Genomic DNA, 115,343 nt, shown 5'->3' with positions numbered 1-115,343 from the left:
CGAAGCCCGGATCATGTCGCTGCTTCTCGAAACGGCCGCGGGCAAGACCGCCTTCATCGTCAGTCATCGACTCGCGCTGACGCGCTTCGTCGATCGGATCATCGTGCTCGATCGCGGACGTATCGTCGAAGACGGCTCCCACCACACGCTGATGCAAGCGAACGGCAAATACGCGCGAATGTTCCGCGCCCAAGCGGCTTTTTACCACTAACGACTGACTATTCGCCGCGCCCCGGCCGCAAACGCCGAAGATGTCGAATCACGAAGCCTTCGTTAGCGTCGGCAGGCCCCCTCGCCGCATGCGCGCACTCGACGAGCTTCGCCTCGATCTTGCCGAACACCGATGCCGGCGAAAGCGCCTCGAGCGCGTACTGCCGCGCCGCGGCCCCAAGCACCGCGCGCCGCGGCGCGTCGTCGGCCAGCGCCGCGATCGCGGACGCGAACGCCGCGGCATCGTCGGGCGCCACCACCACGCCTCGCCCGCTGACGACGTCGTAAAGCTCGGTGTCCGACTGCGCCATCGCGACAATGGCGCGTCCGCTCGCCATCATTCCGGTCAGCTTCGACGGCATCACGAGATCGGCCGCATCCGCGCGCTGCGGCAGCGCGTGAATATCGGCAAGATTCAAGAGCTCGTTCAAGCGTTCGGCGGGCTGCAGCCCGATGACCCGGCAGTTCCGCAAAATGGCGCAGCGCTGCGCGAGTTCGGCCTTCGTCGCCCCTTCCCCGCAGAACACGAATCGGATGTCGGTACGATCGGCAAGCCGTTGCGCCGCGTCGGCAAGATACTCGATGCCCTGCTTCTTCCCCATGTTCCCCGCGTACAGAACAACCTTCGCGCCATCGGGAATCGACAGCTCGCGCCGATAGACACTCGGGCGATCGAGCGGACGAATCGTCTCCGTATCGACCCAGTTCGGCGCACAGAGCACGTTGTCCGCATCGATGCCGATTGTGCGCAAGCGCTCGACCATCCTCGTCGAGATCGACGAGACGACATTGAAACGCCTAAGCAGCGAACGCTCCACGGCACGCGCGAAGTGCGCCGCGCGCGCATTGTCGAGTAGCCCGAGACCGAACGCGGCGTCGACCTCGAAGTCCTGAATGTGCAGCCAAGTCCGCGCGCCGGTGATGCGCGCGACGGCGAGCGCCGCGGGCGCGCACAACAGCGTCGGCGCGACGACCATGACGACATCGGGCCACCAGCGCAACTGCAACGCCATCGGAATGGCCGAAGCGAGCGCGAACGAGGTGAGATGCACGAGACGCTTCGCCCCGCTCGGCCGTGCCGGCACCCAGAGCGGCGCGCGCCAGATCTTCACGCCACGCCGCGCCTCGCGCCGGTACGCCCATGCGGACCAGCCATCGGCCACGCGCCATTCCGGGTAATACGGCGGCGCGGTGACGACGCGCACGTCGTGGCCGCGCGCCGCCAGCGCTTCAGCCATCTCCGCCGTGTATTTGCCGGTGCCGGTCAGCTCGGGCGCGTAATTGATGCCATAGACTAGCAGCCTCATTGCTCTAACCGCTGTGCATTCGAGGCGGCCTCGCCGTCGGCGGCCTCGCCGTCGCTCGTGCCGACGAGCATCGTCGCGCAGCCACGCGCGATATTGGAAGCCGCCGCACGGGGATCGAAACGCGCGATCGTGCGCATGCACGCCCGTGCCGTCTGCGCGCTGTCGGCGAACTGGCGCAGAGCCGCCAGCAAGGTGTCGCGCAAGGCGGGAACGTTGCCCGCATCGAAAGCGAACCCGGTCTCGCCCTCGACAACGAGCTCGGGCACGCAGCCGCAACGCTCGCTGACGACGGCAGGACAGCCATGGCTCAGCGCCTCGTTGACGACAAGCCCCCAGGGCTCGCTATAACTCGGCAAAACCAGGCAGGCCGCGCCGAAATACTCGTTCGAGAGAGGCTCGTCCTGCAGACTGCCCGTGAAATGCACGGCTTCACGCACACCGAGCGCATCGACCGACGCCTGCAGCGTATCGTGCATCGGCCCCGTGCCGACGATGCGCAGCGTGGCATTCGGCACCGTCTCGCGTACCTGCGCGAATGCCTCGAGCAGCGTATCGATGCCCTTTTCGGCGGATAGGCGGCCGACATAAAGGAACACGGGTGAGTTGCCGTCGCGGCGCGCGACACGCTCGTCGAACGCGCGCTCGGTCAAGAACGAGCGCGGCAGCGCGGCAGCCTGGCACGGCACGAAGACTCTGTCTCGCTTCGCGCCGAGCGACACCAGATATTCTCGGCTGCGCTCACCGAACCCGAAGTAACCGTCGCACAACGCAAAGAAGATGCGCTTAGGCACGGACGTGAGCAGCCGCCGCGGCCGATCGCGCGCGGTGGAATCGCAGAATACGGCGCGACGTTTGCGCGTGAGCACGCACGCGAAGAGCATCGCCCAGTATTCGGGCCGATGGTAGCCGGGCAGCACGATGAGGTCCGCCTTGGCCTTCATCACCTCCCAGGTGAGGCGCCCCATCATCTTCCACAATGGGACGTCTTCGTAACAGCCATCGAAGAGCTTTTGCATCGGATAGCGGTGAAACGAGTAATCGACATCCGAAAAGCCGATCCGGTCCGTTTCGGTATCGGCGATCTGCACCATCGAGTAGCGGATCGAGCCCGCCGTCGACAAGTTGTGCAGCGCCGTGAAAACTGCCCCCTTGTGGCGCGACCAAACCACGTTATGAAAGATTGTCACCGTTGCCATCATTTTTGATCATCCGTTCGAGGCAGCTTCAAGCACGCCATAACGTGAAAGGAAATCCTCGTAGGTCCGGGCGATCCCCTCCTCGAGGCCGATGCGGGCGCGCCATCCCATCTCGGCGAGCCGCGATACGTCGAGCAACTTTTGCGGTGTGCCGTCGGGCTTCGACGAATCGAAGACGAGCTCGCCTTCGTAGCCGACGATGCGCGTGATGCACTGCGCGAGCTCACGGATGGAGAGGTCCTCACCGACGCCGACGTTGTAGACGCCCTCTCCCACGTCGCGCTCGAGCAGGAAACGTGTGGCATTCGCCAAATCGTCGACATGCAGAAACTCGCGCCGCGGCTTGCCCGTGCCCCAGACCGTCAGCGTCGGCGCCCCGGCGATCTTCGCCTCATGCGCCTTGCGGATCAGCGCCGGCAAGACGTGGCTGCCCTGCGGGTCATAATTGTCGTTAGGACCGTAGAGGTTCGTGGGCATCAACGAGACATAGTGCGTGCCGTACTGACTGTTGTACGCGCTGCACATTTTGAGGCCGGCGATCTTCGCGATCGCGTAAGCGTCGTTGGTCGGCTCGAGCGCCGAGCTCAGCAAATACTCCTCGCGAATGGGCTGCGGGCAAAGCTTCGGATAAATGCACGACGAGCCGAAAAAGACAAGCCGATCGACATTGGCCCGATAAGCCGCATGAATCACGTTCGATTCGATCGCGAGATTTTCGTAGATGAAGCGCGCCGGCTGTGAGGCATTGGCGAGAATGCCGCCGACTCGCGCGGCGGCGAGCAGCACGACATCGGGCCGGACGTCGTCGAGAAAGCGATTGACCGCGTGCTGATCGGTCAGGTCCAACTCGGCATGCGTGCGCACGACGAGGTTACGGTAACCGTTTGCGTCGAGCTCGCGCACGAGCGCCGAGCCGACCATGCCGCGGTGACCGGCGACGTAGATGCGGGCGTCCTTGTCCATCGCAGCTCCTCATTCGTGATGTTCGAGCGCCTTGAAGCCCGCCAGCGTAACGAGCGCATCTCGACGCGCGAGCTGATGATCGGCGCGGACCATTTCCCTCACGAGCGCATCGAAGGAGATGCGCGGTTTCCAGCCGAGCTTCTCGTGCGCCTTCGACGCATCGCCGAGCAGCGTCTCCACCTCGGTGGGGCGGAAGTAGCGCGGATCGACGCGAACGATGACGTCGCCCGGCGCCATGCGCATGTCACGAGACGCGACGTGCTCGACAATGCCGACCTCGTCGACGCCCTTGCCCTCGAAACGAACCGTGACGCCAAGCTCGGCGGCCGCGCGCTGAACGAACTCGCGCACGCTGTATTGCTCGCCCGTCGCGATGACGAAGTCTTCCGGCTCGTCCTGTTGCAGCATCATCCACTGCATTTCGACGTAGTCGCGGGCGTGCCCCCAGTCGCGCAGCGCCGAGAGATTGCCCAGGTACAGCTCCTTTTGCAGGCCAACGGCGATGCGCGCGAGCGCGCGCGTGATCTTGCGCGTGACGAACGTCTCGCCGCGCACTGGCGACTCGTGGTTGAAGAGAATGCCGTTGCAGGCATAGATCCCGTACGCTTCGCGATAGTTGACCGTCGTCCAGTAGGCGAAGAGCTTTGCCACGGCGTAGGGGCTGCGCGGGTAGAACGGCGTCGTCTCGCGTTGCGGCACTTCGCGCACCAGGCCATACAGTTCGGAGGTGGAGGCCTGATAGAAGCGCGTCCTCTTCTCCATGCCGAGAATGCGAATTGCCTCGAGAATGCGCAGTGCGCCGAGACCGTCGGCGTTCGCCGTATATTCGGGCTCGTCGAACGACACGGCGACGTGGCTCTGCGCGGCCAGGTTGTAGATTTCGTCGGGCTCGGCATGTTGGATCACGCGCAAGAGGCTCGCGGAATCCGTCAGGTCACCATGATGGAGAAAGAACCTTGCACCGTCCTCGTCATGAGGATCGCGATACAAGTGATCGATACGGTCCGTGTTGAAGAGCGACGTGCGGCGCTTCAAGCCGTGAACGACGTAGCCTTTCTCGAGCAGAAGCTCGGCGAGGTACGAGCCGTCTTGTCCCGTGATGCCGGTGATCAACGCGACCTTTTTCTTCATCTTCAACCCCCTTGCTGTTGAAGCCACGCCGCCCACCGGGCGGCCGGCGCGGCCAAAAGATTGGGCACGCAAAGCCCCTCACTCGGAGATGCTTTCGTAACCGTAATAACCGCCGTTGTACGAACCGCCGAGCATCGGCACCGCGGGCGGCACGTCGGTCAGCAGGACACCTTTCAGATTGACGCCGCCCGTCTCGAGGCGCTTCGCCGTCTCGCTGATTTCGGCGATCGGATGGCGTCCATAACGCACGACGAGCAGCGTCGTGCCCGCATACTTGCCGATGACGGTCGAATCGGTCACCGCGAGCACCGGCGGCGTATCGATGATCACGAGGTCGTAGCGCCGCGAGATCGCTTCGAGCAGGTCGCGGAAACGCTCGCTCATCAGAAGCTCGGAGGGATGCGTGGGCAGCGTTCCCTTCGTCAGCACATCGAGGCCGGGCAGCACTTCGCGCTGGATCACGGTGGACGGATCGGCGCCGCGCAGCACGTCGGAGAGCCCCGGCTGGTGCCGCACGCCGAAGTGCGAATGCACCTCGCCGCGCCGCATGTCGCCGTCGACGACGAGCACGCGCTTGCCCGCCGAGGCGACGAGCGCGGCCAGGTTGACCGACAGGAACGACTTGCCCGCATCGGGACGCGAGCCCGTCAGCATGACAATGTTATTGGGAGCCTGATCGAGCGAGAGCTGCAACGTCGTGCGCAGGCTCCGCACGCCTTCGACGGCGATGTCCTGCGGCGATTGCGCCGCAAGCACATGCAAGCCCTGCCGGCGCATCATGACGTTCTGCTGCAGGCGAAGCTGCAACCCGCTGCGCGGCACGACCGCGAATACCGGCACCCCGATCGCGCTCTCGATCTCGTCGGCGCGCTCCACGCCACCGTACAGCGCCTTCTTCACGAACGCGCAGACGATTCCGACGAACAGACCGCCGCCGAAACCGATGAGGATCACGATGAAGCGCTTCGGCCAGACGGGCTCGTCGGGTGTCTCGGCGAAGTCGACGACGCGCACGTTGCCGATCTGTCCCGCCTTCACCACGCGCAGCTGCTGCGCACTGTTGAGCAGATTCGTGTAGAGCTCCGTGTCGACGCGGACGTCGCGCAACAAGCGCAAAGCGGTCTGCTCCGTGTCGGGCAGCGCTTCCACGCTTTTCGACATTTGCCCCTGCGAACCCTGTAACTGCGCGATCTGGGCGTCGAGCGCCTGGACCGCCGGGTGATTCGCCGTGAAGCGCTGCGAGAGATCCGCGCGCTGACGTTGCAGGTCGGCCAGCTTCGTCTTGTTGTCGACCATCTGTTGCAGCAACAGGCGACTCTCTTCGCTCAGATCGACGGTACCGTGCTGATTACGGAAGTTGTTGTAACGCTGCTCGGCTGCGTCGAGCTCGTGGCGCAACTGCGGCAGCTGCTCGTCGAGGAACGAGAGGGTGCGCTCGGCTTCGGCCATGCGGCGATCGGCGTCCTGCTTGATGAACTGCCGCGCGATGCCATTGACGACGTTGGCCGTCAGCACCGGATTCTGCCCTTGCAGCGTGACGCTGATGATGCCGGACTGCAGCGCCGTTTCCGTGACGCGCAACGCCTTTTGCAGCCGCTCGACGGTATCGAGCGTCGACGAGCGCGTGAGTTGGAACTGCGTGCCGGGACGGCCCGTGAGTTGATCGACGTGAACGGTTACCGGGCCCGCCGCCGAGACGCCGCTCACGTCCTCGCCGACGCGGCCGTTCGCGATTGCGATGCCTTCGGGGTCGTTGACGGTAAATGTGCCGTTCGGACCGGCCGTCAGCGTGAACGTCTTGCCATAGAGCGTTTTAGGCGTATCGAAGCGCGCCACCGAGATCTTCTCGTTGCCCCAGGCGAAACCGCCGAGATCCATGAACGGCTGGACCTTGAAGCCCCACTTGCCCGTCGTCAGCGCCGCGAGCAGCGGCCCGATCACGGGCACCTCGCGCGGCTCCGCCGCAATATCGAGGTGCAGGTCGCGCACCGTCGCTTCCGTGACGAGGCGCGATTTCAGCAGCTCGATTTCCGCGGCCGTGGTCGCCTTTCTCGTGAACATTCGCGAGAGCGGCTCGATCTGCTGCTGCTGGTTGTTGCCACCGCCGCCGTTGTCGCCGTTCTGCACGTCTTCGACCTGAATCACCGCGTCGGCCTTGTAGACCGGCTTGGCAAGAAATGCGTAGGCCACGCCGAGCAGCGTCACAGCGGCCGTGACCATTGCGATGAGCCGCCAATTGCTGAATATCGCCTGAAGATAATCGGTCAGACGCAATTCGTCGGCGGCCGAAACGTCGGTGTAGCGGTTGTCGAAATTCATAGCCATGTCAGTTGCTCTCTCTTGCGAGATGTCCCGTCATGCCTCGCCGCGCGTGACGGGACGTATGTTTGCAATCGATGTCAGTACTTCGACACGAGGGCTCCTGTGAGCGCCGCATTGACCGCCGGCAGCAGCAGGTTCAGCACACGGTTGAACTTGACGAGGCCACCGTTATCGACGTACACGACGTCTCTCGGTTGCAGCTGAAACTGATTCGCGAGCACCATCGAGACAGGCGACGTCGCGTCCAGGTGGTAGATCTGCGGCTGGACGCCGTCACCGTCGCGAATGACGAACAGCGACTTGGCCTTGGCGGTGTTGTCGTTGAAGCTGCCCGCCTCCGAGATCGCCTGGGCCAGCGTCAGCTTGCCGTTGCGCAACGGCATGACCGTCGCGGGCTTGTTGAGCTCACCCATCATGTAGACGCCGTTCTCGTCGCGCGAACCGACGCGCACCATGTCGCCGGGCTTCAGCAGAATGTCATTGGGGTTGCGCCCCGCCCTCACGATTGCGTTGAAGTTGATCGGATACGTCACTCCTCCACGCACGAGCGATACCTGACTTTGATCCGCGTTGGCCGTGAACCCGCCGGCGCGGCCGATCGCCTGTGTCAGCGTCATCGGAATGTCGTTGATCTGCTGCGAGCCGGGCTTGCCGACCTCGCCGTCGACATAGACTTGCGAGGCGCGGAACGAAGCGACGCGCACCGTCACCTCGGGGCTTTTGTAGACTTTGCTGATCCGCGAAACGATCTTGCGCTGGACTTGCTCGACGTTGTCTCCGCCAACGTGAACGGTCCCCGCGTACGGGAACTGAATGTTGCCCGCCTCGTCGACGAGGAAGCCGGGCGCGGCGTCGGACTCGCGCGTGTTCTGCACTCCCTGGCCTAGCGCGGCCGCGAGTTCAGGGTGATCCCAGACCGTGATCTGCAGCACGTCGCCAGGGCCGACCGTGTAAGCGCTCGGCTTGCCGAACAGGCTCGTCAGCTGCGGCGAAAGCGGCTGCGCGCCTGCTTGCCCGTTCATCTGGCGAATCAGTGCGAGATTGATGTCCGTGATCGGAACCTGGACCTTCTGCTCCGGTTCCTTGCTGTATTGACCGCCCGTCTCCGTCACTGTCGGCGGCTGCTCCATGCGCTGGCCGGGCACGATCGAGCAGGCCGAGACGAGGCCCGCCAGCGCGACGAAAACGAATGTCATGAATGCGCGGTTGCGCAGCTCCCAATAGCACATGATTTTTGTCCTCCTTGCCGGTTATTGACTACAGCGCGCGCCTACCGGGAAAGCGGCGCCATTTGGCCTACCATCAGTCAAGTCAGTAAGCGTTGCTATGGATCAGTCCCTTGACGACGGTGGCGGCGATGATCCTCATATCCAACCCGAAGGACCAGTTACCTAGGTAGTACAGATCGTGCGCGACGCGCCTCTCCATCTTCTCGATACGGTCCGTTTCGCCTCGATAGCCGTTGATCTGAGCCCAGCCCGTGATGCCTGGCTTGATGCGATAGCGATGGATGTAGCCGGCGACGACCTTCTGATAGAGATCGTCGTGTTCGAGCGCGTGCGGGCGCGGCCCCACCACCGACATGTCGCCCTTCAGCACGTTGATGAACTGCGGCAGCTCGTCGAGGCTCGTGCGGCGCAGGAAGGCACCGAGCTTCGTCACGCGCGGGTCGTGCCGCACGGCCTGCTTGACGACCCCCGGCTCTTCCACGTGCAGCCGCATCGAGCGGAACTTGTAAATCGTAAAGACGCGTCCATCGGCGCCCTTACGTTTTTGCTTGAAGAAGACAGGCCCCGGTGACGAAAGCTTGACGGCGATCGCGATCGCAATCATCAGCGGCGCTAGCCCGATCAGAGCGCAGGCCGCGAAGACACGGTCGAAGAGCTCCTTTTTCATCATCGCGCTCGGCGAAAGCGGGGACGCGATGAGATTGATCGCGGGGACGCCCAGCAAATCGATGATGCCGCTCGTATCGAAGAGCGCGAGCGAACGCACGTCGGGCATGAAGCGGATGTTCACGAGGTCGTTGCGAAACTCCCCGATGATCGACAGGATCGTGCGCTCCTCCGAGAGCGGCAGCGCGAGCCACAACTCGTGCACATCGCTCGTGCGGACATACTGCGCGAACGACTCGATATCGTCGAAGCGCTGCATGCGCGCATCGGACCCGCTCGACTCGGCCGCGGACGCGGCCGCTGTTCTTGCGGCGCGCGCCGAGGCGTCGAGCCGCGCGTAGGCATGGGTCGCTCGCAGCGCGAGTGGCAAGCCGAGCGGCGAGGGCGCGACGGATGCGTCGGCCGAAGCCGCGTCGAGCACCTGCGCTTCGCCGCTCGCCGTCTTCGGCACGTAGATGGCGGAAGCGCGAAAACCCGTCGCCGGCGCCGCTTGGATGCGGCGCAGGATCGCGTTGCAATGGTGGCCCGATCCGACGAGTGCCACCTGATGCAGGTTCATGCCCGCGTGGCGCAGGCGCGCCAGCACCGCATGCGAGGCGAGCCGGTAGGCGATCAGCAGGCCGCCGGCGAGCGCGGTCCAATACGCAAACCAGAGCCGGGAGACGAAATCGATCTGGCGCAGCGAGAACATCACCATCAGCGCGCATGCCTGCACGACGAGCCACGCGAGCGCCACTTGCCCCGCCAGCACGCGCTTCGAGCGGCCGCGCCACGACTCATAGACCCCGAATACGGGGAACAGCACGAGCGCGAACGCCGCGGTGAAGAGAGCGAACGCATCGGTAAAGCCGCGATGGGCCCAGCCCGAAAAGCGCATTTCCGAAGCCAGCACTGCCGTCGCGATGATGAGCACGACATCGATGAGCCGCGCACATAAGCCTTGTAGGTCACGCATATCGGTACTCCGGGACCCGGGACGCATCAATGCGCCTTCGAGCCATTGCCGTCTTGCTTGCCGTTGTTGCCTTCCTGGACGGCTTGCGCCGCGCATCGCCCGTATTGATCGTCGAAACGGACGATGTCGTCTTCACCGAGATAGGCGCCCGACTGCACCTCGATGATTTCGAGCGGCACCTTCCCCGGGTTCTCGAGCCGATGACGGACGCCGAGCGGGATGTACGTCGACTCGTTTTCGCTCAACAGGAACTGCTCGTCGCCGCGTGTCACGAGCGCCGTCCCGCGCACGACGACCCAGTGCTCGGCGCGATGGTGGTGCATCTGCAGCGACAGGCGAGCCCCCGGTGAGACGACGATGCGCTTCACCTGGAATCGATCTCCGTGGTCAATCGAGTCGTAAAAGCCCCAAGGACGGTGCACCTTGCGATGAGCATCCGCCTCGGGCGCATGGTCGGCCTTGATGCGCGCCACGAGCCCCTTCACGCGCTGAACATGGGAGCGATCGGCGACGAGCACCGCGTCGGGTGTCTCGACGACGACGACATTGGACGTACCCACGCACGCGACGAGCCGGCCCGCCGAATGCGCGTAAGTGGAAGTGGCGCCTTCGAAGACGACGCGCCCACGCGCGACATTGCCGTCCCCATCCTTGTCCAGCGCATCCCAGACCGCGTCCCAGGAGCCGAGGTCGGACCAGCCGGCATCGAGCGGAATCACCACGCCACGGAACGCCGAGTCGCCCGCGCCGAGCCGTTCCATGACCGCGTAGTCGATCGAGTCCGCCGGCGCGCGCTCGAATGCCTCGGGCGCGGGATCGAAACGCTCGCCGCGCGTCGTGCCGCCGGCGACCGCGGCGAGACAGGCCTCGTGCATCTCGGGCCTGAACGCGCGCAGCGCGTCGAGCCAGACCGAGGCGCGCATGATGAAGATGCCGCTGTTCCACCAGTAGGTGCCCGCGGCCAGATACTGCGCGGCGAGCTCGGCGGCCGGCTTCTCCACGAAGCGGTCGATTTCGTGCGCGCCGTCGTCGAGCGCCTCGCCGACGCGGATGTAGCCGAAGCCCGTATCGGGCCGGGTCGGCGGCACGCCGAGCGTCGCGATCGCGCCGCGTTCCGCGTATTGCGCGGCAAGCTCGATCGCCGCTTGCAGCGCGGGGATGTCGCTGATCGAATGATCGGCCGGCATGACGACGAGAATTGCGTCGTCGCCCTCGTCGGCGCATGCGCGCGCCGCCGCAAGCGTCAGCGCGGGTGCGGTATCGCGGCGCGCCGGCTCGACGATGAGCCGCGGGACGACGCCGCTTTGACGCAACTGTTCGTCGATGATGAAGCAATGCTCGCCGCCGCAGACGACGATCGGCGAGCCGGCCATCTCCCAGCAGTCGGAAAAGCCGTCGAGGCGACGCACCGTCGCCTGCAGCAGAGTATCGGAGCCCACGACGTCGATGAGCTGCTTCGGATAGTGCTCACGCGACATCGGCCACAAACGCGTTCCGGAGCCGCCGGCCAGCACCACGGGGACGAGCCGCTTGCACGGCGTCGTCGCCACACGCGCCCGCGCGGCGAGGGCGTCGGACCTGGCCGATGCCGCCGCGGCTCCGTTGACGTATCGTTGTTCCTGAGACCTCATGCCATCACCCCTCTTAGCCGCCCGCTTCGCGGCGGCTTTGCATTCGGAACTCGGTCGGCGAAATCATCATCCGCTTGCGGAAAATCTTCGCGAGACGATCGCCGTTGCCCATCCCGCTGCGCCGCGCGATCTTGTCCACCGGCAGTTCCGAATCGATGAGCAGACTGCAGGTGATCGCCAGGCGCGCCTGCAGCAGGTAGTCCGAAGGCGTCATCCCGAGCTCGAGCTTGAAGCGGCGCAGGAAGTTGCGCTCGCTCATCGCGGCCACTTGAGCCGCATCCGCGATCGAAATCGGCCGCTCGCAGTTGTCTTGCAGCCAGCGCGCCGCCGCACGAATCTTGTCGCCGGCACTCGCGGCACCCGCATCGCCGAGCAGCGGCACGAACCGCGCGCTGGAGCCCGGCATCAGCCGCTCGGCGACACTGCGCGCAATGTCGAGACCGAGGTCGCGCTTCACCATCGTCAGCGCACCCTTCATCGGCGCGAGCCGATCGCTCGTATCGACGGGCGGCGTCTCACGCCCGTTCTGCCGCAAATAGCTATTGAACTGATGTTCGCTGTCGCGATTGGCGATGCCAGCCGCCTCCAGCAGCGCACGGCCCTCGTCGATCGAGCGGACGTTCGCCGTCTTCACATGGACCCGGCGCAGCCAGCCGATCAATCGCTCGTCGCTCGCCGCCGCTTGAGCGCCCTTGCCGCCCGCGACGAAGAGCGCGTCAAAGCCGTTGAAATGGCGGGCGTCGAGCCCGTCGGTCCAGACCCTCACCGAAGAGGAGCAGGTGACGTTCCCGCCGCCGGCCGAAAGGAAGGAAACGTCGTAGACCCAATCGTCGCCCGAGCGCGTCGCGACGAGCTCGTTGGCCACATGGAAGACTTCAGCGACAAGTCCTGCACCGAGCAGCGAAAACCCGTCGAACAAGACGATTGCGATGCGGCGCGTTGCGCACCGGGTGCTCTTCTCCGAAACACGCAACCAACCCATCATGGCAGGTTCGATACTCGCGTTACTCGCGTAAGGCATGGCATTTCCCTCAAAAGTCGTTGCCTGCATATCGGCCATCCCCCTGGTCAATTTGCAGTGCATCATAAACAGACGAATAGCGCGTTGCGGATGCCGTGACGCAATTCAGCGACATGTTGGCGGAATTCTTCCGGCGAATGTCGTCTGAATCCAACGACCTTTTTTCACATTGCGCGATTCCGCTGGACCAATCGGACAAATCCAATTAATTACCGAACCTTTCACATACCTTTTAGTAAAAAAACGCCAGCGCGCAGCGGCAGAGCCGATGCCGGCACCGTGGTCTTCCCCTGGCAATAAACGCCTAGCCACCCGTTCCTTGACGGCTTGCGAAAGAGATTCGGCTTCGTGCGAGCCGATATGACCGAATGCGGCAAGACCCGGGCCTGAACCGGACGACGCGTGGGCGTCTGCATTGCCGCACTCCTCGGGCGTTTCGGTCGGGACATTAGGGTTCCCCCCGAACGACCGCACGCAACCGAAGATAGACGTTGGCGGAAAAGTAGTGTGTTGCGCAGGCCACATTCGCACACAGCGCGGATGCGAGGAATTGCACCTTTGATCGGCACTTATTACTTTATTTCCTATTTCGTATTATCTAACCACATCACAGCGCGGGGCCGTATGTTTCAGAATTGATTCAATTTTGATTGTTTTGACGTTTCTGTGTCTCCGCGATTATTTGTCTTTATTGATCCTGTCATCGCTTCACTCAATCATCAGATGAATAGCGGCGCCTCCGGGGCTGCCGCCCTCGTTCGGAACCGATCGATCTTGCGCTGCAACATGCGGCCCCAGGCTCGCAGCCCGGTGTCAGGCCCTCTGCGCTTGCGGTCTCGCTCGCGTGGGCGAGCAGCGCCGTCCACCCGCGCGCGAGCAACAATTGCCGCCCCAAAGTAGCCATCCGCCATCGACAACAGGGCTCTGCCCGCCCGTTTCCGTCACGCCGAACGCCTTGCCCAGCAAGCTTCCGCCAACTGAGCCGCACGTTTCCGCCACGTGCGCCTGCGTAAATGCGCTAGATGTTTCAGTGCCGAAAATTGCCGAAAGCCGTTAGTCTCTCGGCTGCGAGTCGTTCCCCCCAATCGGAATTTCGTCGGCCCCCAAGGCCCGCACATCATTTCGTCTCGAGGCTGTTTCTCAAGCCTTTCCTGCTCGCAGACTTCGCGGCGCGCGATTCAGTCGCCCATCGGCGATCCGTTTCAGGCACGGCCGAACCCACCGGCCGGGGATGCTTCCCTTTTTGCCGAGCCGGGCCCGTGCGCCAATTCCCGTTGACAGCCGCCGACTGGCGGCACCGTGCATCGTCGTGGCGGCGATGTGCGACGCCCTACGCTTGCCTTTGCGCTTGCTTAGGCCGACGCAGGGTGCTTCTTGTAGCCAACAACGACAGAATGAACGACTTTCATCTCAACACTCAGAGCACTTCCAGGATTTCCAACCGTCCCCTAACCAACCGACCCATCCCCACCCGCCTCGCAGCGCTCGCTGCCTTCACCTTCACGCTCGCCGCATGCGGCGGTGGTGGCGGGGGCAGCGGCACGACGGCCGCTGCCGCGGCCGCTAGTCCATCCGGCCAAGCGAGTGCAGTGAACTCGCCCACCGCGATCGTCGCGGCGGGCGGCCAAGCGCTCACTTGCGGCTCGCCCTCGGCGGCGAGCGCCGCCGGCTCGGGCGGCAATCTCATCGAAGCCGACACGCCGGGCAGCGACGGCTCGCGCATGTTCGCGCTCGGCAAGCCGTTCACGATCGCGTTGACGACGCGCGCGACCAACAACGACACGCTCTCGTGGAAGGTGACGGACGACTGGAACGTCGTGCGCGCAAGCGGCAGCATTCCCGTGAAGAGCGGCGCGCAAACCGTCACGCTCAGCTGCTCGTCGACGCTTGCCGGTTACTTCTCCGTATCGGCGACGCTCGCGAAGGAGGGTGGTCAATTGCCCTCGCAGGGCACGCGTCCGACGGGCATCGCGACATTCGGCGTGCTGCCCGATGTATCGGCGACGCTGCCCGCGGTCTCGTTCGCGCGTGAGGATCAGCATCGCTTCGGCGGCCAGGGCGCCAACTATCTTGTGGCGGGACAAACGTGCTGCAGCGGGGACGGTTATCGGCCGCTCTATACCGACCTCGGCCTCTCGTGGGTCAACGACAACCGCAATTGGTACGCGGAGGAGCCGAACGGACCGAACACGTTCGTGCCCGGCACCAACACGCTGGCGCCCTTCTTCCGCAACGGCGACATCATGCGTTTGATCCAGCTCGACGGCCTTCCGGGCTGGGCGAGCCCGACGGGCGCGCAGACCGAGGGCTATGCGCCCGTCAACGAAGCGGCGTTCCAGGACTACACGAGCCGCGTCGGGGCCGATTCGGCCGCGATCCGGGCGGCATTCTTCCCGAACCAGTCGGCCAACTACTATCAGATCACGTGGGAGCCGGACGGTGGGGGATCGACGCAATGGCGCGATTCCGACGCAAACCTGGTCGCAATGTATCGCGCCGCCTACACGGGGCTGCATTCGACCGATCCGCACGCCGTCGTGATGGGCGTCACGAATGCGCTGCTGCGCACGAACACGCAGTGGCTCACGCGGCTCGCGCCGCTCGGCATCGCACAGTACCTCGACGGTCTGTCGGTTCACGGCTACTACGATGCGGGCACCTCGCCCTCGCATCCGCCTGAGCGCCTCGCGACGGATCCCGATCCGGCCACGGCCGCCAACGCGCTGCCCGCCTCGATGCGTGAGCTGCGCGCCGCGATGACCAAGTACCTGAAGCCTGGTGCGAAGCTGTTCTCCACCGAAACGGGCATCAGCTACGACACGGGCGCGTCGTATGGTCCGAACTATCCGTCGCAGAACGTGCTGTACGCGCACGGCGCCGTCGTGGCGCGCACGCAGCTGATCCTGCTCGGGGAAGGTGCCGACATGAGCTATGTGTTCTATTCGTCCGATTCGTCCGCCGACACGCCGGGGTACGGCATTTTCTTCGATCTGTCGAACGCACAGGGCAGCTTCGGCTCGAGCAACATCAGCCCGAAGCCGGCGGCGATGGCCGTTGCCGCGATGACGCGCCTGATCGACGGCACGACGACGATGGGCTATCTCAACGACGTGCCGACGGGCGTCTATGGCTACGCGTTTCAGCGCTTGAACGGCGGCAAGATCGTGACGGCGCTCTGGACGCATAACAACGCCGCCTGGAACACGTCGTCCGGGTTCAGCTCGACGTACACCGCGCCTTACTCGCTCAAGGTCGACGACGACGGCACGTCCGGCAACGTCACCGTGCTCGACGCCATGGGCAACGCAGCGACGATGCCGTACACCAACGGCCATATCGCGCTCACGCTCTCCGAATCGCCGATCTACGTCGTCTCGACGAACGCATCCGCGATGAAGTCGCACGTCACCGCGCCGGCGGGCTACGTGACGCAGTAAGCGAGAAAGCGGCGAGGCTCGGGCCACCGAGCTCGCCGACGCGCGGCAGCACACGACGGGCGGCTCACCGCGAGCCGCCCGTCGATCAATGTTCGGGAACCCACAGTCGCCGCAAGAACGATGTGATGTAGTCGAAAGTCGGCTTCTCAAAGGCGTTCCGCATATGCTCGCTGCGCTCAAGCATTTCCGCGGCATCCCCACCCGGACTCTCGCTTTCGCGAGCCGGCGTTCCGTTCGCTCGATACCCGCACGGCGCATGCGGCAGCTATTGGCCTGCCTCGTATGGCTCATGGTCGCCGCTTGCAACCGCAGCCAGGCGGGCGACGATGCGAGCGGCGCGGCCGGTTCCCCCTCCACACCTGCAACGAAGGCCGCATCGTCGGCACCGATGCGAATTGCAACGGGCTCGATCGCGTGCGAGCCGCAGGCCGCATCGCCCTCGGCCGCACCGGCTCCTTCCGCAAAAGGCGCCCCGATCGAAGCCGACACACCAGGCAGCGACGGCACGCGCATGTTCAAGCTTGACAGCCCCATCACGATCGCATTCACGACGCGCACGAGCGCGGACGATACGATCGTCTGGCAACTGCGCGACGATCGCAACGCCGTGCGCGCAAGCGGACGAACGAAGGTGGCCAGTGGGGCGCGGACGACGACGTTGCAGTGCCGCTCGACACTGGCCGGCTACTTCGCGCTTTCGGCGAAGCTCGCGCGCACGGGCGATGCGTTGCCCGAGCGCGGCACGCGTCCCGCCGGCATCGCGACGTTCGGCGTGCTGCCCGACGTCTCGTCGGTGCTACCGCCCGTCGCGTACGCTCGCGAAGATCAGCATCGTTTCGGCGGCCAGGGCACCAACTATCTGGCGCCGGGCCAAGCCTGCTGCGACGGCGACGGCTATCGGCCGCTCTACACCGATCTCGGCCTCTCGTGGGCCAACGACAACCGCAACTGGTACATGAAGGAGCCCGAGCGGGCCGATACCTTCAAGCCCGGCGTCGACACGCTCGCGCCGTACTTCAGGAAAGGCGACATCATGCGCCTCATCCAACTCGACGGCATACCGGGCTGGGCGAGCGCGACGGGCAAAGCCACGCACAGCTACCTTCCCGCTTCGGAAACGGCATACGGCAACTACATGCGGCGCGTCGGCACCGATTCGTCGCTGATTCGTAACGAGTACTTTCCGCGCCAGGCGAACAACTATTACCAGGTGACGTGGGAGCCCGACCCGGACAGCGGGCTGCCGTGGCGCGATTCGGACGATCACTTCGTCGCGCTCTATCGTGCCACCTACGAAGCGATACACGCGACGGATCCGCATGCCGTCGTCATGGGTCCGACGAATGCCTCCGTGCGCGAGAACACGCGCTGGCTGAAACGGCTCGCTCCGCTCGGCCTTGCGCGCTATCTCGACGGCGTCGCCATCCACGGCTACTACGATATCGGCTGCTCGCCCTCTCATCCGCCCGAGCGCCTCGCCACCGATCCCGATCCCGCCAAAGCGGCCGATGCGCTACCCGCCGCGATGCGCGAGCTGCGGCGCACGATGGCCCAGTATCTAAAGCCCGGCGCAAAGCTCTTCGCCACGGAAACAGGCGTCAGCTACGACGTAGGGACGTCGTACGGCCCCGATTATCCGACGCAAGACGTGCTCTTCGCGCACGGCGCCGTCGTGGCGCGCACGCATCTCATCATGCTCGGCGAGGGCGCGGATACGACGTTCATCTTCTATTCGTCCGATCCGCCCGATCCCCCGCCCGGCTATGGGCTTTTCTTCAACCTCGCCGAAACCAAGGGCGGCTATGGCGCGAGCCATATCAGCCCGAAGCCGGCCGCGATGGCGGTAGCCGCGATGACGCGCATCGTCGACGGCACGACGACGCTCGGCTACCTCGACGAAATGCCGACGGGCGTCTACGGCTACGCCTTTCAACGCTTGAACGGTGGGAAAGTCGTGACGGCGCTCTGGACGCACAACAACGCCGACTGGAATACGTCATCGGGATTCAGCGAAACGTATAGCGTGCCTTACTCGCTGAAGGTCGACGACGATGGCGCGTCGGGCAACGTCACCGTGCTCGATACGATGGGCAACGCAGCGACGATGCCCTATCACAACGGCCGCGTCGCGCTCAGGCTCTCCGAGTCGCCGATCTACGTCGTATCGACGAACGTATCCGCGATGAAGTCGCACATCACAGCGCCCGCCGGCTACATCGGCCGTTGAGCGACCCGGTGAGCGACCCGGTGAGCGATCTCGCGCATCGACGAACCGCTCGCTGACACGCGAGTCACCCTCGGCGAAGAGAGGCCCGCAAGCCTCATTGCCCTGACGAATCGACCGTCAGAGCCGTTCCTCGAACGATGGGCACGCGTGCCGGCGCGAGCGATCGAACGGTGCGCAAAGTATCGAAATCATTTGCCAACATCTCGCGCTTTTCCGACGCTGGTCGCAGCGGTTGCCGGCGCGACGCCTATGATGCGACGGCCGGCTCGTGCCTTCGCTACCCTGCTCGGGCGAATGGCCTCGCCTCGCGCGCCGAGGCGCCGATGCATCACGAACCACGCTGCGAGGCGAATGCCACGAAGCGACGCCCGTTCACCGAACGCTCCCTTCGCGCGACTTTGCTCACATGGCCAAACGGATCGCTATCCTGATCTTCGACGCGTTCTCTCTCGTCGAAGTGAGCTCGGTTGCGGAGGTCTTCCGGCTCGCCGACGAGATCGAGCTCGAGCGCGAGACGGCGCTGAAGGAATCGGACGCGCCGACGGCCACTGCTCATTCGTCGCCTCCCGAGCCGCCGCCATTGCCGGAATCGCCCGAACATTTCGAATCCACCGAGCCGCATGAGCCGTACGAGCTCATCGTCGTATCGGACGCGGGCGGCAGCGTCGCGAGCAGCGGCGCGATGCGCGTGTGGTCCGAGCGGCTCGAAACTTATGCGTCGGGCGGATTCGATGTCCTGTTCATCGCCGGCGGTCCCGGTGCCGCCCGCGCGAAGGAAGACGAGTCGTTCATGCACCATCTGCGCGAAGCGCTTCAGCATACGCGCGTCGTCAAGCCGATCGGCGAAGGCTTCGGCATCCTCGCGGCCGCCAACGCGACGCAAGGCACCGAGGCGGGCGCTCAACCGAACGTGCCGATCGCGCTCGGCGTGGCTGCGCGCACCGCACCGCTCGTCGAGCAGGCCGTCGCGCTCGACGATCCGCTCGGGCCGATCGCGGCGGCGCTGTCGATCGTCAAGCGCGACCGCGGCGCCAATGCCGCGCGCGAAATCTCCGAGCGCTCGATGCCGGGCGCCTGGCGGCGGCTTGGCGCTGTGCTCGGCGAACTCGACGAAGGCGGCGCGCGCGAGAAGATCAACGCAGCCGCGCGCTGGATGCGGGAGAACTACGGGCGGCCGATTTCGGTCGCGAAGGCGGCGCAGGTCGCCGCGATGAGCGAGCGCAGCTTTTTGCGCCGCTTCAAGTCGCAAATGGGGCTCACGCCATCCGAATATCTGCTCAGGGCGCGGCTCGATGCGAGCTGCCTGCTGCTCGTCGCGACCGATCTGCCCGTCGACAAGATCGCGCGCCGCTGCGGCGTCAGCAGCGGCGACGGTCTCGCGAAGATCTTCCGCAAGCGCCTGTCCATCTCGCCGACCGAATATCGCATTGCCGAGCGACGGCGCGCGAATCAGCGCTGAACCGACCGCAAACACCTGCCCCGCTCACACACTCACACGCTCACCTGCTCGCTCACCGTGAATCAGGCCGTCACGACTGCGACTCGAGCCCGCTCGGCAGCGCGCTGACGCGCCGGACTTCCGGCGATTCGAGCCAGCTCGGCGAACGCGCGCAATAGAGCACCATCGGCAAGGCGTCCTCGCCCCAAAAGATCTGCCCATTGAGGCGAAACATCGGCACGCCGAAGACGCCGAGCGCGACCGCGTCCTCGAAATTGCGCCGCAGGCGGGCCTTCGTATCCTCCTGCTCGATCAGCCGCTCGCCGTGCGGCACCCCCAACTGCCTGCATAGATCGGCGAAACCGTCGGGCGTCGACGGATCGCGCCCATCGCGCCAGATGAAGCGGAAGATCGCGCAGACGGTCGGGACATCGGCCTCGAGCGCGGCGGCCAACAAGAGCGGCTTTGTCGAATCGAACGGATGCACGGGCGGCATCTTGAACGGTATGCCGAGCTGCTCGGCGCGAAAGAGCGCGTGCCGGTAGACGAACACGCGCTTCGGCGCAACCTCGTTTGCCGGGCGTTGCCCCCAGTGCCGGTAGAGCGTGTAAAGCGACACGGGCACGAGCCCGAACGGCATGCTGGGCCACTTGTCGTGTTGCTCGAGCAGCAGGTACGAAAACGGCGAGACGAAATCGTAGAACCATAGCGGCGCGGCCGCATCGATGGTTTGGCTCATTGTGGCTCTCCTGATGCCCGTCGCGACGGCGCCGCGCCGGTGCCGCGGCTCGCCGTCGCCACCATCTTACGCGTCGGCGCCACGGCGCGGACCTAGGCGTCGCCCTCGCTTGCGTTCGTTACAGAACCGTAGCCGTAGGGGGCGGCGTGCGTTCGAGGCTTGCACCGCCATGTTCAGGACAGGGCACTAGGCCGCGCTCGTGGTCCTTTTCGCGAGGCGCGCGCGCACGAAGCCGATATGCTCGCGCAGAACATAGAACTGATCGGCGTACGCGAGCGGTATCTTGAGCCTGTTGACGGACTCCTCGATCCGGTCGAGCCTTTCGACGAGCTCGGCGCGCTCGCTTTCCGTCGTCTCGTTGAATGCCGCCCGCTCCAGCGCGATCAGCGCGCCGTACCAGCGATAGAGCCGCGACTTGACTCGCCACGCGTAGAGCGAAGGCACGAGCCTCAGGCCGGGAATCAGGACGACGACGATCGGCACCACCAGCACGATGAGACGATCGGCGAGGCTCGCGAGCCAGAACGGCAGTACGCGGTAAAGGAAGCTCTTGCCCGATTTGTAGTAACGCGCCGCGTCGTCGGAGAGCGGAAAATCGTGAACGAGCGGCGCGGGGAATTCGCCGGCCCGCTGCAACAGCGTGGCACCGCCGTTCACCTCGCGTGCCGCCTCGACGAGCAGATCCGAGAGCGCCGGATGCAGCGAGTCTCGCGCGATCAAGTCCACCGTCGGCGAGAGCGTATGCACGGTCGCGGGCGGCAGGTTCTTGCCGAGATCGAATGCGCCCATCGGCAAGGCGATGTTGGTCAGATAGGGGAAGCGGCGCGCGTAGGCTTCGGCCTGCACGAATGAAAAGAAGCGGATATGCGGCGTGCGCGTGAGCCGCGCCATGACGGGAAGCTGCACCGAATCGCCCGCGAAGAAGGCCGCGTCGATGGTGCCGGCCGTCAGTGCGCGCGCCGCTTCCTCGCCCGTCATGGGCAACAGCGTCGTCGTCCCGCCGGGCGTAATGCCGTTCGCCTTCAGAAGCACGAGCGCGAGCGCGCGAGCGCCACTCCCCTCGGGGCCGATCGCCAGCCGCTTGCCGGCAAACTCCGAGAGGAAGATGCGGCGCGGACCGTTGTAGAAAACGACTAGCGGCACGTAAGCAACGCTGCCGAGCGAAACGAGTCCCTCGGGCGGCGCGGGCGGACCGGACGCGGCAACCGGCGTCGCCGGTACCGCAGGCTGGGCCGACGCGGCCAGCGCCGGCGCCGATGGAGCTTCACCCGATGACGATGCCGCGGTGGCCGCGGACGATGATGCACCTGCAGCCGACGACGGGGTTGCCGCGTCCGAAGCCGTCGAGCCTCCGCCCGGCGCCGCCGCCGTCGCCCCGGAAGCCGCCGTGCTCGACGCGGCCTGGCCCGCCGACGCCCCGCTCGCCGAAACCGCGGAGAGCAGCCCGCTTTGGACGAAGCCGACATCGACAGGACTCGAGCGATCGGCGAGCCGCCGCAGATTCTGCAACGAGCCTTCGGAAGGCAGCACGACGAGCGTGATCCCGTTGCGCGCGAGGATCTGCTTATAGCGTTGCGCGGCGTTCCAGAACGAGCTGCCCGGCGGCCCCGAGGTCATCGTCAGTGTGCTCGGCGGCGCGGGCTGAATAAGACGAATCGCAATCCAGATGGCGGCCGCCGAGATGGCGAGGATCGGCCCGAACGAGACTGCGAGGTCGCGCCAGGAGATCGCGACGAAACGGGCAACGAGGCGCGGAGTACGTCGTGGAAGTTCGCGTGTCGGTCGCTTCATCGGGCGTCGTCGGATGATCGTGTCGGTCTGCGATTCTAGCGCTGACCGTAACTGGCCCCGGCGAACAGTTCCTTGAACTCGCGCGGCTGCGAACGCCAGTATTGCTTCGGCGCATGCACCCGCGCGCCGAGCTTGGCCGCGGCATGCCAGGGCCAGCGCGGATCGTAGAGCATCGCGCGCGCGAGCGACACGGCATCGGCCTCATGGTTCGCGATGATCGCCTCGGCCTGCTCGGGCTCCGTGATGAGGCCGACGGCGATCGTCGGCAACCCCACTTCGGCCTTGACGCGCTGCGCGTACGGGACCTGATAGCCAGGGCCCAGCTTGATGGCCTGCTCGGGCGATACGCCGCCCGTCGTCACATGGATCGCCGCGCAGCCGCGCGCCTTCAACGCGTTCGATAACGCGACCGTCCCATCGATGTCCCAGCCGCCCGGCACCCAGTCCGTCGCGGAGATGCGCGCCCAGACGGGCTTGTCGGCGGGAAAGGCGGCGCGCACCGCTTCGAACACTTCGATCGGGAAACGCATGCGGTTCTCGAGTCTGCCGCCGTACTCGTCGGTGCGGTGATTGGCGATCGGCGACAGAAATTGGTGCAGCAGATAGCCATGCGCGGCGTGGATCTCGATGCCGTCGATTCCGACGCGGGCCGCGCGCGCCGCCGCGGCGACGAAATCGTCGCGCACCTTGTCGAGTCCGGCTCGATCGAGCGCGATCGGCGGCTCTTCTTCCTTCGCATGCGGCACGGGCGAAGGCGCCACGGTCTTCCAGCCGTCGGGCGCTAGCGACGGAATCTGCGCGCCGCCCTCCCACGGGGCCCGGCTCGATGCCTTGCGGCCTGCGTGCGCGAGCTGGATGGCGACTTTGATCGGCGAATGCTCGCGCACAGCCTTCAACACGCGAGCGAGCGCGGCTTCGTTGTCGTCCGAATAGAGACCGAGGTCGGACGGCGTAATTCTGCCTTCGGGCGATACGGCGGTCGCCTCGATGATGAGAAGTCCCGCACCGGAGAGCGCGAGGTGCCCGAGATGAATCATGTGCCAGTCGCTCGCCGAGCCGGCCTCGGCGGAGTATTGGCACATCGGGGCGATGACGATGCGATTCGACAGCTCGAGCTGGCCGATCGCCAGCGACTCGAAAAGGCGGCTCATTGCGAAGGTTCCTGGCAAGACGAGTGAGCCGTCACCATAGCGCATCTGTAGAAGGCTTGCCCGTACGTCGCGCAGCCGGAGGCTGCCGAATCGACGTCCGCATTCGCCGTCCATCGCGCGCCCTTGCCGTGTCCGAACGGCGAAAATCTGATTTGCGCTTGTCGCAACGCAGCAAAACCGGTTCCATGAGAAAATGCCGCCTTTGCCGCGCCCCCGGGCGCCGCGCTATTTCCTACACGCGATGTCCGCCCCCTCCGCCCCTGCTTCTGCCCCTTCCGGCGCCGGCACGACCGGCCGCATTGTTGCCGTCGTCTTCTCGACGTTCGTCTGCTACCTGATCATCGGCATTCCGATGCCGGTGCTGCCCGGCTTCGTCAACGGCGAGCTCGGGTTCGGTTCGGTCCTCGCGGGGGCGGCGATCAGCCTGCAGTACGCCGCGACGCTCCTCTCGCGCGCGCAAGCGGGCCGCAGCGCCGATACGCGCGGTGCGAAGCGGACCGTACTGACGGGCCTCGCGGCCTGCGGGGCGAGCGGCGTGCTGCTGCTCGCCTCGATCGCATTGGCGCGATGGCCGCACGTGAGCCTCGCGATTCTTGCGCTCTCGCGCCTCGTGCTCGGCTTCGGCGAGAGCTTCGTCGGCACCGGCGCGATTCTCTGGGGCATCGGACGCGTCGGTCACGAGCACAACGCGCGCGTGATCTCGTGGAACGGCATTGCCACCTATGCCGGGGTTGCGATCGGCGCGCCGGCCGGCGCGACGCTCGCCCATGCATTCGGGCCATGGACGCTCGGCACCGTGACCATCGCGCTCGCGGGCATCGGCTACGCGCTCGCGCGCAAGGTCGCACGGGTGCCGCTCGTGCATGGAGAGCGAATGAGCTACGCGAGCGTCTTCGTGCGCGTCTTGCCGCACGGCATCGGGCTCGCGCTCGGTGCGGCAGGCTTCGGCGTCATCGCCACCTTCATCGCCCTCTACTTTGCGGCGCGCGGCTGGCCACACGCGGCGCTCGCGCTGACGCTCTTCGGGACGCTCTTCATCGGCGCGCGGCTGCTCTTCGCCAATTCGATCAAAACGTATGGCGGCTTTCGCGTGGCGGTCGCATCGCTTGCGGTCGAGTGCGTGGGTCTCGTGCTGCTCTGGCTCGCGCCGGCGCCTCATGCGGCGCTCGTGGGCGCCGGACTCACCGGATTCGGCTTCGCGCTCGTGTTCCCCTCGCTCGGCGTCGAAGCCGTTGACCTCGTGCCCGCGGCGAGCCGCGGCGCGGCGCTCGCGGCCTACTCCGTGTTCTTCGATCTTTCGCTCGGGGTGATGGGCCCGCTCGCAGGCTACGTTGCCGGCGAGTTCGGCTACGCGTCGGTCTTCTTCGTCGCGGCGCTGGCCGCGGCCGCGGCGGCGGTGCTCTCGACGAGCCTCTACCTGCGTGCCTCGCGCGAGGACTCGGCAGCCGCGGCTCTTTGATGTTCCTGTTCGGCCGGCCGGGCATCCCTCTGTCATACGACGTCTTATAAGAAAAGATCGAGATGCCGGCCGCACACGGGTAAACGCCTAATTTCCACCGATGGGCCACACGCTAGACTCTTTGCGCAGTGGTACGACGACGCATAAGAACCCACGGCGAATCGAGGAGATCCCCTTGCTTCGCCGACCATCGGAGGAGCATCAAATGGCCAAGAAAACCGGCAGCCGTCGTTCGGCCGCCCCTTCCTTCCAGTCCGGCGCCATGACGCGCCGCCAGTTCATCGGCATGACGGGCACGCTCGTGGGCGGCGCCATGCTCACCGGTCCGATCGGCGCGACGCGGGCATTCGCCGCCTCGAGCCCCGCGGCGGCGCGCGCGATGGACCTCATTTGGGGCGAACGCGGCGCCGCGGCCCAGATCGCCGCTTCCGTCGCTCACGTCGCGCACTCACTATTCCATGGGCGCGACTACGACGTCACCGCGTATGGCGCCCGCCCCTGCACGACAGTCGCGGCGACGTCGCCTTACACCAATACGGCGAAATCGCCCGTCAGCCCGGGCTCCGAGCTGACGAACGCACCGAACTCCTTCGATTCGCGGCCCGCGTTTCTTGCCGCCATCGATGCCTGCCACCGCGAAGGCGGCGGCCGCGTCGTCGTGCCGGCCGGCACCTGGTACTGCGCGGGGCCGATCGTCCTGCAAAGCAACGTCCGGTTCCACCTGAGCGCCAACTGCACGATCTATTTCAGCCCCGATCCGGCGGACTACGCGAAGGACGGCCCCGTTCCGTGCGGCGCCAACGGCAATCTCTACTACAGCCGATGGCAGGCGAACGACTGCCTCAACTTCGGCTCGCCCGTCTACGCGCGCGACGCGATCAACATTGCGCTGACGGGCGAAGGGCCGACATCGATCCTGAACGGCCAGGCCATGACACCGTTTGCGGGCAGCGGCAACAACAGCGTTTGCTGGTGGACCTACAAGGGATCGTCGGGCGCATACGGGGCCAGCGCGTCGGTGCCGAGCCAGGCCTTTGCGAACCCGAACAACGTCGATTTGCGCCTCGTCGCGCCCGGCATCTCGGACGCCCTCTACGCATTGCTGACTTCGCCGACGACGCCGTGGCAGCAAGACCAGAACTACCTGCCGGCGCTTTCCGAGGCAGGCGTGCCCGTCGAGCGGCGCATCTTCGGCCTCGGCCACTATCTGCGCCCCTGCATGGTCGAGTTCATCAATTGCCAGAACGTGCTGATGGCCGGCTACCAGACGCAGAACACGCCTTTCTGGCAACACCATCCGACGGCGAGCAAGAACGTCGTGTTCCGCGGCGTGACGACGAACAGCATCGGGCCGAACAACGACGGCTTCGATCCCGACGCATGTACGAACGTCCTCGTCGAGGACTGCACGTTCAATACGGGCGACGATTGCATCGCCATCAAGTCGGGCAAGGATCGCGACGCGGAGTACGGCCCGGCGCGGCGCCACCTGATCCGCAACTGCACGATGAACAGCGGCCACGGCGGCATCACGCTCGGCAGCGAAATGGGCGGCGGCGTGGAGCAGATCTATGCGACGAACCTTCAGATGCTGAACCAGAACTGGCAGACGAATCCGCTCAACATCGCGATCCGCGTGAAAACGAACATGAACCGCGGCGGCTACGTGAAGGATTTCCACGTGAAGGGCGTCACGCTGCCGAACGGTGTCAATCTGAAAGGCGGCGGCTATGGCAGCGCGATGCTTGCCGGCAGCCCGATCAACTCGACCGTGCCGCTCGGCGTGCTGACGGCGGCGGCCGGCAACCCGTCGGCCTCCCAAGGCGGCATCGTCACGTTCGATTGCGACTATCAGCCCGCGAACGACGCCGTGCGCACGCGCCCGCCCGTCGTGCAAAACGTCACGATCACGGACCTCAAGGCGAGCAATGTGACGCTGAACGGCGTGACGGCATCGTGTTTTCAGGCGATCGTCGCGCAGGGTCCGGTGGCGTTCGACTACAACGGCGCGCCGCCGACACCCACGGTCCAGCCGATCTCGGGCGTCACGATCAGCGATTGCGATTTCGGTACGCCTGTCGCTTCGGGCACGCCGACCTCGACCTCGCCCGGACCGATCTATGCGTTCAACGTCAACGCGATGACGCTATCGAATACCGTCATCGCCGGCACGACGTACAACACGACGATCACCGATCTTCGCTGAGAATCGTCCAAGTGCCGACGGTCGCCGCGCTATGCATCGAGCGCGGCGACCGTACCCGATGCACGACGCATGCGTCGCTCATGCATCGTTCCATGCATCGTTCACGCATAGGTATGCATAACCGCTAGACGTTATGACCTAATTCCTTTCTCTTCCTTGCGTTACGCCCGCCGAGGGTCCTACGATTAACGCCTCAGACGGCTTCTCAAGGAAGAGACTCATGTCGTCCTGGACACCCGATCCCACGTTCTATCCGTCCGCTCGCCTCGCCGCGGATGCGCCCAAGGAAAAGATCGCCTACGTCGCCAGCTTCGACCCGACGCGCAAGCAGCCCGACGAGCTGGCCGTGGTCGACGTCGATCCCGGCTCCCAGTATTACGGCAGCATCGTCAGCCGTGTGCCGATGCCGAATGTCGGCGACGAGCTTCACCATTTCGGCTGGAATGCGTGCAGCTCCTGCCTTTGCCCGAACGCCCCGCACCCGCATACCGAGCGCCGCTATCTCGTCGTGCCGGGCCTGCGCTCATCGCGCATTCATATCCTCGATACGAAGCCGGACCCGCGCAACCCCGCCATCGTCCGGGTCATCGAGCCGGCGGAGCTTGCCAGAAAGAGCGGCTACACCCGCCCGCACACCGTCCACTGCGGACCGCAGGGCATCTATGTCACGGCCCTCGCGAACGCCGAGGGGGAAGCGCCCGGCGGCGTGTTCCTGATGGATCATGAAAGCTTCGACGTTCGCGGCCGCTGGGAAATCGAGCGCGGACCGCAGGAGCTCGCGTACGACGCCTGGTGGCACCTCGGCTTCGATACGCTCGTCTCGAGCGAATGGGGGCTGCCCGCGACGTTCGAGAATGGTCTCGTGCCCGAAGTGCTGCTCGGCGGCAAGTACGGGCACCGGCTCCATTTCTGGGATTTGAACACGCGCAAGCACCGGCAAGTGCTCGACTTCGGCGAGGAAAACCAGCTCGTCTTCGAGCTGCGGCCCGCGCACGATCCGACCAGGGCGTATGGCTTCGTCAACTCCGTCATCAGTCTCAAGGATTTGTCGGCGTCGATCTGGACCTGGTACCGCGACGGCGGCAAGTGGGCCGCGCGCAAGATCATCGAGATCCCGGCCGAGCCCGCTGATCCCGCGCTCTTGCCGCCGATGTTGAAGGGCTTCGGCGCGGTGCCGCCGCTCATCACCGATATCGCCCTCTCGCTCGACGATCGCTATCTTTACGTCGCGTGCTGGGGCACGGGGGACATGCGCCGCTACGACGTCTCGGACCCGCAGCGGCCGGAGCTCGTCGGCAGTGTGCGCATCGGCGGCATCGCCGCGCGCGCGACGCATCCGCGCGCCGACGGCCGGCCGCTCAACGGCGGTCCGCAGATGGTGGAAGTCAGCCGCGACGGTCATCGCGTCTACTTCACGAATTCGCTCTACGGCGCGATCGACGAGCAGTTTTATCCCGACGGCATCGAAGGATGGATGGTGAAGCTCGATGCGGCGCCCGGCGGCGGGCTGGAATTCGACGCCGATTTCTATCTTGCCTGGCCCCGCACGCATCGTCCGCATCAGATCCGCCTGGAAGGCGGCGACGCGTCGTCCGATTCCTATTGCTATCCGTGAAGCGCCGGCGAATCCGGCATCGCGCGCAGCGAGTCATGCCATGAGCCTGCCGCCCGAAATCGCACCCGTCGCGACGAGCTGGGGCGCCGTGATCGGCAGCGGCATTTTTCATGGCGTCAATCCGGCGATGGGTTGGCTTTTCGCGACCGCGCTTGGCCTCCAACGCGGCAGCCGCGCGGCGCTCTTCGCCGCCCTGCCGCCGCTCGCGCTCGGGCACGCGTCATCGGTCTTCGTCGTGACTTCGTCCGCGCTCGCGTTCGAAACGCTATCGAAGGTGGCCCACCTCTCGATGGCGCTCGGCGCGCTGCTGATCGCCTGGGGCGTCTATCACTACGTTTATGGCCATCGCCATCGCGTGCCGATCGGCATGACGGCGGGCTTCGCCGGCCTTGCGCTTTGGTCCGCGGCGACCGCGACGCTGCACGGCGCCGGCCTCATGCTGATTCCGGCGCTGATGCCGCTTTGCATCGCGGGTGGATCGGCCGCGCTGGCCGGAACGGTCGGTCCGCTCGGCGCGATGGGACCGCTGCTCGCGGTGACGCTGGTCCATACGGCCGTTGCGTCGGCAACGAGCGCGGCCATCGCGTACGCAGCCTATGAATACGTCGGGCTCGGCATCCTCCGGCGCGGCTGGATCAATTTCGACTGGCTCTGGTCCGGCGCACTCGTCGCGGCCGGTGCATGGCTCGTCGGATTCGGCTGAGGCGCGACGGCGGCTCAGGACGCATCGCCGAGCCCGGCCTGCTCGGGCGACGCTCCGCACATCGCCTTCAGCAGCGCCGCCTCGCGCTCGTGGACTTCGACCGGAAAGGCCTCGGCGCCCGCATAGGCAAGATAGCGCGCACGGTGCTGACCATTGCGGAACGTCACGACACCCTCGTGCTCGATTCCGAGCCAGCCGAGCAGACCGGGGGCGCGACGCGAAACGATCGTGACGTACGGCATCGCCGGTATCCGCTCGCTGTCCGGATCGAGGAACTCGCGGATGCCCCGCTTTTTCCCGGCGTGCCAATCGCCGACGGGCGGCAGCACGTAGTCGGTATCGTCGCGATCGGCGCATTGCAGTAGCTTCGCCGCATCGACGAGAACGACGCAATGGCGCGTGTCGTCTTCGTCGCCGAACACGCGTTTCAGACGGACGTAATCGTAGTAGCGATGTTCGCGCAGGGGAACGATCCATACCGGCTCCGAGCCGGCCGCGGACGCCTGAGCGACCGCAGAGGGAAACGTAGACGTGGTCATGACGAGTTTCTTATCGTAGAGCGCGCATCAAGCGCCGCGCGTCCGGCGACCCACCGGCTCGAGGCGCAAACGAAGCGCGACAGCGTGCCGAGCCATGATGACACGATCGTGACATGCTCGTCCTCGACGACGAGCGAGTGCGCCGGGCAAATCAAGGAGACTGCCGTGAATGCCGAGCAATCCGTGAATGTCGAACCGTTCGGCGAGCACGTCCGCATCGAGCCTGACGGCCCTGTTGCAACAATCGTGCTCGATCGTCGACATCGCCGCAATGCCGTCGACGGGCCGACGGCCACGGCGCTCGCCGCCGCTTTCGAACGCTTCGAGAGCGAGCCGGTCTGGCGCGTGGCCGTTCTTGTCGGCGCGGGCGGTACTTTTTGCGCGGGCGCCGACCTGAGCGCGATGCATGACGAAGCGCGCCGCAATGCCGTGCGAGCCGACGGCGGCGGCCCCGGGCCGATGGGCCCGACGCGGATGATGTTGACGAAACCCGTGATTGCCGCGATCGCCGGTTTTGCCGTGGCGGGCGGGCTCGAGCTCGCGGCGCTCTGCGATTTGCGCGTCGTCGAGGAAGACGCGGTCCTCGGCGTGTTTTGCCGCCGCTTCGGCGTGCCGCTCATCGACGGCGGCACGATTCGCCTGCCACGGCTGATCGGCTTGTCGCGCGCGCTCGATCTGATCTTGACGGGGCGCGCCGTCGATGCGAACGAGGCGCTCGCCATCGGCCTCGCCAACCGTGTGGTGCCGCGCGGCGCCTCGCGCCAGGCGGCGCAAGCGCTGGCGAGGGAGCTTGCCGCGTTTCCGCAGCAAGCGCTGCTGGCCGATCGCCGCTCCGCATGGGAAACGAGCGCGCTCGACGACCTCGCCGAAGCGCTGCGCCGCGAAGGCGCGGGCGGTTACCGGGCGCTCCTCGAAGAAGGGCTCGCGGGCGCCGCGCGCTTCGCCGCCGGCGCGGGACGTCACGGCGCGCCGACCGGTGCCGGGACGCCTCAGTGAAGCGGCGATGAAGCCGCGAAGCCGGGCGGGGGCGCTCCCGGCGGACGGCAAGGCGCCCCCAACGTAAACCCGGATAGGGCGCGGCAGCCAATATCGATATAAGTATCGGGTCGAAGCCGACAACGCCCAGGCTGCTACCATCACCGCTATGCAGCCATCCGACCCCTCCATGATCCCGCCGACGATTCCTTCGCTGCTCGAGCACGCTGCCGCCCACCCTTTCCTGCACGAGCACCTGGCATGCGATGCGGGCGCTCCATCGGCCCTCGCGCACGCGAACTTCCACGGCATGCGGATCGAAAGCGGCTATCAGCCGATCTTCGACGTCAGCATGAGCGGTATCCAGACGCTATGGTCCGCGCCCGAAAGCGCCGACCGCTTCGGCGACGAGCTCGGGTTCCAGGCGCTCACGCTCTCACCGGGCGGCATGCCGTTCGATCGGTTCGAATCGATCGAGGACAGCCAGGAACTCGTTGCGCTGGACCGTCTCGCGCGCACGTTGCACGCGATCAACTTCTTCGGCGCGCAGCAACACGGCCTGTTGTTCCTGCGCGTGCACGAGCGTCTGCTGAAGAGCGTGAAGTATGACCACGGCCAGCATTTTTCGTCGGTGCTGATTTCGCTCGGCCTCAATCCATCGCGCATCGTCATCGAGTTGCCGAGCGCGGCCGTCGCGCATCGGACGTTCGCCGGCTATCTGGCGAAGAGCTACCAGCGCCATGGCTTCAAGGTGGCGGGCAACTTGCCGAACGCCGGTCACATCATGACGGTATCGGACATGGTGCGCCTCGATTTCCTGAAGATCGACGGCGCCGCCGTGCTGAGGGATTCGATGGCCAAGCCGCTCATCGCCTACGCGAACCGCCTTCACATTCCGCTGATCTTCGACCGTGTGGCGACCGAGGCGCAGTTCGACTCGCTGCAGCAATTCGGCGCGCGTTTCGTGCAAGGACCGCTGTTCGAGCCGCACGGCCCGGCCAAGCCCCGCGACCGCGTCGACTAGCCGGCACCGGGCGCGCCGCAGCGGTGCGCTCGTTCGAGCGCTCGCCGACCGGGCGAGCCGCGACTGCTACACTCGGACATTGCCCGGCCATACGAGCGCGAGCCAGCGTCGCATCGCCAGGCGCGCACGCGAATCAGGAGGAAACGATGGCCGACGTCGCCCGGTTTCATTGGGACGATCCGCTGCTCCTTAACGAGCAGTTGACCGAAGAGGAACGCATGGTGCGCGATGCCGCGCATGCCTATGCCAACGACAAACTGCAGCCGCGCGTGACGGAAGCATTCCGCCACGAGCGCACCGACCCGGCGATTTTCCGGGAGATGGGCGAGCTCGGTCTGCTTGGTCCGACGATCCCGGCGGAGTATGGCGGAGCGGGCCTGAACTATGTCAGCTATGGCCTGATCGCGCGTGAAGTCGAGCGAGTCGATTCCGGCTATCGATCGATGATGTCGGTGCAGTCGTCGCTCGTCATGGTGCCGATCTTCGAGTTCGGCTCCGACGCCCAAAAGGCCAAGTACCTGCCGAAGCTCGCGACGGGTGAATGGATCGGCTGCTTCGGCCTCACGGAACCGAACCACGGCTCCGATCCGGGCAGCATGGTGACACGCGCGCGCAAGGTCGAAGGGGGCTATGCGCTTTCGGGCGCGAAGATGTGGATCACGAACTCGCCCATCGCCGACGTCTTCGTCGTGTGGGCGAAGCTGGAAGAGAACGGCGAAGACGCGATTCGCGGCTTCATTCTCGAAAAGGGATGGAAAGGCCTCAGCGCGCCGGCTATCCACGGCAAGGTCGGCCTGCGCGCTTCGATCACGGGCGAGATCGTCCTCGACGACGTCTTCGTTCCGCAAGAGAACCTGCTGCCGAACGTGAGCGGGCTCAGGGGCCCGTTCACCTGCCTGAATTCGGCGCGCTACGGAATCGCCTGGGGTGCGCTCGGCGCGGCGGAATCATGCTGGCATACGGCGCGTCAATACGTGCTCGACCGCAAGCAGTTCGGCCGCCCGCTCGCCGCGAACCAGCTGATCCAGAAAAAGCTGGCCGACATGCAGACCGAAATCACGCTCGGCCTGCAAGGCGTGCTGCGGCTCGGGCGCATGAAGGACGAAGGCACCGCCGCGACGGAGATCACGTCGATCATGAAGCGCAACTCCTGCGGCAAGGCACTCGATATCGCACGTCTCGCCCGCGACATGCTCGGCGGCAACGGCATTTCCGATGAATTCGGCGTCGCCCGGCATCTCGTCAACCTCGAAGTCGTCAATACCTACGAAGGGACCCACGACATTCACGCGCTGATTCTCGGTCGGGCGCAAACAGGCATTCAGGCGTTCTTCTGAGCCCCGCCGCCCGTCGGGTTTGTACGGACATTGTAATTTCGCCCGAGGCCAGCGAGCGTTCGCCGCCCTCCGAAGTTTGCGGCGTCTGACGGGGCATGGCCGAGATGCGCCGCGCCGGCAATCTCAGGAACGGTTTCTGCATCCGCCATCAATGTGGCCTATGGCGGATGCTCGCCGGCTGTCCTATCTTTGGTAGCATGCTCGCGTGGACGAAAACTAGGGGGCTCTAATGTCAGAAGTCAACAAGGAGAGATTAATGTCCGATATCAGAAACGTCCTCGCCGATGCCGAGGATCTCTTGAAGCAGGCCGCGAGCGCCACCGGCGAACGGGCGTCCGAGCTGCGCGAAACGGCGCTGAGCCGGCTCAAACAGGCCAGGGAGAAAGCCGCCGACGTGCAGGTCGTCGTGGTCGAGAAAGGGAAGAAGGCGGTCCGCGCGACAGACGACTACGTCCACGAGCACCCCTGGGCAGCGGTCGGCATCGCAGCGGGTATCGGCGTGCTCGTCGGGCTTCTGATCAATCGCAAGTAAATCGTGCTTGCTCGTGCTTGCGAAAGCCGCGAGGCGGGGCCTGCCCGGCTTCGTTCCCGCGTCGCGCGCGCCCGATCGTCCCGCGGACGGCCGCCGGGCCGGACGGGCAGCCATCGGCATTCGCTGACCGTCAAGCGCTGATCCCCTACCCCCATGCCAAACGACAACCCATCGACGCATGCTTCTCATGAGCATGGGCCATTGCGCCGCATGCTGAGCTCCATCGTCTCGCTGATGCATACGAGACTGGAGCTGATCGGGATCGAGCTCGCCGAGGAGCGCGACAAGCTCATCGCCGTCCTCTTTCTTGGACTGGCCGCAGCCATTTTCGCCATGATGGCGCTGATCAGCCTGACCGCGCTGATCGCGGTCGCGTTCTGGGATACCTATCGTTTGCAGGTGCTGGGCGCCATCACGGTCGTGTACGGCATCGGCGCGCTCATCTGCGCGCTCAAGGTGCGTAGTGGCCTGCATGACGCGCCGATCGTGTTCCAGGCCACGCTGCACGAATTCGAGAAGGACCGCGACATGTTTCGCGAGCCCTGACGCGGGCGAACCCGCAGCCCTTGCCGAAACCAAGACGCGCACGCCATGAGCCAAGTCACCTCGCCCAATGCGGAACACCGCCGGCACTCGCCGGTTCGAGAATCGCACACGCCGCAATTGCGGACCGTGCGCAAGGAGTTGCTGCTCTTGCGCGCCGAGGTGGAACGCAGCGAATTCGTCCGCGCTCGCGCCGAGTTGCACGCGAAGCTCGAGCGCTTTGGCTGGCTCAAACTGCTGTTGCCGCGTTTCGGGAGCGCCAAAACGAAAGCGTCGGGCAAAGGTTTCAGCGCCACGCTCAGCGACCTGGTGAGCCATCCGCTCGTTGGAACGCTCGTCTCGATGCTCGTAGCCAAGCCGCTTCGGTCGAAGCTCTCGGCGGGCACGAAGCCGTTGCTCAAATGGGGCGCGCTCGGCGCGGCGGCATGGACCGGGTATCGGCTGCTCAGCCGGACCATCCGGCAGAAGGCCGACAAAGCCGAAGCCGAAGGCGAACAAGCGAGCAGTTGATCGCCCTGTTACCTCGCCGACCAACAATCGCCATCGCGCGGCGCCTGCATCGCCGCCGTGCGGTTCGACCGCCTCCCCGTCGAGTCGAGCACGAAAACACCGCACGCGTCGTCGCCCATGGGTCCGGATGCGACGGGCTCCGCCTCGATGACGTAGCCGCCCGTTAATAGGCCGCCGCCGGGCAGCACGTGCAAACGATAGACGGCGCCGCCTTGCGAAGGCGATTGATCCAGACCAGCCGGCAGCGATTCCCCTCTTTTCCCGGCGCGGAGCCCGCCATTCGCTTCGAGAAGCTGCGCGGCCTGGTAGAGCGCCGTCACGACGGCAATCCAGTGCCCGCGAGCGGTATGGCGGACGTAAGTGGGCACGGCATAAGCGGCCATCAGCGCCACGATTGCGAGCGCGATGACGAGTTCCAGCAACGAAAATGCTGACGTGCGCCGCCTCGCGACGGCTGCGCCCGCAGCACGCTCTGTACATGCGCGCACGCTCAGGGCCTCTCGACGATTCGCCGCCAGCGGCGCTCCTCGGTACCGCGCTCGCGGACGACGATGAGTTGCAACCACGCCTCGGAGATCGGGTCGGCGCCGAATCCTCTGGCCGTCACCCAGTGCGCCCGCGCATGCGGCCGTCGCGGCACCTGCCCGCTTTCGATCACGCATTGCGGCGGCCGCGCGGAACCCGGCCATTCCGGCACCGGCGCGAAAGCGGCGGAACTCTCGAATACGCCGCTCTGCCGCCACCTCACAGGTTCACCCGCGACGTGCGGCAACACCGGCGCCAAGCCGGCGTCGAGCGCTCGTAAGCATAGCGAGAGCGCGGCGTCCGCGGCATTCGCCGCGCGCAGGTGATCCTCGAAGTTGGCGGCGCCCCGCACGGCGGCGATCGACGCGTTGAACGACGCAACCGATACAGCGAGCATTGCGGAAGCCAGCAACAGCACGGCGGGCAGCGCCGCGCCACGATATTCACGCCGGCTTCCGCGGGGACGCGGTGGCGAGCGGCGATCTTTCCGCAAGCGCCCTCCCGTGGATGTCATCTCAATCATGAGCGTCTCCGTCAACGTTCGTTGTTACGGACGGCGACGCGTCGTGAGAACACCGCCCGTGCGCGCCTGTCCCGAGCCGGTTCCGAAAGGCCTTCGCAGTCGACGTAGTCACGCCGCGCCACGATCCGCGCACCTCGGACGACGACGCACAGGTCGACGGCAACGACGTCGGACCATTCGTGCGCGGCGATCGACCACGCCCTCACCGACGCACTCGCGCCGCGCAACCAGTAGCGCATGCTCAAGCGTTCGATGCCGGCCACGATCGGCTGTTTGCCGGTTTGGGCGCGATCGGTGACGCCGGCCGATGGTCGCCCGCCTCCGTTGCCACGACAGTAAAGCTGTGGCTCCCCGCGATCGTCCGGGCTCGCGTAGAACGTATTGACGACGAGAGCCTGCGCGCGGGCCGCGCCGATACCATGCCCGAGACAGTCGGTTGCCCGCGATGTCGCGGTTTTCCAGGTCGAGACGCCATCGTCGACATACCTGACGACGATCGAATCGGATACGCCTCGAAGCCGGTTGCAACCGCTCGGACCTGCGTCGACCGAGGGAACGCCGTAGTCGCAGCCGAACACGCCGAGCTGCGGACCGCGGGGATGACCGTGATCGGCGGCGCCACCGCCGCTCGAAGCGAGGGGCGCGAAGCCGGCCATTTCGATCTGTTGGCCCAGCAGGACTAGGGCGGTCATTCCCGCGTCGCGCATCGATGCCATGTCCTCCGCCAGCATCGAGGCTTCGCGTTGCGTCCGATAAAGCAACGCCGCGACGCCGACAACCAGCGTACCGAGCGCCGTCGCGATCAACAGTTCGAGAAGCGTGTGGCCGCAACGGCGCATCGGCGACGCGCTGCACGTTCGCAATCTGCGCATGACGGGTCTACCTGACGAATGGAACGGCAGAACAAGCCGCGCTGGGTCGCCCACGTTCGCTTCCGATCGCGCAATCGATGCGAGCCGATGGCGCCCGGCTCGAAGGCGAATCGAGCGGTTCCGCCCATCCCACGACCGCGAGCGCTATGCCGGGCGCGTGATCCACGATCGAAACGTGCGCTTGGGGCAAAGCGGCTGCGGCCACCGCTTGCCAATGCGGCAATGCATGCGAGCCGGACGACGGATCGCGCATCGCCGCGGCGATCGACGCAGCAATCATCGTCGCCTCTTCGCGCCGGGCCGCCGCCCGCTCCGCTTGACCGACGCGCAGTTGGCTCGCCACCGCGGCCGCGATGGTGATGGCGACAAGCGCGAGTGCAACGAGCACTTCGAGCAACGATCCGCCTTCCGGGGTGCCCCGAAAAGCACGCCAGCGCCGATGTGCCACGAAAAAATCGCCGGGGCGGACCGAAATCCCCTCGCCGAATCGACGGGCCGACAACGCGCGATTGCTCATGCCCTCTCCTTGCAAGCACCCTCGGCCACGCGGGCCCGCCCTCCGGCCGCAATGACAACGCAGCGGCGCCGATCGCGGCCGCCCGCAACCGGGGCGATGCTCGCAGGCCCGACCTCGAAACTGCGAAAGCCGCCGATGACCTGACCGGCCGGCGGCGTGAACCGGATATCCGCCGCGCCGCCCCGGATGAGGACGTCGGCGGCCGGTAACTGTCTGCGCGCGGGGATTGGACCGGCAGGGCCATTCACGACGACCGACCATCCTCCCGACCAATCGACAGCCACCGCGTCATGAATGCCGGGCGCGGCGATGCATCGGCTTCGGGAGTCGACAAGGCAGACGGCCACCGGCAGGCCGCGACGAACGGATTCGCTCCTCGCATAGGCGAGGCTCGACAGCAACGCTTGCACGCCCGCATCGACACGGTCTCGCGTGCGCCACGCAACGAACGACGGCGTCGCCATCGTCGTCAGTACCGCAACGATCCCGCCCGCGACGGCCAATTCAAATAGCGTGAAGCCGGCGCATCGCCTGACGTATCGGCCTTGCGCAATTCGGTGCCTCGATTTCGACCGCATGACGATCTCCCGTGATTCGATGCGAGCAATCTAACGGGCGGAAGACACGCCCGCCATTGGCCGTTCGGCCGACTGGCGGGCACGCGAGACGGTCGCGACAATGCCGCGTCAGATCGACGTTCGACTGCTATCGGTACGGAGGAAAGGCAATGAGAGGATGCGGAAACTCAGCGCTTGCGCGGAGGCTTGGCAGGGGCGGCGCGGCGAAACTCCTCGATCACGTCCTCGAATTCGGACACGTCTTCGAAGCGCCGGTAGACAGAAGCGAAGCGGACATAAGCGATCGTGTCGAGCTGGCGCAATTCCTCCATCACGAGCTCGCCGAGCCGCTCGCTACGCACTTCGCGCTCTCCGCTTCCGAGCAATTGATATTCGACGCGGGCGACCGCCGCATCGATCGCCTCGGCAGCCACCGGGCGCTTTCTGAGCGCCAGCTGCATACTCGCGGCGATCTTGCGGCGGTCGAACTCGGTGCGGCTGCCATCCTTTTTGACGACCGCCGGCAACATGAGCTCGACCCGCTCGTACGTCGTAAAGCGCTTGTCGCAGGCCGGGCAACGGCGCCGGCGGCGAATGGCCGCGCCGTCCTCGGCCACGCGCGAATCGACGACGTGCGTGTCTTCGTGCCGGCAGAAAGGGCAGCGCATCGCGGCTCAGCGATAGACGGGAAAACGCTTGGTCAACTCGGCGACTTGAGCGCGCACGCGCTCGATCGTCGCTGCGTCTTCCGGGCTTTCGAGCACATCGGCGATCAGGTTGCCCACCTCGGCGGCCTCGTTCGTGCCGAATCCGCGCGTCGTCATCGCCGGCGAGCCGAGGCGAATGCCGCTCGTCACGAACGGCTTTTCCGGATCGTTCGGAATCGCGTTCTTGTTGACCGTGATGTGAGCCGCGCCGAGCGCCGCCTCGGCCGCCTTGCCCGTGATTCGCTTTGCGCGCAGATCGACGAGCATCACATGGCTTTCCGTGCGTCCCGAAACGATCCGCAAGCCGCGCTTCACGAGCGTTTCCGCGAGCACGCGCGCATTCTCGACCACCTGCTGCTGGTAGGCCTTGAATTCGGGCGACATCGCCTCCTTGAAGGCGACAGCCTTTGCCGCGATCACGTGCATGAGGGGACCGCCCTGGATGCCCGGGAAAATCGCCGAGTTGATCGCCTTTTCGTACTCGCCCTTCATCAGGATCACGCCGCCGCGCGGGCCACGCAGGCTCTTGTGCGTCGTCGTGGTGACGAAGTCCGCGTGCGGGACGGGATTCGGATAGACGCCCGCCGCGATGAGCCCCGCATAGTGGGCCATGTCGACCATCAAATAGGCGCCGACGGACTTCGCGATCGCGGCGAGACGCTCGAAGTCGATGCGCAGCGAAAACGCCGAGGCGCCGGCGATGATGAGCTTCGGCTTTTGCTCCTCGGCAAGCTTCGCGGCGGCTTCGTAGTCGATGTCTTCGGCCTCGTTGAGACCGTAGCTGACGACGTTGAACCACTTGCCCGACATGTTGACGGGCGAGCCGTGCGTCAGGTGTCCGCCGTGCGCGAGGCTCATGCCCATGATCGTGTCGCCGGGCTTGAGCATCGCAAAGAAGACGCCCTGATTGGCCTGCGATCCGGAGTTCGGCTGCACGTTTGCCGCCTCGGCACCGAAGATCGCTTTCACGCGGTCGATGGCGAGCTGTTCGACCACATCCACATATTCGCAGCCGCCGTAATAGCGCTTGCCGGGATAGCCTTCGGCGTACTTGTTCGTCAGCTGCGAACCCTGCGCGGCCATGACGGCCGGGCTCGTGTAGTTCTCCGAGGCGATCAGTTCGATGTGGTCTTCCTGACGCCGGTTTTCCTGTTCGATCGCTTGCCAGATTTCGGGATCGATGGCGGCGATGGTGCTTTGGGCTCTGTCAAACATACGGATTCCGTTAAGGGTTTACAGGTTGGCCGGATCGCGCGCGGAAATTGCGGCGCCGTCGTTCGCTATCGATCGGGGTCAGCCTTTCAAGGCCTGCTCCGGTCGCATGCACGGCTGCGTCCATTGCGCAACCGCGACGGCGGTGCCAGTCCTGGCATGGCGGAAGGTCCGTTACCCGGGCGAGGCAACCGCCGGCGGCGCGAACGATCGCGCGCGACACTCGGCTGCCCAGGCGAACGGCAAAACGGCACCTTGCGCTTCACGGTGGGTCGCTCCACCTTGACCCCGAAGGGTGTTATCGCCAGTCACGCAAGGGTTGAGCGCGTTAGTTTATTGGAAGCGCAGTCAATAGGCAATTCGGGCGCGCGCGGCCCGCGCGAAGCGGATTCGCACAGCCGGCCCACGGCGTTTTGGGGCCGCTCGCCTCGCGAAAATCCGGGCACGGTTATCATCGGCAGGTTTCCAACCGTGAGTCGGCATGTCCTCGGCGCACTGCCACATCGCGCACGCATGCCGAGCATTCATCCACCAGGAGCAGCAATGATCGTATTCGTTACGGGGGCGTCGGCCGGCTTCGGCGCGGCCATCGCCCGCACGTTCGTCAAGGGCGGCCACCGCGTGATCGCCACGGCCCGTCGGCTCGAGCGCCTCGAGGCGCTCGCGGGCGAACTCGGTCCCAACCTTTTGCCGTTCGAGCTCGACGTGCGCGATCGCGCCGCGGTCGAAGCCATACCGGGCCGCCTGCCGGCCGAGTTCGCCGGCATCGACGTGCTCGTCAACAACGCGGGTCTCGCGCTCGGGCTCGAGCCGGCGCAACGCGCGAATCTCGACGACTGGTACCAGATGATCGAGACGAACTGCGCGGGCCTCGTCACCGTCACGCGCACGCTGCTGCCGGGCATGGTCGAGCGAAACAAAGGCCACATCTTCAATCTGGGCTCGGTGGCAGGCACCTACCCGTACGCGGGCGGCAACGTCTACGGCGCGACCAAGGCGTTCGTGCGCCAGTTCAGCCTCAACTTGCGCGCGGACCTCGCCGGCACGGCGCTGCGCGTCACCGACGTCGAGCCCGGCTTGTGCGGCGGCACCGAGTTCTCGAACGTGCGCTTCAAGGGCGACGACGAAAAGGCTGCCGGCGTCTACCGCAACGTGGAGCCGCTGACGGCCGAGGACATCGCCGACTCGATCTACTGGATCGCCACGCGTCCCGCACACGTCAACGTCAATACGATCGAGCTGATGCCGGTCGCCCAGGCGTTCGCGGGACTCTCGATCCATCGGGGCTGAAGCCGGGTCGTGCGTTTTCCGCAAGTCGTTTTTTCGGAATGCCGCGCAGGTTCCGGTAAAATGCACGCATGAACATGCCTACCAGCCGCCCGAAGGCAGAACTCGGCTTCAGCTGGCCGGTTCGCGTTTACTACGAAGATACCGATGCGGGCGGCATCGTCTTCTACGCGAATTACTTGAAATACTTCGAACGCGCCCGCACCGAATGGCTGCGGGCTTGTGGCATCGATATACGCCGTCTCGACGAAGAGGCGGGCCTCATCTTCGTGGTTCGGCGCACGGCTGTCGAATACATGGCGCCGGCGCGGCACGACGACCTGGTGACGATCGTGAGCCGGATCGAGCGAATCGGCCGCGCGAGCGTGGATTTCATGCAGGAAGCGTGGCGCGGCGTCGACCTGCTGGCAACGGGGTCGATCCGCGTGGCCTGCGTCGCGCGAGCGGCGTTCAAGCCGGCCGCCTTTCCCCCCGCCGTGCTGGACGCGCTGCGCCACGGCCCGGCCGCTACCGATACAGACTTGTCAACGGCAAATGCATAAATTCCGTTGAGTCTACGTCGATGAATGAACTTGTATTGCCCACGTCAGGACAAAAGACGGTTCGGCGCCCGGGCGCCGATCCTTTCAACTCCCCGACTACGACTCTCATAGCCCTTGCAGCGAAACGCGTCCGCGAGGACGCACCAGCAAAACATTTATGAACAACGCACAAGATTTATCGATCGTTTCACTCGTTCTGAATGCCAGCGTGCTTGCACAGGCGGTCATGGGGCTCCTGCTGCTGCTGTCGCTGATGTCGTGGACTTTCATCTTCCGCAAGTGGTTCGCGATCCGGCGCGCACGAGGACAGACGGAGCGGTTCGAGCGCGACTTCTGGTCGGGCGGGGATTTGCACGCGCTCTATCAAAGCGCGGCGAACAATCGGCACACGATCGGCGCGCTGGAGCGGATCTTCGAATCGGGCATGCGCGAGTTTCTGAAAGCCAAGGAAAAGCGGATCGCCGATGCCGGCGCGATTCTCGATGGCGCGCGCCGGGCGATGCGCGCCGCGTTTCAGCGCGAGATGGACGTGCTCGAGGCCAACCTCGCGTTTCTCGCTTCGGTGGGCTCGGTGAGCCCCTATATCGGTCTGTTCGGCACCGTCTGGGGGATCATGAATGCGTTTCGGGGTCTCGCCAATGTCCAGCAGGCGACGCTCGCGAACGTGGCGCCCGGAATCGCTGAAGCGCTGACGGCAACGGCGATCGGCCTTTTTGCCGCGATTCCGGCTGTCGTGGCCTATAACCGTTACGCGCACGACATCGATCGCCTCGCGATCCGCTTCGAAACGTTCATCGAAGAGTTCTCGAACATCTTGCAGCGCCAGGCGCATTAAGGGGTACGCGATGGCCGGCTCCATCAATCGATCCAGCATGCGCGGCGGGCGTTCGCGCCGCGCGATGGCCGACATCAACGTCGTGCCGTATATCGACGTCATGCTGGTGCTGCTCGTGATCTTCATGGTCACGGCACCGCTCGTCGCGCCGTCGATCGTGAACCTGCCGACCGTCGGCGGCGCGGCGCCGCAACAGCAGACGCCGCCCGTCATCGTCAATATCCGCGCGGACGGCAAGATGAGCGTACGCTACAAGGATAACGACGGCGCGACTCAGCAGGAGGAAATGACCCGCTTGGACCTCGACAGCTTCGTGACCGACCGGGAGGCCTCGCATCCCGATCAGCCGGTCGTGATAGCGGCCGATAAAACCGTGCAGTATGAGACGGTGATGAATGTGATGTCCGATTTGAAGGCGCGCGGCGTCAAACGTGTGGGGCTGCTCGTCAAATCGCAATGAACCGCAGGAAGTCCAACTATCCGTTGCAGCCGCCCCGCGAGCGCGGGACGTGGCGCGCGTTTGCGCTCGCGCTGCTGATGCACGTGCTGCTCGGGCTCTTTCTCTACCACGGCATCCACTGGCAAAACAGCACGCCGGCCGGCGCCGAGGCGGAGCTCTGGACCGAAACGCCGCAGCAGTCCACGCCGCGCCCCGCTCCTCCGCCGCCCGCGCGCGTCGCACCGGCGCCGCCTGTCGATCAGGAGCAGGCCGACATCGCATTGCAAGAGAAGAAGCGTAAGGAGCAGGAGGCCGCGGCGCGCGCCGCTCAGCTCGCCGAGCAGCAGCGCCAGCAGCAGCTCGCCGAACAGGAAGCGGAGGCCAAGCGCCAACGTCAGCTGGCGCAGCAGCAAGCCGAGCTCGCCGCTCAGAAAGCCGCCGCCGAGAAGCTCAAGCAGCAGCAACAGGCCGAAAAACTGAAACAGCAGCAGCTTGCCGAGCAGCAGAAGAAGCTCGAAGCGCAGAAGCTCGAGCAGCAGAAGCAGGAGCAACTCAAGCAACAGCAACTCGCCGAGCAGAAGAAGGCGGAGGCCGAGAAGGCCGCCAAGGCAAAAGCCGAGCAGTTGGCGAAGCAAAAGCAGCTCGATCAGGAACGACGGGCCCGGCTTGCGCAGCTGCAAGGGCTGGCCGGCGAGAGCGAGACGGGCAACGGCCTCGCGAAGAGCGGTAACGGCACCGGCTCGGGCGGTACGGCGACGTCGCCCGGGTATGCGGACAAGGTCCGCCGCCGCGTGCGGCCGAACATCGTCTGGGCCGGCGATACGCAAGGCCTCGAGACGGTGATTGCGGTGCGTTGCTCGCCGACGGGTACGCTGCTGTCCGCGAGCGTCCAGCGCGGCAGCGGCAATTCGCAGTGGGACGAGGCCGCGCTGCGCGCCGTCCAGAAGTCCGACCCGATGCCGCTCGACGACAACGGGCGGACGCCGGCCAGCTTCACGATCACGATGCGGCCGGCCGGCTGAGCGGAAGCGCGGACTCGGGGACATGGATAGCCGGACGGCGACGCATCGAAGCGCCTTCCTCCAACGGAGGAACGAAACGTGCGTTTGCTAGTCTCTTTTCAGTTGTGACAATTCTTGGTCTTTTGGGAAATCCGGCATGAGTTTGATGACGAAGCGAGGCTTGAGGACATTGTTGGCATCTTGCCTGATCGCGGCGGGCAGCGCCGCCCATGCGCAGCTGAACGTTCTCGTGACAGGCGTGGGCTCCACGCAATTTCCGATTGCGACCGCGAACTTCGCCCACGAAGCGAGCTCGCCGCAGCAGATCAGCCAGATCGTCCGTGACGATCTGAAGCGCAGCGGCAAGTTCACGAATATCGACGCCGGCAGCACGCCCGTCGCCGAAACCGATTCCGTCGACCTCGGCGCCTGGAAGGCGAAGGGTGCCGACGCGTTCGTCGACGGCAGCGTGACGCCGCTCGCCAACGGGCAATACCAGATCCGGTTCCGGCTCTACGACACCGTCAAGCAGCAAAACCTGGGCGGCCTGGAGCTCACCACGCCGGCCAGCGGCCTGCGCATGACGGCGCACAAGGTGGCCGATTACATCTACGAGAAGCTGCTCGGCACGCGCGGCGTGTTCGCCACGCGCCTTTCGTACGTGATGAAGAGCGGCAACCGCTATCTGCTGCAAGTCTCCGATTCCGACGGCCAGGACGTGCACGTGGCGTTGTCGAGCCCGGAGCCGATCATCTCGCCGGCCTGGTCGCCGGACGGCACGAAGGTCGCCTACGTCTCGTTCGAGAAGCGCAAGCCGATCGTCTACGTGCATGACCTGCCGACGGGTCACCGCGTCATCATCTCGGATCAAAAAGGCAACAACAGCGCCCCCGCGTGGTCGCCCGACGGGCGTACGCTGGCCGTCGCACTGTCGCGTACGGGCAACACTCAAATCTGGGCCGTCAACGCCGACGGCAGCGGCTTGCGGCGCCTCACACAAGGCCCGACGATCGATACCGAGCCCTGCTATTCGCCCGATGGCCAATGGATTTACTTCACGAGCGACCGCGGCGGTCAGCCGCAAATCTATAAAATGCCGGCGCAAGGGGAAAGCGCCGGCTCAGCGCAGCGCGTGACTTTCACGGGGAGCTACAACACGAGTCCGCGTATCAGCCCGGACGGCAAGCAGCTCGCCTACATCTCGCGAGTGGGCGGTGAGTTCAAGCTGTACGTCATGGATTTGGCGAGCGGCGTGGCAACGGCGCTCACCGACACGGGACACGACGAATCGCCGAGCTTCGCGGCGAATGGTCAGTACATCCTTTACGCCACTCAGGTGAACGGCCGTGGCGTGTTGGCCGCTGTTTCGACCGACGGTCGGACGCGGCAAATCCTGTCCGTTCCGGGCGGCAGCGTGCGTGAGCCGTCCTGGGGTCCATTCATGCAGTGATTTATGCAATGACACACAAGGAGAGTAAGAAATGACGTCCAAACTTCGTATGGTGTTCGCGGCTCTGCTCGTGGGCGTTTTGGCGGCTTGCCACCAAGGCGTGAAGCTCAACGAGAACGCAAGCAAGGGCAACGTCGGCACGCAGCCGAACCCGAACGCTGTCGCGCCGGTCACCGTCGATGAGTTGAACAACCCGAACAGCCCGCTCGCCAAGCGCAGCGTGTACTTCGATTTCGACAAGTACGACGTGAAGGAACAAGACATGGCGACGCTGCAAGCGCATGCGAACTACCTGCGCTCGCATCCGGACCGCCACATCCTGATTCAGGGCAATACGGACCCGCGCGGCACGAGCGAGTACAACCTCGCGCTGGGCCAGAAGCGTGCGCAAGCGGTGCTCAATGTGCTGAAGACCGACGGCGTCAATGCCAGCCAAATGGAAGCCGTGAGCCTCGGCAAGGAAAAGGCGACCGGTACGGATGAAGCCGGTTGGGCACAAGACCGCCGCGCCGACCTCGTCTATCAGTAAACAGTAACAGGCGACTCATATGAACCCCCGTTTTTCCTGGCTGCGCGGTGCCGCAGCTGCATGCGTGGCCGCTTCGGCACTCGTTGCCGGGCCGGCGCACGCGGGCCTGTTCGACGACGATCAGGCGCGCCAGGCGATCCTCGACTTGCGAGCGAAGACGGACAACCTCGCGAGTCAGCTTTCGGCTGCCAAGCAGACCATCCTCGATCAATCCAACCGGCTCGACCAGCTCAATCAGCAGGTCGCGACGCTGCGCGGTCAGAACGAGGACCTGACGAATCAGGTGACCACCCTGCAAAAGCAGCAGAAGGACTACTACGCCGATCTCGACGGCCGGCTCAAGAAACTCGAGCCGCAGCAGGCGACGATCGACGGCGTGCAGGGCACGGTGCAGCCAGGCGAAACGGAAGCGTTCAATCAGGCGTCGCAGCAGTTTCGCAGCGGCGACTTCAAAGGCGCCGCCGCCTCGTTTCGCGAGTTCATCAACAAGTACCCGCAAAGCCCGTATCAGCCGACCGCGCAGTACTGGCTCGGCAACGCACTGTACGCGCTGCGAGACTACAAGGGCTCGACGGCGATCTGGCAAAGCGTCGTAAAGAACTACCCGCAGCATCCGCGCGCGCCCGAGGCATTGCTTGCGATCGCCAACAATCAGCTCGAGCAAGGCCAGAAGGCGGCGGCCCGCAAGACGCTGCAGGAGATCGTTTCGCAGTACTCAGGATCGGACGTGGCCCAGTCGGCGCAGAGCAAGCTTGCGCAGATCAAGTGATACGTCTATAATCTTCCGTCTTTCGGGTCGTTAGCTCAGCTGGTAGAGCAGCGGACTTTTAATCCGTTGGTCACTGGTTCGAATCCAGTACGGCCTACCAAAATTGAAAAGGGCTACAGCGCTTTGCGTCTGTAGCCCTTTTTGTTTTCTGACTGTCAACGAAGTGTCAACCACGTTGACGCAACGGCAAGCCGGTGTTCAGCCTCAATGGCCGCTATTCGCGGTCGCCTCGATGTCGTCGGTATCCCATTTCCCACGGCGCATGGCGTCGGCCAACATCCCCAAAGTCAACGGCACGAGCGCCGGCCGGCGAAACCGTTTGGAAAACAGCCCCAGGAACGATGACAGTAGCTGCTGGCCTTCCGGGCTGAAGTAGCGCCGGTACGGGAATCCTTGCGCCTGCACGTTGAATGTCTCGGCCCACTTGTCGATGAATTCGACCGCGTCGAGTCCCGTCAGGCCGAGGTCATCTTCAAGGCGCGACGTGGGCTGTAAATTCAATTGGCCACCAAACAGTGGACGGCCAAGCTCTTCCCGCGCGAACGCCTCCAGACGGTCCCATGTCGCATCTTTCATAGGGGCACCCGGTCGTCTGGTTTCGCGAGGCGGTTATAAGTCACGACTGTATTGCGCATAATGATGAAAGCGTCTCGCGCCAAGAAAATTTCTCCGACGACCGGAATAGTTCGACCAACGAACGCTCCCAGGTTCCGCGTAAAGCCTATCCGAACTCCGCTAAGTCCGACCTTGGTAATCATTGGCAAGCGCACCCGCAGCTTCAAGGGCAAGAGCTTCCGAGCGGTTAGCGAAGCGATCGATGTGCCTTGGGTCGCACCTGCGACTTTGCCCGGCACAGGCACGTCGGCCTGGCCAAGCAACACAGCGGACGCCGCAGCCAAGTCATCAAGGCCGAGTTGTTTTCGAGTCTCATCGAGCGCGACATAGACAAACAAATCAGCTGGTGTCAGGTTCTGGTGGATGCCGTATGTGTACCGGTTATCGCTCATTTTTATCTCCGATCAGCTCGTGCCGGTTGCTGCTCTCTCAGCATGTTTGGAAACTGCGCGAAGCCGGTACTCTACACGACCTGGATATACGGGCTAGCCGTACGCCGAAGCTATTCGGACGAATCCGACCGATGGAAGTATCGGAATCCGGCCGCTTGCAGTTGTGTTGTCGTTCTTCGCCAGCACAAGCTACGGTGCCTGATGGAAATGTTTGTGGTGAGCGTGACACCGTTCACTCCGCCTGCGCATGCCCCATCGGCACGCGCACGGTGATGCAGGTGCCCTGCCCCGGCGAGCTCGTCAGGCTGATCTCACCGCCCAGCATCATCGCGCGCTCCTTCATCCCGGCAAGCCCGAACGACCTTCTGCGAATGGCGACCGGATCGAATCCCTTGCCGTCGTCGCGTATATCGAGCACGCAGTAATCGTCGGCCTGCTCGAGCGTCACGAAGACGTGTCGCGCATGCGCATGACGCGCGATGTTCGTCAGCGCCTCCTGGACGATGCGAAACACCGCGATCGAGCCCTCCTCGGCAAGCGACACCTGCTCCTCGGGCACGCACAGATGACAGACGGCATCACTCGTGCGCGAGAACTCCGCAGTCACCCATTCCAATGCGGCGACGATCCCGGCATCGAGGACGGCCGGCCGCAGCGATGCGACGACGTCTCTCACGACCTGCATCGTCGTATCAGCCAACGGCAGCAGGTTCTGGATTGCCTCGGCGACGGCCGGATTCTCGCGCCCGAACCGCATGCGTAATGCGGATGCGCCCATGCGAAGCGCCGTCAACTGTTGTCCGAGTTCGTCGTGCAGCTCGCGCGCAATGCGCTTGCGCTCTTCTTCGCGGGCTGTCTCGCGTCTGCTCGCGAGCTCCCTCAACAGTTCATAGGACTCGTGAAGCCGCTGCTCCGCTTCCACGCGCTCCGTGATATCACGCCAGATCGTCAGCACACTGTGCACGTCGCCCTGCGCATCGTATTCGGGCACGGCGTGCACGAACCAGCACGTTGGCTCACCGTGCCGCTCCCAGACGAATTCGTCCTTGGCGGCGACGCCGTGTTCAATGACGTCCTTCAACAGGCGCGCAAGGCTCTCAGCGACAGATTCCGGCAAATCGGAGACCTCGCTGACCCGCTTGCCGAGCACCTCATGCAGTTGCTGAGACGTCACGTGCAGAAACTCGGGATTGACGTAGATGCGCCGCAAGTCGCGATCGTAGCGAATGATCGGGTCTGGCGCGTTCTCCGCCAGCGTGCGATACGCGCGCTCGCTGTCCGAGAGCGCCAGCTCCGCTATCCTGAGCCGAGTGATATCGCGCGCAATGCCGAGCACACTGACGACCTTGCCTTCCTCATCCTTCTCCGGTACGTGTCGGACCTCGAACACGTGCCAGTCATCGCCTGTGCGCCACCGCGCCTCATACTCGTTTGCCACCCCCTCCGCGAAAGCGCGACGAATGCGGGCTTCGAGCTGCGCATTCTGTCCCGGCTCGCTTGCGAGACCGAGTTCGTCCAGCCGCTTACCGATAAAGTCTTCCTGCGCAACCCCGAATGCACTCGATACCGCGGGGTTCACATAAATGTGCCTGCACTCGCTGTCGAACCGCACGATGAAATCGGGGAAGTTTTCGGTCAGCGTACGAAAGAGCTGCTCGCTACGCTTGAGCTCATCGATGTCGCGGCTAATCGCAAGCAGGCTCACCACGTCGCCCTTCGGCGCGAATTCCGGGACGATTCGCGTATGCACCCAGCGCACTCGGCCCTCGGCATCGCGGATCCGCACTTCCCGCGCCACCTCGGTACCTGTTTCCATCGCCCGGCGCAAAAAGGCGGTATACGCCTCGACGTCGACGAGCGATGAGCACTGTTCGGGCGTGGTGCCGAGCACCTCGCTCTGGGGCCTTCCCATGACCGCCAATATCGCGGGATTCATGTAGACGCGACGGTATGCGCGGTCGTAACGCGTGATGTAGTCGGGAGAGTGCTCGACGACGGCCCGAAAAGCCTGCTCGCTCGCATGCAGTTGGTCTTGCTCCTTCCTTCTCTCGGTGATGTCGCGCCCGATCGCAAACGCGCCGACGATTTCGCCGTCATTGCGACGCTCGGCGATGAGGCGGATATGGTGATGCCGCACACCATCACCGATGTCCGGCAATTCCAGCTCCGTATCGCGCTCCCGCCCATCGCGCATCACCGCATCGAGCAGCGCCTCGTATTCGATGAATCGCACGTCCATCGCATGCTCGGCAGGCGTCTTGCCGAGCATTTGAGAGAGCGGCCGTTGCAGCGTCGCTTCAAGGCCGGAGTTCGCATAGATGAGACGACATTGGCGATCATATCGACAGACGATGTCGGGCGTCGCCTCCGCGAGCCTGCTGAACTGCGCTTCCAGCTCGAGTCGCATCGCCAGCAGCGCCTGCTTCTCTTTCTCGGCCGTGATGTCGCGCGCAAGTGCTACGGCATACTCATTACCGCCCGATTCCAAATAGCTCGTGCTGACTTCCACGGGAACGAGGCGCCCGTCCTTGCGACGATGAGCCGTTTCGATGAGCGACGTCCCGCGCTCGCGCAGCGTGACCCAGGCAGTCTCGTACCGCTCGGCATTCCAGGCCGGATCGATATCCGAGACTGTCATTCCCATCAGCTCGTCGATGCCGAATCCCAGCGTTCGGCATGCTGCCTCGTTGACATAGATAAAGCGGGCGTGCCGATCCATGAGATAGACGGCCTCGCGCACACGGTCGAGAGCGAAGCTCTTCAGCCGCAATAGTTCGTATGATTCCGTCACCGGGAGCCCCGTCCTGACTTGACGATTGCGCCACTATAGCCTGAGCACGGCCGCGGCCTTACGAATAGATTGGCGACAAGTCATTCTCACGATTTCCGACGTGCACGCGATTCCGTCCCGCGGCCTTGGCGGTGTAGAGCGCCTGGTCCGCCTGCTCGATGAGCGTATCGATGGTTTCAGGCCACCGTCCCCCGGCCGCATCGATCGTCCACGACGCGATACCAACGCTGACGGTCACGCTCAGCGGGCCGCTCGGGCCTCGAATGACGAGCCCTGCCACCGCCTCGCGCATGCGCTCGGCGACGGCCAGCGCGCCGGCGGCATCGGTGTCGGGCAACGTGGCGGCGAACTCCTCGCCACCGTAACGGGCGACGCGATCGGTGGGGCGGCGAGCGCACCGCTCGATCGTTAACGCCACAGAGCGGAGAACTTCATCGCCAAAGCGATGACCGTAATGGTCGTTCAATGCCTTGAAGCGGTCGATATCGATGAGCAGCAGCGAGATGGGGCTCGCCAAGCGTACGGCCCGGCGCCATTCCCTTTGCGCGATGCGATCGAACTTTCTCCGGTTGGCGAGGCCCGTCAACGCATCGGTATGGGCAAGCTGATAGAGCCGGGATTGATCGTCGGCACGCTGTTTCAGCTCGCGGCTGAGCAGCAGACTGACGGTGATGACGATCGCGCAAAATGCGATCATCAACGCTCCGACGAACGCCACGCGCGCTTGCCATTGCTCGTAGACGTCCTGTTCGGCCGGCGCGACGTCCACGATGATCGAGAGGCCGGCGAGACGCTTGAACACATAGATCTTGCGCGTTCCATCGATCGACGCGGTGCCGACGAACGAGCCTTCGTCGGCCGCCATCACCTTCTTGAACGAGTCGACGCGACTCAGATCTCGGCCGACCAGCTTGGCGTCGAAAGGAAGCCTGGCAACGAGCGCGCCGTTTGTTTCGATCACGGCGGCGGTACCGTGCTCGCCGACATGCAAGCCCTCGAGCAATTCGCGGAAATAGTCGATCGCCAGCGCACCGGTCACGACGCCGGCGAACGATCCGTCCGGACGCAAGATAGGTCGGCTCAGACTGATGACGGGGCGCCCGTTGCCGCAGCGGGGGATGTGGGGTTTGCTGATAAGGAGCGCGCTGCCGACAGCTTTGCGCTGCATGACGAAGCTTTCGTCATGCGAGAAGTCGATTCCTGGCCGACAGCGGCCATTTGAATCGATCAACAGCTTGCCGCGCTCGTCGAGCACCTGGATGCCATCGAGATCCCTCGCGGCGGCCGCGCGATCGAACAGAATCCCGTTGCGCAGTTCCGGCGGCAATGCCATGACCTTCGGGTCGCCGACGCCCTCGGCGACCGCATTGAGCGACAGGCCGTACAGCTCGATGTTGCGAGTGATATCGTGCTGGACGAGCAGGAGGAGATTTCGTGCGTTCTCCACGGCACGCGCGTAAGCGTCCTCGCGCTCCTGATAAAGCCCCCACGAACCGATGCCGCATACACCGAGGGAAAGGCATACACCTGCGGCAAGAACGCCGGCCGGCGATAGAACCCGGCGGCCGAAAGCATCCAGCCATCGCCGCAGCGCCGACGCTGTCGATCTCCGCACGGCGAAGCCCTCGCGGGACTCCGCTTGATGACGCCGCAACATCCCTCTTATTACCCCCATCGTCGACAGCTCGCTTCGGTTCGCCTTGGCTGCGACGTCACGTCACGCTTCGACAACGGCCTGCTGTTTTGCTCCGCCGACGATCGGCGCGAATTTGCGCGATAGAAGGCATGAATTACATTACAACAGGTATACGGCTGCGGTGCGCATGCCTGAATGTCGATTCGCCGTAAGGATTTCCTGAATGTTGTGTACGCGTGAGATGACGCCCCAGCGCGCCCGGCCTCGCTCTCGCGGTCAATAGAGCGAGGCTTGCGTCCTTTCAGGTAGGTCGCGATCGTATGTCTCGGCATCGAAGGTGCCGCCGCTCGACCGGCGGAGCATCGCACCGGGACTCGGCAAGGACGAGCGCTCGACGTGCTTCGCTGGATCCCAGAGACTCGAGCGCACGATCGCTTTCGAGCAGTGGAAATACACCTTCTCGACGCTGACTACGATGACCGTGCGCGGCTGCTTGCCGCGAATTTCGAAGCGGGCGAGCAATTGCGGATCGACCGATATCCGCGCGCGCCCATTGACGCGCAGCGTCTCGCCGACGCCCGGGATCAGGAAGAGCAGAGAGACGCGAGGATCGGCGACGATGTTCTTGAGATTATCAATTCGATTGTTGCCGGGCCGATCGGGGATAGCCAACGTTCGCTCGTCGAGGATCGCCACGAATCCAGCCGGATCGCCCTTCGGCGAACAGTCCGTTCCGCCCTCGCCCACCGAAGCCAGCACGACGAACGGCGAAGCTCGAACGAATGCCTGGTAGTCCTCATTCAGATGGTCGATTTCTTTCCACAACGAGCGCTCATGCGCCTGGCCGTAGATGGATGCGAGTTGCTCGAGCGTGGTGATGGAATGGGTCACGGCGATGCCCTCGGGGATGGTGAGGAATGGCGCTATCGGTACTGAGGAGCAAGTATACAAGCGCGTGCGAAGAACTCGTCGCTCAGTTCTGGAATGTCGCTTGTGTCGATCTGCTCGTCCTTGAGCTTTTTCAGCCACTCCCAATCAGTCCTTGATGCGCGATCCATCGGGTGTTGGTGCTCCGACCCAAGAGGCGAACGCTCGCCCTTGAGCGGCTTTTTGCGTGGCAAGGTTTCATTGATGAGCGCCTGTGACTCGGCTTGATAAGGCCGTGATTCCTCGGGGGCAAAGCTCAACTCGGCGAACAGATTCGCCCCTCGTTCGGTCACATTGCGAACACGCGTGTCAATTTTGCTCATTCTGATGCTTCCTTTTCTCAACGACCGCACGATAGCGGATCACCATCTGCCTGCAATATAGCCCAGCTCCGCGTTCGGCCAGCCTCGCACGCCAGAAATCGGGCTCAGGTCCGACTCGTCGATCAGCCGCTTCCCGCGCGGCTTTTGGGCGACGCTCAGCGTCCGAAATGCATCTTTGAACCGGCCGCTACGTTCTTGGTTCACACACCCAAGAACGGCTGGCTACGCGATGTGAAAGCGACGGAACGCTAGCCGAACGCCTCTTCCTCGGAAACCAGCGAGGAGACGAACTGCTCGAACGAATCAGCGAGGCGTCGGTCCGCCTTCTGGCGGTTCTCTGCATCTGTCAGCGTTTCATCGAAAGTGTCGGCCAACCAGCAATGGACGGCGCCACTATCAGCGTCGACACAGAAGAGATTCGCGCCAGCATCAACGGCAAAGGGAACAAAAGAACGAGGCCATCCCGCTTTACCAATGACTCGCGCATATACACTCTGAATGGTCGGCTCCTCAGCATCCCGCGTTCCGATAGGAAGGAATTCGTGGATCCATATCGGTTCGCAATCATCTAAGAGTGGAAACCAGTCAAGCGCCGGCATGCCACCATTGAATGTCAGGTAGTGGACCTTCACCGCCTCGGGCAGCTGGATGCCCAAATCACTTTCGAGCCTCTCTACGTCGGACTGGGCAATTGGAGGTCCGCACTTTGAAAACGTGTTTTGCTGCATATCTCTTCCGTTAGCATACACACGGTTCGCTCGTCGCTTGTGAACTATCAGCCGCCCGTAGATGTCGTATTCGAAGCGCTCGTCCTCATACATCTTCAGCTCGTTGTACTCGACATAGCCGCCTCGCCGTTCCTCCGACACCGGGTTCGCCGCCGCGTCCCAGCGATACACTTCCGGCGGAATGCCCACGCCGCTCGCCTGCTCGATACGCCCCGTCGCGTCATAGCGATAGTCGGTCCTCCCATGCACCGGGTGCAGCTTGCGCACCACCCCGCCCGCAGGGTCGTATTGCCACTCCTTTCGCAGTGCGAAGCTTTGCGCATCGGGGCGGGTTCCCTTCCTCTCGAACTGCAGGTCGTTCCCCGAATTTTCCGCCCGCGTTCTAAACTCCTTCAAAGGCGTCGTATTGGGCGGCCCTTGGCGTATCCGGAGAACCCCGCCAGTCAATCTGAGCTAGAGCGCTCAGTGATGCGGATCATAAAAATCGTCTTTCTCTCGGTAATAATCTAAAGCATGAATGATATCCGCCTCTGAGGCCGCGGAATTTCGCTTTCCCTCGAAATTGACGACATCACGAAACGTCTCAACATCGAGCAACTGCCGCATACCGCGATCATTTGCGATCTTGGGCAAATGCGTACCAGCGACAACGTCTTCGAGCTCATCATCCCCCTCCAGATAGAGAATCTCCGTCTCCCGAGGCTTGGTCGCCCAAGAGCTCTGATCAACAAACAGAGCAGCATCCCAGTTGAGCTTATCCAGTTCGCCAAGCAGCTCTTGAATCGTTCGATAAAGTTTCATGCTAGATCCCGTGCGCTATCTTGCACCCTCTTCCACCAAAGTATTTCTTCCGCCAATACCTTTTGCGCGGTAGTCAAGATGGCAGGGCCCATGATCAGCTCATCAGGCAAGCTGTCGACTGACCGTCACAACACAGGTGAAGAGCCGCGCCTGCGGCCCTTGCTGTTCAAGGTTGCAGATCAAATATCCTACGAAGGCACGCGACAGCATCGTCCTTTTTCTTTGGATCAAGTTTGATCCTTACCGACTTCGAACCATCCCAGTAGAATTTATTTTCATCATGCAACGAAATCGTCAAGATCAACTCATTAACCGTGAATGATGCGTTCCTCGTACGGAAGCCATATATCTGATCATCTGGCTCGACATAGATCGAATCAGGATTCTCGTAAGCGTCTCGACAGAGGCCGATGTTATGCGGCACCTGATCTACATCGAAGTTCAATATGAAGCCAACGGAAAAAAATCCGTCGTCACTATCTTCGTTATCGATAGCGATCTCTACAGGGTTAAGAATTTCTTCCATGTTCAACACCCCCTCTTGAAGCCCTTGCCGCCCTCGCGAACCTTTCGAAGATCAGCCTTGGTAAAGCTATACATCTTCCCTGTAACCTTTTCATGAACAATAAATTCGTCCAACTCCAGATGGTTAGCCATATTCTTTAGGCTCCGCTTACAGAAATCGCAGACAGGCAAACCTTCAATGGTCAGAACACCAGTTCCACCACGCAAGCCTGCATCATGCGCTTGCATCATTGCATCAATTTCGGCGTGCATCGAAAAGCGGTTGCTGTTCGGATACTCCAAACCGGAAAGCGTCGGGCCTTCAAGGCGAGGAATCCGCTCCGTAGGATTCATGCCGGCGAATGTTTGGTCGCCCATCTGGAACGAAGCGCCTACAGTTGCCAGGCCCCACGGATCAACCCATGTCAGCGGATTAGGTGCAAATCTATACAAATTGTTCCCACCCGCAAGTCCAATCGGATCATGTGTGATGAACCTGCCCACATCCGGATCGTAGAACCGAAACGTGTTGTAGTGTAGCCGCGTCTCGCGATCCAGATACTGCCCCTGAAACCGCAGCATCTCCACTCTACCCTCAGGTCTTTCACATCAATGATTTATACCGGAACAGCTTCGAGTCGCACATTAAATTTCTGCTCTCGGATTTCTTTTTCTAACGACTCAGAAACTACCGGATCGATCAACACCACGTTCTTAATGAAAAAGAAGTTCGCCCCCACAGCAAATTTCTCATCAATGGCGAGTGCTTGGACTCCTTTGACCAAGAAGGCGTCAGCGCTCTCGCCACGCTCGAGCCGCTGCAGAGCCAGTGCCTTGCCGGCATACTCCGAACGTCGATAGTCAAAGCACGGCAAACGCCGATTCGCATGTACAAGCATGTAACGCTTTTCTGTAGCCCTCCCGCTTGAATAGGATGTGTGCGCTGGAATTATCCGCAAATCGTTTTGATAGCGCTTTAGCAGCGTAGCCAACTTCTCTGCTGCAAAAAAAGCTCCAGAGGTAGTCAGAAAGAAATCTGCCTTGAGCTTTCGAACGGCTTTATCCATCGTCACGGAGACGGCGCGATCGCCCACTTCGAGTGGGGTCCCTGCCTGATAGTAGCCGGTCAGCGGAGGAATAAACGCCACATCACCATCAACATAGCCGCTGTCTGAGTATTCATGGCGAAGCAGAAAATATCTCATCACATTGACCTTCAAAGATTGCAACGCATCCCCTTCGGACGCGGGTCGGTGCTTTGCAGCCGGAGATTGTCTGCCCCTAGACTCATCCGCAGGCTTCGCTCAACCGCACCAATCTTGCGAAGCAGCTGCTCGTCTGTCGCAGTGGCCAAGTTTCCGAGTTTCTGCTCCGATGCCAGCAGACGTGTTCGTGCAGCATCATAGTAGGAGCCCAGATGACCACCGCTGTGGAGCGGCTTACCGGACGCTAGCGATTCTGCTGCACTCATGGGCAGCGCCGCGCCGTTGCTTGCACCATTCGGGTCGTAGATACCTCGATTGACAGCCTCCTGGATCAAATTAGATCGGCCCGCCACATTCGTCGGAATCAAGTGATGCGCGGCATAGCGGCTCGGAACTGGATTGCCAGCCTTTGCCATCGCAGCGGCCAGCAATTGGCTAGGCGATAAACCGAGCGGATCTGCCCACGCAAGCGGGTTGGGTGCATATTGATGGAGATTTGATCCGCCATCGAGCCCAATTGGATCCTGTGTGACGAACCGCCCGACGTCCGGATCGTAAAACCTGAACGTGTTGTAGTGTAGCCCCGTCTCCCGATCCAGATACTGCCCCTGAACTATTCGCTCTGACGCAAATCCTCCGCGCGCCGGGCTCGCTCCCTTATCTGGCAAGCGTCTTCGGCGTCACACCTCCTTCGACACGGGATTTTTTCCGTAGACGTGATTTTTGGCCGTACATCGGTAGCACGCCTACCTTAGCGGAAGTCCCTTCTCACCTTTTTCCTTCTCGGATCTTTTGAAGCCCCTTCTCGAGCCGAGAAATATTTTCAATTTCACCGCCCTTATCGATATATGCCGACCACCCCGGGACAACCTTCTTAAATAACTCCAACCCATCGCTGGTGACATTTGACATTCTCAAAACAAAATCCTCTTTCACTTTTCCATCCGCACCGAATGGGTCAGCTTCGACCAACAAATCATGCTCCTTCAGGAACCCCAGAAGCACGGTCGACACTCTAATTATCTGGTCACGGTAAGCATCGCTTTTGTTCGCCGACAAGAGCACCGGGATATTATGCAAGCTAAGATCGACCTTATTCATCATCGCACCCTTATAAGCCTCGAAATACCCTCCACCGGCACCAGCCCCCCCGTATTGGGATCTCTTGCAAAAGTTCCGCCCATTTCCCGAATTCTAAGTTCCTTGGCCAACTGATCAAATTTTGGAGCCGTCTGGCTAGTGATCTCCACCGGACGCCAAATTCCATCTTGCCCTTTAACTACAAAATCAATGCGACGTCTTTCTCCAGTCAGCGGATCTTTAACGGATTTCCCGCTGGCATCCCGAAGATATCGCTCACTAATCACGTTTTCCTTGCCGTACCGCCGTTCCAGTACATCCATAGCTCTGGCCTCGCGGGCCATTCCATCTTCTTTATTCTTGATACACGCCCACCCCCACGGATCAATCCAGAAGAGTGGATTGGGCGCGTATTGATAGAGGTTCGCGCCACCGTTGAGCCCAATCGGATCATGCGTAATGAACCGCCCGACGTCCGGATCATAGAACCGAAACGTGTTGTAGTGTAGCCCCGTCTCCCGATCCAGATACTGCCCCTGAAACCGCAAATTCTGCGGGATCGGCGTCATCTGCCGCCCGGTGCTCATGACCGGTTCAGGGTGTACCCACTCCTCCTGGACCGTATTGCCCCATACCTTGTATCGCGCCCGCCACGCCACGCGTCCGTCGCCGTCCGTCAGTTCCTCCGGCAGTCCCGATACATCGTTATGGAAGTAGTAGACGTTCGGCGGCGCGATTTGCCCATCATTGGCCGCTGGCGCCGGCTTGCTGTCGATGCGCGCCAGCGGCACATAGCCATTCGGTTCGTACAGATACGTCGCCTCATCATCGCCGCAGCGCTCCTGCAGCAGCCGCATCCCGTCCCACACGAATTCCGTCGCCACATGGCCGTTCGACTTGCGGATCCGGCGCCCCAGCGCGTCGTATTCGAACGCAATCATCCACTGCCAGTTGCCCTTGTGCGTCATCACCTGCGTCAGCCGGTGGAACGCATCGTAGACCAGACGCTGCTGCTGAACGTGCCCGCTCAGCTTCTTCGTCAGCCGCCCGTAGATATCGTATTCGAAGCGCTTGTCCTCATACATCTTCAGCCGGTTGTACTCGACATAGCCGCCTCGCCGTTCCTCCGACACCAGGTTCGCCGCTGCGTCCCAGCGATACACTTCCGGCGGAATGCCCACGCCGCTCGCCTGCTCGATACGCCCTGTCGCGTCATAGCGATAGTCCGTCCTCCCATGCACCGAGTGCAGCTTGCGCACCACCTCGCCCGCCGGATCGTATTGCCACTCCTTTCGCAGTGCGAAGCTTTGCGCATCCGGCGCCGTCGGTCGACCCGCAAACGCTTCCTGCAGCGTGCGCCGTCCCAGCACGTCATAGCCGAACCGGCTCGTCACCCGGCCCTGCGTGCGCAGCACCTCTCGATGCAGATCGTCCCGCTCGATATCGGTGATCACCATGCCGTCGAGGTTGACCTGGTGCAGGTGCCCGGAGCCGTAGTACAGCCAGTTGATTGTGCGTCCGTCGGGCAGTTGAGTCGCGATCCGGTTGCCGAGCTCGTCGTACCGGTGTTCGATGCGCCCCGTCGCCGTGCGCTCGCTCAGCACTTCGCCTCGCGGTCCGTAATTGAGCTCGACGCGACTTTGAAGCGAAGTACGTTCGCCATATCGGGCAAACTGCTCGGCCTTCGATAATTGCCCGGCCTTGCTATACCCGTATGTGCACAGCAGCTCACCCGCTTCTTTCGCGATCACCCGACCCAGCGCATCCCGTATGTAGGCAGTGATCAGCGCGTGCTCCGTGCCCGCGGCATCCGTCGTTCGCGTTCCCGATCCCCTAGCATCGTATTCATACGTTTTCCGTATGCCGTCGAGCCCGATTTCCTCGATTAGCCGATCAGTTTCGCTGTACTTGAAGCAATACGTCTCGCGGTTTTCGTTCGTCAGCGTCGCAAGGCGGTAAGCCGCGTCGTAGCCGAACCGCACCGCGCGCCCGGCCGCATCTGTCCGGCTCGTGACCAATCCGCGCGGATTGAGCTCGTAACGGGTGCGGTTGCCCTTCGCATCGACGATCTCGGTCAGCCGGCCGGCAGTGTCGTAATGAAATTCCTGCCGGCTGCCGTCCGCATTGACAATTTCCGTCACACGACCCAAGGGGTCCGCGCGATAGGCGGTATGCTGCCCCATCGCGTCCGTCACGCGGGCTAACGAGCCGCGTTCATCGTAGGTAAATCGCGTTTGCTTGCCCGAGCAGTCGGTGTAGGCGGTCAATTGCCCGCGGCGGTTCCATTCCAGCAGCTTGTATCCCCCGCGCGCATCGCGGATCGTATGCAGCAGACCGCGCTCGTCGTAGTGGTACTCGGTCTTGAAGCCCGCCTCGTCGACGGCTACGGTCAAATTGCCCTTGTCGTCATAGCGGTAGACGCGCCGATGGTTCGCCGCATTCGTCTCTGCGGTCGGAACATCAAAGTGCCCATTCCATTCGGTTCTTTCGGTTTGGCCAAGTGCGTTGGTGCGAGCGATCTCGCGGCCCAGCTCGTCGTATTCGAACGACGTGGTAGCGCCAGTCGGGTCAAGTGCGCGCACGAGTTGCCGCAACTCGTTCCACTCGAGCCGCCAGACGTTCCCTTCGGCATCGGTATAGGACGTGGGCTGGCAGTCGGCATTCCACTCCCAGCGCGTCACCCGTCCCAATTGATCCCGCACGATCGTCGTACGCTGCTCGGAGTCGGTCTCGAACGTGTACGATTCGCCGTCGTCGGTCCAATGGCGCACAACACGCGCCGTAGCGCCTTCGCCCTGCCATGCATAGAAACATTGAAGGCCGCCCGGCAGCACCTGACTGGTCATTAGCCGATTTTCATAGCTGAAGCGGCGCCGGACGGTTCCCGTGCGGTCGATCACGGTGGCAAGCTGCCCCTGCCCCGAGTATTCGTATCGAACCAAGACTTCTTCAGGTTCACCCTCGACGCCGCGCGCGAGGCGCACCGCTGTGATGCATTGCGCGAATCCGGGATCGTAGTAGAAGCGCAACACGCGACCGCAGCTGTCGGTCATCTTCGACGGGCGATGCGCGCCGCCGGTTGCTTCGTACTGCAAAGCAATCCAGTTGCCGTTGCGGTCCTCGAGGCGTTGAAGCTTGAGCCGCTGCACCGGCGTCTGACCTGTCGCAGGTCCGAAGTCCCGGTAAAGCCCATCGACCGTTTCAACGATATAGTGCCCGCCCGCCGTACAGATCAGATACGTACCCTCGGGAACACTGAAGTGGCTCTCACCGGCGGGAACGGGCGGGAAGACGATATCGCGCCCTTGTTCGTCGTAATAGGTCAGGCTCTCGACCTCGCCGGCCGCGTTACGCTCAACGACGAGCTCGACGCTGAACGGCACGCTCCAGCCTTGCCCGAACCAACTGTCGGCTCGCACGTCATGGCTGCTGTAAAAGCGTCGCCAGGTAATCGGCAGCGGCCCGGGCAGCACGAAGTCCGTGTCGTGCTCGCCGTCGAGAATTTTCCCCCCGGTAATGGCGTTGACCGGATGGCCCACGAGCGTGCGGATGCCATGGCCGATCATGCCGCCGACAAAGCTGGCGCCGAAGCTCATCGCCAAGCAAGGCAGATTCCCCATGAGCCCCTTCAGGTTCATCCTGCCTCGTCCGCACAATGCCAACGCGACGCCGATTGCGAATCCCAGCACCCCGACCCACCAAGGCCGTTCGTCGTGGATCTCGCGCACCGTGACCGTTCCACCGCCGATGAATACGTTGTCCGAGCCTTTCGCGATCGAACCGCCGCATGTGGTCTTGTCCTTCACACGCGCGGCGGGCTGGCCATTGATGAATACGCTGTCCGAGCCCTGCGCGATCATCTGCGGACCGCCGTGATCGCTGCATTTGACCGTATCGAGATCGCCAGGCGAAGCCGCCCGCGCCGCCTTCTCTCCGTTGACGAAGACATCGGACGACCCGCTGCTGATATTGCCTTTGATGACGGGCGGCACAAGCGCATCGACGGCACTCGACACGCCCTTGTCCATGAGTTCGTTGACCCCCGTTCCTTCCATCGCCGCCGATACGGCCACCATGATGGCAAGCTCGGCAGGCGCGGCCAATCCGCCCGTGCCGACCGCTAACGCCACGCCAGCCGTGGCCGCTGCCGTCAACAGCGCGCCCACGGCAATGCCGGCCACGAGTGAGCCGCCCATCTTCAGTAGGTCACCCAATAGCGACGTATGTTCGATCGGATCGTCTATTCGCGCGGCTGCGGTCATGGCCTAAAAGTCGTCGGGCGTAAGTCGAACAGGGGACTCAAGCGGGCGCGGCGTCAACCAATGGCCCGCGAGCGCGGCGCAAAGCTGTCGAGCATCTCTTGCGCGAAGGTACTTTGCTCTGCATCCAGCGGCTTGGCGCAGGTCAGCGTCATGACGACCATCCGGTCCCCGCCGACGCGAAAAACCGTCTGCAATTGATGCAACGTCGCACCGCTTTGCTCGAGCACGAGATCGATCTGCGTACCGGGCAGTTTCTCGACACCGACGGTCACGGCGCGCCGTGCCAATTCCTTGAGGCTGGGCACCTGGCGCGCCGCCGCTCTCAATTGGCGATCAATGAATGCTTCTTCGCTTTCCTCGACTTGCAACGCCTCACGCGAAACGACCAAGCTCAACCCACCTGGTCCGAGGTTGACGAGAATGGCGTTGACCGTCCGATCGACGGCGGTGTCAGGAAGCGTGAACGTCCCTTCGTTTATCGCGTAGTCCATGTCTTGTCTCACGGGGCGCTGGGCCGTTCTTACTTGTTCAAATCGATTCGCTTGCCGTTGATCATGACGCCCGAGTCGTCGATCAAGATCACGGAGCCGTTGTGCTCGAGCCGGATGCCCTCCGGTGCCAATGTAATCATGCTGGCGCCGACGGCGTGCATGATGCCGCGCTCGGCTTGGTAGACCTGTGTCCCGCCACCGCCGTCTTTCGCGGCCGTGTTGACCTCGACGGTGGTGGCCGTCGTCGTCCTCGCGAGCGCAATCGATTCGTTGAGGCTGCCCTTCCCGATCTGCTTGACCTCATCGCCGGTGTTGACGAGCACCGTGCGATTGCCCTGATCGACCGTGTGCGTTTCGTTGTCGAGGATGACGGTCGTCATGTCCTTCTGGGCGTGCAGGAAGACCTCTTCCGAACCGTTGACATCGGAGAATCGCAGTTCGTTGAAACCCGAGCCCCGATGCGTCTTGCTCCGGATGCCCATCGTCTGGCCGCTCGTCTCTTTGTAAGGGTTCTCGGCCGCCCCGTTGAAGACGCGCCCGACGATCACAGGGTTATCGGGATCGCCGTCGTTATACGCGACGATGACCTCCTGCCCGATGCGCGGAATCGCCGAGCCACCCCACCCTTCACCGGCCCACGGTTGCGATACGCGCACCCACATCGAATCCGACCCGTCGTACTGCCCGCGGCGATCCCAGAAGAAGTGCAGCTTCACACGGCTGCCGTCGGTGTAGATCTCTTCACCCTTCGGTCCGACCACAATCGCCGCCTGTGTCCCCTGCATATACGGCTTCGGCGTGACGCGCTGCGGGCGGTACGGCACCTCGAACGGCTGGCACGTGAATTCGTTGCGGTATGGCATCTCCGCCGCGTGCCGCGTGTAGTCGTTCACGGCCTGATGACGCACGTGCAACGCTACGTACTCCTTACTGTCGTAAGCGGTGTTCGGGTGATTGACGAGCGTGAAGCGACCCATCGTCGTCATCGCGCAGACGAAGCCCGTGCCGTTGAAGCGGCGCGCCTGTGCCTCCTCGGCTTCCATCGCGTAGCGCGCGTAGCGCTGTCCGTCGTCGTGGTGATCGTAAAGCGAGTGATACTGGTAGCGCTCGGTCGTTTCGATCTTCGGGTTCTTCAGGCGGCTCGTCGGCGCCTGCACGTACATCAGCGACGAAGACGGCTGGTTGTAGTTGAAATCACGAAAGCTGATTTTGCCGACACGAAACTCGAACGCCTCGTCCCACCGGTCGATGCCCTCGCGCTCGCTCGCCGCGCTGTCCGCGTAGTACGGCACCGCCTTCAGCGTCTCGACCTTCGGCAACGCCGAGTTCGTATCGCCGATCACGAGCACATGCTTGTCCTTCTCGTAGCGGAACGTCCAGAGCATGCCTTCCTGCTCCATCAGTCGCGCGCAAAAGTTGTAGTAGGACTCCTGGTACATCACGATGTACTCGAGCGGCACCTGCGCCGTGCGAAGGTCGAACTCGTAATCGTGAAAGCCGAGCTCCTGGAAGATCTCGATCAGAATCTGCTTCGCCGTCTTGTTCTGGAAGATGCGGCAATCGGTCGAGCGCGTGAGGAACCAGAACCACGGCACCACCGTCATCTCATAGCGCGTGACGGTCCCTGAGTTGCCCACGCGCGCGAACGAGGCCACGTAGCCGTCGAAATGGCGGTCGTTCTCGCTCGAGCGCGACACGATCGTCGTCAGGCTCACGCTCGTCCGCGAGGGCTTGAGCGTTACCTTCACGCGCTGGCCGACGAGCTTCTCCGGCTCGATATCGCTCTGATGCGAGAGCAAATCGAGGTGCATCTCGGGCAGCCGATTGACATATTCGTCGATGACGGCCGCGCTGATCAGCAATACGTCTTCGCCTAATGGCGATTCAAAAGTAATGAACCGATTCGTTTGCGTCAGGCGCGGCCGCGCACCCGAAAGGCTATTGATCGAATCGGCAATCGAAGCAGGCGTTTTACCTAATAAAGACAGACCCGTCTGAGCAAGCTGTAAAGTGCGAGTCGCACCGCCGATCGCCGCGGCGCCAGGCGCGCCGGTCAGCGTGGCGACTTGGCTCGCCATGCCCGCAAACGAGCCGATTCCATTGAGCGGCGCGGCCGGTAAGCCCAATCCCAGGCCCGTCAGGCCGCCGTTGCCGCCTTCGTTCGACACGAAACTCATGATGAACCCCGTTGGCTATCCCGCGCTGGGACAACGGTAAATGCAACGACTGCTCCATTGAAGATTCTTCGACGGAGTCGGTCGGTAATGTATCAAAATTCCAGCTGATTAATCACGCTTTTTGTTGTCGTTAACGCTCCGCCTGACAATTCTTGTGCATTGGGGATGAGGCAATTTTAGAGCACCGCCGCCATGCCCTCACGCGGCTCGCATCGTCGTATCTCTCTTCCGTTGCTCTTCGATATGACGACGAGTTGGACGAAGCTATCGGCAGGCGCATACGGTGCAAAGAAGCGCTCCATGACGGCGATGAACGTCGCCAGGCTGCTCTGGGCAAATGCCTGCTCGTCGACGACGAGCTCGATCTCGATGCCGCGCACGAATGCGGGGCACGGTGGCTTCACGATCCATTGCATGCAGCGGCGGCTGCTCAGATGTCGGAGGCCATCGATCTGTCTGGGCTGCAGCCCCGAAACGCTCGCAAACTGGCGAAAGAGCGTTTTGAATTCGTCGAGCGCCTCGGGGCGAAGCTGAATGGGATGCACTGTCAGATGCGAAATCACCCGCCAGAGAGCGCCTTCGCCGCGCGGCGGCAGGACCGGCTCGGTTGGACGCCGCAGCAAAAAGATCACAGCATCTTTCTCGATGCCCGTGGTCTCGAGATCCCCGCCGTCCGCCCCGATCGGAAGCTCTGACGGCAGTTTCCCGTTCGTACAGGTCAATTGCAGCGATAGCGTCTTGATGTCGGACTTCATGGGCTTGCCGTCGAGACCGACGAGGGAAAGCTGCGTCCGCTGCTCGGGCCTGGCCCGCTCGATATGGTCCTTTCGTCGGACTGCCCAGTATGGGCCGGAAAAGCTCGTCGATTCGCCATGCATGAGCGAGCGCAACGGCTGCACGATCGCGACGCCGCCCGGGCGAACGGCCCGCACCTCGTCAATCGAATAGATTTCGGCGTAGGTGTCGGATTTCGCGCTCGGTGCGACCGTGTATGTATCCACGTTCTCGGCGATTTCGATAGGCGGCGCGTCGCACTTGAAGAGGTTGACGAGCGGTGTGCAGAAGAGCCTGAAGTTTTCGGCGGCCAGCTTCGCCATGCGCACGGCCGGCCACGAATCCTCGTGCACGTCCTTGATGGCCAGATGTAACTTCACACGCCCGCTCGAGCCGGCGGCACGGACAAGCGTTGACACGTCGATATCGAAGAAGTCGAACTTCTCGGGAAATACGAAGTACTCGAGAAGAAGGGAGAAGACCTGCGTTGCGCCGGCGCTTGCGCCCATCATCGATTCGCTAACGTCGAAGCCGACCGCGCCGATCGGAATTTGCGGGAGCCGTTGCCAGCGGCCGAGCCCCTCGGATTCGACGAATGCCGCCGCCGCATGCAGCAACAGACCGTCCATCGCCGATGCCACGATCTCGCGCTGGCCCGTCACATGGACGCGCATTGTGCTCATCGTCGATGCAATCGACTTCGGTCCCGACGGAAACGCGAGCGTGAACGTCAGCACGCCTGTCGTGTGCTCGGGCAGTGAGACGCCCGTCGGCGCGTAAGCCGTGCGTGCGTATCGAACCTCCTCTATCGCAATCGGCGCCAGCACGACGTCATAGACCGACTGAAAGCGATAAGCTGTGCCCTTCGTTCTGAATTCGGTGCCCTTCGGCAACGTCCTGGGCTCCGCGAGGCCCGCGAAGACTTTGCCCTTGTTCGGATCGATCCGTGCAATCGAGCAGGACGGAAAGGCTCTCAGATACCGCGGCTGCACGATCTCGAGCAAGTCCTCGGTGAGCTCCGGGTAGTCGTCATCGATTCTCGACGAGATGCGCGCGGCGATCAGCGCGAACGACTGCAGCATCCGCTCGACGTGCGCATCCTCCGAATGCTCCCCCGAAATCGCCAGTCGAGCGGCGACTTTCGGATAGCGAGCCGCAAATTCCTTCAGCGAGCGACGCAGCATCGCGAGTTCGCGTTCGTAGTAGGGAAGCAGATCTTCCATTCAGTGCGAGACGGACGGCGTACTCGTCGGGCACGCCGGATCCTTGCCCCAATGATCGGCGCAGACGTGCCAACGGCAGAATTGCTCCTCGATGAGGCCGCGTCTCGAGCATTCGGCCACCTGTTGCGCAAGGCTCACCTGACGCAGCGTGCCTGACCTCGCCGCCTCCTTTTGCGCTGCTGAGGAGGCGGCTTGCGCCTTCGCCGCGGCCTGCCCCTGCCTCGCATCGTAAGGCTTGGTGCGCGCCACGAGCGCGGCCAGCAAATCGACGTCTTCGTCCGGCTTCGTCTTGGCGGCGGCGCTCGTGCCGGTGCGCGAGCGGTCAGTTGCCACACGCTCCGCGTGGCGCTTGGTTTGCCGCTCATGACTGTTGTGTGACGCAAAGGCCTTCGCCGTCGAGCGGCCTTGTGCTGGATGCTTCGACGGCTCCGGCGCGGTCCCGCTCGCATGGCTCTTGGGCGCTTCGGCGCCGGCCGCGAGTGCGCGCGACAATCGTCCGCCGTCCGAGCTATCCGCAGTGGACGCTGCGGCGAAGGATGCGGCGGATGCGGCGGACGGCGCCGGTTGTGCGCCCGGAGCGTTGTCCGAAACGATGATGGCCGCTTGCGACGATGAAGAAGCAGCGGCTACCGGCGACATGTCGACGCCGCTCGCAGGCGCTGCGGCCGCGGCCGCCAAAAGAGGCGCACTGGCATTCGCCGGTGTTGCGGCGGACTTCTGCGTACCGGTATTGCCGCCGGCAGCGGCCGTCGTCGATTTTTCACCGCTGCCGGGCGAGATGTGCCGCCATTGCCACGCGCCGAATGCACCCGCGCCGGCCAACGCGACGACCGCGGCGAATAGCCACGGCTTCTTCGCGCCGCGTGACTTCAAAGGCTGCGCGGCAACACGGCCTTCGAGGTTCGCGAGAATCCGCGAACCGTCGTTGGCTGCATCGTTCGCTGTATCGGAAAGCAAGCTGGGCCGCGCTTTGGAATCGCGGCTATCCGGCGCACTCATTCACTGCCTCATTGAATCCGGGATTAATTCGAGCTGATAATGTGATCCGGCCTCCCTTGCAGCAGGCTGGCCAGATTCTAAGAGCAAGCATTACAAAAGACAATTTATTTCACCTCTACGGGCCGACCTTGATTGTCATTGCGCTTACCGCTTATTTCGCGCTCGCCGTGACGGTGGCAGCCGTGCTGCTATTGCCGCCGGCACGCGCGGCAGTGATAAACGCAGCGCTCCAACTGCACCGGCGCATCGGGCTTCACGCAACCAAACGCGCAAGCGAAGTACGCACTCGCTTTTCGAAATCAGTAATAATTTCCCAATCCGCGTTTAGTGACGCGAAAAAAATACTGATTCGTCATCGCTTGCTGATTTTGATTACCGCAGGTATCCTTGCCGCGCCTCCTTTTTTGGCAATTGCATTGCGTGGCGGTCAGCTATCCGAGTATGGCGACGTCACGCGGGTGCCGGACGAGAAAATCGCCGCGCTGCTTCAAGGTGAACAGCTCGTTCCACCGCCGCCTTTGCCGCCGGAGGTATTTGCGACACAGGAAGTCGTACAGGTCCGTCCAGCGTTGGTGGATGCCAGCCGAGATTGGAATCTGCTCGATAGCGACTTTAGAACGCGCTTATTGCTCGTCTACAAGATCATGCGCGAGCAATACGGCTATGAAATGGCTTTGCTCGAGGGTTATCGCAGTCCGGAGCGGCAAGACCGGCTCGCGAAACTCGGGGGTGTAACGAATGCGGCCGCCTATCAGAGCTATCACCAGTATGGGCTTGCCGCCGACAACGCTTTTTTGCGGAACGGCAAGCTCGTGATATCGGAAAAGGATCCGTGGGCGATGCGGGGTTATCAGCTCTACGGGCAAACAGCCGAGCAAGTCGGCTTGACATGGGGCGGACGATGGAAACTGATGGACCTCGGACACGTTGAATACCACAAGCCGGGATTCGTCCTGGCACGCGCGCGGGTCGCCGCCATGGCGGGCAAGTGATACGTGTTTCGGGATATGTCGCACATCGCGTCATGCCATTCGCATTCGAATAGAAGAACGCCTTATGCAACGCTTTTTCAATGCAATCTTTCATAAGCGGACGATGACCGTCGTCGGGCTTCTCGTCGTCGCGGCGATCGTCTTCGGGATAGCACTCTGGTACGACGCTCCGCTCGTCTGGCCCACGATCGCGTGCGGCGCCGTGCTCGCGATCGTCGTGATCGTCTGGCTCTGGCGGGCCGCCGCGACGCGCCGCGCCAACCGCCAGCTCGGCGATATGCTCGAGCAGCAAGCCGCAGCCGATAAGGCGACCTCCGCCCCTGCGCAGCCGGCCCGTCAAGCCGAGCTCGATGCGTTGCGCACGCGCCTCGTCGATGCCGTTCGCACGATCAAGACGTCGAAGATCGGTCAGCTATCGGGTGGCTCGGCGCTCTATGAACTGCCCTGGTACATCATCATCGGCAATCCCGCCGCGGGCAAAAGCAGCGCCGTGCTGAACTCGGGGCTGCAATTTCCATTCGCCGAAAAGCGCGATGCCGTCGTTCACGGCATCGGCGGTACGCGGAATTGCGATTGGTTCTTCACCACCGAGGGGATCCTGCTCGATACGGCGGGCCGATACTCGGTCTATGAGGAAGACCGCACCGAATGGCTCGGTTTCCTCGGCTTGCTCAAACGCTACCGGCCCCGCGCGCCGATCAACGGCATCATCGTCACCGCGAGCATTGCGGAGCTGACGGCCGGCCGCCCCGACACGACGATCAACCTCGCGCGGAGTCTGCGCCAGCGCGTGCAGGAGTTGACGGAAAAGCTCGAAGTCTTCGCTCCCGTCTACGTCATCTTCACGAAGGCGGACCTCATTACGGGATTCTCGGAATTCTTCGGTGGTGGCGAGCGTCATGAATACGATCGCGTCTGGGGGGCAACGTTGCCGTATGAGCCGGACGAGAAGCGCGATGTCGTCGCGCTGTTCGATGAGCGGTTCGAGGAGCTTTACGAAGGCCTCAAGGAAATCAGCGTCGCGCAGATGGCGCTCAATCGCGGCAACAAGCTCGCCCCGGGCCAGCTCAGCTTTCCGCTCGAGTTTCTCTCGATCAAGCCGGCGCTGCGCGTGTTTCTCGCCACGCTCTTCGAAAACAATCCCTTCCAGTACAAGCCGATCTTGCGCGGCTTCTACTTCACGAGCGCGCTGCAAGAGGGCGTGACGAGCAGCGCCGCGGCGCAGCGGATCGGGCAGCGGTTCGGTCTTTCGGCCGACGACGTGCCGGCGGCGCAGCCGCCCACCTCGAAAAACGGCTTCTTTCTGCGCGATCTCTTCTCGAAAGTCATCTTCGCCGACAAACAGACGGTGCGCCAGTTCGCGAGCCCCGCGAAGCTCCGGCTGCGGTACGGCACCTTCTTCGCGTTCGTCGCCCTCCTCGCGCTCGCGCTGGGCGGCTGGACTTGGTCGACGATCGGCAATCAGCAGCTCGTGGCCAACGTGCAGGCCGATCTCGACAACATCGTGCGGATCCAGCAAAAGCGTGACGATCTGCAATCGCGTCTTCAGGCGATGGATATTCTCGAGGACCGCATCGAACAGCTCGAGCAATATCGTCGCGACAGGCCGCTCGCGGTTTCGTTCGGGCTCTACCAGGGCGACGTCATCGAGCAGCGTCTGCTGACCGAGTACTACCGCGGCATCAAGCAGCTGATGCTCACGCCGGTCTCGCAGAATCTCGCGGCATTCCTCAAGGACGTCAATGCGCACGCCGACCAGCTCGCGCCGCTCACGCGTCCGCCCGAATCGGGAGCGGTGCCCGTCTCCGCTCGCACCAATGCTCTGTCGCCAACCGCGGCGAACGGCCAAAACACGCAAGGCGGCCTCTACAGCGACGCATCGCCCACGAACGTCGAAGACGCGTATAACGCGCTCAAGACCTACCTGATGCTCTCGGACAAGCGTCACGTCGAAGCGGCCCATCTCACGGATCAACTGGCCCGCTTCTGGCGCGGCTGGCTCGAGACGAATCGCGGCAACATGCCGCGCGACGAGATGATCAGGAGTGCCGAACGAATGATTACGTTCTATCTGTCGCGCGTCGCCGACGACGATTGGCCGATGATCGACGCGAATCTCTCGCTCGTCGACGAAACCCGCGAAGATCTGCGTCACGTCGTGCGCGGCATGCCGGCGCGGCAGCGGGTCTACGAGGAAATCAAGGCACGTGCCTCGACGCGATTCGCGCCGATGACGGTCGCGCGGATCGTCGGCGACGGCGACGCGAGCCTCGTCGCGGGCAGCTATGCGATTCCCGGCACGTTCACGCGCGATGCATGGTTCCAGTATGTCCGGCCCGCGATCCGCGACGCGGCCACGAAAGAGCTCCAGGCGAAGGATTGGGTGCTCAACACGGCGTCCCAGGACGACCTGACGCTCGACGGCAGCCCCGAGCAGATTCAGAAGGCGCTCGTCGGCATGTACAAGGCCGAGTATGCACAGCACTGGCAGCGCTTCATGCAGGGCATCGCCATTCAGGACTTCGGCAACTTCAGCCAGGCCGTCGCATCGATGAACCGGCTCGGCGACCCGCAGAGCTCGCCGATCAAGAAAATTCTCGAAACCGCGTACGACCAGACCGCCTGGGATAACCCCGCGCTTGCCTCGACGACGGTGCAACGCGCGCAAAACGGCACGACCGGATGGTTCAAGCGCTTGTTCTCGTCGCACGAAGACGCGGCGAAAACGGCCGGCATCGATCCGGACGCCATCGTGCCTGCTCAACCCTCGATGGGGCCGGTAGGCGCGGCGTTCGCTGGACTGGGGCGCATCGTGGCGAAGCAGGACAACACGTCGCTGCTCGCGAACTACATGGATTCGCTTTCGAAAGTGCGCACGCGCTTCAACGTGATCAAGAACCAAGGCGATCCCGGGCCAGGCGCGCGCCAGCTGATGCAGCAAACGCTCGAGGGCAGCGGCTCCGAGCTCGCCGATTCCCTGAAGATCGTCGACGAGCAGATGCTCAACGGGCTCACCGACGATCAGCGCAAGACCTTGCGGCCGCTGCTCGTGCGGCCGCTGATGCAGGCGTTCGCCGTCGTCGTCGGTCCGGCCAGCGAGGAAGTCAACAAGGTCTGGGACGCTCAGGTGTACCAGCCGTTCGAAGCATCGCTCGCGAACAAGTATCCGTTCTCGGCCGGTGCGAAGGTCGAAGCGGGCGCGGGCGAAATCGCGCAGGTGTTCGGGCCCGATGGCGCGGTGTCGAAGTTCGTCGGCACGACACTCGGCCCGCTCGCCGTGCGGCGCGGCGATTCCCTCAGCCCTCGCACGTGGGGCGGCATCGGCATTGCGTTGACGCCGGACTTCTCGAGCGGATTCGCGCGCTGGGTGGCGCCGCTCTCGGGCGCCGCCGCCGGTGGCGGTCAGTCGGCGGCCGAACCACAGACCGTGTTCCAGATCCTGCCGCAGCCAGGCTCGAAAACGACCGAATACACGATCACGATCGACGGCCAGCAACTTCGTTATCGCAACACGCCGGCGCAGTGGACGAACTTCGTCTGGCCGAATCCGCAGGGGACGGCCGGCGCGACGCTGACGGCGGTGACGTTCGACGGCCGCACGATCCAATTCGTCAACGAGCCGGGCCGCTACGGCCTCGAGAAGCTCATCAACTCCGCGCAGCGCAAGCGCAACGCCGACGGGACGTTCGATCTGTCATGGACGCAGGGCGATGTGACGGTGGCGTTCAGCATGCGCATCGTCAGCACCTCGCAGCCGTCGAGCGGATCGTCGGACGCCCCGCAGCAGCAAAGCCTGCGCGGCACGCGCCTGCCGAGCTCGGTCGTCGACGTCGCCGCGACCCGCGCCGCCGCCGCGGCCGCGAGCGGTTCGTCGAGCGGCGCCGCGACCGCTGCGATGGCTGCGACGGACGCCGCCGGCCGCGCACAGGCCGCGAGCGTCTCCACCACCGCCTCGACTACACCGGCCGCGGCCAACGCCGCCGCCACGAACCCGGGAGCCGCGCAATGACGCAATCGGTCCAGGCGCAATTGGCCTACTTCGGCAAGATTCCCTCACGCGGCGACTTCGTGAAGAGCACGAACAATCCGCAGCTACTGCAAACGCTCGATCACTGGATCGCTCAAGCGATGGAGCTGCTCGCGGAAGATCCGCGCTGGAAAATCGTCTATGAGAACGCCAAGCCGATGCACTTCGCTTTCCTAGGCTCGCAAAGCAAGCTCGCGATCGCCGGTCACATGATGACGAGTCACGATGTGTCCTCGCGGCGGTTCCCGCTGCTTGCGGCGACGGCACTCGAAGTCGAGCGCCCGCTTGCGTTTCTCGCGCGCAGCCCGCTCGCTTTCGCGCGGCTCTGGTCGCGCGCCGCGAAGCAGATCCGCGAGCTTTTCGAGGGCGCCGAGCCGAATGCCGCGTTGCAGGCGCTCGGCGATACCCAGGTCCCGATCGATGTCGGCGTGGCGAGCTCGCACGACGGCACGTTTGCCGATTTTGTCGAGCACCAGACGCTGGCCGGCCTCGAGCAGATGCTGCTGGCGAGCGGCCACCCGGTGCGGCTGCGCGGCGCAATGCTCGCGCTCGGCTCGCTGCTGAAGCCCGTCATGTTGAGCAAAGCGCCCCATCTCGAACGCGGCCTCACGCTGCCGCTGCCCGTCGATTCGTTCTATCGAAGCCTCGTCGCCGCGTTCTGGCTCGAACTCATCGCCCCGTTTCTCGCGCAGGCCGATTTCGAGATCGCGATCTTCATCGGCACGATTGCCGAGCGCGATCGACTCGTGATCGGATTCAACGGTGCGTCGGCGAAGACGCTCCATAGCGTCATCGATCCGCAAGCCTATGCGACGCAGAACATCGACATCGACGATCCCGAATGGATCGACGAGCATGCGCAGAACGAGCCCGGCATCAGCAAGCTCGTCAGCTATCTCGAACAACCTCAACTCTCGTTGCGTATCGCCATCGATACGTTCCGTGAAGCGTTCGTCGGGGCTTAACACGATGGCTGACCTTCGTTCCCTTCTCGCACGGCGGCGCCCTTGGACAGTTTTGCAGTCGGCGTCGATTGCGCTGGCATGTTTCGGATTTGCAGCCAGCGCGGCCGTCCATGCCGACAATGCGACGCCGGCAAGCGTGACGCCGATCGACAACAGCGGCATCCAGATCAAAACGACGACCCTGCCCGCGCAGTCTTCCACGGGCGGCAGCGCCGCCACGCGCGTGCCCCCCGCTGTGAACGCGATCCCCGGACAGGTGGTCGTCAGCGGCAAAGTGCCGGACGAGGGCACACGCACCGCCGTCCTGACCCGCCTGCGCGATACGTACGGCGCGGCGAACGTCGTCGATCAGATTGAAGTCGGCAGTGTCGCCACGCCGCCCAATTGGTCGACCAACGTCCAGAAGCTGATCGGCCCGCAGTTGAAGCAGATCAGCAAGGGACAACTGAAGATCGACGGCACGCAGATCGACGTCAAGGGCGAAGTGGGCAACGAAGCACAACGCCAGCAAATCGCGAGCGATATGGCCAACGCGCTGAACCCCACGTACACGATCCGGAACGGATTGCACGTGAGCGCATCCGAGCAAGGCGTGCTCGACAGCACGCTGGCGAACCGCACGATCGCCTTTGAAACGGGCAGCGCAACGCTGACGCCGCAAGGCCGGGCCATCCTCGATCAGCTCGCCGCCGTGATCGCGAAGATGCCGAACAACTCCTTCGAGATCATCGGCCATACCGACAATTCGGGGAGCCGCGCGTCGAATATCGCGCTCAGTCAGGCGCGTGCCGACACCGTCAAAGGGTACTTGGTCACGAAGGGCATCGCGCCACAGTCGATGACGACGATGGGCGTCGGGCCCGATCAGCCGATTGCATCGAACGATACCGACGAAGGGCGCGCGCGCAATCGGCGCATCGAGTTTCGCGTCGGCAAATAGGCGATCGCGAATGTCGATGCTCGGCGCCGTGTTGTGATGGCGCACGCGCGTCGCGGCTCGAAGCCGGCGCGCGCTCGTCCCGACTTTACCTCGGCTCGGGCTTCACCCCCAGCAACTCGCGCAAGTGCGCCAGTTGACCGTCGTCTTTCACCACCGATGCAAGCCACTGGTGCAACGGCATATCGGCCCACTCGGCCGCCTTGTCGGCGAGGTAGGCGGCCGGGCTATGAGGCTCCGCGGCGCGCAGAAACTGCGCGACGGCACGCAATTGCGCGATGGCGTCGGCGCGACTGCGGATGACGCCAGCTGGGACGGGCTCGGAATTCGATGGCATGGTCGCGGTTCGTGGAAGCGGCGTCTTGAAGGTGGGCTCGGCGCGTTCAACCTCGCGCGGCTGATGCGAATCGGCCGCGTCGGCGCCGTGCGTAGGCTCGGGACTCACGCCGACATCGCGTGCGAATCGCTCCGCGAGCCCGTAGACGAATGCGTAGGACTCCTTTGTTTGTCGAAAGCTCGGAGCGGATTCGCCGGCGTACTCGTCCAACCGTGCCTCGAGCGTGAGCATCGCCGCTTCGAACGTTTTCAGTTCGTCCAGCAAGGTTCGGTAGAACGGTACGGGCGTAATCCGTTTGGCGGCGTCGATCTGCTCGACGGACGGTTTGCCGCGCGCAATCTCATCGGCGCGCTCCGGGTCTCGCTTGGAAGCCTGCGCCACATGCGTTGCGACGTCCCAGTCGACCGCCGTGAAAACGCTTCCGGTCGAGGTTTGCGTGAGGCGCGTATCGCGCAGCAATTCCGCGGTGCGTCGCACGAGCCATGTGACATTGCCGAGCCGATACTCGGCGTCATCGCCGTCGGGCAGCGGATGGACTTTGTCCCAATACCGTTCGATGAGGCCCGCGAGCAGCGTGTACCCTTGCGTCAGTCCCGGCAAGCCCTGCTTCATTGCTAGCGCTTCGGTCAGCCACGCCGCCAACCGCAGGTCCTTCGTCTGCGTGCCGAGCAAAGCGCTGCAGCGATCGATGACGAAATCCCAGTCCGCCTCCTTGATCTCGGTTACCCATTCGCCCTGGTCGAGCGAAGGATCGTCGAAGCGGCGCGCCTGCTGGATCGCGTCGAAATCGTTCGAAAACAGCAAGTCCTGGCCGCAGGGCGATGCGCCCGGGAATGGCTCTAAAAGCGGGGTGAGGTCGATCGTCATTTAGATTTCCTCGTATTCCAAATCGGGGACCTCGTGCAAGTTGCCGCCTTCCTCGCGATCGTCGCTGACGTGCACTTCATAGCGCGCGTCGTCGCGGTCGCGCTCGGATTCCCGCGTGCAGACGAAGGCATCCCAGCCCAGCCGCGCACCGCCGCCGAGACGAGCCGGGCCCACTTCGCTGCGCGCGAGCACGAGCACGACTTCGTATTCGAACACGGCGCCGCCCACGAGCGACAGCATTCGCTCGAGCGCGACCGCGTGCGGCGCGGCCGGCAGGAGCCTCTCGTAATCACGCTTCGATAGCGGGCCCACGACGAGCCGCAGCCGCATATCGCGCTGCCAGACGCGCTCGCCGGCGAGCGCCGTCGCGCCGAGCGTCACGTTCGCGTAGCCGAGCTGCGACAGATGCGAGGGCGGCACCTCATACCACTTACCAACGAACTGCTCGACGCGCACGTGCACGCGAAAATAGTCCGCCAGCACGCGCTCGAGATAGGCAGCCGACATCGGCCGCTGCCGGACCGGCAGCGCATATCCGCCGAGCGCCTCGTCGATGAGCGTACCCGTCCCCTGCTGCAAGGCGCCGCGCGTCGGTCGATGCCCCAAGCCCGCGATCGCGAGCAGCAACGGCAGATAGCGTTCGTCCTGGTCGAGCTCGTAGTGAAACGGCAGCCGGTACTTCTTCCACGCCTCGTAGAACAGCGCCGTTGCTCGATGCGTAAAGACATCGAGATACGCGCGGGCGGCACGATCGCGCCGCAATTGCTCACGTGCGATCAGATCTTCCGTGTAGTGGAGCGGCAATGCGCCCTGCCCGCCCAGCATGCCAAAAAACGCCGGTACCAGGTCGATACGCGCAAGCGAGCGCGCCTCGATCGCTGCATCGCGCGCTTCGTCGCTGTCCACGGGAGCGCCGTCGCCGCCGTATGGCGTGGCGCGCTCGAGCTCGCTCGGTGCGAACGTCAGCGACAAGGTGTTGCGGAACACGATCCGCTCGCCCGCGTACCGCACGACATCTTGCCCGAACCACATCTCGAGCATGCGCACCGCTTGGAAGAACTGAAAGCGATAGGGCTCGTCGAGGAGCCGCCGGACTACACCAGCGTGGACTCTGCGCTGCGTGGCTTGCATCGCATGATCTCCTCGCCGGTGCGCTTCGACACGGCAATCAGTTGTACGAATCGATTCAGGTTGACATAGAGCCCAAAGAAGGCGTCGAGGACTTTGACGAAGGCGGCAACGCTCGTCCCGACGAAATGCGCCTCGTCGATCGTGAGACGGATTTCGACACCCCGCACGAACGTCGCGAACGGCTTACCCGGTAGCCATTGGACGGCCGGGCGCCGCTCGACGCCGACGAGACCTTCGATATGGCGCGTCGATACGGCCGTATGCCGCAAATCGTAGAGCGAGAGGAGTTCCTTCAGCGACGCGAGATCGTCATCGACGAGCGGCGCGTGACCTAGCGCGAGATGCGAGACGAGTCGAAGCTGCATCGACGCGCCGCGCTCGACTCGTACAGTCGGCGTGGGCCGGCAGAGCATGAAAACCGGATCGGCGCCGACGGAGAGCGCGACATCGTTCTCGATGGCGGCATCATCGAGGAACAAATCGCCGCCTTCGAGCCCGATGGCAAGCCGCGCCGGCAAGTCGCGATTCGTGCAGGTCAATTCGAGGCTGAGCGTGTCAGTTTGCGCACTCGATGGATCGAACGCACTCTCGATGATCGAGATCTCCGTCTCATAGCCCGGGCTCATGTCGGCAACGGAGGCGTTGCGGCGCGCGAACCAATATCGGCCGGCCCTGCCCGCCTCGTCGTGGTGCAGCGCGTAGAACGGGCGGAACTCCATGATGGTCTGCTCGTTCGCGCCTTCTCTCACCAAGCGAACCGCATCGATCGAATAGACCTCGTACTCGGGCGCGTTCCGCGCATTGGCAATGACCGGATAAGAGACGACTTCGTGACTCACGTGGATCGGCTCGCCGGGTTGCCTGAAAAGATTCACGACGGGCGTGCAGAAGAGCCGCAGGTGATGAGCCGCAAGCGATTCGATGAGCCGCGGCACCTGGGTTTCGCCGCGTAAGCGCCCTATTACCACATGCAGCGTCAGGCGTCGGCAGCGCCGGCTCGCGCGCAGCATGGCGGCAAGATCGAAATCGATGAAACCGAATTTCTCGGGAAACGCGAAATATTCGGTCAGCAGGCGGTAGGCGGGATGCGATTTGGCCGGGTAGTCGATGAGCGATTGGGTATCGCTGAATCCGGCCTGCTCGAGCGGAAGCGCCGGAAGACGCCGCCATTCGCCCCGCTCGTCCGCTTCCACATAGGCCGCTATCGCTTTCATGAAGAGACTGTCGGCCAACGTCGCGACGAACGACTGCTCGCCGTGCAGGTAAGCGCGTACCGAATCGAGCCCGATCGCAGCGAGATCGCTCGCCGATGAGGTGCTTTCGAACAGAAACGATACGACGCCCGATGCATCGCCGGGCAGCACAGGCGTGTGCGCCGGTAGCTCGGCAAGCGCCCTGAATTGAGCCCGGGCGAGTCTGATCGGCGCGAGTGTCACATCGTACGCGGTTCGAAAACAGCAACGCACGCCGTTGACTTCGCGGCTCCCAAGCTGCGTGCCGCGCGGGATCGTGACCGGTTCGTCGATTCGCTCGGCGCTGCTCGCAGCGAACTGCGCGACCGAACACGACGGGAACGGCCGAAGGTAATGCGGGTAAAGCACCTCGAGCAATGCCTCAGCCAACTCCGGGTAGTCATCGTCGAGCTTGCGGTTGATGCGGGCGCCGAGCAGCGCCAGCGCATCGATCATCCGCTCGACATGCGGATCATCCGATTGCCTGTCCGCAAACGCGAGACGCGGCGCGATCTTCGGATAGCGATCGGCAAAACCCGGCGCATACCGCCGCAAAAACGCAAGCTCACGGTCGTAGTAAGGCAGCAACGCGTCCATCGTTTTCCCCGAGCGCCGGCTATTTTCGGTTTTTGCCGTGGTGCCTGCCGACGGTTACTCGTACATGCGGCTGCGCGCGGCATCGCCGGCACGGCGCGAGCGCGAGACCGAATACTGCAGCGTCGAAGCCTGCAGCATCGCATCAAAGCTGACCGGTTCCTCGGCTGGGTGCACGACGAGCTTCGCTCGAATGACGAAATAAAGGGCATTCGTCGATTGCGGGTTCGTTTCCAGGGAAACCGTCGCGCCGCGCAAACGCGGCTCATGCTGCTCGATTGCCTGACGGATCGAGTCGCAGATGCGTACGCGGTCATCGTGTCGCACGAGGCTCAGGCCCGCAAAGTCGCTCAACCCGTACGTCAGCACCGAACGCGCGCACTCGCTCCCTTCCGGAAACGGCTCGCGAGGCGCGAGGCGTGTGTTCAGCAGCGCTTCGACGTCACGCGCGACGCGGCTCTTCAGCTCGTCGAGCGAGAGCTGCCGCATCGCGGCGGGCGCCGGCATTCGCGGGTCGTCGTCGAAAAGCTTGTCGAGCAAGCTCGGTTCGAATCGCTTCATTGTGCGACGCATCCATTCTGAACTTGCAAGGGCGCAGGCACTTTTCGGCGCCTGCGCCCTTGCGCTTGCTCGCGGACGGCCACGCACACGCCAACGTTTCACCGTGACGGGCGCGAAGCGCCGCGCCGTCAGACCGCGTAGGTCTTGTCGTTCTTGGTCAGGCTCCACGCACCCTGCGCATTGCCGCCCTGGTTGCCGCCGATCTTCTGCTGCGTGTACTTCCATTGCACGGCGGCATACTTGAGCGAAAACTGCTCGACGGGCAGCCCCTCGCCGACCACGCTCGGTGCAACGCTCGAGATGATGACGTATTTGAGCTTGATTTCGAGGTACTTCACGCGGTTGCCGTCTCCGTCCGAACGCATGAAGTCGATCGTGACTTCATCGAACGTGGTGCCGCCCGAGGCGTGCTGATAAAGGAGCGGGCTCACGACGTCGATGTCCTTCGTGAACGTCATGTCCGAGTGCTCGCAGCGCTCCGCGGTATGGCCGCCGGCCGTCGAGGCCGTCGCCGAGCGCGGCTGCGTGATCGAGTGATTCCACGAGCTGATCTCGATCCAGTTCGAGTGGTCCTTATCCTGCGATTCACCTTGGATGGCAGGATTGCCGAACTTCAAGTAAATGTCTTTCATGTCCCGAGACTCCCGAATAAGAGGTTGAGCGGTGGGCCGGGCGATTCGCATCGCCGCCCTTCGATCCACGGTGCTTAGCCACCCGCCGGCTTCGGCAGGTCAGCGACGAGCCGCAGCGAAATCGAGAGCTCGTCCAGTTGGAAATGAGGGCGCAGGAATGCGACCGAGCGATAGGAACCCGGCTTGCCGGGAATCTCCGCGACCTGAACCGACGCTTCGCGCAGCGGGAACTGCGCCTTTTGCTCCTGAGTTGCGTTGTCGTCGAGCAGCACGTATTGCGCGATCCAGCGATTGAGGAACGTCTCGACGTTCTGCGCCGAGGCGAAGCTGCCGATCTTGTCGCGCATCATCGCCTTCAGGTAGTGTGCGATGCGAGACACGGAGAAGATGTATTGCAGCTGCGTCGATAGCACCGCATTCGCATTTGCGCTGTCGGTGTTGTACTTTCTCGGACGCTGCGCCGATTGTGCCGCGAAGAACGCCGCGTAATCGGTGTTTTTGCAATGCACGAGCGGAATGAACCCGAGGTCGCTCAACTCCTTCTCGCGGCGGTCGGTGATCGCAAGTTCAGTCGGGCATTTGAGCGCGATCTCGCCGTCGTCGGTCTTGAAAGTGTGCGTCGGCAAATCCTCGACGAGCCCACCGCCTTCCACGCCGCGAATCGCCGCGCACCAGCCGAAGTCGTCGAACGCGGCCGTCAACCTTGCCGCGAATGCCCACGCCGCGTTGCACCAGAGGTACTTGTTGTGATCGGTACCGTCGACATCCTCGACGAAGTTGAATCCGTCGGCCGTCAGGCCATCCTTCGGATTGAACGGCAGCCGGCCAAGATAGCGCGGCAGCGTGAGGCCGACGTAGCGCGAATCCTCGGAATCGCGGAACGACTTCCACTTGGCATATTCGACGGTATCGAACACTTTGCCGAGATCGCGCGGCTTGCCGAGATCGGCGAACGTTTCCAGGTCTAGCAGCTCGGGCGATGCCGACGTGATGAACGGCGCATGCGCCGCGGCGGCCACGTGCGACATCTGCTCGATGAAGTACATGTCCTCGGGTTGACGCGTGATCTCGAAGTCGCCGATCAGCGCCCCGAACGGCGCGCCGCCGAACGTTCCGAACTCCTCTTCGTACACCTTCTTGAAAAGCGCGCTCTGATCGAACTCCGCCGCGGTCTTGAATTCACGCACGATCTCGCGCTTCGTCGCGTTGAGCGCCTTGATCTTGATGCCCGAACCCGTGTTGCTTTCCTTGCAGAGGTATTGCAGGCCGCGCCACGTGCTCTCCATGCGCTGGAACTGCGATGCGTGCATGACCTCGCTCAGTTGCGCCGAAAGCAGCCGGTCGATTTCGGCAATGCGCGCGTCGAGCGTGGCCGCCAGGTTGTCGGAGACGACGACCGTTCCGTCGAGCACCTGGTTCGCAAGTTCGCTGATGAGGTCCTTCGCCCGCGCGTGCTCCGAATCGGATTTGGCCACCCTGCTCTTCTCGATGATTTCGTCGAGCAGTGACGTCGTTGCACCCGCTTCCGGTTGCGCCGGATTGGCCGTAGCCGCCTGCTGATTCATGTTGCCCTCGCTCGCTCAATCGCCCGCTTTGTCCTGATCGACCGCGTCGCTCTGTTCGGCCGCCGGTGCGGCGAGCGCGCGGACCTGCGCCGTATTCGCAAGGACGTCGCTCAGAATGCTCTCGAGCTTGTCGTTCCCGGCCAGCTTGTTGCGCAGGTCGGCAAGCTTCGAGCGTGCCTCGAGCAAGCGCCGCAGCGGCTCGATCTGCGCCACCACCTGATCCGGATCGAAGCTCGCCATCGAGCGGAAGCGCAAATCGACGGCGAACGTGCCGCCCGCGTCGGTGAGCCGGTTCTTGACCTCGAACGCGGCGCGCGGCTCGACGGCTTTCATGACGTCGTCAAAATTGTCGCGATCGATGCTCACGAATTTGCGGTCGCGCAGCTTCGGTTGCTCGACCTCCGATTGACCGGCGAGGTCGGCCACGACGCCGACGACGAACGGCAACTCCTTGATCTCGATCGCGTCGCCGCGCTCGACCTCGTAAGTCAGTTGCACGCGCGGCGGGCGTACCTTCTGCAGGCGTTTCTGAATGCTTTCTTTCTTGGCCATCGGCAGCTCCCCGAAGCGTATGAGTGAGACGAACGACGCTTTAACGAAGCGCGCTGAACGGATCGGCGCCGTTCGCGCCGGCGGCGGCGGGCTTCGGCGCGGGCGGATCGGCGGCCGGCTGGTCGGCCGCGCCCGGATCACCGTCCTTCTTCGCAATCGTGGCCGAGTGGCGCCGCACGATGCGGCGCTTCTTGACCGGAGGCTTGTTCTGCGCGACTTCCTCGGGGAACAGCGTTGCCTGGCCCAGCGTGTCGCGCAGCTGATGCGCGAGGGCCTGTGCGTCCGTCTTCGCGTCGCCGGCGAGCTCGGCGTCCTGACGTAACTCGCCGAGCGACTGCGTCGCGACGCGAAGACCGCTCACGGCCAGCACGCTTTTCGCGCCGCGGTCCGTCGAGTCGCGCTGCAGCGCCTCTTGCGCCGCGACGATGGCCTGCCCGTAATGGGCATTGTCGAACTCGATTTGCGCGATACGAGACCACGGCTCTTCACGCGTCGGGTCAGCCTTGGTCAACTGCTGATAAAGCGCGAGCGCCTTGTCCTTGTCGCCGCCCTTGGCGACGGCATCGGCATCGGCCAGCGCCTTGTCAAATGCGGCCGGCGTAGTCTGATTGGCCTGCTTTTGCGAAGCGCAGCCCGCGATGACGGCACATACCAGCACGGCCGTCGAAAGTTTGCGAAAGATTTGCCGTTTGTTCATTACACAGCCCGATCGTTTATTAATTCGCCGAGACAAACCACGGCTTTGCTTTGCGGCGAGCGCGGGCGTATAGTACCGGCCAATTTTCCATAATTCAACTCCAATCGCGTGACGATAGCGGAATGAGATTATCGCGAATACGCGCTATGCAGAGCGGATAGGAAACTATTTCCGAGTAAATTGCCTCTTAATAACGAGCAAGAAAAAATTTCCGACCTATGAAGCTATACAAACCTGTCCGTTCTCAACCTCGGGGCGCGAATACGGGCGGCAGAATTCTAAAAAAGTTTGTCGCGGATAAGACGGGAGCGCGCGGTGAAATGCCAATAAAGCGTTATTTGATATGCACCATTTCATTGCTCGTCGCGGGCGGGACGCTCGCGGGTTGCGCGGCCGGCGTCTCAGCGCTCGGCAGCGTGGCCTCGACTGCGCTGCAGGCCGCCGGCATCGGCAAGCCCCCGGTGCCCGATTCGCAAAAGCCGCCGCGCGACGTCCCGCTCACGCTCGCCGCGGCGTCCAATCTCAATGCGGCAACCGACAATCACCCGCTGGCGCTCGTGGTGCGTCTTTATGTGCTGAAAGACCCGACCACATTCCAGCAGGCAGCGTTCGACGTCTTTACCGACCCGACCAAGGAAAAGAGCGCGTTGGGCGCGGATCTGCTGAGCGTGCGCGAAGTGACGCTGATTCCGGGCCAGCATTACCAGATGACGGAGAAAGTGTCGCGTGAAGCGCAGGCTTTCGGCGTCGTTGCCCTCTTCCGCGATCCCGCGCTGCGGCGTTGGAAATTCGCTTTCGATCCGGCGAAATCGGAGAAATCCGGCATAATGATCGGCCTCCATAACTGTGCAATGACAGTGACGAGCGGCACGGTCATTCCGCCCGATCCTGGCTTGCCGATGCCGCCGTTGAATTTGCTGTCGTCGGTATCGTGCGGTTGAACGAGACCGCAATGAACGATCAAGTCCGTCGAGTGAATTTTTTATGACCGCATGAGCGGCGCTTTGAACAATACAACGTGGGTTCGGGATGAGTTATTCGGCAAAGCTGCTTTGGGGAGAAGGGCTCTTTCTCCGGCCTCAGCATTTCCAGCAACAAGACGCCTATCACGAGGCGCGCCTCGTCGAATCGATACGAGCGCTGCAGCCGTTCAACTGGGGGGTGCGCTCCGTTGCGTTCGATCTCGATTCGCTCAACGGCGGCACGTTGCGCTTGACGGAGCTCTCGATCGTCTTCCCCGACGGCACACTGTTTTCGGCCCCGCAAGCGGACGAGTTGCCCGAGGCCATTTCGCTGCAAACGTTGCCCGAAGGTATCGCCGACTCCGTGTTCTACGTGGCGCTACACCCGATGCGCGAGACCGGCAGCAATTACACGGACGATCCGACGAGCGACCGGCCGATGCGCTATGCGAGCAAGCAGGCGGAAGTGGCCGACCAGTTCACGGACGCGATGACGGCCGCACTGACGTTCCTCAAAACGCGTGTCAGGCTCGTTGGTCACAACGAGCCGCGCCAGCAGCTTATCGCCGTGCCGATCGTGAACGTGCGGCGCACGGCGACTTCGGGCTTCGAGTTCGACCCCAACTTCGTGCCGCCGTGTCTGTCGATCGAAGCTTCGCCCGTATTGCACCAAGGGCTGCGCCAACTGATCGATGCGCTGCAGGCGAAGGTCAACGCGCTCTACGGTTTTCATCGCGAACCGACGAAGAACATCATCGAATTCCGCTCGGGCGATATCGCGTCGTTCTGGCTGCTGCATACCGTGAACGCGGCGGTCGCCTCGCTCATTCATTTACATCAACAACCGGCGCTGCATCCCGAGCGGCTCTTTCACGAGCTGTTAAGGCTCGCCGGGCAGTTGATGACGTTCTCGAAGGAGTACACGCTGACCGATTTGCCGGTCTATCGGCACGACGAGCCCGGCCCTGCATTCGCGCGGCTCGACGAGATCGTGCGCGACCTGCTCGAGACCGTCATCTCGACGCGTCATTTTGCGATCGCGCTCGAGGAAGTGCGGCCGTCGTTTCGCGTGGGCCGGCTCGACTCCGGCCGGATCGACGAGAAGACCACGTTCTTCATCGCCGTATCGGCCGATCTGCCGCCCGTGGAACTCGTCGAGGTGGTGCCGACGCGCTTCAAGGTCGGCGCACCCGACGATGTCGATAAACTCGTATTGTCGGCAATGCCCGGCGTGAGGCTCGTTTATACGCCACAGGTACCGCCTGCCGTTCCCGTGCGGCCCGGCGCCTGCTACTTCGCGCTCGAAGCGCGCGGCCCGCTTTACGAGCGGATGCTGCAGGCGCAATCGGCAATGATCTACACGCCGTCGGGCATCAACGATCTCAAAGTCGACTTGATCGCCGTTACTTCTTGAAACCATGACCGAAGTCCCCTCTCTTCTCGGCAGCAGCGCGCCGCCTCCCGTATCGGCATCGAGCCCGAGCGTCGATGCGAGCGCCCAGGCGCGTTCGCTGCACGATCTGCTTTACGACGGCTTCTTCATGCTGTTCCTGCTCAAGCAGGGACATGAGCCCGCCGATGCGATCGAGTTCGGCTCGCGCGTGCAAGCCTTCCTTGCGGACTTCGAGCGTGGCGCAAAGAAGCTCAATGTGCCGGCTGACGATGTCTACGCGGCCAAGTTCGGGTTTTGCGCGACGATCGACGAAGCGGTGCTCTCGTCGACGTTCAAGATCCGCGATGTCTGGGAGCGTCGGCCGCTGCAGCTCACGCTATTCGGCGAGCAACTGGCCGGTGAGAAGTTCTTCGATCATCTCGAAGCGTGTCGAGCGCAGGGCGTGGCGCGGTTGCAGTCGCTCGAGGTGTTCCATATGTGCTTGCTGCTCGGGTTCAAAGGCAAGTACCTGCTCGAGGGGCCGGAGAAGCTCGCTTATCTGACGGCAAGGCTCGGCGACGAGATCGCGCGCATGAAAGGCAAGCGGGCAGCTTTCGCACCGCACTGGCCCCTGCCCGATCAAGTGGCCCATCGCCTCAAGCATGAAGTGCCGCTGTGGACCATCGGCGCAGTGTTCGCGTTGATCGGTCTGGCCGGTTATTTCGGACTCCATACTTATTTGCGCGACCATACGCTGGGCGCGTTGGCGCCCTATTCCCAGCTCGTCAAGCCGGAAGCGGAATCGGCCAATTTGACGATTTCGTTGCCTTGAGCACGAGCGCCCGGCTGGCCGCGGCGCAAGTGTCGTTGCCCGGCCGGCCAACACGGAGCGCATGCCGCCCCAGCTTTTAGTCCGCAACACCACCCCGATCTTTCGATTCCCTTTCGGCGTCGTCGCCGACCTTGCGCAGGTCGCAGGCCCGCTCGCAAGAGCGGCTAGCCGGCCTTCGCGCTGTATTGGAAAAAATCGGCCTCGCTTGTTCCTGTTATGGTTCTCGCGTCCCGGATACGCTCTCTCAAAACGATGCTTGCGCGACACGGAGGGCGAGCAAATGGATAAGCGTGAATCCACGGCAAGCGCGGAGTCGGTTTTATCGACGATCACGCTGCACAACAACCAAACGCTGGCTGTTTCGCTGCCTCGCAACACGCGATTGATAATAACCGAGGGCGCAGTGCGGTTGACGTACGCCGAGCCAACGCTAGATTGGCTCGGCGAGTCAGCTCCACTCCGATCGCATCTTCTGCACGAAGGCGACACTTATCTCGTCGAGCAATCTCAATACGTGTCCATGACGGGCGCTTCATCGAGCGGCACAGCCGTCTACATCGAGGTGGCCGCCGCGACACACGTCGTCAAACGACTCTACAACTGGTTCGCGCGGTTCTCCGAGACAGGCGTCGCGCATGCCGACCAGCGGCAAACCCGCGGCCGGCACGCATAAGCCGCAAGCGCCGCATCGCTGACGGGCCAACACCCGTCGCGTCGAACGTCCCGCCGATCATCCTCGCGGCAGAGCGACCCACTGCTGCACGCTTGGCCGCGCCCACTGACGCTCGACATATCGCAGCACCTTCGGCGGCACCGGGTCGCCGCAGGCGACGAGCCGGTTCAGCATCAGTGCAAAATCGGTGTCGGCGATGCACCAGTCGCCGAACACGCCATGGCGGTCGTCGCGAATCAAGCGATCGGCCGCATCGAGCAGTTTGTCGCAGGCGAGCTGCGCCGGCTCGGACAGCGGTTTCACGGGCTCGGGGAAGTAGATCCGGTCCGCCTGTCTTTCACTCTTCAGCGGCATGAAATCGCTGCGAATCCACGCCTGCAGCTCACGCGCCCGCGCACGCGTCTCGCGATCGGCCGGCAGGACGGCCGCGTGACGAGGGGCGGGATAGACTTCCTCGAGATACTCGGCGACCGCTGACGATTCGGACAACGAAAAATCGCCGTGCAGCAGCGTCGGCACGCGGCGTGTCAGCGAGATCTCGCGATAGGCGGAGCTGTGCTGCTGCTTCGCCTTGAGGTCGACTGTCCGAATCTCGAAGTCGAGTCCCTTTTCTTTCAATACGACGAACGCCGACATAGCGAACGCACTGACGTAATCGGCACCGACGTACAAATAGATAGGCGTGGCGTTCATTCAGGATATCCCTATGCAAAGTTAGGTTTGAGTTACGAAGGTCACGGGTACGCGCGCTCGGCAACGGCGGCGCCTTTCCAAAGCACCGCGATACCGGCGGCCACGATGAGCGCCAGCACGGTCCAGGCGGCGACATAATCGAAGCGATCGACGATCACGCCGAAAATCGGCGGCACGATGCTGATCGCGACCATGTTGATCGTCATCGAGAAGCTGATCGTCGAAGCCATGACAGACTTCGGCGCCATCTCGGCGAGCTGCAGCAGATAGAGCGGATACCAGCCGACGCCGAACAACCCGAGGACGCAAAAGATCGCCGTCAGCGTGGCGTTCGTCGTCCCCGCGGGCACCGCGACGAGCGCCACCGTCGCCGCGATGCAAACCGCCATGCTGAAGCCGAGCGAGCGGATCCGTTTCGTCGGCCAGAATTTGTCGCTGACCCATGCGAGCCCGATGCGACCGACAATGCCGAGCCACTGCGAAACGGAGAACAGCAGTCCTGCCGCAATCGTCGAATAGTGAAAACGTGCCGTGACGAAGGGGATCGCATGCGTCGCGAACGTGTACTGAAACGTAGCCATCACCGCACCGGCGGCCATGACAGGCCAAACCGCCGAGTGCGCGGCCACGAGCTTGATGGCCGTCGCGAACTTCGGCGGCGCCGCGGCAGGCGCACCCTGCATCTCGCGTTCATCGCGATGCAGCACGGCGAACAAGATTCCGCCAACGATACTGATCGCCCCTTGAATCGCGAGCGCCATGGACCATCCATGTACCGTCGCGATGAGCGGCAGTGCCATCGCGGCGAGTGCCGTGCCGAGCGGCAAGCCCGCCTGCCGGATCCCCGTCGCCATGCCGCGCTCGTGCGGCGGAAACCAGCGCAGGATGGCCCGCGTTCCGCCCGGCTGGACCGACGCGTACGAAGAGCCGATCAACGCGAAGAACATCAACAGGACAGCAAAGCTCGTCGAGAGCGCCGAGCCCGCGAGTGCTGCCAGGCCCATCAGGACCATCGTTAACGCGACGACGTAGCGCTCACCGAAACGGTCGATGAGCCAGCCGAGCATCAGCATCGTCACGACCTGCCCGCCGTTCAGGGCGCTGACCGCGAGTGCCGCCGTCGCTTCGGTCAAATGAAACGCCTTCTGCAACGGCGAAATCAGCGTATAGATACCCTGCGCCGTAATCGAGGCGGTCGTTTGCGCGAGCGCGGCGACGGCAAGAACGATCCACCGATAGGCGCCGCTGGAGACAAAGGATCGCCCCGCCGCACGTTGGCTAGTGTGATTCATCTGGTTGGCCCTCTATTATCGTTTTCGTTACCCCGTGATCGACGCTGTCGTCGGCCACGCTCTCAGGTTCCGAGGCCTTCAGATTGCCAAGACTCTGCTGCTGAGGCAAGTTGCTCGTGCTGAAAAGCACGAGCGCCTCGTCCGCATCGCAATGAAAAGCGTGCATGCACCAAGCGGGAACGATGAGGACGTCGCGTGGCGCGAGTCGCACGGGCTCGTCGTGCTCGCCGACATGAGCCATGCCGCGACCTGATTGAACGATGAACAGATGCCACCAGGCATGCGCGTGCGGCCGCGTCGACTCATGCGGCGGCACGACCTGGACGTTGATGGCCATGCCGGGCACGATCTCGCACCCGGACGCCGTGCCATCGCGCGTGAGCGTGAACGTGCCGCGCTCGCCGTGCCGCGCCGCAGCCAGCGACTTGCTGATCTCGGGCCACGGCCACACGACCGCCTGCTCCGGCACATCGGCGAAATGGCTGCGGTACTGGCCGTAATCGAACAGTCGCCCCTCGGTGACGGAATGCGTCATATAACCGACTCCTCGACAAGAGCGGACCGGGTCGCAACGGTCAGCGGATCCTCATGCAAGCAGAACGTATCGGGATCGCCGCGCAACGCCGGAAACGTCGTCGCCACGAGCGGATCATGGCCAGGGATCACATGCTCCGGACTCTCGGCGAGCGCATCGATCGCTTCGAATGCGTCGAGCACCTTGGCGAGGTCATGCAGGATCGGAAACGGGCGACGTCCGCGCACGTTGGCCCATAGGTGCGCCGCATCCGAGGCGAGCACGAGGTTGCCGCGGCGTGTCGCCACGCGCACGACCTGGCTTCCCGGCGTATGGCCGCCGACGAGGCAAAGCTCGATGCCGGGCGCAAGCGTGGCCGCGCCCTCGTGCACGACGAGCCGTCCATCATGGAGGATGCCGACCGCCTGCATCACGTCGTCGCGCTCATAGATCTTGGCGAGCTGCCTGTGCCGCATTTCGGCGCCGGTACAGAACCGCAGCTCGGCGCCCTGCACGTGCACGCGCGCATTCGGAAACAGCGCGAGGTTGCCGGCATGATCCCAATGCAGGTGTGTCACGACGACGTCGCGGACTGTCGACGGATCGATGTCCAATGCGGCCAGCGCTTCACCCGCCGAGCGTTTCATCTGGCGCTCGCGCCTGATCCCGGTCGATAGCGGGAATGCCGTATCGACGACGATCGTCCGCTCGTCGTTGCGGATTACCCAGAAAAAGTAATCGAGCGGCATCGACGCATCGGGCTGTCCGCAGCATGCATCGAAAAAGAAGTTCTCACGGGCCGTGCGATGCGCGTTGCTGCCGATGCGCAGCGCGTACACCTCGTATTGGGGTGGTTTGGATTCCTTCATTTTTTCCCGAGTCCTTGAAACGGTTGTCCGCACGTTTTAGTGCGCCTGTGCGTGCAACGCGGCCGGCTTTTTGTTGCCTGTGTTGCCGGAAAAATCGAACTCGAGCTCGCCGAGAATCCCGAGCTCGTCCGCGAGCCGATAGAGTCCGCTGTAGTCGCGCGTCAGCGCGCTCTGCGCACCGGGTTGCCGCGCATCGAGAACGATCTCGGTCGCATTCGGCACGTCGAGTTGGCGCAGGATCGCTTCCCACATTGAGAAGTCCTGCGCGACGAAGGCACGCAGTGCGACGGGCAAGGTCGCAACGAAAAACGTCTTTTGTTTCGGCGTCAGCCGATGAAAAATCACCTTGCTGATTTCGCCGAGCGTCTTGCTGTGCGCGTACTCATCGCGGTTGTGCATTTGCGCGACGCTTCGGTTGAGCGGCTGAATCGTTTCGTCGTCGGCAAGAATGTCGAGAAACGCATTGACGCTGATTTCGGCCACCGTTGCAAATACGACGCCCGCGAGCTGCTTTTCCCACGGCTCGACGAGCTGCCGCTTCAGCCTCTCGAGCTCGCGATAGGTGACCGACATCGGCAGGTCCATGTCGATCTCGATCTTGCGCTCACGCCGCGTGCGCTGAATCGCGTTCAGGTGCATGAGCGTGTGATAGTGCTCATCGACGAGCGTTTGCCGAATCGATTCGGTGAAAATCCAATCGTCTCCCGCCAGGATCTCGCTCGCGAGATAGTTGAGCGCGGGATTCACGACGTGATCCTCCGCGGCGATCGTGCGGCGGTTGTAGCCGATCCAGCCCCAGGTCAGGATGGCCTGTTTCAGAGGAGCGTCGAGCCGCTCGATCGCTTCGTGCGTGTAGAACGGCACGAGGGCGATCGGATAGTCCGGCTTGTCGGCATCGAATTCGCCGCTCGCGCGAAACCGCTCCATATCGCAGACCGTCGCCCTGCGCGGCCAGCCCTGGTTCAATTGGGCGATCAGCGCCTTGTTCGCATTCGTCATGGGTGGATTCCTCTTCAACGCTATTGCAGCCAATAGCGCGTCAAATGCCGCGCGGGGTCCGAATAGGTGCTGCGCGCATGAATCAGCCGATGGTTGTCCCAAATCATCAGATGACCATCCGGGATCAGCACGGGCACCGATTCGGATTCGAAGTAGGACGCGGCGAGCAAAGCGAGGCGCACGAGCGGATCGCGGCTGGCGCCGCCGTTTCGCGGCGAGGCGCCGCTCGTCGCGCCGCTTGAAACACCACTCAATGCCGCTTCCGAAGGATTGACGTCGCCGTAGAGAAACTGGTTGTAGCTGAAGCGGAAGATCGAACGCTCGCCGCCAGCGCCCGCATCGATGATCGGCACCGTGAGCGTCTGTCTGCGCGCCGTGCCGGGCGCCAATGTCGCCGCGAATTCCACGGGCCTTTCATGGACGTACCGCTGCAGCTCGGCATCGAGAGAACGCACGAACGTCATGCCATCGGCCAGTCGTGTATGGCCTTGTCCGCAGCGCGCCTGACGGTGGCAATGGAGTGCAAGATAGTGCGGCGGCGGATTGCCGACGGGCACTTCGGTATGCGGGCCGATCGCGTTGCGGCTCTGCGAGTACGGCAGCTTTTCGAAGCCGGGCCTCATCATGACTTCCCAGGTGTCCTCGCCGTTGTATTGCGGCACGATGGCCCCGAACCGTCCGAGCGCCGCGCGCACACCACCCTCGAGCAACGCGGGGGCGAGGACGGTCCAGCCTTGCCGGCTCAGCGCTTCGTGTGCCGCGTCGAACGTCGTCGCGGCTTCGATGTCGTCGATTGCGATCGATTCATTCATGGGCGACAGCTCCTTCAACTTGATTGACTCGTTCCGAATACGCGTTCATCAAATCGAATGTCATGGTCGAGGGCTGGTACGCGTGAGCATCGATGCGCCCCACCGGGCAAACCTCCGCGGCCGTGCCTGTGAGGAAGCATTCGCTGAACGAACCGAGTTCGTCGGGAAACATCGGGCGCTCGAAAACTTCAATGCCCCGCTCGCGCGCGAGGTCGATCACGGTCCTTCGCGTAATGCCGTCGAGAAAGCAGTCGGGCGTCGGCGTATGCAAGACGCCATCACGCACGAAGAAGATATTGGCGCTCGTCGCCTCGGCGATCTGTCCGCGCCAGTCGAGCATCAACGCATCGTGAAAGCCGTTCGCTTCGGCCTGGTGCTTGCAAAGCGTCGCGATCATGTAGTGGCTCGATGCCTTGGCCTCATAGGGGCTCGAGACTGGCGGCGGCCGGCGCCAAATCGCCGTCTGCAGCGCAATCCCCTTCTCTTTGGCGGCCGGATCGAAATAGCTGGGCCAGCTCCAGCAAGCGAGCGCGACATGAATGCGGGTTGCGCGCGCGGACGTCGAGATCTGCTCCGAGCCGCGCCACGCGATGGGCCTCATATAGCCATTGACGATCTCGTTGCGTTCGATGAGTTCTGCCGTAGCCGCTTCGAGTTCTTCCTTGGCGTGGGGAATCGCGAAATCGAGCATCTGCGCGGAGCGATAGAGCCGGTCCGTATGCGCGCGCAACCGGAACACGCTGCCCGAGTAGACTCGCTCGCCCTCGTAGACGCAGCTCGCATAGTGCAGACCGTGCGTCAGCACATGGATCCGGGCGCGCTTCCATTCGACGAAACGGCCGTCGAGCCATATCGCGCCCTCGCGCTGGTCGAAGGGAACGTTCGGAGCGGTCGTCATGCAACCTCCTTTTGCAATGCTTCGTTGTCCGAAAGGATTCGTGAAAGGCCAAGGCGTCTCGCCTCCTCAGCAAGGCTTCGCGCATCGTCGGCATTCAAGGGAATGCCCGTGCTCGTGCGGCTCGCGACGGATGACCTTTGCGGATCGCCCGCCACGAGCACCTGCTCGCCGTCGACGGAGGGGGTTCGGCGAATCGTCTCCATCAAATCCGAGACGTTCTGTCTGAAGCGATCGAGCGAACCGAACCGGGCGGGATCGATCGCAATCAGGCAGTGACCGATCTGCCGGCCGCGGTCGTAAGGCTCGGCGTCGAGATGCGAAAGCTCGTGATCGAGCGGCATCGAGGCCAGCAGACAACTCAGGATCTGCACCATCATCGCGAGTCCCTGCCCCTTGTAGCCGCCGAGCGGCGAGAGCGATGCGACGCGCGACGGGTCGCCGGCCGGCCGGCCATCCGCGTCGAGCGCCCAACCGGGCGGCAGTTCGAGGCCGTTGCGCCGGTAGTGCTTCACTTGCGAGTACGAAATCTGGCTCGTCGCCATGTCGAAGAGATAGAGGTCGTCCGCGCACGCGGGCGCGACGAAGCAGATCGGGTTCGTGCCGAACATTGCGCGCTTTCCGTTGAACGGGGCCATGCGCGCGGCCGCGCTCGTCGTGACGATGCCGATCAGCCCTCGCTTGCCGATCAGCTCGCCATACACGGAAGCCGCACCGAAGTGATTCGAGTTCGCGACTGCGACGACGCCGACGCCATGCTCGCTCGCGAGGTCGCTCGCCAGTTCGGCGGCATACGTGCCCGCCACGACGCCGAGCGCGCCGTCCGCATCGACGAGCGCGGTGCCGCCGGATTGCCGCATCGTCCGCATGGCCGGGCACGGATTGCTGCGCCCTTCGTCGAGCTCACGCAAATAGAGCGGCAGCAGGCGCAGGCCGTGCGTGTCGATGCCCATCAGCGAGGTGCGCGTCAGCGCGCGTGCAAACCAACTCGCGTGCTGCGCATCGACGCCGCGCGCCAACGCCGCTTTTTCACAGAGCTCGTGGAGTTCATCCGATCGAATGTAGGTCGTCATGATCAGCTTGCGTAGGTCAAAGGGCGCAGATAGATCGGCTGCCTCGATGGCGATCGCTCGGCGCGTTGGAAGAAAAATGCCGATTCGCCGAATGCAGGCTCGAGCTCGTCGAACCAGACCGCAGCCGGATCGAACTTTGCAAAAAACGGCTGACGCACCCATTCGGGATCGCGCCCCTGCAGGAACTGCAGCACGAATACTTTTTCGGTGCCGATCGTCGCGACGCCGTCGACGAGAATCTTTCCGTAGTGCGTGCTCATCGACGGTCCGCGCACGGTTCGCGACAGACCCGACACGCGTTGATAGGCGGCCTTGAAAATCGCATGGGCCTCGACGAGCGGCAGCTCGAAGTAACGGTGCGGCCCCGTGTCGCGCTCGACGAACATGTAGTAGGGAATCGCGCCGAGACGCACGCCCGTCGTCCATAGCTCAGCCCAGGCGTCGGCGTTGTCGTTGATGTGGCGGACGATCGGGGACTGCATGCGCACGGTCGCCCCGGTGCCGATGATGCGTTGGACCGCCCGCTGCGCGATCTCGGGGCGCAGTTCCGCCGGATGGTTGTAGTGCGCCATGATCGAAAGGCTCTTGCCGCGGCTGACGATGCGCTCGAACAGTCGCATGAGCGCGTCGGCATCCTTGTCGGTGACGAAGCGCTGCGGCCAGTACGCCACCGATTTCGTTCCGATCCGGATGTTGTGGAGATGCTCGATCTCGAGCAGTGGTTCGAGGTAGCCTGCCAGCGACTCCGCATTCATCACCAACGGATCGCCGCCCGTGACGAGCACGTCGGTGACATGCGGGTGGCACTCGAGATACCGCCGCAAGTCATCGGTCTCTCGCGCGTTGAACTTCAGGTCGTCCACGCCGACGAATTGCGGCCAGCGGAAGCAGAACGTGCAATAGGCATGGCAAGTCTGGCCCGCCGCGGGAAAGAACAGCACCGTCTCCTTGTACTTGTGTTGAAGCCCCTCCAGCGGACGGCCATCGAGCAAGGGCACGTTGTGCGTCATTTGGCCCGCGGGATGCGGATTCATTCGCTGACGCAGCATCGCGATATACCGTTCGGCGTCCGCCGCGCGTTGATCCGAGCGCAATTCGCCGAGCCTCCGGTAGTCCTCGGCCGGCAGCATGTCCCGATGGGGAAACGTCAGACGAAAGATCGGGTCGTCGGGCACGCGCGACCAATCGATCAGTTCGCGCAACACGTACTCGTTCGTTCGGAACGGCAAGACTCTCGATACCGTCGCCAGCGCATCCTTGGTCTCCTCGGGGAGAAGCGCCCAGTACGCGGAGCTGGCGATGGATTTGGGGTTGTACGCCTTGAACTTTTCTGCTTCCACAATGGCTCCAGATAAAGTAGATTGGCGGTTTTGACGCTTACGCGACCGCAATTAACGGGCGAATGATTTAAATCGATTCGCCTAATTTCTCCATTCTCAACACGAGCGATCGCTCGATTTCGCTAATCATCGGATCAATATCGCCCGTTTAAGCCGGCTCGGCGTGGGTCAATATTGCCGATTATCTCGATTCGTCACACGAAACGATGACCAACCCAATATCAATAAAACGCCGCTCGCGCCGGGCCCGCCACAAATCAAGCGCGCTCTCGCTTGAAGCCTTGTGCCTCGGCGCTTTAGAGGTGATTGAAAGTTTTCCGTCATGTTGATTCGATGCATCGCTCTTCAAAAGATGAAGCATCGTCCTATATTTCGTTTGCGCTAAACAGTAACAAGCAATCGGTAAATCGACCTGTACAGGTCGACAAATCAAGCTTCTGTTCCGGTATAATTTTCCGAACGTGTACTGGGTCGAGCACAGAAAGAATGGCGAAAAAATATCGAGCACTCGCTGAGCATTATGCGAAGGCCATCGCGAGCGGCTCTCTAGGCAAAGGCGAGAGGCTTCCCTCGTTGAGGGATATCGCAGCGCTTCACCGAGTGTCGATTTCGACGGCGGTGGAGGCGTGCCGACTGCTCGAGCGACAGGGATATGTCGAGGCAAAGTCGAGAGCCGGCTATTTCGTGATCGACGCGATGCCGCTCGTGAAGCGCGCGGGCGCGGGGGCGGCGTCGGACTTCGACAAGGCGACCGAGCGGATCGACCCGGCCGACTACGTCGGCGTACACGAGCGCATCTCGGTCACGCTCGCGCGCGGTACGCGGCGGCCGGTGAAAGTCGACCTCGCCGGCGCGGTCTGCGCACCCGAGCTCTACCCGGGCGCCGCGCTCAGGGACAACATGCTGCGGTTGTTGCGCGCGCGGCCGCGCGTCTATGGCACGCACCCGCAACGTGAAGGCGTCACTAAGCTGCGCGAGGCCATCGCGCGCTGCTCGGTGAGCCGGGGGATGCACGCCGATCCGGAAACGATCCTCGTGACGCACGGCTGCAGCGAAGCGCTGTCGCTAGCCTTGATGGCCGTCACGAGCCCGGGCGACGTGGTCGCCATCGAGTCGCCGACTTATTTCGGAATCCTGCAGATCATCGAGTCGCTCGGCCTGAAGGCCATTGAGATCCCGACGCGCCCCGATACGGGCATCTCGCTCGACGCCCTCGAGTTCGCGATCAACCACATGGGCAGGATTCAAGCAGTCGTTTGCATGCCGTCGGTGCAAAATCCGCTCGGCTGCTCGATGCCGGAAACGGCGAAGACGCGGATGATCGAGCTTTGCGAAAAGCACAATATCGCCCTCATCGAAGACGACACGTACGGCTTTTTCCTGCCGAACCCCGCTTATTCGCGGCCGCTCAAGGCTTGGGACAAAAAGGGCAACGTCATCTATTGCAACTCGCTGAATAAATCGCTTTCACCGGGATTGCGCGTCGGCTGGCTTATCGGCGGGAAATGGCACAAGAAAATCGAAATGCTCATGTACGCGGTATCGCGCCATCGCGAGGAGATGCTGCAGCTCGTCGTCGCCGACTTCATGGCCGGCAGCGCGTTCAGCCGGCACATGAAGCGGATGAATGCCTTGTTGAAGCAACAGCGCACACAGCTCGTCGAAGCGATCCTCGGCCAATTCCCCGCGGGGACCGAAGTGACGTGCCCCGACGCGGGCTTACTGCTATGGGTGCGGTTGCCCGACGGAAAAAACACCGACGTCCTGTTCGACAAGGCGCTCGCTGAAGGTATCCGTATCTGCCCGGGATCGATCTTTTCGAACATGGATAAATTCAACGACTGTCTGCGGCTCAGCTGCGGGATGCCGATCAAAGGGCGCGTCGAGTCGGCCATTCGCACGCTGGGCCGGCTCGCGCGTGAACTGTGAAGCCCTCGCGTTAAACCTGGCTCTCGCTGATAAATAGCGCAACCGCCCTGCGATAGATCTGGCCGATGAGGCTTGCCCGATCGCCTTCGATGTCGACCTGCCCGCGCAACCGCCGCCATGCCTTCACGTGAGGATCACGGGGAGCGAGCACGGTGCGATAGACGGCCGTTTCGGGAACGAGCCTGTTATCCGCACTCTTGCGCACGGCAAGGCCGCCGCCATAGACCGATGCGAGCTCGGTCACGTCGAGCGTGCGCACCGAAGTCGTCTCGATGCTCGAGACGACGAGATCGACAGGCGAGTCGCCGTTCTCGGGAAAGAACCGCGCATGCGCGCCCGGATGGACGCGCGGCAGATCGGCCTCGCCCACAAACGCAACGACCACGGCCGACGATGGGTCGATCAACGTCCCGAGCGCCTCGCGGCGAGGCAGCCATTCGCCTTCGCGCAGCGGCGGTACATCGGTGAGAACGCCGGCAAACGGCGCGCGAACGGTCAAGAGCGCCTCTTGCGCCGAAACTTGATCCACCGACGCGATCGCGCCTTGCAGTTCCTGTTCGCCGACGGCGATCATGTCCGCCTGGTCGGGATCGAAAGCCTGGCCTTTCATGCGGTTCTCGACTCCGCCAAGCGCGGCAAGCGCGGCGGCCTTGCGATATTCGACGGTCGGCGATTCGAGCGCGAAGATCGGCTGCCCAGGTACCACCGCTGCGCCGTTCGTCGATTGCTTCACGAGTCTGCCAGGCTCGGCGACATAAAGCGTCGTCTGCTTGGCCGCGCGCATGAGCGCGGGGGCGGCGAGCTCGCGTCGCCACGGCACGACGAAAAGCATGAGCGCCACCGCGCAGCACGCGAACGTGATCATCGCGCGCCGGTCCGGCCGCCGGCTGCCGAGCCGCGCACGCCATACGCGTATCTCACCGACGATGGGCCGCACGAGAAACCAGCCGATCTCGACGCACATCAGGAAGATCCCGAGCGCCTTGAACGCCATGTGATAGACGACGAGCGCAATGCCGAGAAAGAGCGAAAACCGATAGACCATGCATGAGAGCGCATAGACGATCAAAATGCGCTGCTTCGCGCGCGGAAATGCTTCGGGCGGCGGATCGCCGAGGCCGAACAGCGTCTCGCGCAGCCACCAGCGCCCCATCGCGAAGCCTCTGTCCTGCAGGTTGGGCACGTCGAGCCAGTCCGACAGCAAAAAGTAGCCGTCGAAGCGCATGAGCGGGTTCACGTTGATCGCGATCGTCAACAGCCACGTCGAGCTCGAGAGCAAGAAGGCCCCGGTGCGCAGCGGGCCGTCGGGCAAGACCGACCACGCGAGCGAAGCGAACACGGCGAGCGTCGTTTCGGCAAGCATGCCGGCCGCATCGATGGCGAGGCGCTTGCGGCGATCGGTCAGGCGCCAGGCATCGGTCGTATCGGTCCACAGGACGGGCCATAGCACGAGCAGCGCGACGCCCATCGCGGGCACGCGACAGCCCATGCGCTTGGCCATGACACCGTGGCCGATTTCATGCACGACTTTGGCCGAGGCGAGCGCGAGACCGACGAGCGCGGCCCCTTGCAGCGAGAAGAGATGCAGCAGGCTGTGCGTGTATGCCGCCCATTGCTGGCTGATCAGATAGAAGCCGAGCGCGGCGAGCAACGCGAGCGCGATCGCGAACCCGCGCGTAAACACCCAGCCGATGCGCGGCACGACGGCCGACAGCATACGATCGGGATTGATGAGGCGCAACTTGATCGACAGATAGTTCTTCAAGAGCCAGCGCGCGGGCGACAATCGCTCGGCCGCCCGCAGCGCGGCGAAACGCTCTGTCGCTCGGGCATCGAGCGGTGCCGTCAGGTCCGCGCGATGCGCGAAGCTCAGGACGTCGAGCACGTCTTGCGAAGTCGCGCGGATCGTCGTCTCGGCCGAAATTGAACGAGCAACGGCTTCGGTGTTGCCGAGCGCCCAACGCGCGAGCACCTCGAACTCGAGCCAACCGATCCGCACGTAGCGGTGCCGTGCGGGATCGTGCAGCGTCCATGTCGGACTGCCGTCGCTTGCCGCCGGCCCCGGCAACAGCTTGAGGTCTTCGCGCAATGGCGGCAGCGCGACGGGCGGCGCGTCGCCCGTATGACCAGGCACGACGTCGGATGCAGCGCTCGCCTGCTCGACAGCGACGCCGCTCACCGGCGTTTCGATCAGATCGACAGCCATTCGCGCAACACCGTCAGAGGTCTTCGCAGCAGCCAAAGCGCGAGCGCGCGACGCGGCCCGTAGATCTTCGCCGTGCCCTTCAAGCCGAGGCGCAACGCATGCCCCGGATCGAGCGACGCGCGAAACGCGTACGACATCACGCCGTCGGCCGCCACCGTGCTCGAGTAGCTCGCGAACGTGAGCTTCCCGTAGGCGGGCTTGTCAGGCGACAGGTTGCTGAAGAAAACGACTTCGGCGCCGGGCTGGAACGAGACGACCGAAGCAGCCGGCACTTCGATCTGCAACTGCGTGCGCGTGGGCGATGCGACCACCATGATGCGCTCGCCGAGTACGACGGGCTTGCCGATCCACTCGCTGCTGTCGTCGAAGACGGCGACACCGTCGACCGGCGCCGTAATCTCCGCGCGCCGCAGCATGTCCTCGTCGTAGACGAGCTCGGCCTGCTCCTGCTCGACTTTGCTCGAAAGCATGGCGAGCCGCGCTTTCGCCTTGTCGTCGCTCATCGCCTGCTGCGACGTATCGGCATACTCTTCGCGCGCCATGTCGAGCGCTTTTTTCGTGACCTCATAGCGGGTCTGCAGCTGGGTCCGATCGAATGAGACCAGGGGCTGGCCCGCGCGCACGGCTTCGTTCGGATTGACGCGCAGCGCACCGACGACGCCGTCGAACGGCGCGCGCACGGGCGCCGTATCGACCGGCACGACCTCGGCGGGCGCGAGCACGGATTCGCGCACGGGGAAAACGGCGAGCGCGAGCAGCACGGCCGCTGCAATCGCGAGCGGTCTCTTTCTCGCCGCGAGTTGCCGCAGCACGCTCGGCTTGCGCACGCGCCGATGCAACAGCAGGCTTTGCGCGTAGGTGCCGGCGAGTGCGCCGAGCAGTTGCCGATCGCTGTCGGTCCACGCATCCGCACGGCCGAGCAACAGGTAGCCGGCCGGCTCGCTGTCGCGCCAGTCGAGCGCGCACAGGAGCGCGTTCGCCGGAAACCACTCGGGCCATTCGCGCGCGAGCGCTTCGGGCAATTCGGCGGGCTCGATTACGCGCGGCTGCCTCGGCCTTGCTTGCCGCGCGTCCTCGCGCGCGAGAGCCGCGAAGACACGCGCGAGCCACATGTAATAAGGGCCGCCGCGCTCGGCGTAAGCGACGCCGGATAGCAAGAGTGGATCGTCGCCGGCCGGCACGTCCTGCCACAGCGCGGCCTGCTGATAATGGACGACGCTCGCGGTCTCGTTGACGATCAGGAATCCGAGCTCTTCTCGCGCCGCCGCGCGGGCTCGCCGCTCGAGCTCGAGCACGGCGCCGAGCCGCAGCAGCTGGTAGTTGAGCGCGTTGACCGGTGAGTTCATTGGTGCGACTTCATTGGCGCGAAGTCAGCGCCACGCCGGCCGGCGGCGTAAAGACGGCGTGACCGCTCATGCCGGGCAAGAGCGTATCGGGCGGATTGTCGACGTGCCCATAGACCTTGATCGACCGGCTCACGGCGTCGACCTTGCCCGAGAGGCGCGTGAGCGTGGCCGGATAGGTCTTGCCCGTTTCGTCGATCGCCACGTTGAACGTGCTGCCCGGCTTGAGCCAGGCAAGCCACTGGGACGGGACGATCATCTCGAGATCGAGGCTCTTGTCGCTGAGCACTTCGAGCATCGGCGCGCCCGTTTGCAAGTATTGGTAGTTGTGCGTGTATACGGCCGATACGCGGCCGGCGAAAGGCGCGGCGACGACGCAGCTGTCCACGAGCGTCTGCGCGGCCTGCACATCGGCCGCCGCCTGTTCCTGATCGGCCTGAGCCACCTTGTATTCGACTTCGCTCGACGTGCCGAGCGCACGCAGGCGCTGCTTGCTTTCGTTGACCGACTTGCGGCTTTCGAGCACGGCGCGCGCATGAGCGAGCGCGGCTTCCTTTTCCGAGCAAAGGAAGCGGGCGAGCACCTGCCCTTGCTTGAACCGGTCGCCGTCATGCAACGGAAACTGACTGAGGCGCCCTGACATCGGTGCACCGATCGTGGCGATCGTGTCAGCGACGAGTTGCACGCGGATATCGGGCGTCGAGGATGGCGTCGTAGTCGCCGGTGCGTGCGGCTGGGCCGCGACCGCTACGACTTGCGCCGGGGGAACCGCGGGCACCGGCGCCGATGCTTGTGCCGCGAAAACGGTCGTGGCACTCGATGCGGCCATGACGGCGGCCAGCGCCGCCATGAGGTTGCCCGCCCTCGAGGCGCGCTTGTGATGCGATTTCATTCGTACTCCTACCCGTGTTGCGCTTATTTCGCCGCCAGCGTGTTTTCGGCTTGTGCCGTTGGAGCCGCGGCAGGCGTTTGCGTCGCCGTTGTTGCCGAGGCTGCCGCCGCGGACGCCGCGGGCGTGGCCGTTGCGCCAGCCGCGGCGGCCGCCGCGGCGGGTGCTGCGGCCGGCTTCAGCATGGCGACGTCGGGCAGCCGACCGGCTTCCCAGCCCGAGATAGCCGTCTTCACGCGCTCGCTGAGCGCCGCGAGATCGTCTGTATCGGCGTTCGGCGGCACGAGGTCGACGCCGACGGACGTATAGAGATTGGTGAGAGCCGTATGCACTTGCGCGATCTCGCGATCGTAGGTGAACTCGGCCACCATCGAAGCCAGATCGCGTCGGATGCGGTCGGCATCGGATTCTTCCTGCGCGCGCGACTCGTTCGCCGAGGCGACGCGAATCTGCTGCTCGACATCGTTGATCTGCTTCGCGATGTCGAGATCCTGCGTGGCGGCGAGATACTCCTGATAGCTCAGATTGACTTGCGTCAGGACGGCGACGCTCAACGCGAGGCGGCGCTCGCGCGATACTTCGACCGATGCCTTTGCCGCCGAAATCGCCTTGGGCCCCTCGATCAGGTTGACGAGGTTGAACGTCGCATTCACGCCGAGCTGTGCCCAGCGCGGGTTGAAGAGATACTGGTTGCTGTCGTAGTTGAGGCTGCCGAGCACGCCGACGCCCGGCATCATCTTGACGATTTCCTTGTAGACGTCTTGCTGGTCGATCTTTTCCTGATACGCCTCTTCACGCAGCTCGGGCCGCATGGCGAGCCCGAGTGCCTCGAGCTTGCGCGGATCGATCTGCGTGGCCGACGTCTCGACATCGAGTTCCATCGGGGCGAACTGGATCGGCACGTCGGTCGGCACGTTGATGAGCGACGCCAGTTGGACACGCGCCGTGTTGAGATCGGTTTCCATGCGACGCAATTGGCCCACCACCGACAGCATGTTCTGCTGATAGTCGAGTCCCTGCAGTTGCGGCACGAGTTTCTCGCGGCTCGCTTCGCGCGCGTTTTGCAGCTGCTTGTCGGCTTCGGCGAGCAACGGCCGCAGGCGCGGCAGCAGACGGTCAGCCGCGACGGCTTTCCAATAGGCTTCCTGCGTGCTCTTCACGAGATCGTCGATGACCTTGCGGCGACGCTCGACGGCAGCGTAAGTGCGATACCCCTGCTGCTTCGCCTGGAAGTAGCTGACGCCGAGATCGAGCAGGTTCCACGACAGCTCGAGCGAGGCCGTCGCATGCGAAGGCGGCTCCGAGAACGAATACTCGAGCGACCGCTGCTTCGTGAGCTCGGACACGCTTTCGGCCGCGTTGTCGTTGCTGCGCCAGGTGTAGCCCGCATTGGCCGCGACACGCGGCAACATCTGCGCGATCGCGAGGTCGAGCTGCTTATCCTGCAGCGTCGCTTCGGTCTTCGCGAGCTGCGCGTTGTAGTTGTACTTGAGCGCGCGGGCAATCGCGTCGGGCAGCGTCAGCGGCCGCGTGAGCGGCACATAGGTCGCGTAGAGCGTCTTGTAGTCGTCCTGTGCGCGCTTGAAGTGCTCGTCCTGCGAAATCGGCTCCGGCTTGATGGCGCACGCGGACAATACCGCGGCCGACAGCAGCGTCAGGCCGGTGACCCGCGCCAAAGAGGCCGCGCGCGCTCGCGAATTGCCGCGGCTTTCCCCGTTTTTCGCATGCGGCTCGGCCCGCATCCGCCCCTGTTCAGCCGCGCCGTGGCGGCCGACGATGTCGTTCTTCATGTCGGTCTTCGCTTTCTTGATGTATTGGGTTGACTGCTCGTCCGCTAATTGCTGACCTTCGCACCGTGCGCCGCCGCTCCGACAACGGAATGCACCATTTGACGCGCCTGCAGAATCTTTCCGACCGGCCCCGCGTTGCGAAGCTGCGCCGAAAACGCGCTGCGTCCCTCACCGCGCGACGACTGATCGGTTCGATGACCCGATCGGTCGTCGGTTTGGTCATCGGTTTTATGATCGCTTTCGTGGCCGGCCTGCGTCCTATGCGATACCGATGCAGGCGGCGCGACGTTGAGCTGCGCGAGCATATGCTCGAGATCGTGCGACTCGCGGCCCACCGTGATCTGGAACGTAGCCGTCGCCTGATTGCCGAACTGATCGTGCGCGACGATTTCGACCTCGACCGTTCCGCGCGAGCCGAGCGGAGGGGTGCCCGTGAACGTCAGGCTGCGCGCGTCGAACTCGAGCCACGGCGGCAGCGGACCGCCGCCGGGCGCACGTGCTTCGTACTGAAGCTCCGCGTTCGGATAGGTATCGTTGAAGAGATCGGACGGTACCGCGATGATCGATTGCTGCTGTTCGATGACGAACCGGCTTCCGACCGACCCGGTCAGCCAGACCTGCGGAATGATCGGCTGGCTGTACAGATCGGGCCGATAGCCGCGCCCTTCGGCAGGTGGAATGGCGCCATCGTCCGGGAAATGATCTTGTCGCGACGAAGCGAACGGCGCGTTGGGATCGACTTGCCCGCCGAGCTTGTTGTAATCGTTGGGCGCGTTGAAGTCGGGAATCAACGGATTCGAGTTCGAGAAGACAGGGCGGTTCGTTGCCGTCACCTGCGCCGTCAGCTGAATCGTTGCCGCGCTGTACGGCGTCGATCCGCCGACCGCGCCGAGATCGACTCCCGCCGCGTCGGTGACGGGCGTCGAGCCTGAGCTGTCGATGAGCCGCACCGTCAGCGCGCCGGGCGTGCCGTTGAAGGTGCCGGACGGCAGGAAGCGCAGGCTGTCGGACGCGGCGATCACGAGGGCATTACCGTCGCCCAAACCGTTCGCCGGTACGTTGATCCACGTCTTGCCGCCGTCGCTCGAATATTGCCACGTGCCTTGCGACGCGCTCGCCGCATCGCCGACGATCGCGATGCCCGCGAGCGTATTCGCGGTCGAGCCCGTCGGATTCGTTGCGCTTTGCTGCTGATCGGCGCTGTCGTCGAAATGACTGCCGAAAAGCGTCGAGACGCTGTCACCGGCCGGATTCCGATCGCTTTGGTTGACAGTGCCGATCGTGGCCGAGCCGCTTGCGATGGGTGCATCGTTGACGGGCGTGACGTCGATACCGAGCGTGACCGTCTCCGCGCTCACCGATGTGGAGCCACCATGGTGCGCCCCCGACACGTCGACACCCGTGATGGCCAGGTCGCCCGTGGCGAGTTGCGTGCCGGTCACCGTTCCCGCAACGGCCGTAGCGGAGGTTTCGATGAGCCGCGTCGTGAGCTGACCCGGTAGGCCGTTGAAGTCGGGCGCCGGCACGAAGCGCAGCTCGGCCGAGGACGACAGCACGAGTGCGTTCGAATCGGAGAGACCTGTGGCCGCGATCGTGTGCCACGTCGCGCCGTTGTCGGTCGAGTATTGCCAGCTCCCCTGGCTCGGATCGGCCGCATTGCCGGTAATGGCGATGCCCGCGAACGTATCGGCCACCGAACCGCTCGGATTGGTCGTGCTTTGCTGGTGATCGGCACTGTCGTCGAAATGCGAACCGAAGAGCGATGCGACCGTTTGCGGCCGCGGCGCCGTCGTGTCTTCAGCGATTGTCGGCATGTCCGCGCTGCCCGATCCAATCGGTGCATCGTTGACGGCCACGACCTGAAGCGGAATCGTCTCCTGCGCGGCCGAATAGGCGGACGCCGGCGTATTCGTGCCCTGCCCGAACGTGCCGGTTGTCGGCAGCGCCGAGACCGTGCCGTTCGCGACGCCGTCGAACTGATCCCACGCGCGGAACGTCAGCGCATTGTTCACCGTACCGTTCCAGTCCTGCCTGGCCGGCTCGAAGTAGATCCGCGTATTCGCATCGGCCACGAGATGCAGTGCATTGCTCGACGAGATCGCGGTGAGGCCCTGCCCCGCGAACTCGGTCCAATGTGCGCCGTTGTCAGTCGAGTACCACCAGGTGCCTTCGCTCGTATCCGCCGCGGTAATCGCAACGCCGGCCGGCCCCGTCGTCTGGCCGTCGTGCGCGTTCGCGCCGTCGGTATCCGTCACGTTGCCGTTGCCGGTCAGCTGTGAGACGAGCATGCCGACCGCGCCCGTCGGCACGCCGTTGTCCTCGATAGAAGTCGCCGTCACCGGATTGCCGTTCAGGATGGGCGAATCGTTCGCCGCCACTACATCGATCGTCGAAACGGCCGCCGTCGTCGTCGCATGCGTGACGTTGTCCATGACCGAGATCGTCACGTCGCGCGGTGTCGTGCCCGGCGTATCGCTGCTGTCGTAGTAGCTGACCGCGCGCAACGCGGCCTGCACCGTCGCCGCATCGAGGTTGGTGCCCGTCAGCGTCATCGTGCCGGTGGCGGAGTCGAAGCTCGCCGTCACCCCGGACGGCAACGAGCCCGACACGACGAGCACGTCTTCGCCGGGCCGATAGTTTCCGCTGATCTGCACCGTCGCGCCCGAGAAGGTATCGGCGCTCGTCACGTCGACGGTCGGATCGACGGCAACGGCCACCGCCGCCGCCGAAGCATCGTTCGGCTCAGTGAACGTCACCGCCGACGCGCCCAGACCCGGTATTTCATTGATGGTGACGAAGACCGGCGCACTGACCATGTCGCCGCCCGTACCCTGAGCGCCGGCGACGTTGTGGTCGTCGAGCGTCGCACCGATGCGGATGCCCGTGCTGACGGTGCTGGTGTCGGTGCTCGAGTAGGCAATGTTGTCGAGCACCTCTTCGACAGTCGTTGCGGTTGCGCCGGCACCGAACGTGACGGACAGTTTGCCGCCCGATTCGGTGTACGTGCCGACATTCGTGCCGTTGTAGCTGACCACGCCGCCCGCGCCGAACACAAGCGGCCCCAGCGCCGCGAAAACGTCGCTCGCGCTCGGCGCGGGCGTGCTTCCGCTATAGCGCTGCAGCGTGAGCGTGGTGTTGCTGTAGTCGCCGAGCGCATCGAGCTGCGTGTCGCTGATGTGCGAGCCCGGCCCTGACAGACGCACGGGCGCGCTCCCTTCGACGTAGGAATCGGCATTGCCCCCCCACTGGGTGATGGCAGGCGGCGTATCGGGCGCCTGGTAAGAAAAATCGACGTTCGCGTGCGCATCCCCGTTCGCCGTGAACGAGGTCGAGGCAGGACTGCCCGTGACGGCGTTGCCGTCGTTGTAGGCGAGTGTCTCGTCGGCGGGCAGTCCGCCGCCGGCACCCGGCAGCGAGATGACGACCGTGCCCTGCGGCAGCGCGCCGAAGGTATAGGTGCCGTCGGCTGCCGTCGTCGTCGTTTCGGTGATGACCGTGCCGTCCCCTTCGGTAATCTTCGCCGTGACCGTCACGCCGCCAAGCGGCGTATCGGCCGAGCCGCCCGACGTGGCGTACGTGGTCGGATCATTGCCGACGTCTTGCCAGATACGGCCCGAGGCCGTCGCGACTTGGGTCGTGGCGGCGACGCGATATGAATCGGGCGGGTTCGCGCTCGAATCGAAATCGCGCGCGCCCGTCGTCGAGCCGACGGCACCGCCTGTCGATCCGTTGAACGTCTGCTGCCCGGCGAGGCTTTGCCAGACAACGGAAGCCGTGTCGTTCTGCACGGTCTGCCCCGGGGCCACCTGCACCGTATAAGTGATGACTTCGCTGCCGCCCGCGGCCAATTGCCCGATTGCGTAGTTCAGATCGCTCGCCGTCGTGCCGCCTTGAGCCGCGCCGCCAACGCCGGTGCCCGTCGAACCCACGAACGTCACATTGCTTTCGTTCGGCGCGGCGGGATCGTCGACCACGACGTTGTACGCAGTCGATCCGCCTGTGTTCTTGACCGTCACCTGATAGGTGACAGTGCCGGTCGCATTGTCCACGGCGGTCGCCGTCTTCGTGACCGTCACGTTGGGCTCGTCGACCGCAACATTGACGTTGTTCGACGTCACGCCGCCCACCGTCAGCGAGGCAGCCATCGCAGCCGCGCCTTGCACGTTCGACGCGATATTCGCCACGACCGCATTGAACTCGACGACGACGTAGTTGCCCAACGCGGAGCCGTCGTTGTTGGACAACGTGCCGAGGTTGATGCTGACATTGCCGCCTGCTGTCGTCACCACGTTCGACGACAACTGACTAGTGGGCTTATAGGTGGCGACGTCGCCGGCCGTCGTCGTCCCCGTAGCAGGATTGACGTAGTTGGCACCACTCGAATTGCCATCCTGCAACTGCGCGACGCTCGACAGATCGGCCGTGTCGCTCGATACCAGATCGCCGTTCGGACTCACGAACGCGATGCGGGCGCTGCCATCGTTCAGGTACTCGAGCCCCGGCGGCAGCGTGAAGTTCAGCGTCGTCGGGTTCGCGCCCTCGGGAACCTGGACGTACGCGTGCAGCGTCACGATCTCGCCGACCGTCGCTACGATCGAGGTTTGCGTATTGGTCTGATTCGGCGTGTGGACCGTATCGGTATTGTTCGACTCACCGGTGATCGACAGCACGGGGACGATCTGGCCAATCTTGACGGCCGTGCTCGCGCTGTCGGTGTACTTATGCCCTTGCGCTGTGCCGGGCTGGGAGTAGTAGGTGCCCGACGTACCGTCGTTCGGGGTGTCGACCGTAATCGTCGAGCCCGCTGTCTGGTTCGGTGCGACGGTCGCCCGGAATGTGAAAGTGGCCGTCTGGCCCGCGCCGAGCGTGGTGAGGCCGACCGAAAGGCCCGACGTGTCCGAAGTCGATCCACCGGTGCCGCCGCTCACATAGCCCAGCGAGCTCGGCACGTAGTTGAGCCCCGCTGGAAGGTCGATGAGGTCCGCGATGTCCTGCGCCGGCGCATCGCCGTTGTTCTTCAGCGTAACGGTATAGGTCAAGCCTTCGTTGCTGTAGACGGTGCCGTTGTTGGCAATCGTCGTACCCGTGCTCGTGTCCTTGACCGTGATCGTCTCGGTAACGTTCGGATCGACTTCGTGAATCGTTGCCGTCGAAGCGGGAGACGTCACCGAATCGTAGTTGATGACCGCGCTGTTCGTGCGAGCGGTGCCGTCGGCCGGCGTGTCCGTGGAGGTTAGTGTGGCCGTATAGACGATCGTGATGGTGCCGTTGGCATCGACGTTGCTGTTCGTCAGTGCGCCGCTGCCGAGGGTGAACGTGATGGTGTTCCCCGAGACGACCGACGTAACGCCGCTGCCTCCCACCGAGCTGACGCCGGTGCCGAAAGTCTGCTGCTCGATGCCGTTGAAAGTCATACCGGCCGGCAGTGTGTCGGTCACGGTCACATCGTTCGAACCGTTCGCAGTCGTGCCCTGCGGCAGCGTGACGGTGATCGTATAGGTGACGGTCTCGCCGAGCGCGACGTTGTTGCTCGCGGTCAGCGCAATATCGGTCGAGTCGCTCGCTCCCGTGACAACCTTCGTGACGGTCGGCGCCGAAAGCTTGACGGTGGCGTTGTCACTGAGCGCGGCCGCGTTTTCACCGACGACCTGCGCCGACGTCCCGGAGCCCGATACGAAGCCGTTGCCCGTCGCGACACCGCCCGCCACGCTCGCCCAGTTGACGACGTTCGAGGCGAACGTCAGCGTATCGCCCGTTTCTTGCGACGTCGGCAGCTTCAGGTCGTAGACGACATAGATGCTGTCGTTCGCGGCGACCGACGAGCCGAGCTTCACGCCGCCCGCGGCGAAGTATTGCGCCGCCGTCACGCCCGTTTCGATCTGCTGGCCCGACGAATTGTAGATGGCGAAGTTCTGAACGTCGCTCGTCGAAAAGCCCGTCGGCAACGTTCCTTCGATCGTCACGTCGTAGGCCGCCGCTCCGCCCTGGTTCTGCACCGTCGAAACGATTCTCGTGAGGTCGCCGCCGTCGCCGCCGGTCGCGTTCAGATTGTCGGCGGCCAACGGGTTGCCGCTGCCCGTGAACGGATCGGTGCCGGCCGGCGTCCCCGCCGCGGCGAACGGAGCGCCCGCGCCGCTCGGCGTCGTGGTCGTTTGCGACGGCCACGTGACAGCCGTCGAATTCGACGTATCGGCGGAGTAAGTGCCCTTCGAGCCGCCGCCGTCACCGACGATCGAGACGACGCCCGTCTTCGTCACCAGCTCGGGCTCTTGCAGCGGCACTTGCTTGATCGCGGCCGCAGCGACCGTCTGGCCCTCCGCGTTCGTGTAGGAGCTTCCGCCCTGCGTCGTCAATTGCAGGCCGTTCGCGAACGGCTTGTTCGACGACACGACGCTGAAGTAGACGACTACCTGTTGACCGGCGGTATTGTTCGGGTCGTCGCGATTGCCGAAGTTGAACGAAAGGCTGTTGGCGGTGCCGTTAGCCGAGACCGTCGGCGTCGCTTCACCCGAGAGCGGGTTGATGAGCTTGTATGTGCCCGCGGTCGGGAACGCGTCGGTGCTGTCCATCGAATAGCTCGAGACAGTGCCGCCGTTCGAAAGCGGGTCCGTCGTCGAGAATACGGGGAGAGGCAAGTACGCGGTCAGATCGAGATTGCCGTAGTCGCCCGTCGTCAGTGTGTACGTCATCCCGTACGTGACCGTATCGCCCGGCTTGATGTCAGTGAGATCCGCGGTCTGCCCGTTCACCGCCACGACCTGCAGCACGAGCTGGCCCGGCGCGACCGTGTTCGTCACAGAAGAGCCGTCGGTGACCGTTCCGTTCGTTGCCGTGATCGTCTGCGTGCTGTCGTTCACGGTCACCACCGAGGCGCTCGTGCCCGTGGTCGTCACGCTATCGGTGATCTGATCCTTCTCGCGCAGGCTGTCCTGGCTATTCACGTTCGTGTACTTGTCGAGCACCTTGGCCTTGAACGTGATGACCCCTTGCGTCGGCCCACCGCTGCCATTGACCGCTCCGCCTTGCAGTACACCCGCGAACGCCGCGCCGCCGAGATTCGCCTCGATGAGCTGGCCTACGTCGAACGTCGCCGTCGTCGCGCCGGGATTCGATGTGGAGCCCGCATCGTCGCGCGTATAGTTCCAGTTCGCGTTCGAGCCGCTTGCTGCGACCGTCTGGCCGTTGATCGTCGTTGCGACGTTGTTGGTCACATCGCCGAACGAGATCGTCCGTGTCGAGCCGCCCGTCGTCAGCGAAAGCTGCGGGGTCGCGTAGCCCGCATCCGCCGGCGCTAGCAGCGTGATACCGTCGCCGATCAGGTCGGCGATGTCGAGCTGGTTCAGCGCGTAATAGTCCGATACCTGGAAGTTGATCGAGTAGTTGACGATCTCGCCCGGCACGATGTTGCCGTTCGGCGCATCGTCCGTCACTTGAATCGCGAGCGACTTGGCGACAAAAGAACTCGATTCGGTGTTCGTCGAGCTGTCTCCCGAAATCGTCTGCGCACCGGCCGAGTGGTCGAGCGAGCCGGTGGGCGCCGTCCACGATCCCGTGTAGCTGTAGATCACCGTCGAATCGATCGTCCGCGGCTGCCCCGATGCGCCGAGTATCGACGCCCCCGACGCATCGAATTGCGGCACGAAGACGGGAATCTTGATGACCGTCGGCGTATTCGAAGCGTCAGTCGAAAGCGACGAGAACGTCACCGTGACCGTGCCGCCCGCGCCGGTCACGCTCCCCGCCTTCGGGTTGAACGTCGCCGTGCCGGTCACGCCGTTGGGCTCGGTGAACGTAATCGTGCCTTTCGTGTACTGCACCTGATCGGGCAGGTTGAACGTGAACGTCACGTTGTGCATCGGGTCCGACTGCGTGACCGGTGCCGGTTGCAGCGTGATCACGTAGTCGAACGGAAAATCTGGCCCCGTCGCCGTTTCGCCCTCGTGCAGATCCGTCGTCGCCGATACGTCGATCAGCGAGACTTGCGTCGATGCCGTCGCCAGTCCGTCGCTTGCGCTCGTCACAGCCGCTGTGCCGCTCGTGCCGCGAATCGACGGATCCGTGGTCGGATTGTTGAGCGGGTCGGCGCCGTACTGGAACCCGCCGATCGCCGATATGTTCAGCGCCTGCCCACCGTGCATGCTCGAAAGCTCGGTCGTGTTCGCCACCGAGAACGTGAGCTGAATCTGGGCAGCGGGCTCGCCCGGCGTGTAGCTGCCGAACGGCAATTGCAGGACGTACATCGTGTCGCCCGCCTGATACCCGCTCGGCGCGGCGATGAAAAGCGGATTGCCGCTGCTGTCGAGCGCGAGCGGATGCAGCGCGCCGAGCGTGCCGACGTGGCCCGCGATGTTCGACGAAAGCGTCACCTTGTCGACGGTCACCGCGGCGCCGAGATAGGTGGCGCTCGTCAGCGAGACGTTTTCCGCCGAGTCGCTCGGCACGAAGAGATCGATGAACGGGCCGTAGCCGGCCGCATTGGAAGCCGTGTTCTGAAACTGCACGGTCTCGGTGAACGTGCCGCCGACGAGCACATCGCCCGGCACTGTGCCCGAGACGAATGAAACGCTCGGCACGGGCGTGTCGAGCACGCCCTGATAGGCGGCCATCGCGGCCGCGCTGAACGGCGAGCCGACCGCGAGCACACCCGTGGTGCGCTCGAGCGTCCAGTCACCGCCGAGAGAAGCCGCGCCCGTCGCATCGGTCGATGCGCCGACCTGCGCGCCCGTCAGCGCATGGACGGTATCGACGAACTGCTGCCCGCTCGCACCCTGTCCGACGTCGCAGCCCCAGAACTCGATATCGGCGTTGGCGGCCAGATGATCGCTCCATGACGCAACTTGCTGCTTGGCAGCCGCGAGTGTGTCGGCCGTAATCGGCGCGTTGCCGAGCTCAATCTGGCCTGCGGAGCCGTAGGTCAGAAATTGGATTGCCGACAGATTCGAGCGGCCTTGCAGCGCCGCGGTCACCTGGCTGATGCCGTCGCGATTTGGATCGATCACGACGACCTGAACGTTCTTGCCTACGCTCGCAGTCAGCGATTGCCAATTAGCGACGCGCGGATCGACGAAGAGGATCTCGGTCGCCTGCGGATTCGATGCGACAGCGGGCGCTTCGGCGTTCCGGTGCACCGCGTCGGACGAGCCGTGTTGCTTCGCCTCGTGGTTCTTGTCGTGATGATGCGAATCCGCCGCGTGTGCGCGGGCACCATCCTGGTGGTGTCGCTGCTCCACGGCCGCATGTGTTGTTTTTGCTGCGACCGCCGCCACGCTGCCATCGAAAAGATGGCGCGGCTCAAGAACTAGTCTCATCGCACTTCCCCCGCGTTTTGGGAAGGCAATGTAGGTGTTTTATTTAAAGCTCACAATACATATTACTGCGTTTTTGCGAAATTTAACAATTCATCTCATAGCGTGGAATTTGTAGCCCTCCGCCCTTATTTCAGATTCATCACTTTCACAGAACTCTGAAAGGAAATTGAAATTCACGCATCATCAGGAAGCCGTCCGAGCGTTTCTGGGACAATGAAGGCCCCAACGAGAAACACGATGCTGACCACGACCAGCGCGCCGGCAAGCACGCTCGGCAGCGCGCGAGGCGTATGCGCGAGCATCGAAACGACCGTCGGCATGATCCCGCCGATCGCAAAACCGATGTTCCATGACAAGCCCGTACCCGAAGCGCGAATCGACGTCGGAAAGCGCTCGTTGAGAAAAATGAGGACGGGCGCATAGCCTGCGCTGCCGAGCGCGCTCAACAGTGCCGCGTAAAGCCCGACGGATGCGATGCTGTCGGCGCGCGCCAATGCGACATAAAGCAATGGAAAGCAAACCAGTCTCGCGATACCTAGCCAGATAAATGCACGCTTGCGCCCGATCAGCGTGCTCAAATGGCCGGCAGCAACCGACGCGACCAGCACGGCCAAGCTCGAGATCATGAGGATCAGCCCGGCGGCGCCGTTGGGCGTGTGATTGACGACCTTCAGGAAGGTCGGCAAATACCCCGAGGTCAGATAGTAGCCGCTGCCGCCGCCGATCGTGAGCAGCAGGTTCACGAGCAGCACCGAGCGATACTTCTTCGAAAACAGCTGCGCGAGCGGCGAACGAACGAGTTCGCCAGCCGCTTTCCGCGCGGCTGCGGCTCTGCGCTTTTGCTCGGCAACCGCAGCCCAGACGGGCGACTCTTCGAGGCTCTTGAAGACGAACACACCGAGCGCCGAGCTCACGATGCCCGCGAAGAACATGCAGCGCCAGCCCCATACTTCGAACGCCGCGCCCGGGAACGCGGCTGACGTGACGAGGTAGACGATCGACGCCACCAACGCGCCGATCCCCGCCCCACCGCCGCCGACGAGCCCCGATACGGCGCCGCGGTACTTGAACTCGACGGTCTCCGTTCCGATCGTATGCGTCGAGGCGACGACGCCGCCGACGAAGATTCCTTGCACGAGCCGAAGGATGAGGAACATGATCGGCGCGGCGACGCCCACCTGGGGCACCGTGGGCAACAGACCGAACGAGGCGGTGGCGAGCCCGACGCCCACCACGGCGACGATCATCGCGCGCTTGCGCCCGTAGCGATCCGCGACCGAGCCGAAGATCGCCGAGCCGAGCGGCCGCATGAGCAGCGTGACCGCGAACGACGCGTAGACGGCCGCGAGCGAGAGCATCGCGTTCGTCGACGGGAAGAACAGGCGTCCCACGATGGGCGCGACGAACAAGATCACGAATAGATCGAAGAGGTCGAGCGCCCACCCGAGACACGAGGCGATCACGGCGGCAAGCACCTGTTTGTTACCCACCTGCCGGACCACGGCTTGTTCCCGCAACACATCGTTCATTCCAGTCTCCACGCCGCTATCGGCTCATTTTTCATTGAATGCGGCCCGTCGATGCGCCGCCCCGTTCTTCCACGACTTGTCGGCCCCGCTCACTTGCTCTCGACGCTCGAACCGGCTTCGAGCTCGTACTCGCCGGCCGAGAGCTTGCGGCGCAGAATCTTCCCGACCGGCGATTTCGGAATGGCGTCGACGAAGACGTATTCGCGCGGCCGCTTGAAATTGACGAGATCGGACGCACGGCAATATTCGTCGAGCGCCGCGGCATCCACGTAACGCGATCGCTTGATGAATGCGACGACCTTCTGCCCCCAGCGCTCGTCCTTCAGGCCGACCACCGCCACTTCGTCGACGGCGGGATGAAGCGAGAGAATCGACTCGATGTCGACGGGCGAGATGTTCTCGCCGCCGCTGATGATCATGTCGTCGACGCGGCCCGTCACATAGAGGTCGCCGCGCTCGTCGAGATAGCCCGTGTCGCCCGTGAAATACCAGCCGTCGCGCAGCGACTTTGCGTTGGCGTCGGGCCGGTTCCAATAGCCTTCGAAGGCTTCGTCGCCGGCGAGCTCGGCGATGATCTGACCTTCCTCGCCGCGAGCGGCGACCTCGTCGGGGCAAACCGAATCAAGCTTCACGACGCGCAGACGCGTATTGAGGCCCGCGCGTCCCGCGCTGCCCGGCCTCGCGGCCGCGTGCTGCTCGATGCTGACGGTGTACACCTCGGACGAACCGTAATGATTGACGAAGAGTTGCGGCTTGAATGCTTCGGAGCAGCGCTTGAGCAGCCCGTCGTTCATCGGCGCGCCGGCGAAGCCGAGCTTTGTTACGGAGCGAATGTCGGTATCGGGAAACTCATCAGCGGCAAGCAGGTCGTGATAAAGCGTGGGAACGAGATAGAGACATGTGAGCTTGTAGTTCGCGATCGATTCGAGTGCAAGTGCAGCGTTCCAACGCCGCACACAGACGAAGAGTCCGTCGACGAGCGCCATCGCCAATAGCGACCGCACCCCCATCGTGTGATAGAGCGGCATCACACCGAGCGTGCGTTCGCCGTGCCCATAAAGGTTCTGCGCGACATGGGCGAGCGCGGCGGCGCGCTCGTGCCGCTGCCTGCGCGGTACTCCCTTGCCGAGCCCCGTCGTGCCCGACGTGTAGAGCATCACCGAGTAGTCCTCGGGCCCGGCCGCGGGCGTGGCGTTCGCCTGTGCCTCACCGAACGGCAAGCCGAGCCATTCCTCGAAGCCGATCGATGCACCCTCGACACGATCGAGCCCGATGCGCATCTTCGATTGCGCCGCGTGGCTTCCCGCGACCGCCTCGGCCGACACGGGCTCGTAGACGACAGCCTTGGCACCCGCATCGCTCACGTTGTGATCGAGTTCCTCGG

Annotated in this window: 91 protein-coding genes, 1 tRNA gene, 3 pseudogenes and 1 riboswitch (2 of these 96 running past the window's edge); of the genes and pseudogenes, 32 read left to right on the top strand and 63 right to left on the bottom strand. The window is 63.7% G+C overall.

What is annotated here, in order from left to right; all coding sequences use genetic code 11:
• Positions 1-211: the end of an ABC transporter ATP-binding protein gene (locus C9I57_RS10220; RefSeq protein WP_107150493.1), read on the top strand. The gene continues 1,544 nt to the left of window position 1, outside the view; the window shows 211 of its 1,755 coding nt (coding positions 1,545-1,755); the start codon falls outside the window, past its left edge; it ends in the stop codon at positions 209-211.
• A 7-nt stretch (positions 212-218) separates the two neighbouring features.
• On the opposite strand, the gene C9I57_RS10215 is transcribed toward C9I57_RS10220, so the two are convergent.
• From C9I57_RS10215 to C9I57_RS10175, 9 genes are all read right to left on the bottom strand, one after another.
• Complete coding sequence (locus C9I57_RS10215; protein WP_107150492.1) at positions 219-1,517, bottom strand: glycosyltransferase WbuB; 1,299 nt, start codon at positions 1,515-1,517, stop codon at positions 219-221.
• Positions 1,514-2,716: a glycosyltransferase family 4 protein gene (locus C9I57_RS10210; RefSeq protein ID WP_107150491.1), complete on the bottom strand. Its 1,203-nt coding sequence runs from the start codon at positions 2,714-2,716 to the stop codon at positions 1,514-1,516. Before C9I57_RS10210 ends, C9I57_RS10215 begins: the two co-directional genes overlap by 4 nt.
• A 6-nt stretch (positions 2,717-2,722) precedes the next feature.
• A complete protein-coding gene (locus tag C9I57_RS10205; RefSeq protein WP_107150490.1) occupies positions 2,723-3,676 on the bottom strand; it encodes a GDP-L-fucose synthase family protein in 954 nt (317 codons plus the stop codon).
• A 9-nt stretch (positions 3,677-3,685) separates the two neighbouring features.
• Positions 3,686-4,807 (bottom strand): GDP-mannose 4,6-dehydratase, encoded by a 1,122-nt coding sequence (gene gmd / locus C9I57_RS10200; RefSeq protein WP_107150489.1) that lies wholly within the window; start codon positions 4,805-4,807, stop codon positions 3,686-3,688.
• A gap of 78 nt (positions 4,808-4,885) precedes the next feature.
• The gene (locus C9I57_RS10195; RefSeq protein WP_107150488.1) at positions 4,886-7,132 is read right to left on the bottom strand and encodes a polysaccharide biosynthesis tyrosine autokinase; all 2,247 of its coding nucleotides are present in this window, start codon (positions 7,130-7,132) and stop codon (positions 4,886-4,888) included.
• Between the two features lie 74 nt (positions 7,133-7,206).
• Complete coding sequence (locus tag C9I57_RS10190; protein ID WP_181321787.1) at positions 7,207-8,358, bottom strand: polysaccharide biosynthesis/export family protein; 1,152 nt, start codon at positions 8,356-8,358, stop codon at positions 7,207-7,209.
• A gap of 82 nt (positions 8,359-8,440) precedes the next feature.
• Positions 8,441-9,979: an undecaprenyl-phosphate glucose phosphotransferase gene (locus C9I57_RS10185; protein WP_107150487.1), complete on the bottom strand. Its 1,539-nt coding sequence runs from the start codon at positions 9,977-9,979 to the stop codon at positions 8,441-8,443.
• 26 nt (positions 9,980-10,005) lie between these two features.
• The gene (locus C9I57_RS10180; protein WP_258187576.1) at positions 10,006-11,610 is read right to left on the bottom strand and encodes a mannose-1-phosphate guanylyltransferase/mannose-6-phosphate isomerase; all 1,605 of its coding nucleotides are present in this window, start codon (positions 11,608-11,610) and stop codon (positions 10,006-10,008) included.
• A 13-nt stretch (positions 11,611-11,623) separates the two neighbouring features.
• Positions 11,624-12,631: a GlxA family transcriptional regulator gene (locus C9I57_RS10175; protein WP_107150628.1), complete on the bottom strand. Its 1,008-nt coding sequence runs from the start codon at positions 12,629-12,631 to the stop codon at positions 11,624-11,626.
• Between the two features lie 1,394 nt (positions 12,632-14,025).
• Here C9I57_RS10175 and C9I57_RS10165 point away from each other — a divergent pair.
• The 3 genes from C9I57_RS10165 to C9I57_RS10155 all read left to right on the top strand — a co-directional run bounded on the left by C9I57_RS10165 (position 14,026) and on the right by C9I57_RS10155 (position 19,754).
• Positions 14,026-16,068, top strand: a complete 2,043-nt coding sequence (locus tag C9I57_RS10165; RefSeq protein ID WP_107150484.1) for a hypothetical protein — start codon at positions 14,026-14,028, stop codon at positions 16,066-16,068.
• A 256-nt stretch (positions 16,069-16,324) separates the two neighbouring features.
• Positions 16,325-18,295, top strand: a complete 1,971-nt coding sequence (locus C9I57_RS10160; protein ID WP_440130187.1) for a hypothetical protein — start codon at positions 16,325-16,327, stop codon at positions 18,293-18,295.
• A 406-nt stretch (positions 18,296-18,701) separates the two neighbouring features.
• On the top strand, positions 18,702-19,754 hold the full coding sequence (locus tag C9I57_RS10155) for a helix-turn-helix domain-containing protein (protein WP_258187575.1): 1,053 nt from the start codon (positions 18,702-18,704) through the stop codon (positions 19,752-19,754).
• Positions 19,755-19,824: 70 nt separating this feature from the next.
• Here the strand turns inward: C9I57_RS10155 and C9I57_RS10150 are convergent, their stop codons facing one another.
• The 3 genes from C9I57_RS10150 to C9I57_RS10140 form a co-directional block, all read right to left on the bottom strand.
• Positions 19,825-20,472, bottom strand: a complete 648-nt coding sequence (locus C9I57_RS10150) for a DsbA family protein (protein ID WP_107150482.1) — start codon at positions 20,470-20,472, stop codon at positions 19,825-19,827.
• A gap of 186 nt (positions 20,473-20,658) precedes the next feature.
• Positions 20,659-22,089: a TAXI family TRAP transporter solute-binding subunit gene (locus tag C9I57_RS10145; protein WP_440130196.1), complete on the bottom strand. Its 1,431-nt coding sequence runs from the start codon at positions 22,087-22,089 to the stop codon at positions 20,659-20,661.
• A 209-nt stretch (positions 22,090-22,298) separates the two neighbouring features.
• Positions 22,299-23,414 carry an NADH:flavin oxidoreductase/NADH oxidase gene (locus C9I57_RS10140; RefSeq protein ID WP_107150624.1) on the bottom strand — a complete coding sequence of 372 codons (1,116 nt, stop codon included), beginning with the start codon at positions 23,412-23,414 and terminating at the stop codon, positions 22,299-22,301.
• 241 nt (positions 23,415-23,655) lie between these two features.
• Here C9I57_RS10140 and C9I57_RS10135 point away from each other — a divergent pair, with 241 nt between their 5' ends.
• The 4 genes from C9I57_RS10135 (at position 23,656) to C9I57_RS10120 (ending at position 29,397) form a co-directional block, all read left to right on the top strand.
• Positions 23,656-24,873: an MFS transporter gene (locus C9I57_RS10135; protein WP_107150622.1), complete on the top strand. Its 1,218-nt coding sequence runs from the start codon at positions 23,656-23,658 to the stop codon at positions 24,871-24,873.
• Positions 24,874-25,135: 262 nt separating this feature from the next.
• The gene (locus C9I57_RS10130; RefSeq protein WP_440130195.1) at positions 25,136-27,079 is read left to right on the top strand and encodes a glycoside hydrolase family 28 protein; all 1,944 of its coding nucleotides are present in this window, start codon (positions 25,136-25,138) and stop codon (positions 27,077-27,079) included.
• A gap of 220 nt (positions 27,080-27,299) precedes the next feature.
• Positions 27,300-28,694: a selenium-binding family protein gene (locus C9I57_RS10125; protein WP_107150479.1), complete on the top strand. Its 1,395-nt coding sequence runs from the start codon at positions 27,300-27,302 to the stop codon at positions 28,692-28,694.
• 40 nt (positions 28,695-28,734) lie between these two features.
• The gene (locus tag C9I57_RS10120; protein ID WP_107150478.1) at positions 28,735-29,397 is read left to right on the top strand and encodes a hypothetical protein; all 663 of its coding nucleotides are present in this window, start codon (positions 28,735-28,737) and stop codon (positions 29,395-29,397) included.
• Positions 29,398-29,411: 14 nt separating this feature from the next.
• Here C9I57_RS10120 and C9I57_RS10115 read toward each other — a convergent pair whose 3' ends face one another.
• Complete coding sequence (locus tag C9I57_RS10115) at positions 29,412-29,936, bottom strand: plasmid fertility inhibition factor family protein (RefSeq protein WP_107150477.1); 525 nt, start codon at positions 29,934-29,936, stop codon at positions 29,412-29,414.
• Positions 29,937-30,101: 165 nt separating this feature from the next.
• Here C9I57_RS10115 and C9I57_RS10110 point away from each other — a divergent pair, with 165 nt between their 5' ends.
• The 6 genes from C9I57_RS10110 (at position 30,102) to C9I57_RS10085 (ending at position 34,857) form a co-directional block, all read left to right on the top strand.
• Complete coding sequence (locus tag C9I57_RS10110) at positions 30,102-30,932, top strand: crotonase/enoyl-CoA hydratase family protein (RefSeq protein WP_181321785.1); 831 nt, start codon at positions 30,102-30,104, stop codon at positions 30,930-30,932.
• A gap of 169 nt (positions 30,933-31,101) precedes the next feature.
• Positions 31,102-31,935: an EAL domain-containing protein gene (locus tag C9I57_RS10105; protein WP_107150476.1), complete on the top strand. Its 834-nt coding sequence runs from the start codon at positions 31,102-31,104 to the stop codon at positions 31,933-31,935.
• A 146-nt stretch (positions 31,936-32,081) separates the two neighbouring features.
• Positions 32,082-33,272 carry an acyl-CoA dehydrogenase gene (locus C9I57_RS10100; protein WP_107150475.1) on the top strand — a complete coding sequence of 397 codons (1,191 nt, stop codon included), beginning with the start codon at positions 32,082-32,084 and terminating at the stop codon, positions 33,270-33,272.
• A gap of 229 nt (positions 33,273-33,501) precedes the next feature.
• A complete protein-coding gene (locus C9I57_RS10095; protein ID WP_107150474.1) occupies positions 33,502-33,804 on the top strand; it encodes a DUF883 family protein in 303 nt (100 codons plus the stop codon).
• Positions 33,805-33,957: 153 nt separating this feature from the next.
• Positions 33,958-34,350 carry a phage holin family protein gene (locus C9I57_RS10090; RefSeq protein WP_107150473.1) on the top strand — a complete coding sequence of 131 codons (393 nt, stop codon included), beginning with the start codon at positions 33,958-33,960 and terminating at the stop codon, positions 34,348-34,350.
• Between the two features lie 45 nt (positions 34,351-34,395).
• Positions 34,396-34,857 carry a DUF3318 domain-containing protein gene (locus C9I57_RS10085; protein ID WP_107150472.1) on the top strand — a complete coding sequence of 154 codons (462 nt, stop codon included), beginning with the start codon at positions 34,396-34,398 and terminating at the stop codon, positions 34,855-34,857.
• 8 nt (positions 34,858-34,865) lie between these two features.
• On the opposite strand, the gene C9I57_RS10080 is transcribed toward C9I57_RS10085, so the two are convergent.
• The 7 genes from C9I57_RS10080 to glyA form a co-directional block, all read right to left on the bottom strand.
• Positions 34,866-35,345, bottom strand: coding sequence for a type IV pilin protein (locus C9I57_RS10080; protein ID WP_107150471.1), 480 nt, complete (start codon positions 35,343-35,345; stop codon positions 34,866-34,868).
• Between the two features lie 2 nt (positions 35,346-35,347).
• Entirely contained in the window at positions 35,348-35,905 is a 558-nt protein-coding gene (locus tag C9I57_RS10075; protein ID WP_146166194.1) for a pilus assembly protein, read from the bottom strand.
• Between the two features lie 11 nt (positions 35,906-35,916).
• Complete coding sequence (locus tag C9I57_RS10070) at positions 35,917-36,777, bottom strand: PilW family protein (protein ID WP_258187573.1); 861 nt, start codon at positions 36,775-36,777, stop codon at positions 35,917-35,919.
• Between the two features lie 7 nt (positions 36,778-36,784).
• Complete coding sequence (locus tag C9I57_RS10065; protein ID WP_107150468.1) at positions 36,785-37,294, bottom strand: hypothetical protein; 510 nt, start codon at positions 37,292-37,294, stop codon at positions 36,785-36,787.
• Positions 37,291-37,872, bottom strand: a complete 582-nt coding sequence (locus C9I57_RS10060; protein WP_107150467.1) for a GspH/FimT family pseudopilin — start codon at positions 37,870-37,872, stop codon at positions 37,291-37,293. The genes C9I57_RS10065 and C9I57_RS10060 overlap by 4 nt, the downstream gene beginning before the upstream one ends.
• Before the next feature lie 167 nt (positions 37,873-38,039).
• Positions 38,040-38,519 (bottom strand): transcriptional regulator NrdR, encoded by a 480-nt coding sequence (gene nrdR / locus C9I57_RS10055; protein WP_018442487.1) that lies wholly within the window; start codon positions 38,517-38,519, stop codon positions 38,040-38,042.
• 6 nt (positions 38,520-38,525) lie between these two features.
• Entirely contained in the window at positions 38,526-39,773 is a 1,248-nt protein-coding gene (gene glyA, locus C9I57_RS10050; RefSeq protein WP_107150466.1) for a serine hydroxymethyltransferase, read from the bottom strand.
• A gap of 219 nt (positions 39,774-39,992) precedes the next feature.
• Positions 39,993-40,092: riboswitch (ZMP/ZTP riboswitch) on the bottom strand.
• A 221-nt stretch (positions 40,093-40,313) separates the two neighbouring features.
• Here glyA and ydfG point away from each other — a divergent pair.
• From ydfG to C9I57_RS10005, 9 genes are all read left to right on the top strand, one after another.
• Complete coding sequence (gene ydfG / locus C9I57_RS10045) at positions 40,314-41,060, top strand: bifunctional NADP-dependent 3-hydroxy acid dehydrogenase/3-hydroxypropionate dehydrogenase YdfG (protein ID WP_107150620.1); 747 nt, start codon at positions 40,314-40,316, stop codon at positions 41,058-41,060.
• 68 nt (positions 41,061-41,128) lie between these two features.
• Entirely contained in the window at positions 41,129-41,599 is a 471-nt protein-coding gene (ybgC, locus tag C9I57_RS10040; RefSeq protein ID WP_107150465.1) for a tol-pal system-associated acyl-CoA thioesterase, read from the top strand.
• Positions 41,600-41,756: 157 nt separating this feature from the next.
• Entirely contained in the window at positions 41,757-42,434 is a 678-nt protein-coding gene (gene tolQ / locus C9I57_RS10035; RefSeq protein ID WP_018442492.1) for a protein TolQ, read from the top strand.
• 10 nt (positions 42,435-42,444) lie between these two features.
• Positions 42,445-42,894 (top strand): protein TolR, encoded by a 450-nt coding sequence (gene tolR / locus C9I57_RS10030; RefSeq protein ID WP_107150464.1) that lies wholly within the window; start codon positions 42,445-42,447, stop codon positions 42,892-42,894.
• Positions 42,891-43,895, top strand: coding sequence for a cell envelope integrity protein TolA (gene tolA / locus C9I57_RS10025; protein WP_107150463.1), 1,005 nt, complete (start codon positions 42,891-42,893; stop codon positions 43,893-43,895). Before tolR ends, tolA begins: the two co-directional genes overlap by 4 nt.
• A 136-nt stretch (positions 43,896-44,031) precedes the next feature.
• Complete coding sequence (gene tolB / locus C9I57_RS10020) at positions 44,032-45,324, top strand: Tol-Pal system beta propeller repeat protein TolB (RefSeq protein WP_107150462.1); 1,293 nt, start codon at positions 44,032-44,034, stop codon at positions 45,322-45,324.
• A gap of 31 nt (positions 45,325-45,355) precedes the next feature.
• Positions 45,356-45,853, top strand: coding sequence for a peptidoglycan-associated lipoprotein (locus C9I57_RS10015; protein ID WP_107150461.1), 498 nt, complete (start codon positions 45,356-45,358; stop codon positions 45,851-45,853).
• Between the two features lie 19 nt (positions 45,854-45,872).
• Positions 45,873-46,622 (top strand): tol-pal system protein YbgF, encoded by a 750-nt coding sequence (ybgF, locus tag C9I57_RS10010; protein WP_018442497.1) that lies wholly within the window; start codon positions 45,873-45,875, stop codon positions 46,620-46,622.
• A 24-nt stretch (positions 46,623-46,646) separates the two neighbouring features.
• Positions 46,647-46,722: transfer RNA gene (locus C9I57_RS10005), tRNA-Lys, on the top strand.
• Positions 46,723-46,826: 104 nt separating this feature from the next.
• Here the strand turns inward: C9I57_RS10005 and C9I57_RS10000 are convergent.
• The 19 genes and pseudogenes from C9I57_RS10000 to C9I57_RS09915 all read right to left on the bottom strand — a co-directional run bounded on the left by C9I57_RS10000 (position 46,827) and on the right by C9I57_RS09915 (position 67,550).
• Positions 46,827-47,198 carry a DUF1493 family protein gene (locus C9I57_RS10000; RefSeq protein ID WP_107150460.1) on the bottom strand — a complete coding sequence of 124 codons (372 nt, stop codon included), beginning with the start codon at positions 47,196-47,198 and terminating at the stop codon, positions 46,827-46,829.
• Positions 47,195-47,629, bottom strand: coding sequence for an STM2901 family protein (locus tag C9I57_RS09995; protein WP_107150459.1), 435 nt, complete (start codon positions 47,627-47,629; stop codon positions 47,195-47,197). The genes C9I57_RS10000 and C9I57_RS09995 overlap by 4 nt, the downstream gene beginning before the upstream one ends.
• Before the next feature lie 232 nt (positions 47,630-47,861).
• The gene (locus C9I57_RS09990) at positions 47,862-50,420 is read right to left on the bottom strand and encodes a sensor histidine kinase (RefSeq protein ID WP_258187572.1); all 2,559 of its coding nucleotides are present in this window, start codon (positions 50,418-50,420) and stop codon (positions 47,862-47,864) included.
• A gap of 58 nt (positions 50,421-50,478) precedes the next feature.
• The gene (locus C9I57_RS09985; protein WP_107150457.1) at positions 50,479-52,077 is read right to left on the bottom strand and encodes a sensor domain-containing diguanylate cyclase; all 1,599 of its coding nucleotides are present in this window, start codon (positions 52,075-52,077) and stop codon (positions 50,479-50,481) included.
• A gap of 255 nt (positions 52,078-52,332) precedes the next feature.
• Positions 52,333-52,947 carry a pyridoxamine 5'-phosphate oxidase family protein gene (locus C9I57_RS09980; protein ID WP_107150456.1) on the bottom strand — a complete coding sequence of 205 codons (615 nt, stop codon included), beginning with the start codon at positions 52,945-52,947 and terminating at the stop codon, positions 52,333-52,335.
• Between the two features lie 32 nt (positions 52,948-52,979).
• On the bottom strand, positions 52,980-53,306 hold the full coding sequence (locus C9I57_RS09975) for a hypothetical protein (protein ID WP_107150455.1): 327 nt from the start codon (positions 53,304-53,306) through the stop codon (positions 52,980-52,982).
• Positions 53,307-53,554: 248 nt separating this feature from the next.
• Positions 53,555-54,430, bottom strand: a complete 876-nt coding sequence (locus tag C9I57_RS09970) for an SMI1/KNR4 family protein (RefSeq protein WP_107150454.1) — start codon at positions 54,428-54,430, stop codon at positions 53,555-53,557.
• A gap of 66 nt (positions 54,431-54,496) precedes the next feature.
• Complete coding sequence (locus tag C9I57_RS09965) at positions 54,497-54,835, bottom strand: DUF7716 domain-containing protein (protein WP_107150453.1); 339 nt, start codon at positions 54,833-54,835, stop codon at positions 54,497-54,499.
• 166 nt (positions 54,836-55,001) lie between these two features.
• A complete protein-coding gene (locus C9I57_RS09960; RefSeq protein ID WP_258187571.1) occupies positions 55,002-55,361 on the bottom strand; it encodes a hypothetical protein in 360 nt (119 codons plus the stop codon).
• 2 nt (positions 55,362-55,363) lie between these two features.
• The gene (locus C9I57_RS33805; RefSeq protein ID WP_440130194.1) at positions 55,364-55,717 is read right to left on the bottom strand and encodes a cytidine deaminase-like fold-containing protein; all 354 of its coding nucleotides are present in this window, start codon (positions 55,715-55,717) and stop codon (positions 55,364-55,366) included.
• A 21-nt stretch (positions 55,718-55,738) separates the two neighbouring features.
• A pseudogene (locus C9I57_RS33800) lies at positions 55,739-55,918 on the bottom strand (RHS repeat-associated core domain-containing protein); the annotation flags it as partial.
• Positions 55,919-55,956: 38 nt separating this feature from the next.
• Positions 55,957-56,568: a hypothetical protein gene (locus tag C9I57_RS09950; RefSeq protein ID WP_258187570.1), complete on the bottom strand. Its 612-nt coding sequence runs from the start codon at positions 56,566-56,568 to the stop codon at positions 55,957-55,959.
• Positions 56,556-57,158, bottom strand: a pseudogene (locus C9I57_RS09945) (RHS repeat-associated core domain-containing protein); the annotation flags it as partial. The gene C9I57_RS09950 and the pseudogene C9I57_RS09945, both read right to left, overlap by 13 nt.
• A gap of 154 nt (positions 57,159-57,312) precedes the next feature.
• Complete coding sequence (locus C9I57_RS09940) at positions 57,313-57,648, bottom strand: hypothetical protein (RefSeq protein WP_219909863.1); 336 nt, start codon at positions 57,646-57,648, stop codon at positions 57,313-57,315.
• Positions 57,645-61,886, bottom strand: a complete 4,242-nt coding sequence (locus C9I57_RS09935; protein ID WP_258187569.1) for an RHS repeat-associated core domain-containing protein — start codon at positions 61,884-61,886, stop codon at positions 57,645-57,647. The genes C9I57_RS09940 and C9I57_RS09935 overlap by 4 nt, the downstream gene beginning before the upstream one ends.
• Positions 61,887-61,939: 53 nt before the next feature.
• Positions 61,940-62,377 carry a DcrB-related protein gene (locus C9I57_RS09930; RefSeq protein ID WP_107150449.1) on the bottom strand — a complete coding sequence of 146 codons (438 nt, stop codon included), beginning with the start codon at positions 62,375-62,377 and terminating at the stop codon, positions 61,940-61,942.
• 29 nt (positions 62,378-62,406) lie between these two features.
• Positions 62,407-64,554 carry a type VI secretion system Vgr family protein gene (locus tag C9I57_RS09925; protein ID WP_107150448.1) on the bottom strand — a complete coding sequence of 716 codons (2,148 nt, stop codon included), beginning with the start codon at positions 64,552-64,554 and terminating at the stop codon, positions 62,407-62,409.
• A 176-nt stretch (positions 64,555-64,730) separates the two neighbouring features.
• Complete coding sequence (tssF, locus tag C9I57_RS09920) at positions 64,731-66,551, bottom strand: type VI secretion system baseplate subunit TssF (protein ID WP_107150447.1); 1,821 nt, start codon at positions 66,549-66,551, stop codon at positions 64,731-64,733.
• Positions 66,552-67,550: a hypothetical protein gene (locus tag C9I57_RS09915; RefSeq protein ID WP_107150446.1), complete on the bottom strand. Its 999-nt coding sequence runs from the start codon at positions 67,548-67,550 to the stop codon at positions 66,552-66,554.
• A gap of 128 nt (positions 67,551-67,678) precedes the next feature.
• On the opposite strand from C9I57_RS09915, the gene C9I57_RS09910 reads away from it, so the two are divergent.
• The 4 genes from C9I57_RS09910 to C9I57_RS09895 all read left to right on the top strand — a co-directional run bounded on the left by C9I57_RS09910 (position 67,679) and on the right by C9I57_RS09895 (position 74,474).
• Positions 67,679-68,542, top strand: a complete 864-nt coding sequence (locus C9I57_RS09910) for a M15 family metallopeptidase (RefSeq protein WP_107150445.1) — start codon at positions 67,679-67,681, stop codon at positions 68,540-68,542.
• Positions 68,543-68,606: 64 nt separating this feature from the next.
• A complete protein-coding gene (tssM, locus tag C9I57_RS09905; RefSeq protein ID WP_107150444.1) occupies positions 68,607-72,551 on the top strand; it encodes a type VI secretion system membrane subunit TssM in 3,945 nt (1,314 codons plus the stop codon).
• Positions 72,548-73,534 (top strand): type VI secretion system-associated protein TagF, encoded by a 987-nt coding sequence (tagF, locus tag C9I57_RS09900; protein WP_107150443.1) that lies wholly within the window; start codon positions 72,548-72,550, stop codon positions 73,532-73,534. Before tssM ends, tagF begins: the two co-directional genes overlap by 4 nt.
• A gap of 4 nt (positions 73,535-73,538) precedes the next feature.
• Positions 73,539-74,474, top strand: coding sequence for an OmpA family protein (locus C9I57_RS09895; protein WP_107150442.1), 936 nt, complete (start codon positions 73,539-73,541; stop codon positions 74,472-74,474).
• Positions 74,475-74,559: 85 nt separating this feature from the next.
• Here the strand turns inward: C9I57_RS09895 and tssA are convergent, their stop codons facing one another.
• The 8 genes and pseudogenes from tssA to C9I57_RS09855 form a co-directional block, all read right to left on the bottom strand.
• Positions 74,560-75,675, bottom strand: a complete 1,116-nt coding sequence (gene tssA / locus C9I57_RS09890) for a type VI secretion system protein TssA (protein ID WP_107150441.1) — start codon at positions 75,673-75,675, stop codon at positions 74,560-74,562.
• Between the two features lie 66 nt (positions 75,676-75,741).
• Positions 75,742-76,806 (bottom strand): annotated as a pseudogene (tssG, locus tag C9I57_RS09885) (type VI secretion system baseplate subunit TssG); the annotation flags it as partial.
• Entirely contained in the window at positions 76,770-78,635 is a 1,866-nt protein-coding gene (gene tssF / locus C9I57_RS09880; protein WP_107150439.1) for a type VI secretion system baseplate subunit TssF, read from the bottom strand. The pseudogene tssG and the gene tssF (C9I57_RS09880), both read right to left, overlap by 37 nt.
• A gap of 54 nt (positions 78,636-78,689) precedes the next feature.
• The gene (gene tssE, locus C9I57_RS09875) at positions 78,690-79,193 is read right to left on the bottom strand and encodes a type VI secretion system baseplate subunit TssE (RefSeq protein WP_107150438.1); all 504 of its coding nucleotides are present in this window, start codon (positions 79,191-79,193) and stop codon (positions 78,690-78,692) included.
• A gap of 128 nt (positions 79,194-79,321) precedes the next feature.
• A complete protein-coding gene (locus C9I57_RS09870) occupies positions 79,322-79,825 on the bottom strand; it encodes an Hcp family type VI secretion system effector (RefSeq protein ID WP_107150437.1) in 504 nt (167 codons plus the stop codon).
• Positions 79,826-79,899: 74 nt separating this feature from the next.
• On the bottom strand, positions 79,900-81,390 hold the full coding sequence (gene tssC / locus C9I57_RS09865) for a type VI secretion system contractile sheath large subunit (protein ID WP_107150436.1): 1,491 nt from the start codon (positions 81,388-81,390) through the stop codon (positions 79,900-79,902).
• Between the two features lie 15 nt (positions 81,391-81,405).
• Complete coding sequence (gene tssB / locus C9I57_RS09860) at positions 81,406-81,942, bottom strand: type VI secretion system contractile sheath small subunit (RefSeq protein ID WP_107150435.1); 537 nt, start codon at positions 81,940-81,942, stop codon at positions 81,406-81,408.
• Positions 81,943-81,982: 40 nt separating this feature from the next.
• The gene (locus C9I57_RS09855) at positions 81,983-82,639 is read right to left on the bottom strand and encodes a hypothetical protein (RefSeq protein WP_107150434.1); all 657 of its coding nucleotides are present in this window, start codon (positions 82,637-82,639) and stop codon (positions 81,983-81,985) included.
• A 320-nt stretch (positions 82,640-82,959) separates the two neighbouring features.
• On the opposite strand from C9I57_RS09855, the gene tssJ reads away from it, so the two are divergent.
• The 4 genes from tssJ (at position 82,960) to C9I57_RS09835 (ending at position 86,478) form a co-directional block, all read left to right on the top strand.
• Positions 82,960-83,580, top strand: a complete 621-nt coding sequence (tssJ, locus tag C9I57_RS09850; RefSeq protein ID WP_107150433.1) for a type VI secretion system lipoprotein TssJ — start codon at positions 82,960-82,962, stop codon at positions 83,578-83,580.
• Positions 83,581-83,668: 88 nt separating this feature from the next.
• On the top strand, positions 83,669-85,015 hold the full coding sequence (gene tssK / locus C9I57_RS09845; protein ID WP_107150432.1) for a type VI secretion system baseplate subunit TssK: 1,347 nt from the start codon (positions 83,669-83,671) through the stop codon (positions 85,013-85,015).
• Positions 85,016-85,019: 4 nt separating this feature from the next.
• Positions 85,020-85,805: a type IVB secretion system protein IcmH/DotU gene (gene icmH, locus C9I57_RS09840; RefSeq protein ID WP_107150431.1), complete on the top strand. Its 786-nt coding sequence runs from the start codon at positions 85,020-85,022 to the stop codon at positions 85,803-85,805.
• Between the two features lie 280 nt (positions 85,806-86,085).
• Positions 86,086-86,478, top strand: coding sequence for a hypothetical protein (locus C9I57_RS09835; RefSeq protein ID WP_107150430.1), 393 nt, complete (start codon positions 86,086-86,088; stop codon positions 86,476-86,478).
• 57 nt (positions 86,479-86,535) lie between these two features.
• Here the strand turns inward: C9I57_RS09835 and yfcF are convergent, their stop codons facing one another.
• The 9 genes from yfcF to C9I57_RS09790 are packed head-to-tail and all read right to left on the bottom strand — an operon-like array spanning position 86,536 to position 94,965.
• Positions 86,536-87,171: a glutathione transferase gene (gene yfcF, locus C9I57_RS09830; protein WP_107150429.1), complete on the bottom strand. Its 636-nt coding sequence runs from the start codon at positions 87,169-87,171 to the stop codon at positions 86,536-86,538.
• Positions 87,172-87,212: 41 nt separating this feature from the next.
• Positions 87,213-88,463, bottom strand: a complete 1,251-nt coding sequence (locus C9I57_RS09825) for an MFS transporter (RefSeq protein ID WP_107150428.1) — start codon at positions 88,461-88,463, stop codon at positions 87,213-87,215.
• On the bottom strand, positions 88,450-88,998 hold the full coding sequence (locus C9I57_RS09820) for a cupin domain-containing protein (protein WP_107150427.1): 549 nt from the start codon (positions 88,996-88,998) through the stop codon (positions 88,450-88,452). The genes C9I57_RS09825 and C9I57_RS09820 overlap by 14 nt, the downstream gene beginning before the upstream one ends.
• Positions 88,995-89,846 carry an N-acyl homoserine lactonase family protein gene (locus tag C9I57_RS09815; RefSeq protein WP_107150426.1) on the bottom strand — a complete coding sequence of 284 codons (852 nt, stop codon included), beginning with the start codon at positions 89,844-89,846 and terminating at the stop codon, positions 88,995-88,997. The genes C9I57_RS09820 and C9I57_RS09815 overlap by 4 nt, the downstream gene beginning before the upstream one ends.
• 36 nt (positions 89,847-89,882) lie before the next feature.
• Positions 89,883-90,845, bottom strand: coding sequence for a diiron oxygenase (locus C9I57_RS09810; RefSeq protein WP_107150425.1), 963 nt, complete (start codon positions 90,843-90,845; stop codon positions 89,883-89,885).
• Between the two features lie 20 nt (positions 90,846-90,865).
• Complete coding sequence (locus C9I57_RS09805; protein WP_107150424.1) at positions 90,866-91,657, bottom strand: TauD/TfdA family dioxygenase; 792 nt, start codon at positions 91,655-91,657, stop codon at positions 90,866-90,868.
• Positions 91,650-92,555, bottom strand: a complete 906-nt coding sequence (locus tag C9I57_RS09800) for a branched-chain amino acid aminotransferase (RefSeq protein WP_107150423.1) — start codon at positions 92,553-92,555, stop codon at positions 91,650-91,652. Before C9I57_RS09800 ends, C9I57_RS09805 begins: the two co-directional genes overlap by 8 nt.
• Complete coding sequence (locus tag C9I57_RS09795; protein WP_107150422.1) at positions 92,552-93,625, bottom strand: Ldh family oxidoreductase; 1,074 nt, start codon at positions 93,623-93,625, stop codon at positions 92,552-92,554. Before C9I57_RS09795 ends, C9I57_RS09800 begins: the two co-directional genes overlap by 4 nt.
• Before the next feature lie 2 nt (positions 93,626-93,627).
• Positions 93,628-94,965, bottom strand: coding sequence for a KamA family radical SAM protein (locus C9I57_RS09790; protein WP_107150421.1), 1,338 nt, complete (start codon positions 94,963-94,965; stop codon positions 93,628-93,630).
• A 486-nt stretch (positions 94,966-95,451) separates the two neighbouring features.
• On the opposite strand from C9I57_RS09790, the gene C9I57_RS09785 reads away from it, so the two are divergent.
• Complete coding sequence (locus tag C9I57_RS09785) at positions 95,452-96,894, top strand: aminotransferase-like domain-containing protein (protein ID WP_107150420.1); 1,443 nt, start codon at positions 95,452-95,454, stop codon at positions 96,892-96,894.
• Positions 96,895-96,904: 10 nt separating this feature from the next.
• Here C9I57_RS09785 and C9I57_RS09780 read toward each other — a convergent pair whose 3' ends face one another.
• The 7 genes from C9I57_RS09780 to C9I57_RS09750 form a co-directional block, all read right to left on the bottom strand.
• The gene (locus C9I57_RS09780; protein ID WP_107150419.1) at positions 96,905-99,100 is read right to left on the bottom strand and encodes an HlyD family efflux transporter periplasmic adaptor subunit; all 2,196 of its coding nucleotides are present in this window, start codon (positions 99,098-99,100) and stop codon (positions 96,905-96,907) included.
• On the bottom strand, positions 99,085-100,446 hold the full coding sequence (locus C9I57_RS09775) for an efflux RND transporter periplasmic adaptor subunit (RefSeq protein WP_107150418.1): 1,362 nt from the start codon (positions 100,444-100,446) through the stop codon (positions 99,085-99,087). Before C9I57_RS09775 ends, C9I57_RS09780 begins: the two co-directional genes overlap by 16 nt.
• Before the next feature lie 10 nt (positions 100,447-100,456).
• Positions 100,457-101,335 (bottom strand): efflux RND transporter periplasmic adaptor subunit, encoded by an 879-nt coding sequence (locus tag C9I57_RS09770; RefSeq protein WP_107150417.1) that lies wholly within the window; start codon positions 101,333-101,335, stop codon positions 100,457-100,459.
• 23 nt (positions 101,336-101,358) lie between these two features.
• Positions 101,359-103,122 (bottom strand): TolC family protein, encoded by a 1,764-nt coding sequence (locus C9I57_RS09765; protein ID WP_107150416.1) that lies wholly within the window; start codon positions 103,120-103,122, stop codon positions 101,359-101,361.
• Between the two features lie 44 nt (positions 103,123-103,166).
• The gene (locus C9I57_RS09760) at positions 103,167-112,430 is read right to left on the bottom strand and encodes a DUF4347 domain-containing protein (protein WP_107150415.1); all 9,264 of its coding nucleotides are present in this window, start codon (positions 112,428-112,430) and stop codon (positions 103,167-103,169) included.
• Positions 112,431-112,603: 173 nt separating this feature from the next.
• Positions 112,604-113,959: an MFS transporter gene (locus tag C9I57_RS09755; protein WP_107150414.1), complete on the bottom strand. Its 1,356-nt coding sequence runs from the start codon at positions 113,957-113,959 to the stop codon at positions 112,604-112,606.
• 89 nt (positions 113,960-114,048) lie between these two features.
• Positions 114,049-115,343 carry the 3' portion of an AMP-binding protein gene (locus C9I57_RS09750; RefSeq protein ID WP_107150413.1) on the bottom strand. It continues 262 nt past the right edge of the window, so 1,295 of the gene's 1,557 nt are visible here — the last part of the coding sequence; the start codon falls outside the window, past its right edge; it ends in the stop codon at positions 114,049-114,051.

Origin of the sequence: Trinickia symbiotica (assembly GCF_003028655.1) — a bacterium.
GTDB classification, from domain to species: Bacteria; Pseudomonadota; Gammaproteobacteria; order Burkholderiales; family Burkholderiaceae; genus Trinickia; species Trinickia symbiotica_A.
This window is presented reverse-complemented; position numbering and strand designations above follow the sequence as displayed.

Coding starts and splice junctions, on each gene's coding strand:
- C9I57_RS10215 (WP_107150492.1), bottom strand. CDS start 1,517: ATGAGGCTGCTAGTCTATGGCATCAATTACGCGCCCGAGCTGACCGGC.
- C9I57_RS10210 (WP_107150491.1), bottom strand. CDS start 2,716: ATGATGGCAACGGTGACAATCTTTCATAACGTGGTTTGGTCGCGCCAC.
- C9I57_RS10205 (WP_107150490.1), bottom strand. CDS start 3,676: ATGGACAAGGACGCCCGCATCTACGTCGCCGGTCACCGCGGCATGGTC.
- gmd (WP_107150489.1), bottom strand. CDS start 4,807: ATGAAGAAAAAGGTCGCGTTGATCACCGGCATCACGGGACAAGACGGC.
- C9I57_RS10195 (WP_107150488.1), bottom strand. CDS start 7,132: ATGGCTATGAATTTCGACAACCGCTACACCGACGTTTCGGCCGCCGAC.
- C9I57_RS10190 (WP_181321787.1), bottom strand. CDS start 8,358: ATGTGCTATTGGGAGCTGCGCAACCGCGCATTCATGACATTCGTTTTC.
- C9I57_RS10185 (WP_107150487.1), bottom strand. CDS start 9,979: ATGCGTGACCTACAAGGCTTATGTGCGCGGCTCATCGATGTCGTGCTC.
- C9I57_RS10180 (WP_258187576.1), bottom strand. CDS start 11,610: ATGAGGTCTCAGGAACAACGATACGTCAACGGAGCCGCGGCGGCATCG.
- C9I57_RS10175 (WP_107150628.1), bottom strand. CDS start 12,631: ATGCCTTACGCGAGTAACGCGAGTATCGAACCTGCCATGATGGGTTGG.
- C9I57_RS10165 (WP_107150484.1), top strand. CDS start 14,026: ATGAACGACTTTCATCTCAACACTCAGAGCACTTCCAGGATTTCCAAC.
- C9I57_RS10160 (WP_440130187.1), top strand. CDS start 16,325: ATGCGGCAGCTATTGGCCTGCCTCGTATGGCTCATGGTCGCCGCTTGC.
- C9I57_RS10155 (WP_258187575.1), top strand. CDS start 18,702: ATGGCCAAACGGATCGCTATCCTGATCTTCGACGCGTTCTCTCTCGTC.
- C9I57_RS10150 (WP_107150482.1), bottom strand. CDS start 20,472: ATGAGCCAAACCATCGATGCGGCCGCGCCGCTATGGTTCTACGATTTC.
- C9I57_RS10145 (WP_440130196.1), bottom strand. CDS start 22,089: ATGACCTCGGGGCCGCCGGGCAGCTCGTTCTGGAACGCCGCGCAACGC.
- C9I57_RS10140 (WP_107150624.1), bottom strand. CDS start 23,414: ATGAGCCGCCTTTTCGAGTCGCTGGCGATCGGCCAGCTCGAGCTGTCG.
- C9I57_RS10135 (WP_107150622.1), top strand. CDS start 23,656: ATGTCCGCCCCCTCCGCCCCTGCTTCTGCCCCTTCCGGCGCCGGCACG.
- C9I57_RS10130 (WP_440130195.1), top strand. CDS start 25,136: ATGACGCGCCGCCAGTTCATCGGCATGACGGGCACGCTCGTGGGCGGC.
- C9I57_RS10125 (WP_107150479.1), top strand. CDS start 27,300: ATGTCGTCCTGGACACCCGATCCCACGTTCTATCCGTCCGCTCGCCTC.
- C9I57_RS10120 (WP_107150478.1), top strand. CDS start 28,735: ATGAGCCTGCCGCCCGAAATCGCACCCGTCGCGACGAGCTGGGGCGCC.
- C9I57_RS10115 (WP_107150477.1), bottom strand. CDS start 29,936: ATGACCACGTCTACGTTTCCCTCTGCGGTCGCTCAGGCGTCCGCGGCC.
- C9I57_RS10105 (WP_107150476.1), top strand. CDS start 31,102: ATGATCCCGCCGACGATTCCTTCGCTGCTCGAGCACGCTGCCGCCCAC.
- C9I57_RS10100 (WP_107150475.1), top strand. CDS start 32,082: ATGGCCGACGTCGCCCGGTTTCATTGGGACGATCCGCTGCTCCTTAAC.
- C9I57_RS10095 (WP_107150474.1), top strand. CDS start 33,502: ATGTCAGAAGTCAACAAGGAGAGATTAATGTCCGATATCAGAAACGTC.
- C9I57_RS10090 (WP_107150473.1), top strand. CDS start 33,958: ATGCCAAACGACAACCCATCGACGCATGCTTCTCATGAGCATGGGCCA.
- C9I57_RS10085 (WP_107150472.1), top strand. CDS start 34,396: ATGAGCCAAGTCACCTCGCCCAATGCGGAACACCGCCGGCACTCGCCG.
- C9I57_RS10075 (WP_146166194.1), bottom strand. CDS start 35,905: ATGATTGAGATGACATCCACGGGAGGGCGCTTGCGGAAAGATCGCCGC.
- C9I57_RS10070 (WP_258187573.1), bottom strand. CDS start 36,777: ATGCGCAGATTGCGAACGTGCAGCGCGTCGCCGATGCGCCGTTGCGGC.
- C9I57_RS10065 (WP_107150468.1), bottom strand. CDS start 37,294: ATGAGCAATCGCGCGTTGTCGGCCCGTCGATTCGGCGAGGGGATTTCG.
- C9I57_RS10060 (WP_107150467.1), bottom strand. CDS start 37,872: ATGCGGTCGAAATCGAGGCACCGAATTGCGCAAGGCCGATACGTCAGG.
- nrdR (WP_018442487.1), bottom strand. CDS start 38,519: ATGCGCTGCCCTTTCTGCCGGCACGAAGACACGCACGTCGTCGATTCG.
- glyA (WP_107150466.1), bottom strand. CDS start 39,773: ATGTTTGACAGAGCCCAAAGCACCATCGCCGCCATCGATCCCGAAATC.
- ydfG (WP_107150620.1), top strand. CDS start 40,314: ATGATCGTATTCGTTACGGGGGCGTCGGCCGGCTTCGGCGCGGCCATC.
- ybgC (WP_107150465.1), top strand. CDS start 41,129: ATGAACATGCCTACCAGCCGCCCGAAGGCAGAACTCGGCTTCAGCTGG.
- tolQ (WP_018442492.1), top strand. CDS start 41,757: ATGAACAACGCACAAGATTTATCGATCGTTTCACTCGTTCTGAATGCC.
- tolR (WP_107150464.1), top strand. CDS start 42,445: ATGGCCGGCTCCATCAATCGATCCAGCATGCGCGGCGGGCGTTCGCGC.
- tolA (WP_107150463.1), top strand. CDS start 42,891: ATGAACCGCAGGAAGTCCAACTATCCGTTGCAGCCGCCCCGCGAGCGC.
- tolB (WP_107150462.1), top strand. CDS start 44,032: ATGAGTTTGATGACGAAGCGAGGCTTGAGGACATTGTTGGCATCTTGC.
- C9I57_RS10015 (WP_107150461.1), top strand. CDS start 45,356: ATGACGTCCAAACTTCGTATGGTGTTCGCGGCTCTGCTCGTGGGCGTT.
- ybgF (WP_018442497.1), top strand. CDS start 45,873: ATGAACCCCCGTTTTTCCTGGCTGCGCGGTGCCGCAGCTGCATGCGTG.
- C9I57_RS10000 (WP_107150460.1), bottom strand. CDS start 47,198: ATGAAAGATGCGACATGGGACCGTCTGGAGGCGTTCGCGCGGGAAGAG.
- C9I57_RS09995 (WP_107150459.1), bottom strand. CDS start 47,629: ATGAGCGATAACCGGTACACATACGGCATCCACCAGAACCTGACACCA.
- C9I57_RS09985 (WP_107150457.1), bottom strand. CDS start 52,077: ATGTTGCGGCGTCATCAAGCGGAGTCCCGCGAGGGCTTCGCCGTGCGG.
- C9I57_RS09975 (WP_107150455.1), bottom strand. CDS start 53,306: ATGAGCAAAATTGACACGCGTGTTCGCAATGTGACCGAACGAGGGGCG.
- C9I57_RS09965 (WP_107150453.1), bottom strand. CDS start 54,835: ATGAAACTTTATCGAACGATTCAAGAGCTGCTTGGCGAACTGGATAAG.
- C9I57_RS09960 (WP_258187571.1), bottom strand. CDS start 55,361: ATGGAAGAAATTCTTAACCCTGTAGAGATCGCTATCGATAACGAAGAT.
- C9I57_RS33805 (WP_440130194.1), bottom strand. CDS start 55,717: ATGGGCGACCAAACATTCGCCGGCATGAATCCTACGGAGCGGATTCCT.
- C9I57_RS09940 (WP_219909863.1), bottom strand. CDS start 57,648: ATGATGAATAAGGTCGATCTTAGCTTGCATAATATCCCGGTGCTCTTG.
- C9I57_RS09935 (WP_258187569.1), bottom strand. CDS start 61,886: ATGACCGCAGCCGCGCGAATAGACGATCCGATCGAACATACGTCGCTA.
- C9I57_RS09930 (WP_107150449.1), bottom strand. CDS start 62,377: ATGGACTACGCGATAAACGAAGGGACGTTCACGCTTCCTGACACCGCC.
- C9I57_RS09925 (WP_107150448.1), bottom strand. CDS start 64,554: ATGAGTTTCGTGTCGAACGAAGGCGGCAACGGCGGCCTGACGGGCCTG.
- tssF (WP_107150447.1), bottom strand. CDS start 66,551: ATGGAAGATCTGCTTCCCTACTACGAACGCGAACTCGCGATGCTGCGT.
- C9I57_RS09915 (WP_107150446.1), bottom strand. CDS start 67,550: ATGAGTGCGCCGGATAGCCGCGATTCCAAAGCGCGGCCCAGCTTGCTT.
- tssM (WP_107150444.1), top strand. CDS start 68,607: ATGCAACGCTTTTTCAATGCAATCTTTCATAAGCGGACGATGACCGTC.
- tagF (WP_107150443.1), top strand. CDS start 72,548: ATGACGCAATCGGTCCAGGCGCAATTGGCCTACTTCGGCAAGATTCCC.
- C9I57_RS09895 (WP_107150442.1), top strand. CDS start 73,539: ATGGCTGACCTTCGTTCCCTTCTCGCACGGCGGCGCCCTTGGACAGTT.
- tssA (WP_107150441.1), bottom strand. CDS start 75,675: ATGACGATCGACCTCACCCCGCTTTTAGAGCCATTCCCGGGCGCATCG.
- tssF (WP_107150439.1), bottom strand. CDS start 78,635: ATGGACGCGTTGCTGCCTTACTACGACCGTGAGCTTGCGTTTTTGCGG.
- tssE (WP_107150438.1), bottom strand. CDS start 79,193: ATGAAGCGATTCGAACCGAGCTTGCTCGACAAGCTTTTCGACGACGAC.
- C9I57_RS09870 (WP_107150437.1), bottom strand. CDS start 79,825: ATGAAAGACATTTACTTGAAGTTCGGCAATCCTGCCATCCAAGGTGAA.
- tssC (WP_107150436.1), bottom strand. CDS start 81,390: ATGAATCAGCAGGCGGCTACGGCCAATCCGGCGCAACCGGAAGCGGGT.
- tssB (WP_107150435.1), bottom strand. CDS start 81,942: ATGGCCAAGAAAGAAAGCATTCAGAAACGCCTGCAGAAGGTACGCCCG.
- C9I57_RS09855 (WP_107150434.1), bottom strand. CDS start 82,639: ATGAACAAACGGCAAATCTTTCGCAAACTTTCGACGGCCGTGCTGGTA.
- tssJ (WP_107150433.1), top strand. CDS start 82,960: ATGCCAATAAAGCGTTATTTGATATGCACCATTTCATTGCTCGTCGCG.
- tssK (WP_107150432.1), top strand. CDS start 83,669: ATGAGTTATTCGGCAAAGCTGCTTTGGGGAGAAGGGCTCTTTCTCCGG.
- icmH (WP_107150431.1), top strand. CDS start 85,020: ATGACCGAAGTCCCCTCTCTTCTCGGCAGCAGCGCGCCGCCTCCCGTA.
- C9I57_RS09835 (WP_107150430.1), top strand. CDS start 86,086: ATGGATAAGCGTGAATCCACGGCAAGCGCGGAGTCGGTTTTATCGACG.
- yfcF (WP_107150429.1), bottom strand. CDS start 87,171: ATGAACGCCACGCCTATCTATTTGTACGTCGGTGCCGATTACGTCAGT.
- C9I57_RS09825 (WP_107150428.1), bottom strand. CDS start 88,463: ATGAATCACACTAGCCAACGTGCGGCGGGGCGATCCTTTGTCTCCAGC.
- C9I57_RS09820 (WP_107150427.1), bottom strand. CDS start 88,998: ATGACGCATTCCGTCACCGAGGGGCGACTGTTCGATTACGGCCAGTAC.
- C9I57_RS09815 (WP_107150426.1), bottom strand. CDS start 89,846: ATGAAGGAATCCAAACCACCCCAATACGAGGTGTACGCGCTGCGCATC.
- C9I57_RS09810 (WP_107150425.1), bottom strand. CDS start 90,845: ATGACGAATGCGAACAAGGCGCTGATCGCCCAATTGAACCAGGGCTGG.
- C9I57_RS09805 (WP_107150424.1), bottom strand. CDS start 91,657: ATGAATGAATCGATCGCAATCGACGACATCGAAGCCGCGACGACGTTC.
- C9I57_RS09800 (WP_107150423.1), bottom strand. CDS start 92,555: ATGACGACCGCTCCGAACGTTCCCTTCGACCAGCGCGAGGGCGCGATA.
- C9I57_RS09795 (WP_107150422.1), bottom strand. CDS start 93,625: ATGACGACCTACATTCGATCGGATGAACTCCACGAGCTCTGTGAAAAA.
- C9I57_RS09785 (WP_107150420.1), top strand. CDS start 95,452: ATGGCGAAAAAATATCGAGCACTCGCTGAGCATTATGCGAAGGCCATC.
- C9I57_RS09780 (WP_107150419.1), bottom strand. CDS start 99,100: ATGGCTGTCGATCTGATCGAAACGCCGGTGAGCGGCGTCGCTGTCGAG.
- C9I57_RS09775 (WP_107150418.1), bottom strand. CDS start 100,446: ATGAACTCACCGGTCAACGCGCTCAACTACCAGCTGCTGCGGCTCGGC.
- C9I57_RS09770 (WP_107150417.1), bottom strand. CDS start 101,335: ATGAAATCGCATCACAAGCGCGCCTCGAGGGCGGGCAACCTCATGGCG.
- C9I57_RS09765 (WP_107150416.1), bottom strand. CDS start 103,122: ATGAAGAACGACATCGTCGGCCGCCACGGCGCGGCTGAACAGGGGCGG.
- C9I57_RS09760 (WP_107150415.1), bottom strand. CDS start 112,430: ATGAGACTAGTTCTTGAGCCGCGCCATCTTTTCGATGGCAGCGTGGCG.
- C9I57_RS09755 (WP_107150414.1), bottom strand. CDS start 113,959: ATGAACGATGTGTTGCGGGAACAAGCCGTGGTCCGGCAGGTGGGTAAC.